Below are 115,343 nucleotides of genomic sequence, written 5' to 3'. Positions count from 1 at the left end.
TGCTGCGCCACACTATCTGCAGGATAAAACCCCGTTAATCGTGCCGGATGATTTACGCCATCATCAGTGCGTACGTTTTCGCCTGCCGAGCGGCAAGTTATATCGCTGGGAGTTTGCCCGACGCGGCCAGGAGCTGACTATCGCGCCGCAGGGACCGTTGATGCTGGACCATCTTGAGTTAATGGCACAGGCGGCAGCGCAAGGATTGGGCGTGGCTTACGTCCCTTATGCGGTTGCGCAGCCTTATCTGCAACGCGGCGAACTGAATCTGCTGCTGGAGGAGTGGTGCCCGGAAATCCCGGGCATGTGCCTTTACTACCCCGGCCATCGCCATATCCCCGCCGCACTGCGCGCATTTATCGATACGCTGCGCCAGTTTAAATAAAGGGCCGGTTATAGATTGCGGTGCTCCAGTGACGGCTACTGGCGTGTTTCTCCGCCTGCCAGCCGCGTTTGCGCAGCTCGCGGGCAATCATCTTATTCATAATGCCATGCCCGACCAGCAGCACCGTTCCCTGCTCTGACAACGTGATCAGCTGTTGCGCCGCCTGTTTCGCCCGCGCGCTGGCCGATTTAAAGGACTCCACCGAACCGGAATAGCCGCAAAACCACAGCAGCCGCCAGAATGACAACCACAGAGCGGGTGGCAGATGAAAAGCGGAAAAAGGCAGGATAGGCAGCTCGACCTCGCTATACAGCGCGTCGCTGGTGTCAGCCTGCATGCCGAGCTTCTCCAGCGATGAGAGTGCTCGTGGCAGCGTACTGGTGACAATCACATGTGCCTGGCGTGCGATCATCCGGCTGCGATCCGGCGGTAAATCGCTGACCAGCGACAGGTTATACTGTTCGCACCACTGCTCCATCGCCAGCGCCGAGACGCGTGCGGGCGACTGGTGATCGGGTTTACCGTGTCGCATTAAAATAATTGCCATAATTATCAGCCCGTTTTGAAGTCCCTTCAGGGTAGCCGATTGCACCTGACGCTAATATATCCCTCAGGCAGTTTCAGATTGCGCCCCTGTTTTACCGTACTGTCATCTGAATGACATCTGATAATGCGAGAAATAGTCCGCCAGTTGAAGCGCCGGTAAAGCGTCATCCTTAGCGCCAAAGATTAGCATCAGCAGTGCGGAAAAAAAAATCACTGCCTGCATTTGAGTTAAATACTGCTTAACTTACTGATTTTGCGCAATCTCATGTTTTCACGGCAACCTGATTGTGAAGCAAATCTAATAATTAACAGGATCTTTGCTTGCTTTATCTACGCGCGTAGATACAATGCAAGGGTAGTGATAACTCACGGTGCTTGATGTCCAGTCTGCTAAGTGATGGTCCGGTTTGTTTCGCGTTACTTAAGCGATCGGTTAATTTAAAACCGACAGACGCGCAGCAAATTAAAAGATCCTGACACCAGGGAACCCTTTACTGACCTTTCATCATGGCTCAGAAACTGAGCGTCTTTACCGGGGAGTTATCTCTTCGTTAAGAGGAACGATGACCCACGGAAGGGCGCTCTTAAGATCTCCTAACATCAGGGAATTTTTTGAATGACCTCACAACAAGCTGTAGAGCAATCGATTGCAGCAACGCAATCTGCTGCGGATGAAAGACTCACCACTGAAGAAGGGCGCAAAGATTTCTGGCGCGCAACCTTCTCCTGCTGGCTGGGTACCGCAATGGAATATGCCGATTTTGCCCTCTACGGACTTGCCGCCGGTATTATCTTTGGCGACATTTTCTTCCCCGAAGCCACCCCCGCGATGGCATTACTCTCCAGCTTTGCGACCTGGTCGGTTGGCTTTATTGCCCGCCCGATTGGCGCACTGTTCTTTGGCTGGCTCGGCGACCGTAAAGGCCGCAAAGTCGTTATGATCAGCACCATCATTCTGATGGGCGCTTCAACCACCCTGATTGGCCTGATTCCCAGCTATGCCTCAATCGGCGTATGGGCGCCCGCATGTCTGGTGATTCTGCGTTTTTCGCAGGGCTTTGGCGCCGGAGCGGAGCTTTCTGGCGGGACGGTGATGCTTGGCGAGTATGCGCCGGTTGAACGACGCGGACTGGTCTCGTCGGTGATTGCTCTCGGTTCCAACAGCGGCACCTTACTGGCATCGCTGGTGTGGCTGCTGGTGGTGCAGATGGATCAGCAGCAGCTGCAGGATTGGGGATGGCGTATTCCGTTCCTCTGTAGTTCGCTGATCGCGCTGACTGCACTGTGGATCCGCCGTAATTTGCGTGAAACACCGGTGTTTGAGCGCAAAAAAGCGCAACTCGAAGCGCAACGTGCTCAGACGCTCAATACCCATCCGCCGGTCGCCGATACCCGTAGCTTCTGGCAGCGCAGTAAAGCGTTCTGGATTATGGTCGGTCTGCGTATCGGTGAGAACGGCCCGTCGTATCTGGCGCAGGGTTTTATCGTCGGTTATGTGGCGAAAGTGCTGATGGTCGATAAATCGGTGCCGACCACCGCGGTGTTTATCGCCTCACTGCTCGGTTTCCTGATTATTCCGCTGGCGGGCTGGCTGTCGGATCGTTTTGGTCGCCGCATTACCTATCGTTGCTTCTGCCTGTTACTGATTATCTACGCCTGGCCTGCCTTTACGTTGCTCGACAGCCGCGAGCCAATGATCGTGATCCCGACTATTGTTACAGGTATGGCATTAGCCTCATTGGGGATATTTGGTGTGCAGGCGGCATGGGGCGTTGAGATGTTTGGCGTCCATCATCGCTATACCAAAATGGCGGTGGCCAAAGAGCTGGGTTCGATTTTATCTGGCGGCACCGCACCGCTGATTGCCGCCGCGATGCTCTCCTTTACCGGTCACTGGTGGCCGATTGCGATTTACTTCTCAGCGATGGCGACTATCGGTTTTCTGACCACCTTTGTGGCGCCGGAAACCCGCGGTCGCGACCTTAATCTCCCTGAGGATGCTATCTGAGACCTGCGATTTATTGTTAGCGCAGATGTAAGTTGCCATCAGGCTGGCCGGGCATTGTCCGGCTGGCATTTTGTCTTTTATGTATCAACCAGCAGGTAAAGTATTGGCCAAACAGCACCCAAAACGCGTGACTCGCGCAGATGTCGCCAGAATTGCCGGAACTTCCGTTGCGGTTGTGAGTTATGTCATCAATAACGGCCCACGTCCGGTGGCCGAAGCAACGCGTCAGCGGGTGCTGGAGGCGATTACGCAGACCGGCTATCGCCCTAACACGATTGCCCGCGCACTGGCGTCGGGCAGCACGAAAAGTTACGGCTTAGTGGTGCCGAATATCTCAAATCCTTTTGTGGCCGCCATGGCGCATGCGCTGATTCAGGAAGCACTGAATGAGGAGATGGTGATTCTGCTGGGGGATGCCGGTGATGATTGTCGTCGCGAGCTGGAACTGATTCACAACCTGTTAAATCGTCAGGTTGATGGCCTGTTTTATTACAGCGTCGATCGCCATCCCTATATTGATCTGATCAAAGCCAGCGGCACGCCATTAGTGATGCTGGACCGGGTCGATCCGGCACTGCAGGTCAGTATGTTGCGGGTCGATGAACGCGCCGCTGCGCGCCTGGTGACGGAACATTTACTCAGTCATGGTTATCGTGATGTCGGTATTATCCGCGGCCCGGACGATATGCTTAACGCACAAGACCGCATTAACGGCTGGCGCGACGCGATGGAGAGCCACGGTCTGGAGATTCATCAGCAGTGGATTTTCCCGACACGCTATACCCGTGAAGGTGGCTATGAAGCCACATTGCAGATGTTGCAGGGCGACACGCTGCCACGCGCGCTGTTTGTCAGTAACGAAGGACAGGCGATTGGCTGTATTCGTGCGTTACAGGAACACAATATTCGCGTACCAGAGCAGATAGCGCTGGTGTGCTTTAACGGAACCGATCAGTCAGCGTTTATGGTGCCAGCGCTGACGACCGTGCGTCAGCCGATTCGGGTGATGGCGAAAACGGCCATTGAAATGCTGAAAGCATGGAATGGCGAGGCAATGCTGCGTGAGGTATCTCATCAGCTGGAAATAGGCGAATCCTGCGGCTGTACGCTGGCTCCAGCACTAAGCGCCAGAAAATAAAGATAATAACTAATGAAACGTTTAATTATTGATTGCGATCCGGGGAATGGCATCGCAGGTGCAAATGTTGATGATGGTCTGGCTCTCGCGCTGGCGATGGCTTCGCCGGATATCTCGCTGGAGCTGATTACGATTGTCGCCGGTAACACGCCAGTGGAGGTGGGCTATGGCGTGGCGCAGGATCTGGTGGCGCGTTTAGGGCTGACGATTCCGGTGCATAAAGGTGAAAGCCAGGCGCTGCGGGAACCGGCTGAACCCTGGCGACAGGCGCTGGATCAGCGCGTGCATCAGCTGAAGCTGGCGCATCTGTGGCATGGCGTGCGTCAGCCACTGCCGCAGGTGGCGCCGCAGCAGGATGCGATCGATGCCATCGGCCAGCTGATTTGCGACAATCCGGGGGAGATCACGCTGGTGGCGATTGGTCCGCTGACTAACGTGGCGCGTGCGATGCAGCGTTATCCGCAACTGGCGGAGTCGGTGGCTGAAATAGCAATTATGGGCGGCGTATTTGCCCTTGATGACTATCTGAAAGATACCAATTTTGGTCTCGATCCGGAGGCGGCGCATCAGGTGCTGAACAGCGGCGCGGCGATTACGCTGGTGCCGATGGATGTCACCACCCAGACATTGATGACCCATCAGGATCTCGACCGCATTGCGAAGATCGATAAACCACTGGCGCGCTTTGTGACGGAAACGTTCCGCCCATGGATTGATTACTCGATTAAAACACGCAATCTGCCCGGTTGCTGGATCCATGATGCGCTGGTGGTTGCCTGGTTGCTGAATCAACGGGTCGCCACCGCCAGCGATTATCTGGTGGATGTTGAACTGCATGCCGGACCAACGCGCGGTAAATCGTGGCGTTATCGTCATCCATTACGTGTAACGGTGGGCATCGAGCAGTCGGCAGGCGGTCTGGTGCATGTGCTGCAAAGCGTGGATAACCAGCTGCTGTTAAGCATGCTGGAACAGGCGCTGGCGGCATCGGAATTTTAAAATAAACGGATCGGGGCGGCGTGAAACCGTGAGTCCGGCAGGTGCAAACCCTCGCCGCCCATATAAGTTAACTTCTTGCGCTTTTATACCAGCGTAACCCGTCAATCAGCAAAAACAGCAGCAGGCTAATGCCCATCAGCGGCAGACTGAAAGCCAGCGCCACGCCGATCACCGCCAGCAAGAAACGCAGACTCAGACTTAACTTGCGCCAGCCGTAAATCAGCGTATCCGCCGGATTAGCCTGCTGTTTAATCGCCGGACGACGCAGCCACCACATACGATAGCCCAGTACCGTCATTACGCACAGCCCGATACCAAACAGCGCCAGCAGCAGCTGATTCGCCACGCCGAACAACACCCCCATATGGGCATCCACGCCCCAGCGTGTCAGTTTTGCCAGTAAACCAAATTGGGCGAACTCAACTTTATCCACCAGCTGAAAGTTATGTGGATTGATGGACACCGCATCGACCTGTGTTGGCCAGCTGCGATCGATTTCGGACACCACCCAGGCTTTATCAGCACTGTACGCCGGACGAATCTCAACTTTACCGGCATCAATATTTGCCTCGCGCGCACTGGCCAGCACCGCATCAAATTGCGCTGGCGTGACCGTGGTTGCGGCCGCCTGATGAGCCATCATCGCCATATGACCGGCATGGTGTTCCGCATGTTCATCCATTGGCATCATTGGCTGACCGCCGCCGAGCGTGGTATTCACCGCTGGCGTCAACCAGCCAAAGTGGGCGCGCATCTGCGCGATATTATTACCCGCCCAGTTCGACCAGGTTAAACCGGTGGCGGAGAAAAATACCAATCCGAGCAGCAGTACCAGCCCCAGTGTGGTGTGCCAGTGGCGCTGGCGCAGAAAGCGCGCGCTCTTTGACTGGCGGCGCGCGCTTGCTGTGCGGCGTGGCGTGCGGCTGAACGCCCATAGCGCGACGCCACCGAGCGCGGCGATCCATAGCCAGCTGGCGGCCAGCTCGCTATAGTTGCGGCCAATATCGCCCAGCAGCAGATTGCGATGCAGATAGTCGAGCCAGGTACGAAACGGCAGCACGCCGCTGGTGCCATACACCCGCAGTTCGCCACGGATCGCCAGCGTTTTCGGGTCGACAAATACCGCATGGGTTTCCGATGCAGCGGCCTGCGCATCACGAAACATCACGCGGGTGGTCTCGCCTGAGGCAGGCGCAGGTCTGACTGCGACAATTTGCGCATCGCTGCCCAGATAGTCAATGGCGCGGCTCACCTGCTGCGACAGCGGGCGATCTTCGCCAGTTGATGGGGTAAACAGCTGCTGCGCATAGAGATGGTTTTCCAGCTGTGGCGTCAGCACGTACAGGGTGCCGGTCAGGGCGGCGATAAAAATAAAAGGTCCAATAAACAGGCCGATATAGAAATGCAGGCGACGCAACAGATGTACCAACGCCTGGCTGTTTTGACCTGTTTCGGCGCGCGCGGCTGGCGCGGCCGGGATAATTTTTTCCGACATAAAGGTTCCTTTGCCCATAGCAGGCAGGTGCAGATACCTGACGCCATTGGCGCCAGGTTAATAATTCCAGTGATTTCAGCGGTTCAGTGTCGGAAAGGGCGGCGCGCGTGAGCGATAATGAATGGGAACAAAAATAGCGATAAACAGCGGCTCCGGCTCAGGCTGCGGCAACGCCGCAGCCTGTAGCAGCGTCCAGAGTTCGGGCAGGTTACTCAGGTTAAGCGGCAGATGGATCAGCAATACGCAGTAGCCACAAGCGCTGTCGTCCATCATGCTCATCGGATGGTGTGGCGCGGACATCGAAGGGTCAGCAGAGGCCATCGTATGTGGCATATCGGCCATCGCCATCTCACCATGGTGCGACATCATCATCGGCATTTCGCCGCCACGCGCCTGCGCCAGTGACTTCGAGATCACCGGTGCAATAAACAGTAGCAGCATCGCAAACAGGCCAAGCCATGCGGGCAGGCGGCTGCGCGAGGTATAAATCCGAATCAGTGACACCGGGAACCTGCAGATAATTTCAACGCGGGGATTGTAGCCGAATCGGCCACAGATGTTGCAAAAGATTGCCTTGAATAAGTTTTTCTCAGCTTCAGGCCGGGCGAGCAGTGGCTCGCCCGGTTACGTTCTTATTGCGGTGGCTGGCAGACATCGATCCATTTGGCTTCAGTCAGCTCCGCCATCTGCTGTGGCGAGATGCGTACTGCGCTGTAAATCGCACCGGCAGCAGGCAACACTTCCGTGAATCCCTGCAGCGACACATCACAATAGACCTGCAACGGATTTTCCAGTCCAAACGGGCAGACGCCGCCAACCGGATGGCCGGTCCAGTTGACCACTTCATCAGTGCTTAGCATGCGGGCTTTGGCGCCCAGCGCCTGTTTTAATTTGCGGTTATCAAGACGTGCATCACCACGCGTCACAATCAAAATCACCCGATCTTTGACTTTCAGCGACAGCGTTTTGGCAATCTGGCCGGGCGTGACGTGGTGGGCTCTTGCCGCAAGGGCGACGGTTGCCGTGCTCTCTGCCAGCTCTATGATATCAATTTCGGGGGCACGCTCGGCAAAGAACTGCCGCACAGACTCAAGGCTCATGCTTATCTCCACAATTTAGCAGCTGATAAAGCTGCCACAATGGCTGAGGTCTGTAAACGGCTGGAGAAAGGAAAATGTGTCAGTAAATAACAGTCGGGAAGTCAGGTGCACTTTAACGTGCAATCACCACAACGCTGGACGTCGGGCACACGATAACGCTGGCAGCAGCTACGGCGCTGCATCGCGCCTTCACGCGGGATCATGGTGCGGTACAGTGGGTTATCGGAACCATCAAGCAATTCGCGGCTAAAAAACAGCGCATGTTCCAGAGTGACTCTGGTCTCTTTATCGATTAATGGCTGCAGGTTGCCAAGAAACCAGTGCATCAGATAGCCGGTATTGTTCCAGATCAGTCTGGCATTTATCGCGCCATGCTGTTCGATAGCCGCCACCACCGGTTGCAGATGGCGCTGAATCAGGCGGTCGATACGCTGGTGGGCGTTGAGATAACGTGCGTCTTTGTCTTCATGTACCTCAAGCCAGTAGCAGGCGGGGCGGCCAGTTTCATGAAATTCAATGCGGAAATGGTGCGGGGAACAATCCAGCGCGCGGGGTTCCAGCAGCAGTGACATCATCATCGGCGGAACAATCAGTCCGAAATACCACTGCGCCCACAATGACTGCAACGGCTTCGCTTCACGGGCCATCTGCGAGTGATTGCAGTAGAGGTGATCGCCATAGTGCTGACAGAGGGTATGGAAGCAGTCACTTTGCGACCACTGATCCAGCGTCATCGCCGCCGCGGGCGCGCTTTGGTCCAGCTTCAGGCTGTCGAGGAAGTAATCCCGCTCCGCGCTGAACAGCGCATGCAGCCTGTTGCCCAGCGCATTGCCACTTTGCAAAAAGATCACTGGCAGTGAAGCATACTCATCGGCCTGACGCGTAGTGATTGCCATGGACATCCTGGGTTTAGGAAACAAAGTTACGAAAACAAATGATAATCGTTCGTAATTCTATCCAGGTTATCAGGCGCAGGCAAGGCGGGAGAGCGCGATTATTGCTCTATTTACCTTCATTTACCCCTGGTTTTTATCTGGTTAAAGCCGGTGATTAGTCCTGATAATTAATTAATTTTAGTTAACTGATATTTTGGCGTAATGGCGTACTAAATAGATCGATTCAGTCAAATTAAATACCAATCAATCGGCTAATTTGTCAAAAGCTTGTGTTAACTGATTTAGTTGAAAGCTAAAGTATTACCTTTATTAAACACTGAGTGGTGGTAAACGAGGAAATAACCAGAAAAGCGCAGGGGTAAGTTAAATAGATGTGCGGGATAATTAATGCGGAAATAGTAGCCCCGCGTGGGGGCTAATTTGAGTTAAATAGCATCTGCGGGCTGAGCACTGGATGTTTTCGGCAAGTCTTCCCAACAGAGAATAGTATTACGGCCGCGATTTTTTGCCACATACAACGCGCGATCGGCATGGGCCAGCGCCTGCTCAAAATCATCAGCAAATAGCGGGGCAATACCGGCGCTGATGGTAACGTGGGTGGCCACCCGTTCGTTGAAGCGATGCGGAATCTCTAAATTCAGTACGTATTGCCGGATACGCTCGGCCAGCTTTAACGCAATCGAGGCATTAACGTTAGTCAGCAGCACCAGAAACTCTTCGCCGCCATAGCGGGTGACAATATCGCGCGATCGCACCGCATCGCGGATAGCCACTGACACGCGTGCCAGCGCCTGGTCACCCATCGCATGACCATAATTGTCGTTATAAGCCTTAAAATGGTCGATATCCAGCAGCAGCACAAAGTGGCTGCCGGAATGGTTCTCCAGCACGCTTTCAAGGCGGTTTTTCAGGCCACGCCGGTTATACAGGCCGGTCAGTGGATCGAGCATACTCAGGTCGCTGTAGGTCTGTTTCTCTTCATACAGCTGATACATCAGGCGACGGGTAAACTCATCGCTACGCCGGCGTAAAAAGTGCAGCAGAGTAAAGCCAGCCAGCGGCAGGGCAATGGTCGACAGTATCAGCGTCAGATTGTGGCCGTTGTCGAGGATCAGCACTGTCAGTGCCGGCGGCGCGGTATGCAGGCAGAATGCGGACAGATGATCGCTGAGAGCAATCGCACAAATAAAGAACACGCTGATCAGGCTGATCGGTAAGTAGCTGGCATTAAAATAGAATACCAGCTGATGCTTAACGGAAATATGCCAGGCCCAGAGTATTCCTGTTATTAATGCCGCACTATTAAGTTGGGATAATTTGACTTTTGGCCTGAATAAAATCCAGACGAATAACGCCACACTCAGGCACGGGATAAGCACCGTCGGCAGGAGTATCTGCGATGTAAAGACATAACTGGCATTGAACAAAATGAAGAGCGATGTGACCATGTTTAAAAAAAGAAAAAACATCATCGTCAGGCGATATTTGCTGTGTAGCAATTCGTCATAAGTTTGTAATTTCATATTATTTACTCGCTGCGGCCCTGAAATATCAAAGCGCTAAATCTGACATTCGATTTTATTATTCGGTCAGGAATAGTTTGTGGCAGTTATTATGTTGTTTTTTTTGAATGCTGAACGAGCCAATCTAGCACTTTACACCTGCTCTGTCATCCTCAGGCACAAAGTCTCAACAATCTTGCTGCAGAATGAAAAAAATTATCATATGCTATTGGTTATCATTATCATCTTAGGGTTGTGACGATGTTAGTGGCGATAGCAACCGCGTGTGGATTATGGGGAGTGAGCTGGATGTTGGGAAAACGACTGGATAGCGCCTGGGGCGTGCTGCTGCCTTGCGCCATGATCCCGGTAATGGCGTTAATGGAACTCTCATTTTCGCAATGGCGTCTGCTGATGGTGATTGCGCTGCTGGCAACGGTAAGCATGCTCTACCATAAGCGTCTGCGGCATTATCTGCTGCTGCCTTCCTGTATTGCGTTAGCAGGCTGCGTAATGGCGATTTCGCTGAAGTTTGCTGTCTGGTAAGTGGGGATTAAAACAGAAAGAGAGAGAATAACCGGGAAGGCAGTAAGCCTGTTTGCAGAAAGTGAGCGTTTACAACTGGTGCGAAGAGAGGGACTTGAACCCTCACGTCCGTTAGGACACTAACACCTGAAGCTAGCGCGTCTACCAATTCCGCCACCTTCGCATCTTCGTTGTCATACGCTTATCGCTGCATTTGGTGCGAAGAGAGGGACTTGAACCCTCACGTCCGTTAGGACACTAACACCTGAAGCTAGCGCGTCTACCAATTCCGCCACCTTCGCGCAAATGCAAAGCAATACATGGTTGTTGGTGCGAAGAGAGGGACTTGAACCCTCACGTCCGTTAAGACACTAACACCTGAAGCTAGCGCGTCTACCAATTCCGCCACCTTCGCATACCCACAATACGGTTTATTGTATTGCAACCACGGAGGCGCATTCTAGAGATTTTACCGGGCACGTCAACAGATATTTCATCGCCATGGAATGATTGCCGGAAAAAGCGACATATCCATGACGATAAGCTGAATCAGTAAGTTGCAAAGCTGCGGGCGACCCGCAGCCGGCAAATTAACGTTTTGCCCGGGCGCCTGCACCCATCACTGCACGGTAAACCTTAAAGCGTCCGGTTTGCGCCAATACTTCATGGCTGCCGAAGATTTCATCCAGCAGTTTTGGATAAGGCAGGAAGGCGTTAGCCACAATACGCAGCTCGCCGCCGCTGTTCAGATGTTTTACCGCACCACGAATCAGCGTTTGTGCCGCATCAAGGCTGGTTTGCATGCCTTCATGGAATGGCGGGTTAGAAATAATCATATCAAAACGCCCGGTAACATCGGAGTAAACGTTACTGGCAAACACTTCACCTTCCAGCTGGTTGGCCGCCAGCGTCGCTTTGCTGGCGGCAATCGCCGATGCACTGACATCCGTCAGCCACAGACGTACGCGCGGCGACTGGCTGGCCAGCACGGTCGATAACACGCCGGTGCCGCAGCCAATATCCAGCACTTTGCCGCGCATATGCGGGCTAAAGGTCGACAGCAGCAGATCGCTGCCGATATCCAGTCCGTCACGGCTGAACACGCCCGGCAGGGTTTTAATGGTGAAATCGTCGAGGGCGTATTCACCCCAGAAGCTTTCCGCATCAAAATCTGGCTGACGGTCGAGACTACCGTGATAAAGGCCACAGCGACGCGCGCTGTCAATTTTGCTCATGGTAGCCCACGGCTCAAGCATCTGCTCTGCGCTACGTACGCCGCTACGGTTTTCGCCGATGACAAAAATATCGCAGCCCACCGGCAGCAGTGACAGCAGGTTTTGCAGCTGGAACAGCGCTTCCGGCTTGTTTTTCGACCAGTAGTAGATCAGGGTATCGCAGTCAGTCACCATCTCAGCACTGGCCACCAGGCTGTATTGCGCGCGCTCACCCATCGTCCGGCTGAGGTTCTGCCAGTGATGATATTGCTGGGTATGAACTTTGCTGAGAGCAGTCTCCAGTTGAGCGGGCAGGTCATCCTGCAGGTCACCGGCAAACAGCACGCGGCGTTCAATAAATTCATCACTGTGGCGCAGAATTACTTCACTGGCCGGGGAAAAAGCGGACATCGGATGGCTCCTTACTAATCAGAGCAGGGATTATACAGAAAGTGTTAGCTGATGCAGCAACCAAACGCAGGGAGGGCGCGGGGAAGTTGGCGCATATTCTTCGGGTTTGTTAGCATAGCGACGCAATCGGGCGACCAGACGGGAAAAAAAATGTCCTCCAGACGTGACTGGTTATTACAGCAAATGGGCATTACGCAGTATGTACTGCGGCGTCCGCGCGCCTTGCAGGGTGAGATTGCACTCACTTTGCCGCCGCATACGCGCCTGCTGATTATCGCCGATGTGCCGCCCTCTACCGATGATCCACTGGTCAGCGACGTGCTGCGTGCGCTGGCAATCGGCCAGCATGAGGCTTTTGCCCTGACGCCGGATCAGCTGGCGATGCTGCCGGATGACCATCACTGTGCCAGCTGGCGCCTCGGGATGGATACCCCGTTGACGGTGCAGGGCGTGCAGCTGGCTTCTCCGGCTCTTGAAGAGCTCTACCATAATGCCAGTGCGAAACGTGTACTGTGGCAGCAGATTTGCGAACATGACTCAGATTTCTTTACTCACCCCGAGCGACCTTAGCCACGCCTTTGCGATTGAACAGCGTAGCCACGCTTTTCCGTGGACGGAAAATACCTTTGCCAGTAACCAGGGCGAGCGCTATCTCAGCTACCGGCTGGATGTGGATGGTGTGATGGCGGCTTTTGCCATCACCCAAATCGTGCTGGATGAAGCCACGTTGTTCAATATTGCCGTCGATCCTGCTTTTCAGCGCCGCGGACTGGGACGTCAGCTGCTGGAGCATCTGATTGCGGAACTGACGCAGCGCGACGTGCTGACGCTGTGGCTGGAAGTGCGCGCCTCAAATCATGGCGCTATCGCGCTGTATGAGCAGCTGGAATTTAATGAGGTCTCGGTGCGCAGAAATTATTACCCGACCGCAGAAGGTCGTGAAGATGCGCTGATTATGGCTTTAACCTTGTGACCAATAACAACAGGATTTATCACCAGATGTTAAAAGATTGGGATTGGATTTTATTCGACGCTGATGACACGCTTTTTCATTTTGATGCTTTTGCTGGTTTGCAGCGCCTGTTTCAGGACTACGATGTACAGTTTTCCACCGCCGATTATGATGATTATCAGGCGATTAATAAGCCGCTGTGGGTTGATTACCAGAATGGCGTCATCAGCGCGTTACAGCTTCAGCATCAGCGTTTTCAGGGCTGGGCGGATAAACTGAGTGTTGAGCCAGGCGAGCTGAACAGCGGTTTTCTCACCGCAATGGCGGAGATTTGTGTGCCGCTGGAAGGGGCGGTAAACCTGCTGAATGGCCTGAAAGGCCGGGTGAAAATGGGTATTATCACCAACGGTTTTACCGCGTTGCAGCAGGCGCGTTTGCAGCGCACCGGCTTTCTTGAGTACTTCGATCTGCTGGTTATCTCTGAGCAAGTCGGCTATGCAAAGCCTCATGCGGCCATCTTTGACTATGCTTTAGCGCAAATGGGCAATCCGTCGCGGGAACGCGTGATGATGGTGGGTGATAACCCTGATTCCGATATTCTTGGCGGCATCAACGCCGGGCTTGCCACCTGCTGGCTGAATGCGGATAACCGCGTTAAGCCTGAAGGCATAGACCCTGACTGGCAGGTCTCCTCGCTGAAGCAGTTAGCTGAATTATTGCAGGTTTAATCTGATAAGGATAAACCCTGCAATGACGGTTATCGCGGGGTGCTAAAACCACAGACCGTTCTTAGATAACACTCCGCGAACTCTGTACTGAATCTCCGTGCTGCACAGTTGAAAACATCAGAACTTGATGATGTAGTTTCAGCGGCAAAAATGCACAGGCGCGGAGTCGTAAAAATGACCCAAAAAAAGCAAAACCCCCGGCGCAAGTTATCCCCTTTATCGCTGATTTTACCTGCCATTATGCTGTCAGGTACGACCGGGCTGGGGCAGATGGCGCATGCAGAAGATGTCCTGCAATATCAGCCGGCTGTTGTTACGCTGGAGGGGGATGTTGATATGCAGCAGTTTGATGGCCCGCCAGGCTACGGCGACGGACCGGATGATAAAAAGGTCTATGTGCCGGTGCTGCATCTGTCTGCGCCGGTAACGGTAAATCCGCCACCAAACACCTCGAATGAAAATGCGGACAGTGAACCTGAGAATAATGTGACTGAAATGCAGATTCTCTCTGATCACGGCCCGGTGAAACTCAATGGTTGCTATCGTATTAGCGGAAAACTGATGCATCAGGTTATTGCCGATCACTACACAACGGTATTAATTATTATGGATTCGGCGCAACCTTCGACCCACTGTAACCAGGCAACCGGGCTGCCTTGATATCTGGCGAGTTGGCTTTTTCTGCCGTACACTCCCCCGACAGCGAACCCGCAAAATTTATCTGAGGTCAATCCGGTGTAAAACAGGCTTAATCGTCCGCCAGCTGATGGCGACAGCACGCTGCCAAATGGCTTGTTGCTCCTTTCTGAACGATTAAGCGCCGTTGCGGATTGTGTATAGCCCCCGGATCGGCGAAAATGCCGGCCATTGATGATAAATCGCCTGTGACAGCGGCTCTGCGCCGTGGCCTCACAGCGCCAAACCAGAAGACTCCTGATGTCAAATGCACCTTTTATGCAAGAGGTGGCTCGTCGCCGCACTTTTGCCATTATTTCTCATCCCGATGCCGGTAAAACTACCATCACTGAAAAAGTGTTGCTGTTCGGACAGGCCATTCAGACCGCCGGTACCGTAAAAGGTCGTGGTTCCAACCAGCATGCGAAGTCTGACTGGATGGAGATGGAAAAACAGCGTGGTATCTCGATTACCACCTCGGTGATGCAGTTCCCGTATCGCAACAGCCTGATTAACCTGCTGGATACCCCGGGACACGAAGACTTCTCTGAAGATACTTACCGTACGCTGACGGCGGTTGACTGCTGTCTGATGGTGATCGATGCCGCCAAAGGGGTAGAAGATCGTACCCGTAAGCTGATGGAAGTCACCCGTCTGCGCGATACGCCGATTATCACCTTTATGAACAAACTTGACCGCGAAGTCCGTGATCCGATGGAAGTGATGGATGAAGTGGAAAACGAGCTGAAAATCGCTTGTGCGCCGATTACCTGGCCGATTGGCTGTGGTAAGCAATTTAAAGGCGTTTACCACCTCTATAAAGATGAGATCTACCTTTATCAGAGCGGTCAGGGCCACACGATTCAGGAAGTACGCATTGTTAAAGGTCTGGATAACCCGGATCTGGACAAGGTCGTCGGTGAAGAGATTGTGTCGCAGCTGCGTGAAGAGCTGGAACTGGTGCAGGGCGCATCACACGAATTTGATCAGCAGGCTTTCCTTGCTGGCAAACTGACGCCAGTGTTCTTCGGTACCGCACTCGGTAACTTTGGTGTCGATCATATGCTGGACGGTCTGGTGGAGTGGGCACCTTCGCCAATGCCGCGCAACACCGATACCCGTGTTGTCACCGCAGCTGATGAGAAATTTAGCGGTTTTGTCTTTAAAATTCAGGCCAATATGGACCCGAAACACCGTGACCGCGTAGCCTTTATGCGTGTGGTTTCCGGTAAATATGAGAAAGGTATGAAACTGCGCCAGGTGCGTACCGGTAAAGACGTGGTGATTTCCGATGCCCTGACCTTTATGGCTGGTGACCGCTCGCATGTAGAAGAGGCTTTCCCGGGCGATATTATCGGATTGCATAACCACGGCACCATCCAGATTGGTGATACCTTTACCCAGGGCGAGAACATGAAGTTCACCGGCATTCCGAACTTCGCCCCTGAACTGTTCCGCCGTATTCGTCTGCGCGATCCACTGAAGCAGAAACAGCTGCTGAAAGGGCTGGTTCAGCTATCAGAAGAGGGCGCGGTGCAGGTCTTCCGTCCGGTGCATAACAACGATCTGATCGTCGGTGCGGTCGGTGTGCTGCAGTTTGAGGTGGTGGTTGCGCGTCTGAAAAGCGAATATAACGTTGAAGCGATTTACGAATCGGTTAACGTTTCCACCGCCCGCTGGGTGGAGTGCAATGATGTGAAGAAATTCGACGAATTCCAGCGTAAGAATGAAGTTAACCTGGCGCTGGATGGAGGCGATAACCTGACTTACATTGCTCCTACCATGGTAAACCTGAATATCACCCAGGAACGCTATCCTGATGTGGTCTTCCGTAAAACCCGCGAACATTAATCGTCAGGTTTTAATGATGCTGGCCGGCTTTGCCCGGCCAGCATTTTTTTCCTGGCAGGCTATAATTGTGCAGGTTTGCTGATAACCGTCTATTCTTTACCCGCCTCACACAGACTCCTCCTAAAAAACCTCTGTTTTCCCGCTTTTGCCTGCTTTTACACCATCAGATCCAGCTAAATCCTGATTCTTGACTATGATTATCTCTGTCGGCTGCTGGTTTGTGTGGTTTGCATCCGGTAACCATTTCAACAGTTACGCCGTTTGTAGCTGTAAAGCCCACGGTTGTGGGGCGTATCAACAGGTAGAAGGAATATATCGATGAACAACTCTAAAATCGTTAAAACTCTGATGGCTGTAATGGTTGGTTCTGCGCTGATGAGCGGCTCCGCTCTGGCAGAGCAAAGCGCGACTCAGAAAGCATCAGCCACCGCCGATAGCGCGGGTTCAAAAATCGATAGTTCTATGAAAAAAGTCGATGGCTACATGGGCGACAGCTCAGTTACAGCAAAAGTTAAAGCCGCTCTCGTTGATGACGAAGCGATCAAAAGCACTGATATCTCCGTTGAGACCCACTCAGGTGTGGTAACGCTGAACGGTTTTGTTACTTCACAGGATCAGGCAGAGAAAGCGGTTGCGCTGGCTGAGAAAGTGGAAGGCGTGAAATCAGTGAGTGACAAACTGCACGTTAAAGACAGCAAAAAGCAATCTGTAAGTGGTTATGCAGGCGATACGGCAACGACTAGCGAAATTAAAGCTAAACTATTAGCTGATGACATCGTACCGTCTCGTAATGTGAAGGTTGAAACCACCGATGGCGTAGTTCAGCTGTCCGGCGCGGTGAAGAGTCAGGCGCAGTCCGAACGGGCTGAAGGGATTGCCAAAGCCATTGAAGGTGTGAAAAGCGTTAAAAACGACCTGACAGTTAAACCTTAATGGTCAGCATGCGATGGTTTCCCTCAGGGAGCCATCGCAGAAAGGTGTATTAACAAGAAAGAGAAGATAAGTCCGTGGGAATGCTCCCCGGACAGACACAAGCAGTTCGATTTTCACTATGGTAAAGGAGAGGCTTATGTTTCGTTGGGGTATTATTTTCCTGATTGTCGCGCTCATCGCAGCTGCGTTAGGTTTTGGTGGTTTAGCAGGTACAGCCGCGTGGGCAGCTAAAATTGTCTTCGTTGTCGGTATTATTCTGTTCCTCGTTAGCCTGTTTACCGGCCGCAAAAGGCCTTAGTTAAATCGGACATGTGTTTCGATTAAGTTCTCTTAGCGGAGGCCAGTCATGAATAGCGACATCATCGTTGGCAGATATAAGCAATTGAAAGGCCAGCTATGGTTGATGTGGGCGGAATGGTTTGATAACGATTGCGCCTGGGTCGCAGGGAATAATGACTGGCTCTCCGGCATCCTCCAGGAGGATTACGGCAGAGAGCAGCAGGATCCGTCACTAAAAAGCACCTCACCTCGGGAGCCTTTGCAATAAGGGCTACCTTGTTTGTCATCCCCTCTTCCCGATGTTATAACCCCTCAGATACCGTCTGTCGCTGCTACAGCATTTCTGAGGAGTACGCCGTTGGGCAAACGCATTCCTGTCACGCTGGGCAATATCGAGCCATTAAGGTTACCCCACTTTAAACCGGGTAAAATCGCACTGGTCTGTGAAGGTGGCGGGCAGCGTGGGATCTTTACCGCCGGGGTGCTTGATGAGTTTCAGCGCGCTAATTTTAACCCTTTCCATCTGATGCTGGGCACCTCCGCCGGCGCACAAAATCTGTCGGCCTTTGTCTGCGCGCAGCCGGGCTATGCGCGCCGGGTGATCACCCGTTACACCACCAGCAAACTGTTTTTTGATCCTCTGCGCTTTGTACGTGGCGGACATCTGATCGATCTTGACTGGCTGACAGATATCACCGCTAAAGAGTTTCCCCTGGCGATGAGCAGCGCGGAGAAGATTTTTAGCAGCGGCAAAGAGTTCTATATGTGCGCCTGTCGCAGTGATGATTATACGCCGGGCTATTTCGCGCCAACGGCGGATAACTGGCTGAATATTATCAAAGCGTCCAGCGCGATCCCCGGCTTCTACCGCCCTGGCGTGGATCTGGATGGCATCAGCTATCTTGACGGCGGTATCAGCGACGCCATTCCGGTGCGCGAAGCAGCCCGCCGTGGCGCCGATACCATTGTGGTGATCCGCACCGTGCCTTCGCAGATGTATTACACCCCGCAATGGATCAAGCGAATGGAGCGCTGGCTGGGCGAAAGTGCGTTGCAGCCGCTGCTGCATGTTATCCAGCAGCATGAGCAGAGCTATCACCAGATTCAGCGTTTTATTGAAAAGCCGCCGGGCAAACTGCGTATTCTGGAAATTTATCCGCCGAAACCGCTGGCCAGCAGTGCGCTGGGCAGCCGGGTGGCGTCACTGAATCAGGACTATCACCTTGGTCGCCGTTGCGGGCGCTATTTCCTCGCCACTGTTGGCCAGTCACTGAACGACAGCGGCAGCTTTATGCGTCATCTGCAGGTCACCCCGCCGGCGGCAGTGGCTAATGAGCCGGCGAACAATGCAATTATCCGCGGTCCGGTGGCCGGTAATGATATCGATTATGACGAAGGATCCCGTGCATGAGTTTTGTTGATACCCACTGTCATTTTGATTTTCCGCCGTTTAGTGAACATGAGAGCGAGAGCTTACAGCGCGCCGCCAGCGCGGGCGTCGATAAAATTATTGTTCCTGCGGTGACAGCCGATCGTTTTCAACGGGTGCTGGCGCTGGCGGAAAACCATTCTGCGCTGTATGCCGCGCTGGGACTGCATCCGCTGGCGATCGCTGAGCATAACGATGCGGCCATCGCGCTGCTGGAGCAGCATTTGCAGCAGCGTCCGGCCAAACTGGTGGCGATCGGCGAGATGGGGCTTGATCTCTATATGGATAACCCGCAGTTTGCTAAACAGCAGGCGCTGCTGGATGCGCAGTTGCGGCTGGCGCGTGATTATCAACTGCCGGTGATCCTGCATTCGCGCCGCACCCATGACAAACTGGCGCAGCATTTACGGCGGATTGAGCTGCCGCGCCGTGGCGTGGTGCATGGCTTTGCCGGTAGTCTGCAACAGGCAGAAGCGTTTATCAAAGCAGGCTATAGCATCGGCGTAGGTGGCACTATTACTTATCCGCGTGCCAGCAAAACCCGTGAAACCATTGCCCGTCTGCCGCTTAACGCACTGCTGCTGGAAACCGATGCACCGGATATGCCGCTGTGCGGTTTTCAGGGACAGCCAAATCGCCCTGAGCGTATCCTGAATGTCTGGCAATCTTTGTGTGAATTACGCAGCGAAGCCCCGGAGCTTATTCGTGAAACCTTGCGTGAAAATACCCGCCAGTTGTTTACCATCTGACTTAAATGTTAGAATTATAACATCATCCGCTGAATAGCCTTGAATGCCGCAATCTGGCTTTGGTTATGGCATTTGATCGCGTTTTTATGTGAAATATCTCACAAAAAATATAGAATGCTAATAGTCGTTTCTTAATCATATGTGAGTTGACGCACATCAATGGCGCCAGTGCGCTGTTAGAATGTTAACATCGTCGCAAGGCTCACTAAACTGTTGTTGGAGAGTAGCATGACTGATGTAACTGCTGCGGCGCTGCGCGCCCTGAAATTGATGGATCTGACCACCCTGAATGATGATGACACCGATGCGAAAGTGATTGCACTGTGTCATCAGGCAAAATCCCCGGCGGGTAATACAGCCGCCATCTGCATCTACCCGCGTTTTATTCCGATTGCGCGTAAAACGCTGCTGGAGCAGGGTACGCCGGATATCCGTATCGCCACCGTCACCAACTTCCCGCATGGCAACGACGATATTGATATCGCGCTGGCGGAAACCCGTGCCGCGATCGCTTACGGTGCCGATGAAGTGGATGTGGTATTCCCGTATCGCGCACTGATGGCCGGTAACAGCGAAGTCGGTTTTACGCTCGTGAAAGCCTGTAAAGAAGCCTGCGCCGCCGCCAATGTGCTGCTGAAAGTAATTATCGAAAGCGGTGAGCTGAAAGAGACGGCGCTGATCCGTCAGGCATCAGAAATTGCCATTGATGCTGGCGCCGATTTTATCAAAACCTCCACCGGTAAAGTGCCGGTTAACGCCACGCCGGAAGTGGCTGAAATCATGATGACAGTGATCCGTGATAAAGGCGTTAAAGCGCAGGTTGGTTTTAAACCAGCCGGTGGCGTACGTACTGCTGAAGACGCCGCACTGTACCTGAAACTGGCTGACGACCTGCTTGGCAGTGACTGGGCCGATGCGCGCCACTTCCGCTTTGGCGCCTCCAGTTTGCTGGCCAGTCTGTTGAATGCCGCCGGATATCAGGGCGCCACCAGCCAGTCCGGATATTGATTCGCCCATGTTGGTACCGAATAGGGGGTTACCTTGTTTCTGCCGCAAGAAATTATCCGTAAAAAGCGCGATGGCCTGACCCTTAACGACGAAGAAATCCGTTTTTTTATTAATGGCGTGCGCGACAATACCGTCTCTGAAGGGCAGATCGCCGCGCTGGCGATGACCATCTGGTTCCATGATATGTCCCTGCCGGAACGTGTCGCGCTGACTATGGCGATGCGTGATTCAGGCACGGTACTGAACTGGCAATCCCTGCAACTTAATGGTCCGATTGTCGATAAGCACTCCACCGGTGGCGTCGGCGATGTCACTTCCCTGATGCTGGGGCCGATGATTGCCGCCTGTGGTGGTTATGTGCCGATGATCTCCGGCCGTGGCCTCGGCCATACCGGCGGCACTCTTGATAAACTCGAAGCGATACCCGGCTTTGATATCTTCCCGGAAGATGACGCTTTCCGCCGTATTATCAAAGAGGTGGGCGTGGCCATTATCGGCCAGACCAGCTCGCTGGCACCGGCGGATAAACGTTTCTACGCTACCCGTGACATTACCGCGACGGTGGATTCGATCCCGCTGATTACCGCATCGATTCTGGCGAAAAAGCTGGCCGAAGGGCTGGATGCGCTGGTGATGGATGTCAAAGTGGGGTCCGGCGCTTTTATGCCGACTTTCGAACAATCAGAACTGCTGGCGCAGGCGATCGTGGGCGTGGCTAACGGCGCCGGGTGCAAAACCACCGCGTTGCTGACCGATATGAATCAGGTGCTGGCCTCCAGCGCCGGTAACGCGCTGGAAGTGCGCGAAGCGGTGCAGTTCCTGACCGGCGAATACCGTAATCCGCGTTTGCTGGAAGTCACCATGGCGCTGTGCAGCGAGATGCTGCTTTCCGCTGGGCTGGCCAGCGATGACGCTGATGCGCGCGCAAAACTGCAACAGGTGCTGGATAACGGTAAAGCCGCCGAGGTGTTTGCCCGTATGGTTGCGGCGCAGAAAGGTCCGATCGACTTTATCGACAAGCTGGACAGCTATTTACCGGCGCCGATGCTCAGTAAAGCGGTCTATGCCGATCGTCCGGGTATTGTCAGCGCGATGGATACCCGTGCGCTGGGGATGGCGGTCGTTGCAATGGGTGGCGGTCGTCGTCGCGCCACGGACAGTATCGACTACAGCGTCGGACTCAGTGATATGGCGCAGCTGGGCGATCATATTGATGCTCATCGTCCACTGGCGGTGATTCATGCCGCCAGCGAATCTGGCTGGCAGGAAGCGGCGCATGCGCTAAAGTCAGCGATTAAACTGAGCGACAGTGCGCCAGCGACGACGCCCGTTATCTATCGCAGAATCAGCGCATAACCATCAATTCGGGTATACTGATCTGATCGCTATTTTTTAATCCGCATCGCGTGCATACGCAGGAGAGCAGGATGAAACGTGCATTTATTATGGTGCTCGATTCCTTCGGAATCGGTGCCAGTAAAGACGCTGACAAGTTCGGTGATGAGGGTTCTGATACCCTTGGCCACATTGCCGAAGCATGCTTTAAAGGTGAAGCGGATATCGGCCGTAAAGGCCCTTTACAGCTGCCTAATCTCAGCGCGCTGGGTCTGGGGAAAGCGGCGGAAGAGTCCACCGGTAAATTTCCGCCAGGACTGGATAAAAACGCCGAAATTATCGGTGCTTACGCTTATGCCAAAGAACTCTCTTCCGGTAAAGATACGCCGTCAGGCCACTGGGAAATTGCCGGTGTGCCGGTGCTGTTTGACTGGGGTTATTTCACTGACAAAGAGAACAGCTTTCCCCAGGCGTTGCTGGATAAGCTGGTAGAGCGCGCAAATCTGCCGGGCTATCTCGGTAACTGCCACTCTTCCGGGACGGTAGTGCTTGATCAGCTGGGCGAAGAGCATATGAAAAGCGGTAAGCCGATTTTCTATACTTCTGCTGACTCGGTGTTCCAGATTGCCTGTCATGAAGAGACCTTTGGCCTCGACCGTCTGTATGAACTGTGCGAAATTGCCCGTGAAGAGCTGACCGAAGGTGGCTACAATATTGGCCGCGTGATTGCGCGTCCGTTTATTGGTGATAAAGCCGGCCATTTCGAGCGTACCGGTAATCGTCACGATCTGGCGGTTGAGCCACCAGCGCCCACCGTCCTGAAAAAACTGGTGGATGAGCAGGGCGGGGAAGTGATCTCGGTCGGTAAAATCGCTGATATCTATGCCCATGTTGGTATTACCAAAAAGGTGAAAGCCACCGGTCTGGATGCGCTGTTCGACGCCACCATCAAAGAGATGCAGAGCGCTCCGGATAACGCCATTGTATTTACTAACTTTGTCGACTTTGACTCCACCTGGGGCCACCGTCGCGATGTTGCCGGTTATGCGGGCGGACTGGAGCTGTTTGACCGCCGTTTGCCGGAGTTAATGGCGCTGGTAAAAGAGGATGATATTCTGATCCTCACCGCCGACCACGGTTGCGACCCAACCTGGCACGGGACCGAACATACGCGCGAGCATATTCCGATTATGATTTACGGTCCGCAAGTGAAGCCAGGTTCGCTGGGTCATCGCGAAACCTTTGCTGATATCGGTCAGACGGTGGCGAAATATTTTGGTCTCTCGGCGATGGATTACGGCAAAAGCATGCTGTAATTGCAGCACTGACAACCTGTTTTAAGGCCGTTGCTGACGGCCTTTGTATTGAACTAATAAAGGATAACAAGATGGCAACGCCTCATATTAATGCTGAAATGGGTGACTTCGCGGACGTGGTACTGATGCCAGGCGATCCGCTGCGCGCGAAACATATTGCCGAAACCTTCCTGCAGGATGCGGTTGAAGTAAATAATGTGCGCGGCATGCTGGGTTACACCGGCACCTATAAAGGCCGTAAAATTTCCGTGATGGGTCACGGTATGGGCATTCCATCTTGCTCGATTTATGCCAAAGAGCTGATCACCGAGTTTGGTGTGAAGAAAATCATTCGTGTCGGTTCATGTGGTGCGGTACGTGCTGATGTGAAACTGCGCGATGTGGTGATTGGTATGGGCGCCTGCACCGATTCCAAAGTGAACCGCATGCGTTTTAAAGATCATGACTTTGCGGCGATTGCGGATTTCGATATGGTGCGTAACGCGGTTGATGCTGCTAAAACACTGGGTGTGGATGCGCGCGTTGGCAATATCTTCTCTGCCGATCTGTTCTATACACCAGACCCGCAAATGTTTGATGTTATGGAAAAATACGGTATTCTCGGTGTGGAAATGGAAGCCGCGGGCATCTACGGCGTGGCGGCGGAGTTTGGCGCGAAAGCCCTGACCATCTGTACTGTGTCGGACCATATTCGTACTCACGAGCAGACCACCGCCGCTGAGCGTCAGACCACCTTTAGCGATATGATTCATATCGCCCTGGAATCTGTGCTGTTAGGCGATCAAGAGTAACTTTATACGGCTGCATGGGCGGCGTTCTCGCCGCTCATATCTGTCATAGTATCTATTCACTGAACACATCTTCCTCTTGCGTTAACCCGCGTCTGCTGTACATTTACTGTTATATTATCTATTCAAGTATCTATTCATAAATCTATTCACTATGACCGATCTAAGCGCATTACTGCTGCACGGGCCGCTGGATAGTGGCACCTTGCAGATCCGGCTGAATATCAGTCAGGCAACGTTGTCGCGGCGGCTGGCCAGCGAGGGCGACAGCATCCTGAAGTTTGGTAAGGCGCGGGCAACGCGTTACGCCTTGTTGCGGCCGTTGCGTGGTGATGCGGTATTTCCGTTATGGCAAGTGGATGAGCAGGGACGGGCATACGCCGCAGGCCAGCTCTATAATATCTGGCCTGTGGGGAGCTGTGTGATTTGTGATACGCAGGGGCAGTGGCAACACTATCCGGGGCTGCCGTGGTTTATCAACGATATGCGTCCGCAGGGTTTTTTAGGGCGCGCATGGGGGCGTGAACTGGCACAGCAACTGGGTTTACCTGAGGATATCCGGCTATGGAATGACGAGCACAGTCTGCTGGCGCTGGCGACTCATGGCGCGGATATTGGCGGTAACTGGCTGGTGGGCGAGCAAACTTACCGGCAGTGGCTCAGCACACACCCGCAAGCCATCAGTCAGCAACAGAAACCGACCCGCTATCCCGAGATGGCGTCGCGCGTACTGGCTGGCGAAGAAGTGGGATCATCAGTGGGGGGGGAGCAGCCGAAATTCGCCTGTTATGCCAGCTGGCAGGGTCGGGATGCGCATCTGTTAGTGAAATTTACTCCAGCGCGCGACAATGAAAATAGCCAGCGCTGGCGCGATCTGCTGCGTGCCGAGGCGCTGGCGCTGGCGCTGTTGCGGCAGTACGGCATCGACGCTGCAGCATGCAACCTGCTGCAGAGCGCCAGCCAGCAACTGTTTCTCGAGGTGGAACGTTTTGACCGCATTGGCATCGGTGGACGATGCGGCCTGGTGTCGCTGGAAGCGGTGCTGGCGGAGTTTGCCGGTTTGCAGGCATCCTGGCCGGTAGCGTTGCGTGAGCTGGCGGACGATGACGTCATTGATGAAGAGAGTGCCCAGCGCGGCACGTTACTGTGGGCCTTTGGCCGCCTGATCGCTAATGGGGATATGCACGCGGGTAATCTGTCGTTCTGGTATCAGTCGCTGCCGCTGGCACTTGCTCCGGCTTACGATATGTTGCCGATGTCTTTTGCGCCCAACAGCGCCGGATATATGCGCGACACGGTGGCGGCCACCGAACTGGATAGCCGCGTATCACAGGAGATCTGGCAGCTGGCCTGGGTCATCGCCTGTGATTACTGGCAGAGGCTGGCACAGGATCAGGCAATCAGCGCCGGTTTTCGTCGGCTGGCGGCTGAGATGTTGCAACAGGTGACTCAACTGGAAACACAGATCAGGCGTATGGCCTGATCAGCTTTTCTCTTCCGCTTTTGGCGTCGCTTCTGCGTCGCGCTCTTCCTCATCATCCTCTTTAACCGGCTTGCTGGCCGTCAGCAGGAACGGTGATTGCTGCCAGCGGGTGCGGCGGTCGCGCAGCAGGGTGCGGGTCAGGATAATGCCAATCGCCAGCGCCAGCAGCATCATCAGACGCAGAATATTGGTGGTGTTATCCACCTGCTTGGCTTCCGTCACCAGCACATGCGTGTCCAGCGTGACGCGCAGAAAACCAAGCGGACCGCCATTGCTGTCGAGCGGCTGCACAATCTGATGGTTAAAGTAGCTGCCAGCACGCTTACCGTCGATGGCCAGCCGATCGCGCACATTGATATTTTCGCCACTGCGTGCCAGCAGCGTGCCGTCATCGTTATATACCGAAGCATCCAGAATACGGCTGTGATCGGTCATCTGCGCCAGCAGCGCCTGGATTTGCTGACGGTTGTCGTCGCCATTCTCCATTAATGGTGTCAGGCTGAAAGCAACCTGTTTCGTCAGGGTGCGCGCCAGCTCCTCGACCTGCTCGGAACGGGCCATCTGATGGCCGAGACTGAACCATGAGGCGCCCTGCATCAGCACAACCAGCAACGTCAGACAGATCAGGACAATCACAGTGCGGTGCAGACGAAATTTCAGTTTGGCTTTTGCCATCTCAAACCTTTAAATTTTGTGAACAGCTACGCAGCTGTTTTCGACACTTTATGTTGCCAGAAGCGCAGCATACAAGGTAGCCTCTTGCGTGGTTTTGTTAGGTTGTGTTAAGCAATTTTACCCAGCCTGTAATGTCCTTAACAGGAGCTGTAATGCCAAATCGTCTGACCTGGTGTGACCTGCCTTCCGATGTCTCTCTGTGGCCGGGTTTACCTCTTTCTCTCAGCGGCGACGAAGTGATGCCACTGGATTATCGCGCCGGACGTACCGGCTGGTTGCTTTATGGGCGTCAGCTCGATAAAGATCGTCTTACACATTACCAGCATCAGCTGGGCGCGGCGATGGTGATCGTCAGTGCATGGTGTGTTGATGATTATCAGGTGATTCGCCTGGCGGGATCGCTGACCCCGCGCGCCACCAGACTGGCGCATGACTCCGGGCTGGATGTGGCGCCGCTGGGCAAAATTCCTTACCTGAAAACACCAGGTCTGCTGGTGATGGATATGGATTCCACCGCGATTCAGATCGAATGCATCGATGAGATCGCCAAACTGGCCGGCAGCGGTGAGCTGGTGGCGGAAGTCACTGAACGTGCGATGCGCGGCGAGCTCGATTTTGCCGCCAGCCTGCGTCAGCGCGTGGCAACATTAAAAGATGCCGATGCCAATATTCTGCAGCAGGTTCGCGATGAACTGCCATTAATGCCAGGCTTAACCACGCTGGTGCAGAAGCTACAGGCGCTGGGCTGGCAGGTGGCGATCGCTTCCGGCGGCTTTACCTGGTTCGCCGAATATCTGCGCGATAAGCTGCATCTGTCGGCGGTGGTGGCCAATGAGCTGGAGATCCGCGACGGCAAGCTGACTGGTGAAGTGATCGGTCAGATCGTTGATGCGAAGTTTAAAGCGCAGACGCTGCTGAATCTGGCGAAAAAATATGAGATTGCTGAAGGGCAAACCGTGGCGATCGGCGACGGTGCTAACGATCTGCCAATGATCGCCGCCGCGTCGCTCGGCGTGGCCTATCACGCCAAACCGAAAGTCAATGAAAAAACCGAAGTGACCATCCGTCATGCGGACCTGATGGGGGTGTTCTGTATTCTCAGCGGCAGCCTGGTTCACGAAGAGCGTTAATCTAAGGATAAAATTTGGCAAAGGCGGTAAAACGCGCCTTCGTGTGTAACGAATGTGGCGCAGACTACCCGCGCTGGCAGGGGCAATGTAGCGCCTGCCAGGCGTGGAACACCATTACTGAAGTGCGCCTTGCCGCATCACCCGCTGTTGCGCGCAATGAACGCCTGTCAGGCTATGCTGGCAGCGCCGGCCCAAGTAAGGTGCAGAAGCTCTCCGAGATCAGCCTTGAAGCGCTGCCGCGTTTTTCCACCGGTTTTAAAGAGTTCGACCGCGTGCTCGGCGGCGGCGTGGTGCCTGGCAGTGCGATTCTGATTGGCGGTAGCCCGGGCGCCGGTAAAAGTACCTTGCTGCTGCAAACTCTGTGTCGCCTCTCCGAAGGGATGAAAACCCTGTACGTCACTGGCGAAGAGTCGCTGCAACAGGTGGCGATGCGCGCCCACCGTTTAGGCTTACCGACGGAAAACCTGTTTATGCTGTCGGAAACCAGCATCGAGCAGATCTGCCTGATCGCCGAGCAGGAGCAGCCAAAGCTGATGGTGATCGACTCGATCCAGGTGATGCATATGGCGGATATCCAGTCATCACCCGGCAGCGTGGCGCAGGTGCGTGAAACCGCGGCTTATCTGACGCGGTTTGCCAAAACCCGTGGCGTCGCCATTGTGATGGTCGGCCATGTAACAAAAGATGGTTCGCTGGCGGGTCCGAAAGTGCTGGAACACTGTATTGACTGTTCGGTGCTGCTGGATGGCGATGCCGATTCGCGTTATCGCACGCTGCGCAGCCATAAAAACCGTTTTGGTGCGGTGAATGAGCTGGGCGTGTTCGCCATGACCGAACAGGGATTGCGTGAGGTGAGTAATCCCTCGGCAATCTTCCTGTCGCGCGGCGATGAAGTGACTTCCGGCAGCTCGGTTATGGTGCTGTGGGAAGGTACACGCCCCTTGCTGGTGGAGATTCAGGCGCTGGTCGATCACTCGATGATGGGCAACCCGCGTCGCGTGGCGGTAGGGCTGGAGCAGAACCGTCTGGCGATTCTGCTGGCGGTATTGCACCGTCACGGCGGCCTGCAGATGGCCGACCAGGATGTGTTTGTGAATGTGGTTGGCGGCGTGAAAGTCACCGAAACCAGCGCCGATCTGGCGCTGATGCTGTCGATGGTTTCCAGCCTGCGCGACCGTCCGCTGCCTCAGGATTTAGTGGTATTTGGCGAAGTGGGACTGGCAGGCGAGATCCGCCCGGTGCCGAGTGGTCAGGAGCGTATCTCAGAAGCCGCAAAACACGGTTTCCGCCGCGCCATCGTGCCGATAGCCAATGTACCGAAAAAGCCGCCGGAAGGTATGCAGGTGTTTGGTGTGAAGAAACTGGCGGATGCGCTGGCGATTCTGGAAGATCTATAATTTCCTGCGCCGGGCGATGTCCGGCTGCAGATTCTTAGCGGTTATTGCGCAGTGACATGCAGGAGGCATTTCATGTCGTCATTTGATTATCTGAAAACGGCCATTCGCCAGCAGGGCTATACCCTGCAACAGGTGGCGGATGCCAGCGGCATGACCAAAGGCTATCTTAGCCAGTTACTGAATGCGAAAATCAAAAGTCCCAGTGCACAGAAGCTGGAAGCGATCCACCGCTACTTAGGTCTGGAGTTCCCGCGTCGTGAGAAAACCATCGGCGTGGTGTTCGGTAAGTTTTACCCGCTGCATACCGGCCATATCTATCTGATTCAGCGCGCCTGCAGTCAGGTCGACGAACTGCATATCATTATGGGCTACGACGAGCCGCGTGACCGCATGCTGTTTGAAAACAGCGCCATGTCACAGCAGCCGACCATCAGCGATCGCCTGCGCTGGTTGCTGCAAACATTTAAGTATCAGAAAAATATTCGTATCCACTCCTTTAACGAAGAGGGCATGGAGCCTTATCCGCACGGCTGGGATGTCTGGAGTGAAGGCATTAGCGCCTTTATGGCGCAGCAGGGGATTGAGCCTAATCGCGTCTATACCAGCGAAGAGCAGGATGCGCCGCAATATTCAGCCCATCTGGGTATTGAAGCGGTGCTGATTGATCCGAAGCGATCCTTTATGAGTATCAGTGGCGCGCAGATTCGTCAGGATCCTTTCCGCTACTGGGACTATATTCCGACCGAAGTGAAGCCGTTTTTTGTGCGCACTGTGGCGATCCTCGGCGGCGAATCCAGCGGTAAATCGACGCTGGTTAATAAGCTGGCGAATATCTTTAATACCACCAGTGCGTGGGAGTTTGGCCGTGATTATGTCTTTTCCCACCTTGGTGGCGATGAGATGGCGCTGCAATATTCCGACTATGACAAGATCGCGCTGGGGCAGGCGCAATATATCGATTTTGCGGTGAAGTACGCCAATAAAGTGGCCTTTATCGATACCGATTTTGTCACTACCCAGGCGTTCTGTAAAAAGTATGAAGGGCGCGAGCATCCGTTTGTGCAGGCGCTAATCGATGAGTATCGCTTTGACCTGGTGATCCTGGTGGAGAACAATGTGCCCTGGGTGGCGGACGGTTTACGCAGCCTTGGCAGCTCGGTGGATCGTAAAGAGTTTCAGGATCTGCTGGTCACCATGCTGGATGCCAACCATATTCCCTATGTGCATGTGGAAGAAGACGATTATGACAGTCGTTTTCTGCGCTGCGTGGAACTGGTTAAAGAGATGCTGGGGGACAGGTGATTCCTGTTTCCCCAATTCCCCTAAAATTACGCTGAGGTTGTCACCTGCTGACTTAAATCAATTGACTGGGTATTGACCAGTTGCTACGCTAATTTATACCCATATAGGTATAAACCGACGAATGGATGACGCGGATGAAAACACTATATTGGATTGGTAGCAGTAAAAAAGATCTTCAGTCGTTACCTGAAGATGTACAGGATACTTTCGGCTATGCCTTACATCTGGCGCAGCGTGGAGGTAAACATCCCCAGGCCAAACCACTATAGGGATTTGGCGGGGCTGGCGTGCTGGAAGTGGTAGAAGATTATTTCAGCAATACTTATCGGGCAGTGTATACCGTCAACTTCGGTGACGTGATGTATGTCCTGCATGTATTCCAGAAAAAATCGTTAACCGGAATTACCACACCAAAACCAGACATGAATAAGATACGTGAAAGGCTGAAATCCGCAGAAAACCATGCTAAAGGAGTTTGCTATGAGCCATGATATTGAAATCAGCAGCGGCAATGTTTATGCCGACATTGGCCTGAATGATTCTGAAGAAATGCTGGTAAAAGCACAGCTTGCTGCGACGATTGGCAGCATCATTAAAAGCCGTAACCTGACTCAGGATCAGGCAGCAAAACTTCTGGGTATGACTCAGCCAAAACTGTCTAATCTGCTGCGCGGGCAATTTCGCGGGATTAGCGAAGCTAAAATGCTGGAATGTCTGACCCGTTTAGGACGTGATATACAAATTGTCGTCGGGAAACCACGCCTGACGCCGGGTAGTTTGAAAGTCGTATTTGCCTGATAAATCGGGCGGAAAATAATCCACGATCCAGGGCGGCGTCCTCGCCGCCCTGTCCTGGGCAACCTTAATACACGATCACTACTTTCCCACGCATATGGCCTTCCAGCACCCGCTGGTGGGCGGCAGTCAGGGTTTCCACACTCAGTCCCGACAGGGTTTCATTTAGCGTGGTGCTTAACTTACCGGCATCCAGCAGGCTGGCCACTTCATTCAGGATCTCTCCCTGACGTGCGATATCCGGCGTGTTAAACATGCTGCGGGTATACATCAGCTCCCAGTGCAGCGCCGCGCTTTTCAGCTTCAGCTGGGTCATATCCAGCGGTCGGGAATTTTCCACGATAGTGCAGATATGGCCCTGCGGCGCAATCAGCTGTGCCAGCGTCTCCCAGTGACCATCGGTATCATTGAGGCAGAAGATATAATCCACCTGTTTCAGACCGTGCTTCTCCAGCTCAGTGGCCATATCCTGATAGTTAATCGTCAGGTCAGCGCCGCGATCCAGACACCACTGCACGGAGTCCGGGCGTGAGGCGGTGGCAATCACTTTCACTTTGCTGTTGAGTTTGGCAAACGGGATCGCCAGTGAGCCGACACCGCCCGCGCCGCCAACAATCAGCAGGGTTTTGCCTTCTGCGGCATGCTGAATATTCAGGCGTTCAAACAGACCTTCCCACGCTGTCAGCGCGGTCAGGGGCACGGCGGCCGCGGCGGCCCAGTCGAGGCTTTGCGGTTTATGGCCGGTAATACGGGCATCAACCAGCTGTAGCGTGCTGTTGCTGCCCGGACGGGTGATATCACCGGCATAGTAAACTTCATCGCCGACGTTAAAACCGCTGACTTTGCTGCCGGTAGCCTGCACAATCGCGCTGGCATCCCAGCCGAGAATACGCGGAACCTGCAGACCGCTGCTCTGCGCGCCTTTATGCACCTTGGTATCTACCGGATTGACCGAGGCGGCTTTCACCGCAACCAGCAGGTCATATTCGCCCGGCGTCGGCGTCTCTGGATGGATCTCAATAAACTGTGCCGGATTTTCCGGGTTAATCGCAATCGCTCGGTTATTCATCATTATGCTCCTGAGTAAAGTGGCTTAAGTGTAGAAGCTGTTTACTGAAGTGATAAGATGGACAATCAATGACAGAGTGTTCGTCCAGGATGAACAATAATGTTTAAACAGTTACAGGATATGGCGCTGTTTGCGTTGGTGGCGGAAAGCGGCAGCTTTACGGCGGCGGCGGCGCGTGCCGGACTGCCAAAATCCAGCGTCAGCCAGCGCATCAGCCAGCTGGAGCAGGCGCTCGGTTTGCGGTTACTGAATCGCACCACGCGCCAGCTGAATCTTACTTTTGCCGGTGAGCGCTATCTGATTCACTGCCAGGAAATGTTGCAGGCCAGCGAGCGCGCCGGGCAGGCGATTGAACGCCTGCGCGCCAACCCCAGCGGCCGTTTGCGCATCACCAGTCCGGCAGGGATTGGCGCCACGCTGCTGGCGCGCTGTAACACACAGTTTCAGCAGCAGTTCCCCGATGTTACCCTCGAAGTGTCGGTGTCTGACGATATTCGCGATCTGGTGCAGGAGGGGTTCGATATTGCGTTACGTACTGGCAAGCCGCAGGACTCCTCGCTGATTGGCCGTCGTATTGGCTACTGCCAGCGGCTGCTGGTGGCTTCGCCGGTTTACCTTGCGCAACATCCAGCTATCCTGCACCCGCAGCAACTGGCGCAACACCGCTGCATTGCTCATCGTGCCTGGAGCGAGTGGCTGCTGACACGCGGCGAGGAGTGGCATAACTGGCTTTTACCGCCAGCACATATGACCGATAACCTGATTTATGCGCGTGAGTGCGCATTGCAGGGGGCGGGAATTACGCTGTTGCCACGTTTTTTAACCCATCAGCTGATGCAGCAGCAGGCGCTGGAGCAGGTACTGCCGCAGTGGCAGGTGGAGGGCAATGAGTTATGGCTGGTCTATCCGAGCCGCAAACTCAACTCCCCTGCGCTGGCCTGCTTTATTGATTTCGCCCTCAGCTCACCGGTGTTTCGCGAGTTCTATAGCTGACAATCGCGCTGGCAGATTAAATCCTGCACAATAGTATGGGTTTAATTCGCATTCTCATTATCATTTACCTTTGCTATTCTTCCTCCCCTGTAATGTTTCCCTAAGTAATCAGAGGCGGTTTTATGGCGGCGGTTGAGGGTTATCGTTTATTTAATGTGGTACTGGCGCGTAAGCAGGTGCTCTCTCCATCGATGCTGTGCTGTGTTTTCAGTGGTGATGAGGTGCGCCAGATGAAAATGGACGGACCGGACCAGCGCATTAAACTGCTTTTTCCGTCGCTGAATGGCACGCCAGCGGCACTGACGGCGAAAAGTCACTGGTGGCAGCAGACCAAAGCACTGCCCGCAGAGTTTCGTCCAGTCCCACGCACGTACACCATTCGCCGGGTCAATGCTGAAGCGGGCGAAATGGAAGTCGAGTTTGTCATGCATGGCACCGAAGGGCCGGCTTCAGCCTGGGCGCTGGCGGCAGAGCCGGGCGACGCACTGCAAATTGTTGCGCCGAATCGTGCTCATACTGAAGAGAGTGGTGGTTTTGAGTGGCGACCACACGCACAGATGGAGCGTGCGCTGGTAATTGCCGACGAGACGGCGCTGCCCGCAGCGAAAGGCATTCTTGAGCAACTGGCGACGCGGGCGAATCCACCGCAATTGCAGATTTTCCTCGAAGTGCCGAAACGCGGCGATTGTGTTGATTTAAGCCAGTTCACCTTCGCCGAAGTACACTGGCTGCCGCGCGAGGAGCATGGCGCCAGTTACGGCGAAGCATTGCTGGGAGCGGTGCAACAACATGTGACGTTGCCGGAGTATGCGCTGAGCGGTCAGGCATTGCGTGAAGAGGGAGCGGGTGAGATTTTATGGGATCGGGCGGCGAGTGATGATACCCGTTTCCATGGCTGGGTGGCCGCAGAGTCCAGCGCAGTAAAGCATCTGCGTCGTTATCTGATTGGTGAGCGCGGTCTGTCGCAGGACACTATCAGTTTTATGGCGTATTGGAGTCGTGGACGCCGTCCTTAAGACGGGGTTACATATGCAGGGGCGGCGTTTTCGCCGCCCCGGTAAACGCCTGATGCTATTTCGTCATACGTTTATATTTGATGCGTTTTGGCTCCAGCGCCTCGGCACCAAGTGTACGCTTCTTATACTCTTCGTATTCGGTAAAGTTACCTTCGAAGAATTCGACCTTACCTTCATCCTGATAGTCGAGGATATGGGTCGCAATACGGTCAAGGAACCAGCGGTCATGCGAGATCACCATGGCACAGCCCGGGAACTCCAGCAGGGCGTTCTCCAGTGCGCGCAGGGTTTCAATATCGAGGTCATTGGTCGGTTCATCGAGCAGTAACATATTGCCGCCAACCTGCAGCAGCTTAGCCAGATGCAGACGGCCACGCTCACCACCGGACAGCTCGCCAACACGTTTACCCTGATCGACGCCTTTAAAGTTAAAGCGGCCAACGTAAGCGCGGCTTGGCATCTCGGTGGTACCGATACGCATAATATCCTGACCGCCGGACACTTCTTCCCAGACGGTTTTCGAATTATCCATTGAATCACGGAACTGATCGACGGAAGCCAGCTTCACGGTATCGCCCAGCTCAATGCTGCCGCCGTTTGGCTGTTCCTGACCGGATAACATACGGAACAGGGTCGATTTACCGGCACCGTTGGCGCCGATAATGCCGACAATCGCGCCTTTCGGTACGGAGAAGCTAAGATCGTCAATCAGTACGCGGTCGCCGTAGGACTTGCTCAGGCCGTTAACCTCAACCACTTTATCGCCGAGGCGCGGGCCTGGCGGGATAAACAGTTCGTTGGTTTCGTTACGCTTCTGATATTCGGTGCTGTTCAGCTCTTCAAAGCGCGCCAGACGTGCTTTGCCTTTCGACTGACGGCCTTTGGCGCCCTGACGCACCCACTCCAGCTCTTTTTCAATCGACTTACGACGCGCCGCTTCCGAAGAGGCTTCCTGCGCCAGACGCTGATCTTTCTGCTCCAGCCATGAGGAGTAGTTACCTTCCCATGGAATACCTTCACCGCGGTCAAGTTCCAGAATCCAGCCTGCAACGTTATCGAGGAAGTAACGGTCATGGGTAATCGCCACTACCGTCCCTTCGAAGTCATGCAGGAAGCGCTCAAGCCAGGCCACGGATTCGGCATCCAGGTGGTTGGTTGGCTCATCAAGCAGCAGCATATCGGGTTTTTCCAGCAGCAGACGACACAGCGCGACGCGGCGACGCTCACCACCGGAAAGATTGGCGACTTTGGCATCCCAGTCCGGCAGGCGCAGGGCATCGGCCGCACGCTCCAGCTGGCTGTTCAGGTTATGGCCATCGTGCGCCTGGATAATCTCTTCCAGCTTGCCCTGTTCGGCCGCCAGCTTGTCGAAGTCCGCTTCTGGTTCAGCATAAAGTGCGTACACTTCATCAAGACGTTTCAGCGCGCCGACCACTTCCGCGACCGCTTCTTCAACGGATTCACGCACCGTATGGTCGAGATTCAGCTGCGGTTCCTGCGGCAGGTAGCCGATTTTCAGACCGGGCTGTGGACGCGCTTCGCCTTCGATATCTTTATCGATACCGGCCATGATGCGCAGCAGGGTGGATTTACCGGAGCCATTCAGACCCAGCACGCCGATTTTCGCGCCCGGGAAAAAGCTCAGTGAAATATTTTTGAGAATGTGACGCTTCGGCGGAACCACTTTGCCGACGCGATGCATGCTATAGACGAATTGAGCCACGTTAAAATGAGCCTCTTAAGGTCTGTGTTGGTGTTGGGGCGGAACTGCCCACTCAGATGACGAAGTTTAGCTGTTTTCCTGCCTTAATCACAGCCGATGCCCAGAGTAATCTGTCGTTTAGTCGTACTTAGCCGGATAACTGTTTGATTTTCGCACGACCCTGACGTTATGCTGATTTTTTGCCTTTTAAACCAAAGGGATATCAATGAAAGTTCTGATTGCGGCTGAAGAGAACGCGTGGGGCGGCATGATCCAGCAGCTGCGCCAGCAACTGCCCGATGTCGAATTTATTGCCTCCGCCAGCCATGCCGCACAAAGTCTGGCCGGTTTTGATGTGCTGATCCCGGGGATGGCGCGGGTGGATGCGCACCTGCTGCAAACCGCTGACAACCTGAAGCTGATTCAGCAAGCGGGCGCCGGTCTGGAAGGCGTTGATATCCATAGCGCCGGGGAACAGGGGATTATCGTTGCCAATGTGCCATCGGATGACTCCGGCAATGCCGATTCGGTGGCGGAACTGGGGATCTGGATGATGATCGGCCTTGCGCGTAAGGCGCTGGAGCTGCCTGACAGCATTGCTCAGCAGCGGCTGGGCCAGCCGACCGGCCTCGGCTTGATGGGGAAAACTGTCGGACTGGTTGGCGTTGGCGGCATTGGTAAAGCGTTAGCCAAACGTCTGACGGCATTTGGCGTGCGGTTGATCGGCGTCAAGCGTGATGCCGACCGCGCCTTTGCCGAACAGCACCAGTTATCCTGGTTGGGCACTATGGAACAGCTGCCGGATCTGCTGGCGGAAGCGGATTTTGTGATTTTAAGCCTGCCGGACAATGCGCAGACCCGGCATATCATCAATGAAAATGCGCTGACGCAGATGAAAGCGGGCAGCTTCCTGATTAACCTGGGCCGCGGTGGATTGATTGAGAAACAGGCGCTGATTGCGGCGCTGGAACTGGGGCATATTGCTGGCGCCGGGCTGGATGTCTTCTGGCAGGAGCCACCCGATCCACAAGATAAAATTTTCAGCTACAACGTGATTGCCACCCCGCATATTGGCGGCGTGACCGATATTTCACTGAATGGCAATGTGGCGGGCGTTTGTGAAAATATCCGCCGCTTACGCGATGATGAAGAGATTTTGCATCGCTGGGCCTGAAGGGGGAAAATCATCGACACGGGCGGCGAAAACGCCGCCCCTACGCAGATCTATTGCAGGAGCGGCGTTCCCGCCGCCCGTATTACAGGCTTATCACGTTAACTTCCGCTGCTTTCAATGTTTGCGCTAGCGCCTTTGGCGGTGCGCTGTCACTGATTAGCGTATCAAACAGATCGAGTTCGCCGATACGTGCCGGTAGCACTTTGCCAAATTTGCTGCTGTCGGCCAGCAGGATCTTATGCTGAGCGCGTTGCAGCGCATGATGCTTCATCTGCAACTCGTTAATATTGTAACAAGTTGCCCCCTGATGGACATCGATGCCGGCTGCCGAGATAAAGGCCAGCGATGGGCAGAGATCGTCCAGCACGTGATTTTGCCCCAGCGGCGTAAAAATCGCGTTATCCGCATGGAATTCGCCGCCGCTCAGGATCACATGACAGCCACTTTTCTCTTTCAGCGCGAGAAAGGTGTTCATCGCACAACAGATCGCGGTAAACGGCAGGCTATCGTCAATGGCGTCAATCACATAGGGAATGGTGGTGCCGCAGTCAAAAAACACCGTATCGTTTGCGTTAATCAGCGTTGCCGCCAGCTGCGCCAGCTGCTGCTTTTTGCTGACATTCTGCGACTGCTGATCGGAGACAAAGTAGTGACCATGGCTGATCCGCGGATCGCTGACGATATAGCCGCCAAGCAACACCACCGTTGAAGGCTGTTCATTAAGATCGCGCCGGATCGTCATCTCTGAGACACCCAGCAGCCGGGCAGCATCTTTCAGATGGATTTTGTCGATGCGCTTTAATGCGTGCGCCAGTTTATTTACACGCTCGTCGCGCCGGGTTTCCATGGTGACTTCCTATAATTAATTTCCCTGAACGGATACGGTGCTGCCAGAAACCATCATCAAAGATTGTACCGCCAATGGTTCTCTTCAGTTCACGATAAATTGCACTGATTTGAATGATTTGCGCGTCATTAAGCCGGCAGATTTGCAATATTACCTTTAATAGAATCGCCCCGCAAACCTCGCGCATCGCGCATAAATCTCACGCTGATTGTTAAAATAATAACATTGATCACGCCGCATAAAATTGCAATTCCCTCCTGCCGCTGCCGTAACGCTGGTTGAGAGTCATGTCACAAATATAACATTGGTTCGTTGTTATTGTTATTTTAACAACATTAAATGTGTGAAAATTATTCAGCGGAGAGTGTTATGGATATTGCCGTCATCGGTTCCAATATGGTGGATTTAATCACCTACACCAATACGATGCCTAAGGCCGGTGAGACGCTGGAAGCCCCCGATTTTGCCATTGGTTGCGGAGGCAAAGGCGCTAATCAGGCGGTAGCAGCGGCAAAGCTCGGCGCCAGCGTGATGATGGTCAGCAAAGTGGGCGAAGATCTGTTTGCCGATAACACCGTCAGGAACTTGCAGGCGTTTGGCGTCGATACGCAGCATGTTACCGTCGCGCCTGGCGTCTCCAGCGGGGTGGCACCGATCTTTGTCGATGATCAGTCGCAAAACCGTATTCTGATCGTGAAAGGTGCCAACAATCAGCTGCTGCCCGCGGATATTGATGCAGCCGCTGCGCAACTGAAGCAGTGTCAGCTAATAATTTTGCAGCTGGAGATCCCGTTGCCGACGGTGTATCACGCCATTGATTTTGCCAGTCAGCACGGTATCACGGTGATCCTTAATCCGGCGCCTGCGGTAGCGGAACTGGATATCGACTACGCCTGCCGCTGTGATTTCTTTATGCCGAACGAAACCGAACTGGAGATTCTGACCGGCCTGCCGGTGGCGTCGGAAGAAGAGGTGCTGCGCGCCGGGCAGACGCTGCTCAGCCGTGGTCTGAAGAACCTGATTATTACGCTGGGAAGTCGGGGTTCGGTATGGATGCAGGGTGACAGCGTACATCGCGTCAGCCCAACTGCAGTGCAAGCCGTCGATACCAGCGGCGCGGGCGATGCCTTTATCGGCTGCTTTGCGCACTACCTGGTGCAGAACGGCGATATCAGACAGGCGATGCAACTCGCTTCGGCCTTTGCGGCCTGTAGCGTGACCGGGCGTGGAACGCAGCGTTCTTATCCCGATGCCATCACCTTCCAACGTTTTCTCAACGCCTGAGTGGGGATCCTTACATGCACCAGAATATCGTTCAGCAACCCGATGGCTATCTGAATAAGACGCCACTGTTTCAGTTTATTTTGTTGTCCTGTCTGTTCCCGCTGTGGGGCTGCGCCGCCAGCCTGAATGACATCCTGATTACCCAGTTTAAAAGCGTCTTTGCCCTCAGCGATTTCGCCAGCGCACTGGTACAGAGCGCCTTCTATGGCGGCTATTTCCTGATTGCGATTCCGGCGTCACTGGTGATCCGCAGTTCCAGCTATAAAATTGCCATTCTGATGGGGCTGGCGCTGTATATCGCCGGTTGCATTATGTTTTATCCGGCGTCGCATATGGCCACCTACACCATGTTTCTGGCGGCGATTTTCGCTATTGCTATTGGTCTGAGCTTCCTTGAAACCGCGGCCAATACCTACAGTTCAATGATTGGCGATCGTCAGCATGCCACGCTGCGTCTGAATATCAGCCAGACCTTCTATCCGGTCGGCGCGCTGATGGGGATTGTGCTGGGTAAATATCTGGTGTTCCAGGAGGGCGACAGTCTCGAAAGCCAGATGGCGACGATGAACGCCGGGCAGATTCATCAGTTTCGCCTGACGATGCTTGAGCACACACTGGAACCCTATAAATATCTGGTTATGGTGCTGGTAGTAGTGATGCTGCTGTTTATGCTGACGTCTTATCCACGCTGTAAGCCGGAAACCGCGGGCAAGAAACTGCCGGGCCTGGCGGAAACCTTCAGTTACCTGGCAAAAAATCGCCACTTTAAGCGCGGCATTGTGGCGCAGTTCCTCTATGTCGGCATGCAGGTGGCGGTATGGTCATTTACCATTCGTCTGGCGCTGAACCTCGGCGCTACCAATGAGCGTCACGCTTCAAACTTTATGATCTACAGCTTTATCTGTTTCTTTATCGGCAAGTTTGTCGCCAATTTCCTGATGACGCGGTTCCGCGCCGAGAAAGTGCTGATTGCTTACTCCATCGCCGGGGTGGCGACGCTGGCTTATGTGATGCTGGTACCGAACTTTACTGCCGTCTATGCCGCAGTGTTTGTCAGCGTGCTGTTTGGTCCCTGCTGGGCGACCATTTACGCCGGAACCCTGGCGACGGTCGATAATAAATACACCGAGGTTGCCGGCGCCTTTATTGTGATGGCGATTGTCGGCGCCGCCTTTGTGCCCGCTTTGCAGGGCCTGGTCTCCGACCATCTCGGCTCGATGCAGCTGGCGTTTGGCGTGTCGCTGCTCTGTTTTGCCTGGGTCGGATTCTATTTCTGGGGTGAGTTGCGCCATAAAAAACAACCACGGGTGCAGGGCGCTGAATTTGTCGGGGAGGCACGATGAAAACCACCTTACCGCTCCATCCTGCGCTGTTTCAGGAAACGCCGCGCACTCTGCTGGATAACGCGCGCTTTAAGGTCGAGCTGTTTCGTTATCCGTCCGGGATTGAAGCAGTGCGGCTGGAGAATGCACGCGGCTTTGTTATCGTGCTGCCGTTTTACGGCCAGATGGTATGGGATATGCAGTTCGACGGGCAGCGTTTAACCATGGGCAGCGGTTTTAAACAGCCGTTGCCGGGCAAAGATATTATCGATACTTACGGCTGTTTTGCCTTTCACTCCGGGCTGCTGGCGAATGGCTGTCCGGCAGCCGATGATACGCATCCGCTGCACGGCGAGATGGCCTGCGCGCGTCTCGACAACGCCTGGCTGACGCTGGAAGAGGATCGGCTGGCGCTGCATGGCGATGCCGAATATATCAAGGGATTTGGCCATCACTACCGCGCCGCGCCGTCTGTGACTTTGCTGGGAGAGGCGCCGCGTATTGAGATCGCCATGCAGGTGACGAATCTTTCTGGCGCACCGATGCCGTTGCAGTATATGTGTCATATGAACTATGCCTGGGTCGCGGACGGGCGCTTTAGTCAGAATATCCCGGATTCGGCGTTTCAGCTGCGCACGTCGATTCCGGCACATGTCCAGCCAACGCCGCAATGGCTGGATTACACACAACAGCTGGCGTCGGCGCCGCAGGCGTTGGACGGTCTGCAACGGCCAGAAATGTGCGATCCGGAAATCGTGTTTTTTGCCGATAACCTGCCGCAGTATGTGCAACAGGCTGAATTTATGCTGCATTCGCCTGAGGGGTATAGCTTTGTCACGCGCTTTGATACCCGCCAGTTCAGCGCCGCGACGCGCTGGCTGCTGCATAACGCTGACCAGCAGGTGGCCGCCTTTGTGTTACCGGCTACCTGTCGGCCGGAAGGGCATAACGCTGCCCGACGCGCGGGCAGCTTAATCACCCTGGCGCCAGGTGAGCAGCGCCAGTTCCGGGTGGAAACCGGGCTGATGGATTAGGATCCCGCGCGGTGAATTGTGCAAATCATCGGGACGGGCGGCGATAACGCCGCCCCTGGCTGTCACCGAACGATGCAGGGGCGGCGTTATCGCCGCCCATGCTGTACAGCAGCAAAGCCTCACCAATTTCCTGATGGCAGTGAATAATCGAATAGTGATTTGCCGCCAGCGGCACCCGGCGCAGCCTGGCGTTCAGCACCGCTAAACCATTATCCTCCAGCGCCAGCAGCGCCTGGCCACTGGAGGATTGATACTCACTGAGGGTGGCAAACTGCGTCGCTTTAAACAGCGTGATACGGCTATGTTGCAGCGGCGCGCTTAGTGGCTGATTACTGAGCATAATATCGGTCTGTTCCGCCTGTAGCGCGCGTTGCGCCGCCTGATCCTCTATGCCAATCATCGCCAGCACCATCTCCAGCGTCCCCGGTTCAGCACGCAGCTGAAACTCGGTCTGATAAACACTGTCCAGCACGCAGATATGAATATCCTGAAAACCCTGACGTTCCAGCTGGGCGGCGATCTCCAGGGCGATATTGCCGCCCAGCGACCAGCCGAGCAGCCGCACCGGGCGTTGCGCAGATAAACCATGCGCCATCATTGCATGCAGGTAATAAGCGGCCAGATCGCTTAGCGAGTCGATATGTGGCTGGTGGAACAGGTTGTAGTTATTGATGCCGATGGCGCTCAGCTTGCCGTTTAGCGATAACGCCAGATCGCGGTAGATCTCACTGCCGACCACTGCCGGATGAACCATCCACACCTCTTCTGGCGCGCACGGGTTATTCAGCGGTTGCAACAGCGAGAAGCTGGCCGGTGACTGATTTAACTGCGCCAGCAGTTTCTGAATCGGGTTGCTGATCGCTTCCGGTGCCAGCTGCTGATCGTCGGCGAGGTTGCGGATCGCCAGCGCCTGACTGGAGAGCGTTGAGTGGGCATACAGCGTTTTAATATCCAGCCACAACCCCTGACGCCGCAGACGTACCATCAGCTGAATCGCATGAATCGAGTGGCCGCCAAGGGCAAAAAAATCATCATCACGGCTGACATTTTTCACCTGCAAAATGTCCTGCCACCAGCTTGCCAGCAGCTGTTCATCTTCGCTTTCCGGTGCCAGCCACAGGCGTCGCTCGCTGCGGCTGGCTACCGGTGGCGGCAGGGCGCGGCGATCGAGTTTGCCGTTGGGCGAAAGGGGGAATGCCTGCAACTGCACCAGCGCGGACGGGATCATATAATCGGGCAGCACGCCGCGCAGATGACGGTGCAGACGGGCATGCAGATCGCGTTGATCGCGGGCGACTACCCATGCCACCAGGCGTTTTTCACCCTGTTCGTTGTCGCAGGCCATCACCACCGCATCATCGACGCCTTCACAGTGACGGATCTGCTGTTCAACTTCCCCAGTCTCAATACGCACGCCACGGATTTTTACCTGAAAATCATTGCGCCCCAGATATTCAATACAGCCATCGTTCAGCCAGCGCGCCAGATCGCCGGTTTTATACAGCCGGTCAGCGGCGTCATCGCTAAACGGATCGCGGATAAAGCACTCCGCCGTCAGCTGCGGACGATTAAGATAGCCGCGCGCCACCTGAACGCCGCCAATATAGAGTTCGCCAGTGCTGCCTGGCGGTAGTGGCTGGAGTTGTGCATCCAGAATATGCAGCTGGGTGTTGCTGATCGGCCTGCCAATCGGGATCAGCGGACGCGGATCCTGCGGATGGCAGTGCCAGTGGCTGACATCCACCGCCGCTTCGGTCGGGCCATACAAATTATACAGCGCCGCACCTGTCAGTTGCTGATGGCAGCGCCGGACGGTGGCCAGCGGCAGCGCTTCGCCACTACAGATAATACGTTGCAGGCTGTTGCACTGCGCCATATCGCCGTGACTGAGAAACAGCTGCAACATTGAGGGCACAAAATGAATAGTGGTGATCTGCTGCTGCTCAATCAGCGCGCTAAGGTAATCAGGATCGCGGTGGCCGCCGGGTTTTGCCATCACCAGCCGCGCGCCGCTGATCAACGGCCAGAAAAATTCCCATACCGACACATCAAAACTAAATGGGGTTTTTTGCAGCACCCGATCTTCCGGCGTCAGCTGATACGCCTGCTGCATCCACAGCAGCCGGTTAATCACGCCGCGATGTTCGTTCATCACCCCTTTCGGTTGTCCGGTGGAGCCGGAGGTGTAAATCACATACGCCAGCGAGCGCTGCAGATCGACGCCACAGGAAGGCAGATTCTCGCCGGCAGCAAACTGCCAGCGCGAACTATCGCGTTGCAGATGCAGCACCACTAAACCCGGCGCGATCGCTGAACCTGTCGCCTGTTCACCAGCATCGTCGAGCAGCAGCAGCCGCGCACCACTATCCTGCAACATGATGCTGAGACGCTCCTGCGGATAGTCAGGGTCGAGTGGCACATAAGCCGCACCGGCTTTCAGAATGGCGAGCAGGGCGATCACCAGCTGGTGACTGCGTTCGGCGCACAGCGCCACGCGATCGTCACGAGCGATACCCGCCGCACGCAGGTGCCAGGCGAGCTGATTGGCCAGCTGATTCAGCTGGTTATAGCTGAGCTGCTGGTCACAGCCACCCAGCGCCACGGCCTGTGGGCTACGCTGTACCTGCTGTTCAAACAGGCGATGTACGCCTTCTGCGGGTGTCCAGGGTTGTGCATGGTGATTCCAGCACGCCAGCTGCTGTCGCTCTTTCGCCAGCAGCAGCGGCAACTGCGCCATCGGCAAATTGGTGGCGGCATCCAGTACGTTTTCCAGCAGATGGTGCAGGCGTGCGGCGGTGCGCATTGCCCACTCTTCGTCAAACCACCCCTGATTAAAATTAAACTCCAGCAGGGGATCATCCTGCGGATGGTAATGACGCAGATAAATCGTCAGGGGCATCTGTTCATAGCCATGGTGCATGGCGGTCACTTTTAGCGGCTGATTGTCCAGCTCAATATCGGTGGGAAAGCATTCGAGGGAAAAGGTGATGTCATACAGCTGACGACGACCCTGCTGGCTGAGGCGCAACTGACGATTCAGCTCGGCAATCGGGTAGCGCTGATGGCGATAACAGAGACGCAGCTCGCTCGCCACCTGCTGAATGAGCTGGCAAAAAGGCTGGTGGATATCAATCTCAATTTTTAGCGGGATCATTGAAGAGAACATCCCCAGCGTCTGTTTATGTTGCGCGCCACAACGGTTATGTACTGGCACGCCGATGGTCAGACTCTCTGCCTGCCACAGGCGCGCATACCAGCAGGTGAGCAGCGCCAGCATAAAGTGCATCACCGATCCGCCGCTCCCGGCGGCATAAGCCGCCATCTGCTGATAGCGATGATGTGGCAGCCGGTGGATAATTTGCCGGCTGAGTGCGGCGGTCTCCTGCACTAACGAAGGCGCTCTTTCGCCCGCCAGCGCACTGGCGGGCGTCACGGCAAAGCGGCTCAGCCAGAAGTCACGATCGGCAGCATAACGGGGGGAGTGCAGATAGGCTTTATCACGGGTAATAAAGTCGGCATAACGCGTGGCGGCGGGCAGGCCGCAGCCGGTCCCGGACTTTAACTGTTTATAACGATCAATAATTAAGCGCCCCAACAGGGAAAGGGTGGTGCCATCGGCAATCAGATGGTGAGCGCTAATCAGCCACAATGAATCGGTGGCATTCACTCTGACAAAATGACAGCGCCACAGCAGCTGGTTATACAACGCGAAAGGTTTAATAAATGAGACGCGAAGATATTCCATTGCCTGATCGTTTGCCGCCCGTTGCTGCGTAAAGTCGCGGTAGTCGATCATTATTTTTTGCCGTGGCCGGGTACTCTGGATAATGCCGGATTCATCTTCCTGCAGACGAATTCTTAGTGCGTCATGTTGATGTAAAATATCATTAATTGATTTTTGTAGCAGAGAGATATCGATATCTCTCTCAATTTCCCATATGGCGCCAATATTATAGCAGGGCGTATCCGGCGTGAGTAACTGATCGATTAAAACAGCTTGTTGTACGGTAGTTAAGGGATACACGGGCATGCGTGCGCCTCCGGTAAAGGATTGGGCTGTAAGCAATAAAGACAGTTAAGTATATAAACTTTTTGCCAAAGTGAAATAAAATGGCGGAATAATTTAATCGCGGGAGGATAATTTATTTAAGACGTGGATCTATATTAATATCTTTATTTGAGATGTGGATATAATAAATGAATTATCGTCAGGATATTATTAAGGAATAAAATAAGGCGTAAGCGTGAAATACCCTTACGCCTGAAAAAGTTAAATGGCTACCAGACCACGCACGCCGTCTGCTTCCATGCTGTCGCCGCGACCCCGCTGCACAATCTCGCCACGCGACATCACCAGATAGCTGTCGGCCAGCTCAGCGGCAAAGTCATAAAACTGCTCCACCAGCAGGATCGACATATCACCTCGCTGCGCCAGCTGGCGGATCACCGCGCCGATCTCTTTAATCACCGAAGGCTGGATCCCTTCGGTTGGCTCATCAAGGATCAGGAGCTGCGGTTTGCAGGCCAGTGCGCGACCAATAGCTAATTGCTGCTGCTGCCCACCGGAAAGATCGCCGCCGCGCCGCTGCTTCATCTCTTTTAGCACCGGAAACAGCTGATAGATCTCTTCCGGTACTTGTCTCGCCTGCGCGGAGGGAAAGCGCGCCAGTCCCATCAACAAATTCTCTTCTACCGTCAGACGCGCAAAGATCTCGCGTCCCTGCGGTACATAAGCGATACCCGCCTGCACCCGCTGATGCGGCTTACGTGAGTTAATTACCTTATCCTGCCAGCTGATGGTGCCGGATTTAGCCGGGATCAGCCCCATCAGACACTTCAGCAGGGTGGTTTTACCGACGCCATTGCGGCCCAGCAAACAGGTGACTTCGCCCTGACGGGTTTCAAACGACAGCCCGCGCAAAATATGGCTGCCACCATAATATTGATTCAGTTCAGATACCTGTAACATATCAGCGCCCCAGATAGACTTCGATAACCTGCTCGTTGGCCTGTACTTCGCGCAGCGAACCTTCCGCCAGCACCTGCCCCTGATGCAGTACCGTAACGTGGTCGGCGATAGTTTCAACAAAGCCCATATCGTGCTCTACCACCATCAGCGAATGCTTACCGGCGAGGCTGCAAAACAGCTCGGCGCTATACTCGGTTTCGGCATCGGTCATTCCGGCGGCAGGCTCGTCAAGCAGCAACAGATGCGGCTCCTGCACCAGCAGCATGCCAATCTCCAGAAACTGTTTTTGCCCGTGGGATAACAACCCGGCGGGGCGGCCACGTTCAGCGCCGAGGCGCAGCAGTTTCAGCACTTCATCGATGCGATCCTGCTGTTCGCTGTTTAGCCGTGCGCGCAAACAGGCCCACACCGACTTATCGGTTTTCAGCGCAATTTCCAGATTTTCAAACACCGACAGCGCCTCAAATACCGTTGGTTTCTGGAATTTGCGGCCAATGCCGCTGCGGGCAATATCGACCGACGACAGGCGGGTGAGATCGGTATCCTGATCGTAAATCACCCTGCCAGTATCAGGCCGTGTTTTGCCGGTGATCACATCCATCAGCGTGGTTTTCCCGGCGCCGTTTGGGCCAATAACGCAGCGCAGTTCGCCGACGCCAATATTCAGTGACAGATCGGTGAGGGCGCGAAAACCATCAAACGAAACGTTGATCGCATCCAGCTGCAGGATCGGATCGCTCTGCTGGCGAAAACGATCCGACGGATGCGGTTGGGTAAAAAGTTGCTCAGTCATGCTTGCTCCGGCGGATCAGACCAATAACGCCGCGCGGCAGAAACAGCGTGACGAGAATAAACATCAGGCCGAGGAAGAACAGCCAGTATTCGGGGAAGGCCATGGTAAACCAGCTTTTGGCGCCGTTAACGATAGCGGCGCCCAGCAGCGGGCCAATCAGCGTGCCGCGTCCGCCTAATGCCACCCAGATAGCGGCTTCAATCGAGTTGGTGGGCGACATTTCGCCGGGATTGATAATCCCCACCTGCGGGACATACAGCGCGCCCGCCAGCCCGCACAGTACCGCCGACAGCGTCCAGACAAACAGCTTAAAGCCCTTTGGATCGTATCCGATAAACATCAGACGGTTTTCGGCGTCGCGTACCGCCGTCAGCACGCGGCCAAACTTGCTGCGCGCCAGCGCAAAGCCGATACCGAGGCTGACCAGCAACAGCAGCACGGTGGCGACAAACAGTCCGATACGGGTGCTGGTGGCGGTTACCGGAAAGCCGAGCAGGGTGGTAAAACCAGTAAAGCCATTGTTGCCGCCAAAGCCGGTTTCATTGCGGAAAAACAGCAGCATCCCGGCATAGGTCAGCGCTTGCGTCATAATTGAAAAGTAGACGCCCTTGATCTTCGAGCGGAAGGCAAACCAGCCAAACACCAGCGCCAGCAGACCGGGCGCCAGCATAATCAGGCACAGCGTCCACGCGAAGTGTTGGGTGCCAGCCCAGAACCACGGCAGCTCGCTCCACGACAGAAACGACATAAACGCGGGTAAACCCTCGCCCGCGGCCTGCCGCATCAGATACATACCCATCGCATAGCCGCCAAGGGCGAAAAACAGACCGTGGCCCAGCGACAACAGACCGGCATAACCCCACACCAGATCCAGCGCCACCGCCACAATCGTATAGCAGAGGATTTTGCCGACCAGCGTCAGCGTGTAAGTGGAGATCGCCAGCGGATTCTCCGTCGGCAACAGCGCCAGAAACGGCATTATCAGCAGCGCCAGCAGGGCGATAAGGCCGATGCTGATGGTCAGCCGCGGTGCTTTTTGCGCGACGGTTAACGTCATTGGTTGTGTCATCAGTCAGTCACCCGCCCTTTAAATGCAAACAGCCCCTGAGGTCGTTTCTGAATAAACAGAATGATCAGCACCAGGATCAGAATCTTGCCGAGCACCGCGCCGATTTGTGGCTCCAGCACTTTATTCAGAATGCCGAGCCCAAAGGCGGCAACGACGGTGCCTGCCAGCTGGCCGACGCCGCCGAGCACCACCACCAGGAAGGAGTCGATAATATAGCCCTGACCGAGTTCCGGGCCGACATTGCCCAATTGCGACAGCGCCACGCCGCCCAGTCCGGCGATGCCGGAACCAAGGCCAAACGCCAGCATATCGACGCGACCGGTGGGTACGCCGCAACAGTCGGCCATCGCGCGGTTTTGCGTTACCGCCCGCACATTCATGCCGAGACGGGTTTTATTCAGTAGCAGCCAGGTGAGGATCAGCACGCCAGTCACAAACAGAATCACCGCGATACGGTTATAAGGCAGCACCAGATTCGGCAGGATCTGCATGCCGCCGGAGAGCCACGCCGGATTCGCCACTTCGAGGTTTTGTGCGCCAAACAACACGCGAATCAGCTGGATTAGCATCAGGCTGATGCCCCAGGTGGCGAGCAGGGTTTCCAGCGGGCGGCCATACAGATGACGGATCACTGTACGTTCCAGCAGCATGCCGATAGTGGCGGTGATAAAAAAGGCCACCGGTAAGGCCAGCAGCGGATACCAGGCCAGCCACTCTGGCGCAAAGCGCTGAAACAGGCTCTGCACCAGCCAGGTCGCGTAGGCGCCCAGCATCAGCATCTCGCCGTGCGCCATATTGATTACGCCGAGCAGACCATAAGTGATAGCCAGCCCCAGCGCCGCCAGCAACAGAATCGAGCCGAGCGACAGACCGGTAAACGCCTGGCCGAGCAGATCGCCCCACATCAGACGCTGTTTAATCTGCTTCAGGCTGTCGGCGGCGGCGGCGCGCACCGCGGCATCCGGTTCATTTTGTTCGCTGGTCAGGCGTTGCAGGCTGCCCTGCATATTTGGATCGCTGGTTTCGCCCAGCAGTTTGACCGCACTGAGACGGACCTGCGGATTGCTGTCGCTAAGTTGCAGATTCGCCAGCGCTAATGCCAGCGCGGCGTGAACATCGCTATCCTGTTCGGCGGCGAGGCGTTGCGTAAGTAGCGGCAACTGATCGACGACGGCATCATTCTGTAAGGCGCGCGCAGCGCGCAGGCGGGTGGACGGGTCATTACTGACCAGCTGGTGCGATGCCAGCGCATTGATCGTCAGTACGCGCAGGCGGTTATTCACAAACAGCTTTTTGGTGGTTCCGGCGGGCTTTGCTGTGCCTTCCAGCGGCGTAAGCTGACCATTGCGCTCGATAAACGGCTGCTTGTTGTGATCGATAACCACGGATTCTTCACGCAGCGCCTGCAACAGGGCCAAACGTGAGGCATCGGGAGCTGCGGCCCACTGCTGTAACAGTCTGGCCTGCTGCGTGCGGCTGGCAGCGGCGTAATCTGCAGCCGGGCCGGCTTGCGCGGCAAAGGGCGCAAGCAGACACAGTGACAGCAGTAGCCAACAGAGTTTTATCATTTTTCATTGTACCTGTAGGGGCGTCGTTTTCGCCGCCCGTGCTTGTCTGTGCAACGGGAGCCGGGAACGGCTCCCCTACGCCAGAGTTTTCCTGGACTATTGTGAAGATTTCACCGGATGGTCTGGCTTCTTATCGTTACCGGCGATATACGGGCTCCATGGCTGGGCGCGCACCGGCTTATCGGTCTGCCATACCACATTAAACTGACCGTTATCTTCGATCTCGCCAATCATCACCGGCTTATGCAGATGGTGGTTGGTCTGGTCCATGGTCAGGGTAAAGCCATCCGGTGCGGCGAAGCTCTGGCCGGCCATCGCGGCGCGTACTTTATCCACATCGGTGGTGCCCGCTTTCTCGACCGCCTGCGCCCACATATGGATGCCGACATATGTCGCTTCCATCGGGTCGTTGGTGACGACGGTGTCAGCATTTGGCAGTTTGTGGGCTTTGGCATAAGCGCGATACGCGGCGACAAACTTGGTGTTGGTTGGGTTATCCACCGACTGGAAGTAGTTCCACGCCGCTAAGTTGCCGACCAGAGGTTTGGTATCGATGCCGCGCAGTTCTTCTTCGCCGACCGAGAAGGCGACAACCGGTACATCGGTCGCTTTAATCCCCTGATTCGCCAGCTCTTTGTAGAACGGCACGTTGGAGTCACCATTGATGGTGGACACCACTGCGGTTTTGCCGCCAGCGGAGAACTTTTTGATATCGGAAACGATGGTCTGATAATCGCTGTAACCAAATGGCGTATAGACCTCTTTAATATCTTTATCCTGAATTCCTTTCGCGTGCAGGAAGGCGCGTAAAATCTTGTTGGTGGTGCGCGGATAAACGTAGTCGGTGCCCAGCAGGAAGAAGCGTTTTGCTTCACCGCCATCTTCACTCATCAGATATTCCACTGCCGGAATCGCCTGCTGGTTCGGCGCGGCGCCGGTATAAAACACGTTTGGCGACATCTCTTCGCCTTCATACTGCACCGGATAGAACAGCAGGCCGTTCAGCTCTTCAAATACCGGCAGCACCGATTTGCGTGATACCGAGGTCCAGCAACCAAACACCACCGCCGCTTTATCCTGAGTCAGCAGCTGACGCGCTTTTTCGGCAAACAGTGGCCAGTTAGAGGCCGGATCTACCACCACCGGTTCCAGTTTTTTACCCAGAACGCCGCCGCTGGCATTGATCTCATCAATGGTCATCAGCGCCACATCTTTTAACGGCGTTTCAGAAATCGCCATGGTGCCGGAGAGCGAATGCATAATACCGATTTTAATGGTATCTGCCGCCTGGGCGCTCCAGGCGATGCCCATGCTGACAACCGTGGCGGACAGCGCAAATGCCTGCAAAAGTGAACGTCGTTTCATATCAACAGCCCCTCAAAGATATTGGTTTGAATTATTCGGGTGAACTGGTTTGAAGCCTTGCCTGCTGCAGCATATGTAGCGTAATTTTCCTGACCTCGGCCTTACTGACGGAGATATGGTCGGTCAGGATGCGTTGTGCCTCCTCGGTTTGTTGTTTTAATACCGCCAGCAAAATACGGGCGTGCTCGCTATAAGTGGCATCAATACGATCCTCACGGGTAAAGTCGAGGCGACGAATGATGCGAATTTTTTCGGTTAACTCGGCATGGATCCGCGCCATTTCGCTGTTGCCGGCGGCGGCGACAAGCGCCATATGGAATGCTTCGTCATGCAGCGACACCGCTTTACCCTCTTCCAACCGTGGCTGATCAACCCAGAAGGCGGTCAGATCCGCCAGCAGTCCGGCGCAGTGGGTGGGCGGCATCGCACACAGGCGGCGAATCGCTTCGCGCTCCAGTACGATGCGCAAATCGTACTGCTCTTCGAAATATTCAAAATCGAATGGCCGTACCTGCCAGCCGCTGCGAAACCACACCTCGACATAGCCTTCCCGCTCCAGCCAGAACAGCGCCTGCCGCACTGGCGTGCGGCTGACCTCCATTCGTTCCGCCACTTCGCTTTCGCTAAAGCGGTCGCCCGGCATCAGGCGGAAATCGAAAATGTCGTTTTTAATCGTCTGGTAAATGCGTTCGGCCAGCACTTCCGGGCGTCCTTTACTGCGTTTCTGATGAAATCCGGCCTGCTGCATGCAGTGGTCCTTATTCCAGCCACAGCAGGGCGTCACCCGGACTAACCGGACGTCCTGGCTGACAGCCGATACGTTTTACGCGGCCCGCGCGCGGGGCATTGATCGCCAGCTCCATTTTCATCGCCTCGACGACAATCAGCGGTTGGCCTTCGGTGACGTTATCACCCGGTTTCACCAGCACTTTCCAGATATTGCCGTTCATATCGGCGCTGACCTGGAAGGCATCGTCATCGACTGCCGGCGCCTGCAAATTCTCGTCGCTGGTCAGCGGCGCGCCTTCTTCTTCCTGCTGCCACAGCGAGACTTCTGCTTCAAATGCAGTGGACTGATGCTGGCGGAATTCGGCTATCGATTGTGCATTGTCGGCGAGGAACTGCTGGTGTTCGGCGAAATCAAATACCGACTGTTCAATGGTGATCTTCCCACGCCCCTCACGGAAATCTTCGCGCAGCAGTTCCAGCTCATCCTCGCTGACCGGGTAGAAACGCACCTGATCAAAGAAGCGCAGCAGCCAGGGTTCGCTGGCGGCGAACTGCGGGTTTTTCAGGAATTTATTCCAGATCGGCAGCGTGCGCCCCACCAGCTGATAACCGCCAGGAGAGTCCATACCGTAGATGCACATATACATGCCGCCAATGCCGACGGTGCCTTCCGCAGTATGGGTGCGCGCCGGGTTATATTTGGAACTCAGCAGGCGATGACGGGGATCGACGGGTACCGCACAAGGCGCGCCGAGATAGACATCGCCCAGGCCGAGAATCAGATAGCTGGCATCGAAAATCACTTTGCTGACTGCTTCACGATCCGGCAGACCATTAATACGCTGGATAAAATCAACGTTATTTGGCAGCCAGGGTGCGCTGGCGCGTACCGTCTCTTTGTAACGCTCGACCGCACCGAGAGTGGCGCTGTCTTCGAAGGCCATTGGCAGCCAGACAATGCGTGACGGCACTTTCATATCGGTGACATCGCCGAGCTGCTGCTCCAGCGTCAGCAACTGGGCAATCAGCTGTTTCTGGCTGAGGATGCGGCTGTCATAGCGGATTTGCAGCGAACGCACGCCCGGCGACAGCTCTTCGATGCCTGGCTGAGCGGTAGCTTTCAGTGCTTCCATCAGCAGATGCACGCGCAGACGCAGCGCCAGATCCAGCACGTTATCGCCATACTCAATCAGTACATAGTTATCACCGGCCTGACGATAAATGGCGGTTGGGGTAGCGCTGGTGGCGGCAATCGACGCCAGTATGGTGGCGGAACCCTGTTCGGTAGTGGCCAGCGACGGCACAGCAAATGTCGGAGCGTGGCTGCTGGTTAAGCTTGCCACCGCCTGGTTTTGCGCTTTTTCCAGCGCATGGGCTTCATCAAAACTGATCGGGTGGAAGCGAATGCGATCGCCCGGTTTTACCTGACCCACTTTCCAAAGTTCCGCTTTGGCGATGGTCACCGGACAGACGAAGCCGCCGAGGCTCGGTCCGTCACGGGTAAGGATCACCGGGAAGTCACCGGTAAAGTTCACCGCGCCGATGGCGTATTCGCAGTCATGCACGTTCGACGGATGCAGACCCGCTTCGCCGCCGTTGGCGCGCGCCCAGCCCGGTTTCGGCCCGACCAGCCGCACACCGAGGCGGTTGGAGTTGTAGTGCACCTGCCACTCGCTGGCAAAGAATTCGTCAATCGACGCCTGGGTAAAGAAGTCCGGTGCGCCGTGCGGGCCATACAGCACGCCAATACGCCACTCATCACCATAAACCGGTACCAGCGTCGGGTGTATTGCTTGCGGCGCGCTAACCGGCGCCGGTGTGGTGCAGGCGTCGAGTTCCGGCTGTGAGATCGCCAGCATATCGGCGACGCGCAGCGTGCGTCCGGCATGACCACCAAACTGCCCCAGCGCGAAGGTTGAACGGCTACCGAGATATTCCGGCACATCAAAACCATTACGTACTGCCAGATAGGTACGGCAACCGGCCTGTGCGCGGCCCAGCGTCAGGGTCTGCCCGGCGCTGACCGTCAGCGGCTGCCAGTAGTCAACCGCCACGCCGTCGAGATCCGCCGGACAGGCGGCACCGGTCAGGGCGATAGTGGTATCGCTGTGAAAACGCAGCGTCGGCCCCTGTAAGGTAAATTCCAGACCGGCCGCTTCTTCAGCATTGCCGACGATGCGGTTGGCGAGGCGGAACGCAAAATCATCCATCGGTCCGGATGGTGGCACACCAATATCCCAGTAGCCTGAACGGCCCGGATAGTCCTGAATGCTGCTCCAGGTGCCCGGTTGCAGCACTTCAATCACTTGCGCCACGGGGGTAAAGCTGTCCAGCATCCGCGTCCACACGTTGCCGCTATGTAAAGCCTCAGTGGCGACAACCTGGCGCAGATAATCGAGATTGGTAGCGATGCCGTGAATGCGGGTTTCATTCAGCGCCTGCTGCATTTTTGCCAGCGCGGCGGCACGCGAATCGGCGTGGACGATCAGTTTGGCGATCATCGGGTCGTAGAAGGCGGAGACTTCGGTGCCGGTGCTGATCCAGCTGTCGATGCGCACATCGTCCGGGAAGCAGACTTCGGTTAATACACCCGGACTCGGCAGGAAGTTTTTCAGCGGATCTTCGGCGTAAATACGGACTTCTATTGAAGCGCCCTGAGGCTCGGCGGTCATTGCTGACCAGTCGGGGGGATCGCCAGCAGCGACGCGCAACATGCACTCCACCAGATCCAGCCCGGTGACGCATTCGGTTACCGGATGTTCAACTTGTAAGCGGGTGTTCACTTCAAGGAAGAAAAACTCATCGCGTTCGGCGTCGTAGATATATTCGACGGTACCGGCGCTGCGATAGCTGACCAGTTCCCCCAGTTTAACCGCCGAGTCGAGCAGGGCCGCGCGGGTGGCGGCCGGCAGATTTGGCGCCGGGGTTTCCTCTACTACTTTCTGATTGCGACGTTGCAGCGAACAGTCGCGCTCGCCGAGAGCAATCACCCGGCCTGCGCCATCGCCAAAAATCTGCACTTCAACATGGCGCGCCTGGTCAATACAGCGCTCAAGGAACACACCGGCATCGCTGAAGAACTGTTCGCCGAGACGACGTACGCTTTCCCACGCCGCGCTCAGGGCGTCAGCGTCAGCGCAACGGGTCAGGCCGATGCCGCCACCGCCAGCGGTGCTTTTCAGCATCACCGGATAACCGATCTGTTGGGCGGCATGCAGCGCCTGATCCAGCGAATCGAGCAGCGGCGTGCCCGGTGTCATCGGTACACCTGCGGCGGCGGCCAGTTCACGCGCGCGGTGTTTCAGGCCAAACTCGCCAATCTGCTGCGCGGTCGGGCCAACAAAAGCGATACCCGCTTGTTCACAGGCGTTGGCAAACGGCAGGCTTTCTGACAGAAAGCCATAACCTGGCCAGATCGCTTCGCTGCCGGTCTGCTGCGCGGCAGCAAGAATTTTGTCGATACGCAGATAGCTGTCAGTGGCTTTTTCGCCACCGAGCGCAATCGCAATATCGGCATCTTTGACATGTTGGGCATTTTTATCGGCATCGGAATAGACCGCGACACTGGTGATGCCAAGGCGTTTTAAGGTACGAATGGCACGACAGGCAATCTCGCCGCGGTTAGCAACCAGCACGGTGTTAAACATTGGATGTCTCCTTGCGGTTCAGCCAGTTGCGCCAGCCACCGAATTCAGTAATGTCGCGCGCATCACTGAGCGCTGCGGGTTCACAAATAAAGCCTTTTACCTGGCGACCATCAATCAGCGTCAGGGTGCCGATGCCAAGTGGCGCCGGGATCTCGGCGACAAACTCACCGAAGCGCGCCAGCGGGATATCCCATAGCTCAACGGTAATTGCTTTGCCGCCGTCGGCTTTCGCCAGACCTGGCTTCGGCGGATGGGTATTAGCCAGCGCATACAGGCGATAGCTGGCGGCGGTTTGCGTCTCCTGCACCAGCACCGCATCGCGGCTGGTCAGCTGATGATTAAGCGGCATGCCGGTCAGATGAGCGCCGACTACCGCGACACGTACATGTAAAGGAGATAGCGGAAGCGGTAAGTGGCTGGCTGGCAGCGTTTTGCCGGTGGCGCCGAGCGTCAGTGCCTGTTGCGTCTGCCACTGCTGACCAAAGGTAGCCAGCGCGCGGTCGTGCCAGGCCGGGGCAATCAGCGTAATACCGGCCGGTAAACCGTCCTGCCGGAATGGGGCCGGTAACGCCAGCGCCGAGAGGTCGGCCAGATTGGTGAAGTTGGTGTAGGTGCCAAACTGCGAGTTAAAACGCACCGGCTCCTGCTTCATCTCTTCGAGGGTATGAATCGTCGGCGAGGTCGGCACCACTAAGGCATCGAACTGGCTGAGGATCTGCTGGATCTGGCGCGTCAGTTCGGCACGCAGGTATTCGGCCTGAAAGGCTTCCACCGCACTGTATTTCTCGCCGCTGGAAACAATGCCATACACCACCGGATCCATATTTTGCGGATGCCGCAACATATCGCCCACCGCTACGGTGCGCTCCGCGACCCACGGACCAGAGTAGAGCTGCTCGGCCAGCTGATGGAAAATGCTGAAGTCGATGGGATGCAGCGTGGCACCGGTGGCGCTCAGCGCGCTTAATGCCTGCTGCCATGCGGCTTCGGCCTGCGTATCGTCAAAGAAGATTGGCGTGGCCGGGATAGCCAGGCGCGGTGCGGCAGGCAGCGCGGCCGGAGCCAGCGCCGGGTTGCTGCGTGAATAGGCGTCGCTGGCATCATAACCGCCGGCAATCTCCGCCACGTTAAAGGCGTCTGCTACCGTCAGGGCAAAAATCGAGAGGGTGTCATTCAGTCGGCAGGCGGGCACCACGCCGCTGGCGGAGAGCCAGCCTTTGGTTGGCTTCAGGCCGACAATATTGTTAAAGCCCGCGGGTACGCGGCCGGAACCGGCCGTATCGGTGCCGAGCGAAAAACCCACCAGTCCACGCGCCAGCACGGAAGCAGAACCGGAGCTGGAACCGCCGCTGACATACTCAGGATTAAAGGTGTTGCCTACCGCGCCAAACGGCGAACGGGTGCCGACCAGGCCGGTGGCGTACTGGTCGAGGTTGGTTTTGCCCATCACCACTGCGCCTGCGGCTTTCAGCCGGGCGACGGCGGTGGCGTCGTTTTCAGCCTGATAAGTGAATGCCGGGCAGGCGGCGGAGGTTGGCCAGCCCGCGACATCGATATTATCTTTTACCGCAAATGGCACACCAAACAGCGGCAGGGCGGCCGGATTGCTGCGATAAGCCGCCAGCAGAGGCTCGATTTGCGCGTGCAACTGGGCGGGCGTTGCCAGATACAGCCAGGCGTTATCGTCGGTGGAGAGCGTTGCCAGTAAATTTTCCAGCGTGGCGGTGATCGCCTCTGCATCCTGTTGATAAAGCTGTTGCCACTCCTGCAGCGTAAAGCCGGTGGTTAGCGCCATAATTTGAATTCCATCTGGTATACAAGATTGGATTCACTACAGCAAAGGACGTGCCAGATTTTATTTAATTGATTTTTAAGGTTTTTAATCTGGTTGTAAGGATCGAGTGCACAGTCATTGAGCATCGGTTGAACAAAAATGGGGCGGGAATTTCATTATGGCCTCATTTTGAAGTGTGATCTTATGCCAGATAAAAATCGTTAAGACGTATTAAGCTTTAAGTATTAAGCCGGGCAGGAGGCCCGGGCGTACAAAGAAGGAACTTTATTATGTTATCTGCATCCGGAATCCAGCCCACGCCGCTACAATTTCCGTTTATGGCGTATCAAACTGAAAATAAAATGAATGATTATGAAGCTGATGATATGAGGTATGCTGATTTCAGTGAAACTACGCTAAAGGGATTTTTTGGATTAGACACTATTACCCCAGGAATAGATCCTTATAGTGGCGAAGTGTTTCATTATCCAGGAGAATATCATTCATTTCTAAAACCTTTAGTCACTAGCGAAAAAAGAAGCCTTAAGCAGATTGCCGATCTGTTGTTTGAACAATTCAGACGCTACTCATTACCGGTTTCGTTTATGGGAAATCGGGCGCTGTTTATTGCGCTGATCAATCATATGAAAGGAAACTCTGGTTTACCCTTTAGTCATAAGCAGTTAAATGAGGCGTATTATCAGCAGATAGTGGGTGATAAATCAGAAGAGAGTTCACTTTTGATAATAAAAAACACCCTGGACGAGTACATTGATTGGTCAAACCGTTGTTATCCCGCAAGCAGGCAAGATGAGTTTAATGCTGAATTAGCAGAAAGCATCCTGCCTAAATTTAATCGGTGGTACGATCGTTTTAATGGTCTTTCAATGTCTGTGCATGATATATATGCAACACATATCTCCATAAAGTCATTGCGCGTAGCAGCTGACAACTATTCTGCTTCGATTCACTTTAAAGCACAGGATCATTTTGGGCTTGACACGCAAGATATTCTAAAACTGCGCTTCCATCATATCCCTATATTCCGCATATGGTTTATTCTGCAACGCTGGGAAAAATTTGGTTATAAACCTTTTATGACTAATATGGAAGCTGTAGTGGATATCATTGGAAAAAGAACGCAAAAATGAAAAAAATCATTATAACATTCATTGTAGGGGTTATCACAATATGTGTCGTTTATACATCAAGACAACTTGCGCGGCCGGTTGAAATTATCGCTGTTCACCAGCAGCAACATTGGAGTCATGTGTTGGTAAAGAACTTTCCCTTTACTGCAAGAGGTAAGGTGAAATGGTGGGAAGCTAATAGAATGCTTTTAAAAGAGAAATATGGCATCCCTGTGCCCACTAATGATGGCTGGTTTTCCGTGACCTTTTGGGATTTCGGCGAAGGATATGAGGTAGAAAAACCTGATGAGAACTCGTGGTTTCCTGATAAGAGTACTGACCATTTATATTGTTTTACAGAGATGAAAGTTGAAGCCAGATGTATAAGGAAGAAGGGGCGACTAATGAAAATTAACTTTACCAGTGAGAACTTAATAAGATTCACAGCTGATGGAGAAACGTTCTACCAACATCCTGACGGAAAAATCATTAAAGGAGAGCGGTTTACCACAACCATTAAGTGATCCTTCCTGCACGGCTTTCGTAAAAGTTTGTCCTTATGATGGCGTGTAGCGCTATGCCTGGTTAGCATGGAGTAGTTATTCCCTGCTGTTGGGTATGTTTTATTGCGATATTGGGATGAAGAGAGGCGCTAACGTGGGAAAGGTCATGGCGGACAAGTGGCAGTACTGGATGGTTGGAGCCTGTTTAACCGTTATAGCGGGTAGTGTGCAGGCCGATTCACTGGATGCACAACGCGAACGTTATCAGCAGATTAAACAGGCCTGGGACAATAAGCAGATGGATACCGTGGCGCAGCTGATGCCCACGTTACGTGATTACCCGCTCTATCCCTATCTCGAATATCGGCAGCTGGCACAGAATCTCGATCAGGAAACCAGCCTGGCGGTAAATAACTTTATTCAGCAGCACCCGACGCTGCCGCCGGTGCGCTCGCTCTCTTCCCGCTTTGTCAATGAACTGGCACGACGTCAGGACTGGCGTGGCCTGCTGGTGTTCAGCCCCGATGCACCGAAACCGGTCGCGGCGCGCTGTAACTGGTATTACGCCAAATGGGCCACCGGCCAGCAGCAGGTGGCGTATACCGGCGCGAAAGCGATCTGGCTGACCGGCACCTCGCTGCCTGCCACCTGCGATAAGCTGTTTACCGTCTGGCAGGATGCCGGTGAACGCACGCCGATTACCACCCTTGAACGTATCCGCCTGGCGATGAAAGCGGGTAACAGCAGCCTGGTGAATTTCCTCGCTAAACAGCTGCCGTCGGAGTATCAGACCATGGCCAATGCGCTGATGGATCTGCAAAAAGAGGCGAAAAACGTCGAAGCCTTTGCCCGTGCTGTCGGGCCGACTGATTTTACCCGTCAGGCGACCAGCATTGCTTTTGCCAGCGTAGCACGTCAGGACGCGGAGAACGCGCGGGCGATGATCCCGTCACTGGTGCGCTTACAGAAAATGAGCGAGCAGGAGAAGCAGGAGCTGGATGAAGCGGTGGCATGGCGCCTGATGGGCAACGATATCACCTCAGAGCAGGCCCGCTGGCGCGATAACGTGGTGATGCGCAGTGAATCCACCACCCTGATTGAGCGTCGTATCCGCATGTCGTTAGGCAATAACGATCGTCGTGGCTTTAATACCTGGCTGGCACGTCTGCCGCTGGAAGATAAGCAGAAAGATGAGTGGCAGTACTGGCAGGCAGATCTGTTGCTGGAACAGGGCCGTAAAGAGGAAGCGGACGGCATTCTGCAAAAACTGATACAGGAGCGCGGCTTCTACCCGATGGTGGCAGCGCAGCGGCTGGGCGTCGACTATCCGTTACGCGTCGATAAAGCGCCGCGCGCCGAAGGGGGGCTGGTGCAGGGCGCGGCGATTAACCGGGTGCGCGAGCTGATGTACTGGAATATGGATAACCTGGCGCGCACCGAGTGGGCTTATCTGGTGAGCAGTAAAAATCCGACCGAACAGCAGATGCTGGCGCGTTATGCTTTTGAGCAGGACTGGTGGGATCTGAGCGTGCAGGCGACGATTAGCGGAAAATTATGGAATCATCTGGAAGAGCGTTTCCCGCTGGCGTGGGACGATCAGTTTAAGCGCTTTACCCGTGATAAGAGCATTCCGCAGAGCTACGCGATGGCGATTGCCCGTCAGGAGAGTGCCTGGAACCCGAAGGCGCGTTCACCGGTCGGCGCTTCCGGCCTGATGCAGGTAATGCCCGCCACCGCCCAGCACACGGTGACCAAATTCAGTATCCCTGGCTACGTTAACAGCAGCCAGCTGCTTGATCCGCAAACCAATATTCAGATCGGCACCCAGTATCTTGAATCGGTGTATCAGCAGTTTGGGCAGAACCGCATCTTCTCTTCGGCGGCTTATAACGCCGGGCCGTCAAGGGTGAAAACCTGGCTGGGCAACAGCGCCGGACGCCTCGATGCCGTGGCGTTTATTGAAACCATTCCCTTCTCGGAAACGCGCGGCTATGTGAAAAACGTGCTGGCTTATGATGCCTATTATCGTCATCTGATGGGCAAGCCGGACAAGATCATTGCTGACGGCGAGTGGCAGCGGCGTTATTGATTGTGCTATTCTTCCGTACTCGTTAATGAGTACGGAAGATCGTTATGACTCAACCTTTAATTCCCGTCACTGAAGAGCCGCATAATGCTGAGTGGCAACGCTTCGTTGCGCTGATGCAGCGTGCATTTGCCGATAATCTGCATCTGCCCTTGTTGCAGCTGATGATGACGCCTGATGAGCGTGAGTCCTACGGTACCCGCTTGCGGATCATTGAAGAGTTAATGCGCGGAGAGATGAGTCAGCGCGAGCTGAAATCGGAGCTGGGAGCCGGGATTGCCACCATTACCCGCGGCTCCAACAGTCTGAAAGCCGCGCCGCCAGCGCTGAAAAACTGGCTGGAGACGCAGTTGCTGCATGGCTCAGATAAGGTCTGATTCTTCTGCTTTCATCTGGTAAATGTCGTTATGAAACGGACAGAGCGCCAGAATCAGTGCCTGATGATAGACGCTGGTACGCGTCAGTAAACCATGGGTAAAAGCGCCAATCGCTCCGCCCTGGTGCTTAATGTTTTCAATGCCGGTCAGGCGCGCCATCTCATCACCCAGTTCACGGCCCTGATAAATTCCTTTCATCACAATCGGCGGCAGAGTAAAGCTCGCGGAACGCGATTCGCCGCGCTGTTTATGATCTTCAATCACCATCCACGCAAAGGCGCTGGTCTCTTCGATACCCGCTTCGATAGCCACCCAGAAGTGCGCTTCGGGTCGGACTTGCCGCGCGTTCATCACACGCTGACGTGCGCCAGTTCTCGTTTCTGTATTTGTTACCGGCTGTGCAGCCACGCCACTGTCGACCTCGACACCTTCGATATGGCAGGATCCCACCCCGAAAACATCGCTGAAGGCCTGAGAAATCGCGCTTATTTTTGCCGGATTGATGGTAGCAGCGACAACATGGTACATAATTGTTTGAACCCTTTAGGCAAATTTGTCGCAGTATAACGGAAAAACTACATGTTACAGGTCTATCTTGTTCGCCACGGAGAAACGCTGTGGAATGCCGCCCGACGTATTCAGGGACAATCAGATAGCGCGCTGACCGCAAAAGGTGAGCAGCAGGCGTCTCAGGTGGCTGAGCGCGTCAAATCGTTAGGTATTACCCATGTTATTGCCAGTGATTTGGGCCGCACGCGCCGTACCGCCGAAATTATTGCTGATGCTTGTGGTTGCAGTGTGACGCTGGATGCGCGCCTGCGTGAGCTGAATATGGGCGTACTGGAACAGCGTCCAATTGATGAGCTGAGCGCAGAAGAAGAGAGCTGGCGTAAAACGCTGGTTGACGGCACCGAAGGTGGTCGTATTCCGCAGGGTGAGTCGATGGCGGAAATGGCTGCGCGTATGCATGCCGCGCTAAATGCCTGTCTCGATCTGCCGGCAGGCAGTCGCCCGCTGCTGGTGAGCCACGGCATGGCGTTAGGGGTGCTGGTCAGCACTATCCTTGGCCTGTCACCGAGCGCTGAGCGTCGTTTGCGTTTGCGTAACTGTTCTATCTCGCGCGTGGATCATCAGCAGAGTTCCTGGCTGGCATCGGGCTGGATTGTCGAGACGGCGGGGGATATCTCGCATCTGGATGCGCCAGCGCTGGATGAGTTACAGCGCTAGATTTTGCGTGGGGGCGAGAACCCCGCCCCTACGCAAATCTGATGCAGGGGCGGCGTTTTCGCCGCCCGTCAGTTACGCCTGACGGCGAATCGGGATCAGATAGTCACAGCGAATCTCGCTCGGCGGATCCTGGCGCTTCTTACCACCATGGGTATGGAAACGTTCAATATCCTGGCCCTGGCGGCGCGTCAGTCCCAGCGTCGGCATACAGGTGCCATAAATCAGCAGAATAAACTCCTGCAGATCGCCCGTCGGTCCGTGATAGCTAAACTGCACATAATCCCCGGCTTCCAGCAATACCGTCTGCGCTGATTGCATCGCCTGCGTCAGCTGATCGGACGAAACGGCAGTGGTATACAGAATCTCCTGCTCATCGTCTTTCTCATGGCTTGGACGCGACTGGTGCAGACCATACAGCATCGGCGGCACGGTGTCGGTTTCTGTCAGGAACTGACGCCAGAAGTGAATACGCATCTCATCGCGGTAGCGGGAAATCTGCTCCAGCGTACAGGTATAACTCTGGGTCTGACCGACCAGCACGGTTTCCGGCAGCGTGACGTATGTCGGCGCCGGCAGCTGGAATTCACCGAGGCGAATCGGTGGGCGGATGCCAAAGGAGTTCCAGTCGGAGGCACGGCGATAGTATGCTGGTGTCTGCGCAAACTGTTTTTTAAAGGCACGAGTAAAGGTCTGCTGTGAATCAAACCGGTACTGCAGCGCAATATCCAGAATCGGACGGCTGGTCAGTCGCAGTGCAACCGCAGCCTTCGACAGACGACGTGCACGGATATAGGCACCAATCGCATGGCTGGTGACTTCCTTGAACATTCGTTGCAGGTGCCATTTGGAATACCCTGCTTTTGCTGCCACATTGTCGAGCGACAATGGTTGGTCCAGATGGCTCTCCAGCCAGACAAGCAAATCGCGAATGATACCGGCTTGGTCCATAAATCGTCCTCTTTCGTACTCAGTGTTGGCGCAGGGAAAAGCAAAGTCGACGAATAATAGCACTAAATGCCCATAAAGCCGCGGCGGTTTTATTAGTCCGAATGTGCTATATCAATGCAAATTGGCGTCAGATAGTAAATGCAGACAGGTGTGAAACCCGTTTCTGCGTTTACCTTACAGTTTCATCTATTTCCTATGCAATGGTAACGTAATGATAATAAAAGCTCGGTTATTAGTAACGGCAGTTATTTTTTCCGCCTTCACTGCCCAGGCAGAGGTCGTCGGCTCAGTAGATACGGTGTTTAAGGTGTTTGGGCCGGACCATAAAATCCTCGTCGAAGCCTTCGATGACCCCGAGGTAAAAAATGTAACTTGTTATATCAGCCGGGCAAAAACCGGTGGTATCAAGGGGGGACTGGGTTTAGCGGAAGATACTTCGGACGCTGCTATTTCCTGCCAGCAGGTAGGACCGGTTACGTTGAGTGATAAAATTGCTCAGGGTAAAGCCGAAGGCGACGTGGTGTTCCGCCAGCGGACGTCACTGATCTTTAAGAAACTGCAGGTGGTGCGCTTTTTCGATCAGAAACGTCATGCGCTGATTTACCTCGCCTATTCCGACAAAGTGGTCGAGGGTTCACCAAAGAATGCGTTGAGTGCGGTGCCGATTATGCCGTGGAAGGGATAAAGCAGAATTAATATGGGCGGCGAGAACGCCGTCATTACGACTGGTGCAAATCATCAACACGGGCGGCGAGAACGCCGCCCCTACTGGAAAAAGTGGTCTTTTGTAGGGGCGGCGTTCTCGCCGCCCGCTGACTCAGTCCTGCAGATCGCCACAAAAACGGTAACCTTCGCCATGAATGGTGGCGATGATTTCCGGCGTATCCGGGGTGGACTCGAAGTGCTTACGGATGCGACGTATGGTGACGTCAACCGTGCGGTCATGCGGCTTCAGTTCGCGGCCGGTCATCTTTTTCAGCAGATCGCCACGGGTCTGAATCTTACCCGGGTTTTCGCAGAAGTGCAGCATCGCGCGGAACTCACTGCGCGGCAGCTTATACTGCTCACCCTGCGGGCTGACCAGTGAACGACTGTTGATATCCAGCTCCCAGCCGTTGAACTTATAGCTTTCAACCAGCTTGCGCTCGTCGCTGCTGATGGCGAGGTTCATGGTGCGTGACAGCAGGTTACGCGCACGAATCGTCAGTTCACGTGGGTTAAACGGTTTGGTGATGTAGTCATCAGCACCGATTTCTAATCCCAGGATCTTATCGACTTCGTTATCGCGGCCTGTCAGGAACATCAACGCCACATTCGCCTGCTCACGCAGTTCACGCGCCAGTAATAAGCCGTTTTTGCCCGGCAGATTAATATCCATAATGACCAGATTAACGTCGTTATCGGTCAGGATCTGGTGCATTTCAGCGCCATCTGTAGCTTCGTAGACCATATAACCTTCGGCCTCAAAAATACTTTTGAGGGTATTACGGGTTACTAATTCGTCTTCAACGATAAGTATGTGCGGGGTCTGCATGTGTTCGCTACCTAAAATTGCCAACAAAATTGAAAACAGGACGTACCACCGTTAATCACTACTGCCTGAATCAGGCTGTTCAATAAGCGATTTAACCGAAGTACAGAATTATGTTCTTGATGCACTATCCATCAACGTCAACAACATTGTCAGCTCAGCCATAAGGATGAATCCTGCATGCCCCGGCAGTGTCCTAACACCGACTATCCTAACTGCATTAACAGCAACATAACAGTGCTGACTACAAGCGATACGCATTAAAACAACGCTTCGTTGACTTATATCAAAATCAATTGTAGCACGTTAACACTTTTGTGAAAAACTCTTCGCAGAATGCCAGCTTAGCTCACAAAACTCCCTGAAATAGCCACGATTCAGCCACAAATGCGCTGACAGACCAATTTTGTTTCACTGATGATTTTAATTCACTGATAAATATTACATATTTGTTAATGATCTGGATTAATTGCCGATTAACGGTTGTCGGGCGGTCTAAGCTAAATCTGAGGTAATTTAACAAGGTAAATTAACCTTGTTGTTTAATTGTTAAATACAGCTGTCTGTTATTTAACATGCTGTCATGTCAGAGTAACCACTTCTGCTAATGTTACATTTAAGGCTGTCATGCTGTTTCCACTGATTCTGGTCGCTCCTGCCCGTGCTGAAAACGTCGGCGCCGCTGCACGTGCGATGAAAACGATGGGTTTTACCGAACTGCGTATTGTGCAAAGTCAGGCGCATTGCGAACCCGCTGCGCGCTGGGTAGCGCATGGCGCCGGTGAAATCCTTGATAATGCGACACATTTTGACTCGCTGGCCGCGGCGCTGGCGGATATTGATTTCTCGGTGGCCACCACCGCGCGCAGTCGCGCCAAATTTCGTTACTACGCTACGCCGCAGCAGGTTGAAACCATCTTGCACGAGAAGTCGCAGTGGGTAAAAAGTATGGCGCTGGTATTTGGCCGCGAAGATAGCGGCCTGACTAACGACGAACTGGCGCAGGTGGATTTACTGACCGGTATTCCGATGGCCAATGACTATCCTTCGCTGAATCTCGGTCAGGCGGTAATGGTTTACTGCTATCAGTTATCCGCGCTGCGCCAACTGGCGGTCGCGCCGCCGACGCGGGTCGATCAGCAGCAGTTAGGCGCGCTGCGTCAACGTATCGACCACCTGTTGGTCACGCTGGATGTCAATAATGATCATAAGCTGGCCGACTGGTTGCAGCAGCGTATTGGCCTGCTGGAGCAACGCGACAGCGCGATGCTGCATCGCCTGCTGCATGATATAGAGAAAAAACTTATAGATAAAAACTCGGCATGAACGGCGTCTGACAGTGCGACTCACCAGCAAAATTGCCACAGCTAAAATATCCGCGCAGGCCAGTCGCCATTCGTCGTTGCAGCGCGCGGTTGCGCGGGTGATTCGCTGCCGATAAAAAAATTGACTTAGCCATCACTTTGCTTTACTTCTGGAAGACAGACGGACATTAAAAGACAGACAGACGAAAAATCTAAATGCGCAAAATCAGCCTGAATACCACAATTATTATTACCACCACCATTACCACAACAGGTAACGGTGCGGGCTGACGCATACAGGAAATAACAAAAAAAGAAGCCCGCACCTAACCAGTGCGGGCTTTTTTTTCGGCATAAATTCAGGAGAGTTTTAAACATGCGAGTGCTGAAATTCGGCGGGACCTCAGTGGCAAATGCAGAAAGATTTATGCGTGTTGCCGATATTCTGGAAAGCAATGCACAGCAGGGACAGGTCGCGACGGTGCTTTCTGCTCCGGCTAAAATCACCAATCATCTGGTCGCGATGATTGAGAAAACCATCAGTGGTCAGGACGCATTGCCGAATATCAGCGACGCCGAACGTATCTTCGCAGAGCTGTTGCAGGGTCTGGCGGATGCTCAGCCTGGTTTCGCTTATGACCGCCTGAAAACGCAGGTGGATCTGGAATTTGCGCAGCTGAAACAGATTCTGCACGGCATCAGCCTGCTGGGACAGTGTCCGGACAGCGTCAACGCGGCGATTATCTGCCGTGGTGAAAAACTCTCTATCGCCATTATGGAAGCGCTGTTGCAGGCGCGTGGTTACGGCGTCAGCGTGATTGATCCGGTCGAAAAGCTGCTGGCGGTGGGTCACTATCTGGAATCCACCGTCGATATCGCCGAATCCACGCGGCGTATCGTCGCCAGTCAGATCCCGGCAGACAATATGATCCTGATGGCGGGCTTCACCGCCGGTAACGAGCGCGGTGAACTGGTGGTGCTGGGCCGTAACGGTTCTGACTACTCAGCGGCGGTGCTGGCGGCGTGTTTACGTGCTGACTGTTGCGAAATCTGGACTGACGTTGATGGCGTCTATACCTGTGACCCGCGTCAGGTGCCGGATGCACGTCTGCTGAAGTCGATGTCCTATCAGGAAGCGATGGAGCTCTCCTACTTCGGCGCCAAAGTACTGCATCCACGCACCATCACCCCGATTGCCCAGTTCCAGATCCCTTGTCTGATTAAAAATACCGCCAACCCGCAAGCTCCCGGCACTTTGATCGGCGGCGATGCGGTGGATGATGAAAACCCGGTGAAGGGCATCACCAACCTGAATAATATGGCGATGTTTAACGTCTCCGGCCCGGGGATGAAAGGGATGGTCGGCATGGCCGCGCGTGTGTTTGCCGCGATGTCACGCGCCGGTATCTCGGTGGTGCTGATTACCCAATCCTCTTCCGAATACAGCATCAGCTTCTGCGTATCGCAGGGCGACCTGGCGCGCGCGCGCCGTGTGCTGGAAGATGAGTTCTATCTGGAATTAAAAGATGGCCTGCTGGAGCCGCTCGATGTGATGGAGCAGCTGGCGGTAATCTCGGTAGTCGGTGACGGTATGCGTACGCTGCGCGGCATCTCGGCCAAATTCTTCTCGGCGCTGGCGCGCGCCAATATCAATATTGTGGCGATTGCGCAGGGCTCTTCTGAGCGATCTATTTCCGTGGTGGTCAGTAATGAAGATGCCACTACCGGTGTGCGCGTGGTGCATCAGATGCTGTTTGCCACCGATCAGGTGATCGAAGTGTTTGTGGTTGGCGTCGGAGGCGTGGGCGCTGCGCTGATCGAGCAGCTGCATCGTCAGCAGGCGTGGCTGAAGAATAAGCATATCGATCTGCGTGTCTGCGGTATCGCCAACTCACGCGCGTTGCTGACCAATGTCCACGGCGTACCGCTGGATAACTGGCAGCAGGCGTTACAGGCGGCAAAAGAGCCTTTCAGCCTTGAGCGTTTGTCACGTCTGGCGAAAGAGTATCACCTGCTGAACCCGGTGATTGTTGACTGTACCTCCAGCCAGGCGGTTGCCGATCAGTATGCTGACTTCCTCGCTGATGGCTTCCATGTGGTGACGCCGAACAAAAAGGCCAACACCTCATCCTGGAACTATTATCAGCAGATGCGCGCCGCGGCGGAAAAATCACGCCGTAAGTTCCTGTATGACACCAATGTCGGCGCTGGTCTGCCGGTGATTGAAAACCTGCAGAATCTGTTAAATGCCGGTGATGAGCTGATTCGCTTCTCCGGCATTCTGTCGGGTTCGCTGTCATTTATCTTTGGTAAACTGGATGAGGGCGTATCACTGTCTGAAGCCACCAAAATGGCACGTGATCTGGGCTTTACCGAGCCGGATCCGCGTGACGATCTCTCCGGTATGGATGTGGCGCGTAAGCTGCTGATTCTTGCCCGTGAAGCAGGTTATCAGCTGGAGCTGAGCGATATTGCCATTGAAGCAGTATTGCCGGACAGCCTGAACCAGATTGCCGATGTCGAAACCTTTATGCAGCGCCTGCCAGAACTCGACGCCGCCTTTAGTGCGCGTGTGGCGACCGCGCGTGAAGAGGGGAAAGTATTACGCTTTGTCGGTGCGATTGAAGAGGGTGGCATCTGTAAGGTAAAAATTGACGCCGTCGACGGTAATGATCCGCTGTATAAAGTAAAAAATGGTGAGAATGCGCTGGCGTTCTACAGCCGTTACTATCAGCCGATTCCGCTGGTTCTGCGCGGTTATGGCGCCGGTAATGATGTTACCGCCGCCGGGGTATTTGCCGATCTGTTACGCACGCTGTCATGGAAGTTGGGAGTTTAATAATGGTAAAAATTTATGCACCGGCCTCGATTGGCAATGTCAGCGTCGGCTTTGATGTGCTTGGCGCGGCAGTATCGCCCGTTGATGGTTCGCTGCTTGGCGACTGCGTCAGCGTAGAGGCGGCGGAGAGCTTTAGCCTGGTTAACGAAGGACGCTTTGTCAGTAAGCTGCCGACCGATCCGCAAGAGAATATCGTTTACCAGTGCTGGGTGCGCTTCTGTGAAGCGATCGGCAAACAAGTGCCGGTGGCGATGAAGCTGGAAAAAAATATGCCAATCGGCTCCGGTCTTGGCTCTTCCGCCTGTTCGGTGGTGGCTGGCCTGATGGCGATGAATGAGTTCTGCGGTAAGCCACTGAGCGACACCGAGCTGCTGGCGCTGATGGGCGAGCTGGAAGGGCGCATTTCTGGCAGCGTACACTATGATAATGTCGCCCCCTGTTTCCTTGGCGGGTTGCAGCTGATGCTGGAAGAGAACGGCATTATCAGCCAGGACGTGCCAGGCTTTGATAACTGGTTGTGGGTGATGGCCTATCCGGGCATTAAAGTCTCCACTGCCGAAGCGCGGGCGATTTTACCGGCGCAGTATCGCAAAGAAGATTGCATAAAACATGGTCGCTATCTGGCGGGCTTTATTCATGCCTGCCACACGCAGCAGCCTGCGCTGGCGGCGAAACTGATGAAAGATGTGATCGCCGAACCTTATCGCACTAAGCTGCTGCCTGGCTTTGCCGAAGCACGTCAGGCGGCCAGCCAGATTGGCGCGCTGGCCTGTGGCATTTCCGGCTCCGGCCCGACGCTGTTTGCCGTTTGCGACAATACGGACACCGCGCAGCGTATGGCTGACTGGTTAAGCCAGCACTACCTGCAGAATGATGAAGGCTTTGTACATATTTGCCGTTTAGACACGGCAGGCGCACGTAAACTGGGATAACGCATGAAACTGTATAACCTTAAGGATCACAACGAGCAGGTCAGCTTTGCCCAGGCGGTAAAGCAGGGTTTGGGCAAACAGCAAGGGCTGTTTTTCCCACTGGAGCTGCCTGAGTTCGAACTGACTGATATCGATGAGATGCTGAAGCTGGATTTCGTGACCCGCAGCAGCAAAATTCTCTCCGCGTTTATTGGCGATGAAATTGAAGCACACCAGCTAAAGGAGCGGGTAAAACAGGCGTTCGCCTTCCCGGCGCCGGTGGTGAACGTCTCCGAAGATATCGCCGCGCTGGAGCTGTTCCATGGCCCGACGCTGGCGTTTAAAGATTTCGGCGGCCGCTTTATGGCGCAGATGCTCTCTTATATCAGCGGCGCCGATGAGCAGATCACCATTCTGACCGCCACCTCTGGCGATACCGGTGCGGCGGTGGCCCATGCATTCTATGGCATGGACAATGTGCGCGTGGTGATCCTCTATCCACAGGGCAAAATCAGCCCGTTGCAGGAGAAGCTGTTCTGTACGCTGGGCGGCAACATTGAAACTATCGCTATTGACGGTGATTTCGATGCCTGTCAGTCACTGGTGAAGCAGGCGTTTGACGATGAAGAGCTGAAAAAGGCCATTGGCCTTAACTCAGCGAACTCAATCAATATCAGCCGTCTGCTGGCGCAGATCTGCTATTACTTCGAAGCGGTAGCGCAGCTGCCGCAAGAGCAGCGTAACCAGCTGGTGATCTCGGTGCCGAGCGGTAACTTTGGCGATCTGACTGCGGGCCTGCTGGCGAAGTCGCTGGGTCTGCCGGTGAAGCGCTTTATTGCCGCTACCAACGCCAACGACACCGTGCCGCGTTTCCTTACCAGCGGTGAATGGCAGCCAAATGTAACGGTCGCCACGCTGTCGAACGCGATGGATGTCAGCCAGCCAAATAACTGGCCGCGCGTCGAAGAGCTGTTCCGTCGCAAGACCTGGCGTCTGCAGGATCTGGCTACCGGCGCAGTCAGTGATGAAACCACCAGAGCCACCATGCGTGAGCTGGACAGCATTGGTTATGTTTCTGAACCTCATGCGGCAATTGCGTACCGTCTGCTGCGCGATCAGCTGCAGGAGGGCGAGTTTGGCCTGTTCCTTGGTACTGCGCATCCGGCGAAGTTTAAAGAGAGCGTGGAAGAGATCCTCGACAAACAGCTACCGTTGCCGCCAGAACTGGCGGAGCGCGCCGATCTGGATCTGCTTTCGCATACGATGAACGCGGATTTTGCTGCGCTGCGGGCGTTTTTGCTGAAGTAAGACGTTGCTGTGGGACGGGCGGCGAGAACGCCGCCCCTACAACAGATCAGCGTAGGGGCGGCGTTCTCGCCGCCCGTGTTAATGATTTGCGCGAGACCTAATGACGGCGTTCTCGCCGCCCGCAAAGGGACTTATTTCTGCTCGTGCCGCTTAAATACCAGCTCATTTTCTGAACTGGATTCGTCATCAAAAAAGTAACCTTCAAGGTCGAATTTCTTTAGCTGGGCCGGTTTGGTCAGACGTTGCTGAATGATATAGCGGCTCATCAGCCCGCGCGCTTTTTTGGCGTAAAAACTGATCACCTTAAATTTGCCGTTTTTCTCATCGAGAAATACCGGTTTAATTACCCGTCCGTTAAGTTTCTTCGGCTTCACCGCTTTAAAATACTCATCAGAAGCCAGGTTGATCAGCACATCGTCGCCTTGCTCCGCCAGCGCATTATTCAGCGCTTCGGTCAGGGTTTCGCCCCAGAAAGTATAGAGATCTTTCCCCGCCGGATTCGCCAGTTTAATTCCCATCTCCAGGCGATAAGCCTGCATTAAATCGAGCGGGCGCAACAGACCATACAGACCGGAAAGCATCCGCAGATGCTGCTGGGCAAAGTCGAAATCCCTGGCGCTAAAATCTTCCGCCTGCAAGCCGGTATAGACATCGCCTTTAAACGCCAGAATCGCCTGTCGTGCATTATCGAGTGTGAAGGGCGGCTGCCAGTCGTTAAACCGTTGGGCGTTAAGTTCCGCCAGCTTATCGCTGATATGCATCAGCGAACCAATCTGCGCCGGTGACAGGGCACGCGCCACCTCGATCAGCTGCTGCGATTTGTCGAGAAGTGCGGATTGGGTAAATTTTTTGGTCGCCAGCGGGCCGTCAAAATCCAGCGTTTTGGCCGGAGAGATCACCATCAACATCGTTCTATTCCTCAGCTGCCCCGCAGGGTTTTCTTCTGTTTATTCGTCGGTTTAGTTGCGCTTACTGTAGCAAAAAAGCCATTAGATTAGGCGAATCATTACGATTCGCGCTGGCTATCTGTTTAGCGGCAACCTTACCTTGCGCGGTCAGTTGCGCGTGATATTATCGACCACAGACTTTTTACCCCTCGACAGTCTAACCTAATGAGAATGACAACTATGACGGACAAACTTACTTCCTTACGTCAGCTGACTACTGTGGTTGCTGACACCGGCGATATCGCAGCGATGAAGCTGTATCAGCCGCAGGATGCCACCACCAACCCTTCTCTGATTCTGAATGCCGCGCAAATCCCTGAATACCGCAAACTGATCGATGAAGCGATCGCCTGGGCGCGCGATCAGAGCAGTGATAAAGCAGAACAGATTCAGTACACCTCCGACAAACTGGCGGTGAATATCGGTCTGGAAATCCTGAAGCTGATCCCCGGTCGTATCTCTACTGAAGTTGACGCCCGTCTTTCCTACGATACCGAAGCCAGCATCGCTAAGGCGCGTAGCCTGATCAAACTGTACAACGATGCAGGTATCAGCAATGACCGCATCCTGATTAAACTGGCTTCCACCTGGCAGGGTATCCGTGCCGCTGAGCAGCTGGAAAAAGAAGGCATCAACTGTAACCTGACCCTGCTGTTCTCCTTTGCGCAGGCACGTGCGTGTGCTGAAGCGGGTGCCTTCCTGATTTCGCCGTTTGTTGGCCGTATCCTTGACTGGTACAAAGCTAATACCGACAAAAAAGAGTACGCGCCGCACGAAGATCCAGGCGTGGTTTCAGTGGCTGAAATCTATGAGTACTACAAGCAGCACGGCTATGAAACCGTGGTAATGGGCGCAAGCTTCCGTAACGTCGGTGAGATTCTGGAACTGGCTGGCTGTGACCGTCTGACTATCTCTCCTGGCCTGCTGAAAGAGCTGGCGGAAAGTGAAGGCACCGTTGAGCGTAAACTGAGCTTTAAAGGCGAAGTGAAAGCGCGTCCGGCGAAAATGACCGAATCTGAGTTCCTGTGGCAGCACAACCAGGATCCAATGGCGGTTGCCAAACTGGCTGAAGGCATCCGCAACTTTGCCATCGATCAGGGCAAACTTGAGAAGATGATTGCCGATCTGCTGTAATGCTTTTTAAGTGGCCGGCAACCGGCCACTTTCTCTTTCCCGCCCCGATGGTTTATTCTTGCTGGCAACCCCTCTTATAAACCGCGCCGCTTCTGACTGACCGGCCGCGACTAAGCAGCGAACTGACAATGAATACATTACGCATAGGATTGATCTCGGTTTCCGACCGCGCCTCGAACGGCATTTATCAGGATCTGGGTCTGCCCGCGCTTGAGGCCTGGCTGGGTCAGGCGATCAGTACGCCGTTCGAACTGGAAAAACGTCTGGTGCCCGATGAGCAGCCACTGATTGAGCAGGCGATTTGTGAACTGGTGGATGAGATGTTCTGCCATCTGGTGCTGACCACCGGTGGTACCGGCCCGGCGCGTCGCGATGTGACTCCCGACGCTACGCTGGCGGTGGCCGATCGCGAAATGCCCGGTTTTGGCGAACAGATGCGGCAAATTAGCCTGAATTTTGTGCCGACGGCGATTCTCTCGCGCCAGGCCGGGGTGATCCGCAAGCAGTCGCTGGTTCTTAACCTGCCAGGCCAGCCAAAATCGATTAAAGAGACGCTGGAAGGGCTGAAAGATGAACAGGGCAATACGCGTGTGCATGGCATCTTTGCCAGTGTTCCGTACTGCATTCAGCTGCTTGAGGGGCCTTATGTGGAAACTCATGAGTCGGTAGTAGCAGCTTTTCGTCCTAAAAGCGCAAGACGTGACACAAACAACTGAAAAACGAATTTTTCAGGCATAAGATCCAGCACCACTGGGTGTAGCGAGAAATTGACGGTATAGTCATCACAGCTTTACAGTTCCTGCTATGCCTTTTTTTCTTCTGCCTCTGGAAATGCACGAAAAATTATGGATCACGATATCGCACGCCGCTTAAACCGGCAGGATTACAAAACCCTTTCTCTGGCGGCACTGGGTGGCGCGCTGGAGTTCTACGACTTTATCATCTTCGTCTTTTTCGCGGCGGTGATTGGCGAGCTGTTCTTCCCGCCGGATATCCCCGAATGGCTGCGCCAGGTACAGACTTTTGGTATCTTCGCTGCCGGCTATCTGGCGCGTCCATTGGGCGGCATTGTTATGGCGCACTTTGGCGACCGGGTCGGGCGCAAGAAGATGTTCAGCCTGAGTATTCTGCTGATGGCGCTGCCAACGCTGGCAATGGGCCTGCTGCCGACTTACCAGAGTATCGGCATTGCCGCGCCACTGCTGTTACTGCTGATGCGCATGTTGCAGGGCGCTGCTATCGGCGGTGAAGTGCCGGGGGCCTGGGTATTTGTCGCCGAGCATGTGCCGGAAAAACGCATTGGTATCGCCTGCGGCACGCTGACCGCCGGTCTCACCTTTGGCATCCTGCTGGGATCGCTGGTCGCTACGCTAATCAATACCATCATGACGCCGCAAGCGATTGCCGCCACCGGCTGGCGTATTCCGTTCTTCCTTGGCGGCATCTTTGGTTTACTGGCGATGTATCTGCGTCGCTGGCTGCAGGAAACCCCGGTATTCCGCGAAATGCAGGCGCGTAAGGCATTGTCTGAAACGCTGCCGCTGAAAACCGTACTGGCGCAGCATAAGCGTGGAGTAGTGATGTCGATGCTGCTGACCTGGCTGCTCTCGGCCTGCATTGTGGTGGTGATCCTGATGGCGCCGACCCTGATGCAGAAACAGCACGGCATTGCTGCCGCGACGGCGCTGCAGGCTAACAGCGTTGCGACCGTGATGCTGATGATTGGCTGTATCACTGCCGGTCTGCTGGTTGATCGCTTCGGCGCGGCGAAAGTCCTGACGATCGGTAGCCTGCTGCTGGCGATCTGTAGCTGGGGCTTTTTCCACAGCACGGCAGTCGCGCCGGAATATCTGTTCCTCGCCTATGCCATTGCCGGACTGAGCGTGGGAGTGGTCGGCGTGGTGCCGTTTGTGATGGTGCATGCCTTTCCGGCGGAAGTGCGTTTCACCGGTATCTCTTTCTCATATAACGTCGCGTACGCCATTTTCGGTGGCCTGACGCCCATTTCCGTCACCCTGATGATGAAGTATACGCCGATGGCGCCCGCCTGGTATGTGGTGGCGCTGGCGGTGATGGGCTTGCTGGCGGGCTTATGGCTGGCCGCAGAGCGCCGTCAGCAGGGGCTGATGCGTGAAGTCAGCGCCCGTTAATCTGACTGCGTTTTATCAGACAGGCCCGCAGATGCGGGCCTGTTTTTTTTCATCAAAATGAAAATTTTTTTAGTTTTAACCCTTGATGCTGTCAGAAGCGGCCCCACTTACTTCTCATCCAATAGTTGTTGGACCGGAAAAAAAGCAGTTGTCGGCGCTTGAAATAACGCAATTCGCCCGCATAACTGGTTCACAATCAGATTGATTACGAATTGACGAATTTAAGTAGGAGACGTTTAGATGGGTAAGATTATTGGTATTGACCTGGGTACAACCAACTCTTGTGTTGCGATTATGGATGGCGGCAAAGCTCGCGTGCTGGAAAATGCGGAAGGCGATCGCACCACTCCTTCAATCATTGCTTACACGCAGGATGGTGAGATTCTGGTAGGTCAGCCTGCTAAACGTCAGGCTGTGACTAACCCGCAGAATACCCTGTTTGCGATTAAGCGCCTGATTGGCCGTCGCTTCCAGGACGAAGAAGCACAGCGTGACCTGAAAATCATGCCTTACAAAATCATCGCAGCCGATAACGGTGATGCGTGGATTGACGTAAAAGGCCAGAAACTGGCGCCACCGCAGATCTCTGCGGAAGTGCTGAAGAAAATGAAGAAAACGGCGGAAGATTATCTGGGCGAACCAGTAACTGAAGCGGTTATCACTGTACCCGCTTACTTTAACGATGCTCAGCGTCAGGCAACTAAAGACGCCGGCCGTATCGCGGGTCTGGAAGTAAAACGTATTATTAACGAACCAACCGCAGCCGCACTGGCTTACGGTCTGGATAAAGAAGTTGGCAACCGCACTATCGCGGTTTACGACCTCGGCGGTGGTACTTTCGATATCTCCATCATTGAAATCGATGATGCTGATGGCGAAAAAACCTTCGAAGTGCTGGCGACCAATGGTGATACTCACCTTGGTGGTGAAGACTTCGACAGCCGTATGATCAACTACCTGGTGGCTGAGTTTAAGAAAGATCAGGGTATCGATCTGCACAACGATCCACTGGCGATGCAGCGTCTGAAAGAAGCCGCAGAGAAAGCGAAAATTGAGCTCTCTTCTGCCCAGCAGACCGACGTGAACCTGCCGTACATCACTGCTGATGCTACAGGTCCTAAACACCTGAACATCAAAGTGACCCGTGCGAAGCTGGAATCACTGGTTGAAGACCTGGTGACTCGTTCTATTGAACCACTGAAAGTGGCGCTGCAGGATGCGGGTCTGTCGGTTTCCGACATCAACGACGTTATCCTGGTCGGCGGTCAGACGCGTATGCCAATGGTTCAGGCGAAAGTGGCTGAATTCTTTGGTAAAGAGCCGCGTAAAGATGTGAACCCGGACGAAGCAGTAGCCGTTGGTGCTGCAGTACAGGGTGGTGTTCTGGCGGGCGACGTGAAAGACGTGCTGCTGCTGGACGTAACCCCGCTGTCACTGGGTATCGAAACCATGGGCGGCGTGATGACTGCGCTGATCAACAAGAACACCACTATTCCGACCAAACACAGTCAGGTGTTCTCTACAGCGGAAGATAACCAGTCTGCGGTGACCATTCACGTGGTGCAGGGTGAGCGTAAGCGTGCCGGTGATAACAAATCACTGGGTCAGTTTAACCTCGACGGCATCCAGTCTGCGCCGCGCGGTATGCCGCAGATCGAAGTCACTTTCGACATCGACGCCGATGGTATCCTGCACGTGTCAGCGAAGGACAAAAACAGCGGTCGTGAGCAGAAGATCACCATCAAGGCTTCTTCTGGTCTGAACGAAGAAGAGATCGCGAAAATGGTGCGTGACGCCGAAGCTAACGCTGAAGCTGACCGCAAGTTCGAAGAGCTGGTGCAGGTACGTAACCAGGCCGATCATCTGTCGCACAGCACGCGTAAGCAGCTGGACGAAGCGGGCGATAAACTGCCAGCAGACGACAAAGCGCCGATTGAAGCGGCTCTGGCTGAGCTGAACACTGCGCTGAAAGGCGAAGATAAAGCTGAGATCGAAGCCAAAATGCAAGCGCTGATGGAAGTTTCCAGCAAGCTGATGGAATTTGCTCAGCAGCAGCAGGCTGGCGCTGGCGCCGATGCAGGCGACGCTTCTGCGAAGAAAGATGACGACGTTGTCGATGCTGAATTCGAAGAAGTAAAAGACGACAAAAAATAAGCCCTGAACGGAAAGGGGGCCAGTGATGGCCCCCCTACGGAGTTTCAGGTACCCGGCGTAATATTCAACCATTACAACGGGTAAAGGTAACCAGCACGGGCGTAGGAGATCTCTCCACGCCCGTGCACGCATGTTAAGGGCAGGACAAATAACAATGGCGAAAAGAGACTATTACGAGGTTTTAGGCGTTCCGAAATCTGCGGATGAGCGTGAAATCAAAAAGGCCTACAAACGCCTGGCAATGAAATTCCATCCTGACCGTAATCAGGAAAAGGATGCCGAAGGTAAATTTAAAGAAGTTAAGGAAGCCTACGAGATTCTGACCGATGCGCAGAAACGTGCGGCGTACGACCAGTACGGTCATGCAGCCTTTGAACAGGGCGGTATGGGCGGTGGTCATGGCGGCGGTGGTTTCGGTGGCGGCGGCGGCGCTGACTTCAGTGATATCTTTGGCGACGTATTTGGCGATATCTTTGGTGGGGGACGCCGTCAGCGTGCCGCACGTGGCGCTGATTTACGCTACAACATGGAACTCTCGCTGGAAGAAGCAGTGCGCGGCGTGACCAAAGAGATCCGTATTCCTACCCTGGAAGAGTGTGACGTTTGCCACGGCAGCGGTGCGAAATCAGGGACGAAGCCACAAACCTGTTCCACCTGTCATGGTGCTGGCCAGGTGCAGATGCGTCAGGGCTTCTTTACCGTGCAGCAGGCGTGTCCGACCTGTCACGGGCGTGGCTCGGTAATTAAAGATCCTTGTAACGCCTGTCATGGCCACGGCCGTGTCGAGAAAGCGAAAACGCTGTCGGTGAAAATCCCGGCGGGTGTGGATACCGGTGACCGTATTCGTCTGACCGGTGAAGGTGAAGCCGGTGAGCACGGCGCGCCTGCAGGCGATCTCTACGTTCAGGTACAGGTGAAGAAACACCCGATTTTTGAACGTGAAGATAATAACCTGTACTGCGAAGTGCCGATCAATTTCGCGATGGCTGCACTGGGTGGCGAGATCGCGGTGCCGACCCTGGATGGTCGCGTCAACCTGAAAGTCCCGGCCGAAACCCAGACCGGCAAGCTGTTCCGCATGCGCGGTAAAGGTGTGAAATCCGTACGCGGCGGCGCTCAGGGCGACCTGCTGTGCCGTGTTGTGGTGGAAACGCCGGTTAGTCTGAATGACAAGCAGAAGGCACTGTTGCGCGAGCTGGAAGAGAGCTTCGGCGGTCCATCCGGCGAGAAAAACAGCCCACGCTCCAAAAGCTTCTTTGACGGTGTGAAAAAGTTTTTTGACGACTTAACCCGTTAATCTGCACGGGCGGCGAGAACGCCGCCCCTACATCCGATTTGCGTAGGGGCGGCGTTCTCGCCGCCCGTCCCGATGATTGTCGCGCTACATAATGACGGCGTTCTCGCCGCCCGATTACCTCCCCGAACGTCTTACCACCACATCCGGTCGCGCACGTAGCGCATCACTCAGTGCAGTCCCCAGCCCCGGCCCCTGTGGCGGCGATAACCAGCCTTTCTCCAGCGTCGGCAGTGTGGTGACCAGATCACCATAGAATCCTGCCAGATAAGCGCGCACCACTTCCTGAAAAATCGCATTCGGCGATGATAAACCCAGATGCAATGACGCCATTAATACCACCGGACCGGTGCAGTCATGTGGCGCAATCGGTTTCTGATATGCTTCCGCCAGCGCGGCAATTTTTTTCGCCTCGGTGATGCCGCCGCACCACGACAAATCGAGCATCACATAATCCAGCGCATCCGCCGCCAGGTGATCGCGGAAATTACTGGTGGCCGCCAGGGTTTCACTGCCGCATACCGGTAGCCCCGACAGCCGGCGATAATCCGCCAGCGCCTGTGGTGAATCCATTTTTATCGGGTCCTCGGCCCAGAAAATATCCAGTTCACGCAGTGGCCTGGCAATCGCCAGCGCGCTGCTGGTATTCCATAACGAATGAAACTCGCACATCAGCTCAATGCGATCGCCCACCGCCCGGCGGATCTTTTCAAATGGCGCGATCGCTTTTTTGATATCGGCACTGCTGATGAACTGCCCGCCGCTGGCGGCGGCAAAGCTGTCCACCGGCCAGATCTTCATCGCGCTAAATCCTTCCTCAATCAGGCTTTGCGCCAGCTCGTCCGGACATTCGAGAAAAGCCACCTGGTCGTCGTAACGTCCGCTCGGTTTGCTGTCACCTTGCGCAATCACCCGCCGCTGCTCGCCCTGGCTGTTAAAGCTGACGCCCGCACAGGTGTTGTAAGCGCGCATACGGTCATGACACAGGCCGCCCAGCAGCTGATACAGCGGCTGATTAAGCGATTTCCCCAGCAGATCCCACAGCGCGATATCAATTGCCGAGGCTGCACGCGTCTCCACGCCCGAACCGTTAAAACCGAGGTAGCCGCGCAGCAGAGTGCGGTTATGCCGCTCAATCTGACCGGCATCCTTGCCCAGCAGCAATGGCGCTGATACGGAGTGGATATAAGCCTCGACGGCCTCTGCGCCACGAAAGGTTTCGCCTAAGCCGACCAGTCCCTCATCGGTATGGATCTCGACCCACAGCAGGTTTGCGAGACTTTTAACCCGGGTGGTTTCAATACGGGTGATTTTCATTGCTGCGCCCTACCATGGACAAGATTGTTAAGCGGACGATGCTGTTGCAGACGCTGAATATTATCAGCAATTAATGCATAGCGACGGGCAAACAGACCGCTGGTCCAGCCGGAGATATGCGGTGTGCAGACGGCGTTTGGCAGCTGTTCAAAACGGTAGTGCGCTGGCGCCACCCGGTCATTACTGCCAGCCGGATACTGATACCAGACGTCGAGAAAAGCGCGGGAGATTTTTTGCTGCTCCAGCGCTTCGTACAGCGCCTGTTCGTTGACTACGGCTGCGCGTGCAATATTGATCAGCACCGCATCAGCGCGCATCGCCTCCAGTTGCGCGTGGCCAAAGGAATCGCGCGTTTTGTCATTTAACGGGCAGGAGAGCACCACATAATCGGCGCGCGGCAGATGCTCCAGCAGATTGTCCGGATGCCAGGCTTCATCCGCCGGTCCCTCTACTTTGCCATCCTGCGCATGGCCGGAAATAGCAATCACCCGCACGCCAAACGCCTGGGCACGGCTGGCGATCGCCTGCCCAATACGACCAAATCCGACAATTAGCAGCGTACGGCCATAAAGTTCGCCGCGCGGCGTGCGCGACAGATAGGTTTCTGACCAGTGCTGACTGTCAAAGCTGGCACGCAGCGTCACCAGGCGCACTTCATGTTGCAGCATGGCGGCAAGGGTATATTCCGCCATCGGAATTTCATGTTCATAGACATTACAGACGCTGCAATCTGTGGGCAGCGCGGCAAAATCGATCCCATCCAGCCCGGCGCCAGGGACGTGCAGCAGACGGAACGCCGGTGGTGGGGTTTTACGCTGAAAACGCATCGCGACCAGCACATCGGCGCCGTCAATCTGGTCGTCCCATTGTGCAGACTCATGAGCTTCACGGGGAAGGGCAATAAACTCGGCGGGGAAATCGAGTGCCTGCGCAATCTCCTGCTGGTGAGTGGCCGCTTCGCCGATCATGACAATCTTCATGGTGATTTCCTTGTAAATGATTAATGAACAATCAGTGATTTTTTCAGTTCGAGGCGCTTAATCGGCCCGACAACCAGCAGATAACAGACAATCGCCCCCAGCGCATTGGCCGCCACAAAGGAGAGGGCGATGGAAAAGTTGCCCGCTTCGTTCACCAGGTAGCCGATAATAATCGGGGTGGTGATACCGGCAATATTGCCAATGCCATTAAACAGCGAACCGGCGAGGCCACTGGCCTGCTTCGGCACCACATCTGACATCACGCCCCAGCCCTGGGCGCCAAAGCCTTTGCCAAAGAAGGCCATCGCCATAATCGCCACGATCAGCCATTCGGTATCGAGGTAGTTACAGATAATCATGGTGGTAGAGAGCAGCATGCCAAACACGATCGGAATTTTGCGCGCCCAGGTAATCGAGACGCCGTTTTTGATCAGGCGATCGGAAACCACGCCGCCCAGCACGCCGCCGATAAAGCCGCAGATCGCCGGGATCACCGCGATAAAGCCGGTTTTCAGGATCGACATGCCCCGATCCTGCACCAGATAGATCGGGAACCAGGTCAGAAAGAAATAGGTCAGGGTGGTTACACAGTACTGGCCGATCAGGATCCCCAGCATCATACGATTGGAGAGAATTTCACGTACACAGGGCCAGGTGGCGACCGTTGGCTTCGCCGGTTGTCCCTGTTGCTGTTTGCTGTCCATATCAACCAGCGCACCGCCTGCGGTGATGTAATCCAGCTCAGTTTGGTTAATCCGCGGATGCTCTTTCGGCATAAACATCACCCGCAGCCAGATCAGTGTCAGCAGCATGCCAAGGGTGCCCATCATCAGATAGACGTACTGCCAGCCGAAACGCTGGGTGATCCAACCCATCACTGGCGCAAATACCACGGTGGCAAAGTAGGAGGCCGAGGTAAACAGCGCCGAGGTGGTGCCGCGTTCCGAGGCCGGAAACCAGGTGGCAACAATCCGGCTGTTACCGGGGAACGCCGGGGCTTCCGCCAGACCAATCAGAATGCGCAGCACAAACAGCGCGGTAATGCCGACCACCGCTGGCAGACCCGCGACAAATCCCATACTGAAGGTCAGGATCGACCAGAGAAAAATACTGATGGCGTATACCTTGCGCGAGCCGTAGCGGTCCAGCAGGCGGCCGCCGGGGATCTGGGCAATCACATAAGTCCAGGCGAAGGCGGAAAACATATAGCCAAGGGTGACAGAGGAGAGGCCAAAGCTGGATTTAATGGCGGTGCCGGTAATCGACAGGGTTGCACGGTCGGCATAGTTCATGGCGGTCATAAAAAACAGCATAACCATAATGCCATAACGTACGCGGGTAGCTTTCGCCGCAACGTAAATGGTTGCGCTACCATTTTTATTTAAAGGAATGGAGGAGGGGGTATTTTGTGGCATGATTTATTCCAGTAATTCATTAATAATAATGATTTAATATCAAATCAACCCGTTTATGGTTGCGCAACCATTTAAGGTGAATACTGAGCAGTGGATGCCTGCCTTGCAAGCATCAGGAGTGAAAAGTGGGAGCCAGACGACAAATATTGTTGCTTGTTAATTAACCGTTAAAGGTGCTGTCGCGATCGATAATCGTAAAGCCGATGTCGCGATAAATGGCAGCCGAATCATCGCCTTTCAGCCGATCAAGTAGCGCGCTGGCGGCCAGCTGGCCAATCTGTTTGCCATCGATTTTGACCGTCGAGAGCGGGGGAAAGGTATGGGCGGCAAAATTCATATCACCAAAGCCAAATACCGCAATCTCTTCCGGGACTTTAATGCCACGGCTGGCGGCCTCGGTTAATACACCATGCGCAATGGTATCGGAAGTGCAGACGACCATCAGTGGGCGCGGCGTGCTGGCCAGCAGCGCGCTCAGGCCTTCACGTCCTTGTTGCAGCGTCGGCAGGCCGGAGAAGTAATGCTGCTGAACATCGTTAATACCGCTGGCGCTCAGCGTATGGATAAAGGATTTGGCGCGCAGCGAACCGCGCGGATCGTCCACCGACAGCAGGGCAAAATGGCGATAATTTTTCGCCAGCAGATGCAGCGCGATAGCCCGACCGGTGTCTTCATGAGAAAAACCAATCAGCATATCGATCGGATCCGGTGAGATATCCCAGGTTTCCACTACCGGCACCCGGGTGGCGCGCAGCCGTTTACGGCTGTCTTCGGTATGCAGAGTGCCGGTAAGGATAATGCCATCCGGGCGACGGCTGAGGATCACTTCCAGCAACTCCTGCTCATGCTGTGCCTGATAGCCCGAGGTTCCCAGCAGCACCTGGTAGTCGGCCGCCGCCAGTTTTTCGGCAATCGCCTGAAAGGTATCGGAAAAAATCGGATTGGTGAGCATGGGCACAATCACCGCTACCAGGCGGCTGCGATTGGAGGCCAGCGCACCGGCAATCTGGTTGCGCACAAACCCCGTTTCCTCAATTACCCGGCGCACTTTTTCCAGCGTCGCGGGTTTCACCTGCGCAGGCTGATTAAGCACGCGTGAGACGGTAATGGGTGCAACCCCCGCCAGTCTGGCGACGTCGGCAATGGTCATTCCTGATTGCGAGCTGTGTTTAATTGCCATAAGCGTGCTACCACAGGGAAACGAAGAGGCATTCTATAGTTAATGCATTTGACCAGCAACCGAGCAACGCCCGCCTGACCGCTGGGATTATGTTTCGTTAATTTCGAGTATTAAGCGCTAAATAAACTGTTATTTTCGAGTCTTCAAACGGCGTATGCTGCTTAGCGGATACTCAAACGGGTAATAAACAGGGACTGAATAATATGCTTTTTCACCTCAAGCGTTTGCTTAACAATGAGGCCACCAGTGGGGTGGTGCTGATTCTGGCAGCCGCGCTGGCGATGATTCTGGCAAATAACGCCGTGACGCAACAAGGTTATCTGTCGCTACTGGCGACGCCGGTTGAATTTCGTTTTGGCGCGCTGGATATCAGCAAGAATCTGCTGCTGTGGATTAATGATGCGCTGATGGCGCTGTTCTTTCTGATGATTGGTCTGGAAGTGAAGCGCGAGCTGATGGTGGGAGCGTTAGCCAGCCGCGATCGGGCGATATTCCCCCTGATTGCCGCCCTTGGCGGCATGGTGGTGCCGGGGCTGCTGTTCCTCGCGTTTAACGGCGGTGATGAGGTGACGCGCAGCGGCTGGGCGATCCCGACCGCTACCGATATCGCTTTTGCGTTAGGCATTCTGGCATTACTGGGAAGCCGGGTGCCGCCGGCGCTGAAAATTTTCCTGATGGCGCTGGCGATTATCGACGATCTTGGCGCGATTATTATTATTGCGCTGTTCTACACCAGCGAGCTGTCAATGGCGGCGCTCGGCGTCGCCGCTGCGGCGATTGCGCTGCTGGCGCTGCTGAATATCGCCAATGTACGCAGCACCTCGCTCTATCTGCTGGTGGGGATGGTGTTGTGGGTGGCGGTGTTAAAATCTGGCGTGCATGCCACCCTTGCCGGAGTGATTGTCGGCTTCTTTATTCCACTGGCGAAGAAAGAGGGACATTCCCCGGCGGAGGAGCTGGAGCACGGACTGCATCCGTGGGTCAGCTGGCTGATTCTGCCGCTGTTTGCCTTCGCCAACGCCGGTGTGGTGCTGGACGGCATTTCCGCTGGCGATATGTTCTCGCTGCTGCCTCTGGGGATTATGGTCGGTTTGCTGCTCGGTAAACCGCTGGGGATTACCCTGTTTTGCTGGCTGGCGGTTAAATCTGGTCTGGCGAAACTGCCGCAGGGGACCAGTATGTCAAATATCGTCGCCGTCGGCGTGCTGTGCGGGATTGGCTTTACCATGTCGATCTTTATTGCCACGCTGGCCTATGGCGATATCGACCCGGCCCTGATTACGCTGGCCAAACTGGGTATTCTGATTGGCTCCATCGCTTCGGCGGTGGTGGGCTACTTCCTGCTACGCGTTAAACTAAAATAAACGTCAACGACAAACCTGTTCCGGCAGGTTTGTCGCGTTTTTTGCGCCCGTTTATCGGTTAAGCTGGCGCTATAGCGACTGACACAGGAGCATATCGGTGCGTATGTCTCATATTAATTACAACCACCTCTACTACTTCTGGCAGGTGTGTAAAGAAGGGTCGATCGTGGGCGCCGCCGAAGCGCTTTTTTTGACGCCGCAGACCATTACCGGACAGATAAAAGCGCTGGAAGATCGTTTGCAGGGCAAGCTGTTTAAGCGCCAGGGACGCGGTGTGGTGCCATCGGAGCTGGGGCAGCTGGTGTTTCGTTATGCCGATCGCATGTTTACCCTGAGCCAGGAGATGCTGGATATCGTCAATTACCGCAAGGAGTCGAACCTGTTGTTTGATGTCGGCGTGGCGGATGCGTTATCGAAGCGGCTGGTGAGCCAGGTGCTGGAAACTGCGGTGCGGGACGATGAAAAAATTCATCTGCGTTGTTATGAGTCAACGCATGAAATGCTGCTGGAGCAACTCAGCCAGCATAAGCTGGATATGATCCTCTCGGATTGCCCGATCGATTCGACGCAGCAGGAAGGGCTGTTCTCCATCAAAATTGGCGAGTGTGGTATCAGTTTCTGGTGTACACGGCCGCTTCCCGACAAACGTTTCCCTGCCTGTCTTGAGCAACGGCGTCTGCTGATCCCCGGACGGCGTTCAATGCTCGGCCGCAGGTTGCTGAACTGGTTTCATTCGCAGGGGCTTCAGGTGGAAATTCTGGGTGAGTTTGATGATGCCGCGTTAATGAAGGCGTTTGGCGCCTCAAACAATGCGATTTTTGTCGCGCCGTCGCTGTATGCGCAGGATATTTACACTGATGATGAGATTGTGGAGATTGGCCGCATTGATAATGTCACTGAAGAGTATCACGTGATTTTTGCGGAGCGCATGATCCAGCACCCGGCGGTGCAACGAATCTGCAATAAGGATTTTACCGCGTTGTTTCCGCAATAGCGGGTGGGGAGAACGCCACCCCTACGAAACCTGATTCAGGTGCGTCGTTCTCGCCGTCCGTAAGCGGCAAAATTCACCTATAAAAAAACCGGCGCAGGCGCCGGTTCTTTTCAAAGCCGATTAACAACTTAGCATTAAGCCAGTTTGTTGATCTGTGCAGTCAGGTTTGACTTATGACGTGCAGCTTTGTTCTTGTGGATCAGACCTTTACTAGCCTGACGGTCCACAATTGGTTGCATTTCGTTAAATGCTTTCAGTGCAACTTCTTTATCGCCAGCAGCGATGGCCGCGTATACTTTCTTGATGAAAGTACGCATCATTGAGCGGTTGCTTGCGTTATGCTTACGACGCTTCTCAGATGTTACGGCGCGTTTCTTAGCTGATTTGATATTAGCCAAGGTCCAACTCCCAAATATATTCTATTGAGGACAATTCAAAGGCCGTGGAATATGCCTTTTCAGCCCTCGTTTGTCAATGGATTTGTGCAAATAAGCGCCGTTTAAAATGACGACACTTGGTTACGTTGTGATGGCGCAGGATTCTACCAGCATCGTGGGGATGAATACAGTCTTTCTCAACAAAATTGTCTGAAATCTGACTATATCCGTCATACTTCAAGCTGCATCTTTGTTGTCCGCGCTCACTCACCCGAATCACGTAGATTACTACGTTCATCGGGATTCGTTCGCTTGCCGCCTTGATGCAGCTTGAATTATTTAGGGTAAAACCAGCCCTCATCTCACTGAAATCAACATAAGAATCCCGCAAAGGGATCAATCGCGGGTTAACCTTAACCGCTGTACAAGGTATAATCCGCCGATTTCCACAAATTTGAGCCAGCCATGAAGTTTATCCGCGGCATACATAATCTCAGAGAGCAGCATCGCGGCTGCGTGCTGACCATAGGTAACTTTGACGGCGTGCATCGCGGTCATCAGTCCCTGCTGGCGCGTTTGTGCGCGGAGGGGCGTAAGCGTGGCTTGCCGGTAATGGTGATGCTATTTGAGCCGCAGCCACTGGAACTTTTTGCCGCCGACAAGGCGCCAGCGCGGCTGACGCGTTTGCGTGAAAAAGTGCGTTATCTGGCCGAAGCCGGCGTTGATGCAGTACTTTGTGTGCGCTTCGACCGCCGTTTTGCCGCGCAGACAGCGCAAAGCTTTGTCGCCGATTTGCTGGTGAACAAGCTGGGCGTGCAGCTGCTGGCGGTTGGCGATGATTTCCGTTTTGGCGCTGGTCGCCAGGGGGATTTCCTGTTATTACAGAAAGCGGGCGTTGAGTATGGCTTTGATGTCATCAGCACCCAGACATTTTGCGATGACGGTAAGCGTATCAGCAGCACCGCAGTGCGTCAGGCGCTGGCGGACGATAATCTGGCGCTGGCGCAGTCGCTTTTGGGGCATCCTTTCAGCATTTCTGGCCGGGTGGTGCATGGCGATGCGCTGGGGCGCACCATCGGTTTTCCGACGGCGAATATTCCTCTGCGGCGTTCAGTTTCGCCGGTTAAAGGGGTGTATGCCGTTGAAGTTTATGGTCTTGCTGAGCAACCGTTGCCCGGCGTGGCCAATATTGGTACCCGCCCGACCGTTGCCGGGTTACGTCAGCAGTTAGAAGTTCATCTGCTGGACGTTGCAATGAACCTGTACGGACGCCATATCGATGTGGTGCTCTGTCAAAAAATCCGCAGCGAGCAGCGATTTGCATCGCTTGACGCGCTAAAAGAGCAAATTGCTAAAGATGTGGTGACTGGCCGAAATTTTTTTGGGCTACAAACACCGGTTTAAGAACTGAACCGACATACGGAACCGAGAATCTGATGAGTGACTTTAAATCTACCCTGAATTTGCCGGAAACGGGGTTCCCGATGCGTGGCGATCTGGCCAAACGCGAACCGGGAATGCTGCAACGTTGGTATGCTGACAATCTGTACGGCATCATCCGCGAAGCCAAAAAAGGGAAAAAAACCTTTATTCTGCACGATGGCCCTCCCTACGCGAACGGCAGTATTCATATTGGTCACTCAGTTAACAAGATTCTGAAAGACATTATTGTGAAGTCCAAAGGCATGGCTGGCTATGATTCGCCGTATGTGCCGGGCTGGGACTGTCACGGTCTGCCAATCGAACATAAAGTTGAGCAGATGATCGGTAAGCCGGGCGAGAAAGTGAGCGCGGCTGAGTTCCGTGCTGCCTGCCGCAAATATGCCGCCGAGCAGGTTGAAGGTCAGAAAGCTGACTTTATCCGTCTTGGCGTGCTTGGCGACTGGGACCGTCCTTATCTGACGATGAACTTCCAGACCGAAGCCAATATTATCCGTGCGCTGGGTAAAATCATCGGCAATGGCCACCTGCATAAAGGCGCCAAGCCGGTGCACTGGTGTCTGGATTGCCGTTCTGCGCTGGCGGAAGCGGAAGTGGAGTATATCGACAAAACCTCCCCTTCGATTGACGTGATGTTCAATGCGGTCGACAGCGCTGCGGTTGCCGCCAAATTTGACGCGGGCAGCGTTAATGGCCCGATTGCGCTGGTGATCTGGACTACGACCCCGTGGACCATGCCGGCTAACCGCGCGATCTCCCTGCACCCGGAATTCGAATACCAGCTGGTGCAGATCGACGGCAAAGCGTTGATCCTTGCCAAAGATCTGGTTGAGAGCGTGATGAAGCGCGCTGGCGTCAGCGAGTGGAGGGTACTGGGCAGCACCACCGGCGCTGAGCTGGAGCTGATGCGTTTCCAGCATCCCTTCCTTGGCTTTGATGTGCCGGTCGTGCTCGGCGAGCACGTTACTCTTGATGCCGGTACCGGTGCAGTGCATACCGCGCCGGGTCACGGCCCGGATGACTATGTTATCGGGCAGAAATATGGTCTGGAAACCGCTAACCCGGTGGGGCCGGATGGCACCTATGTCACCGGTACTTATCCAACGCTGGATGGCGTGCAGGTATTTAAAGCCAACGATATGATTGTTGAGCTGTTGCGTGAACATGGCGCGCTGCTGCATGTGGAGAAAATGTTCCACAGCTATCCGCACTGCTGGCGTCATAAAACGCCGATCATCTTCCGTGCTACGCCGCAGTGGTTTATCAGCATGGATCAGAAAGGTCTGCGTGCGCAGTCGCTGAAAGAGATCAAAGACGTGCAGTGGATCCCGGACTGGGGCCAGGCGCGTATCGAATCGATGGTCGCCAATCGTCCTGACTGGTGTATCTCCCGTCAGCGTACCTGGGGTGTGCCGATGGCACTGTTCGTCCATAAAGAGACCGAGCAGCTGCATCCGCGCTCGCTTGAGCTGATGGAAGACGTGGCGAAACGGGTCGAAGTGGATGGTATTCAGGCGTGGTGGGATCTGGACAGCAAAGATCTGCTCGGTGATGACGCTAACGACTACGTTAAAGTGCCGGATACGCTGGATGTGTGGTTTGACTCCGGTTCCACCCACTCTTCAGTTGTCGATGTGCGTCCTGAGTTTGGCGGTCATAGCGCGGACATGTATCTGGAAGGTTCGGATCAGCATCGTGGCTGGTTTATGTCTTCGCTGATGATTTCTACCGCGATTAAAGGCAAAGCGCCTTATCGTCAGGTACTGACCCACGGCTTCACCGTGGATGGTCAGGGCCGTAAGATGTCGAAATCTATCGGTAACACCGTCAGTCCGCAGGACGTGATGAATAAGCTGGGTGGCGATATTCTGCGTCTGTGGGTGGCATCGACGGATTACACCGGCGAAATGGCGGTTTCGGACGAAATCCTGAAGCGTTCCGCCGACTCTTATCGTCGTATCCGTAACACCGCGCGTTTCCTGCTGGCCAACCTGAATGGCTTCAACCCGGAAACCGATATGGTGAAACCGGAAGAGATGGTGCTGCTGGATCGCTGGGCTGTCGGCCGCGCCAAAGCGGCGCAGGAAGATATTATTGCCTCTTACGCCAGCTATGACTTCCATGAAGTGGTGCAGCGTCTGATGCAGTTCTGTTCAGTTGAGATGGGCTCCTTCTATCTGGATATCATCAAAGATCGTCAGTACACCGCGAAAGCCGATGGCCTGGCGCGTCGTAGCTGCCAGACCGCGCTGTGGTATATCGCTGAAGCGCTGGTGCGCTGGATGGCGCCGATCATGTCATTTACCGCTGATGAGATCTGGGCTTACCTGCCGGGCAAACGTGCGCAGTACGTGTTTACTGAAGAGTGGTTTGACGGCCTGTTTGGCGTGGCGGAAAATGAGCCGATGAATGACGCTTTCTGGAACGATCTGTTGCAGGTCCGTGGTGAAGTGAACCGCGTGATTGAGCAGGCGCGTGCGGATAAGCGTATCGGCGGTTCGCTGGAAGCGACAGTCACACTGTATGCTGACGCGGATCTGGCGCAAAAACTGACCAGTCTCGGCGATGAACTGCGCTTTGTGCTGCTGACATCCGGTGCGCTGGTGGCGGATTACAGTCTGGCTACCGCTGAAGCCCAGCAGAGCGAAGCCGTAAAAGGTCTGAAAATTGCGCTGCACAAAGCAGAAGGTGACAAATGTCCACGCTGCTGGCATTACACTACTGACGTTGGTCAGAACCCGGAGCACGCAGAAGTTTGCGGTCGCTGTGTCACTAACGTCGCCGGAAACGGCGAACAACGTAAGTTTGCCTGATGCGTAAGCCATTTTTATCGACCGGATTGCGCTGGCTGTGGCTGGTGCTGGTAGTGATCGTTATCGACTTCGGTAGCAAGCAATGGATTATGGATAATCTGATGCTGCACCAGTCGATGCCGGTTATGCCGTACTTTAATTTCTTCTATGCCCACAACTACGGCGCGGCATTCAGTTTCCTCGCCGATAAAGGTGGCTGGCAACGCTGGTTCTTTGCCGGTATTGCGGTGGCGATTGTGGTGGCATTGCTGGTGATGATGTATCGCACATCCGCCAGCCAGAAGCTTAATAATATTGCTTACGCGCTGATTATTGGCGGTGCGTTGGGCAACCTGTTTGATCGTTCGTATCACGGCTTTGTGGTCGATTTTATCGACTTCTATATTGGCGACTGGCACTTTGCCACCTTCAATATTGCCGACTGCGGCATCTGCATTGGTGCGGCGTTGATCGTTCTGGAGGGATTTTTGACCCCTTCGGGAAAGCAGGCTAAACAGAAAGGGTAAGGCATGACTGATTCTGTACAGCGCGATAGCGCGGTGCTGGTGCATTTCACGTTGAAGCTGGAAGATGGCTCAACGGCGGAGTCGACGCGTGCCAATGGCAAACCGGCGCTGTTCCGTCTTGGCGACGGCAGTTTGTCGGCAGGACTGGAAGAGGCGCTGCTGGGGCTGAAGGCTGGCGCTAAGCATAACTTTAGCCTGCCGCCGGAGTCTGCGTTTGGCGCTGCCAGCCCGGATATGATTCAGTATTTCTCACGCCGCGATTTTGCGCAGGCGGGAGAGCCTGAGCCTGGTGCTATTATGCTGTTTACCGGTATGGGTGGTAGCGAAATGCCGGGTGTGATCCGTGAAGTGTCCGGTGATTCGATCACCGTTGACTTCAACCATCCGCTGGCCGGACGCACCATTCAGTTTGATATTGAAGTGCTGGAGATCGATCCGGTGCTGGAGGGGACCGATGCAAATCCTGTTGGCTAACCCACGTGGTTTCTGTGCGGGCGTGGATCGTGCAATCAGCATCGTTGAACGCGCGCTGGAGATGTATGGCGCGCCAATCTATGTGCGTCATGAAGTGGTGCATAACCGCTATGTGGTCAATAGCCTGCGCGAGCGCGGGGCGATCTTTATTGAAGAGATCACCGAAGTGCCGGATGGTTCGATCCTGATTTTCTCGGCGCATGGTGTTTCTCAGGCGGTACGTGCTGAAGCGCGCGCACGCGATCTGACGATGCTGTTTGACGCCACCTGCCCGCTGGTGACCAAAGTGCATATGGAAGTGGCGCGTGCCAGTCGTAAAGGCACCGAAGCGATTCTGATTGGTCATGCCGGTCACCCGGAAGTGGAAGGCACCATGGGCCAGTACAGCAACCCTGAAGGGGGCATGTATCTGGTGGAGTCGCCGGCTGACGTTGATAAGCTGCAGGTGAAGGATGAACAGAACCTGTGCTTTATGACGCAGACCACCCTGTCGGTTGATGATACTTCGGATGTGATTGACGCCTTGCGTCAGCGCTTCCCGAAAATCGTCGGGCCGCGCAAAGATGATATCTGTTATGCCACCACTAACCGTCAGGAAGCGGTGCGCAGTTTAGCGCAGGATGCTGATGTGGTGCTGGTGGTTGGCTCGAAAAACTCGTCCAACTCCAACCGCCTGGCCGAGCTGGCGCAGCGTGCCGGTAAACTGGCGCGGCTGATCGACTCCGCTGATGATATTCAGGAGATCTGGCTGAAAAATATCAAATGTGTTGGCGTCACCGCCGGCGCTTCCGCCCCGGATATTCTGGTGCAGGATGTGATTAAACGCCTGCGCGAAATGGGTGGCGAACCGGCAATTGAGCTGAGCGGCCGCGAAGAGAATATTGTCTTTGAAGTACCGAAAGAGCTACGTGTTGAAGTAAAGCAGGTCGACTGATTCTTATCCCCACATCGTCATGTGTTCCCTCATCCTGACCTTCCCCCGTAAACGGGGGAAGGGACTTTAAATCTCCTCTCCCGTGATTTGTTTTACTGATAATCCCTGCCCGCTGGCGTAAAATTCTAATTATGTAATGAATATTGTGGCGGGATTGTAGCCGCCTCGTTAACCTTATCGTCGCTTGCAGGCACAGAAATTCCAGGGACATTAATATGAGTCATTCAGAAATCCGTATTGCTATCGTGGGCGCCACCGGGCGCATGGGCCGACAGTTGATTCAGGCGACGCAACAGGCTGAAGGTGTGCGGCTGGGCGCTGCTCTGGCGCGTAACGGCTCTTCGCTGGTCGGGAGTGATGCGGGTGAATTAGCCGGGACAGGCGCGATCGGAATTAAGGTCAGCGACAATCTCGAAGCGGTGGTTAATGATTTCGATATCCTGATCGATTTCACCCGGCCGGAAGGAACGCTGGAGTATCTGGCTTTTTGCCGCCAGCATCAGAAGGCGATTGTTATCGGCACCACCGGTTTTGATGACGCAGGTAAAGCGGCGATTAAGCAGGCTTCAGCCGATATTGGCATCGTATTCGCGGCTAACTTCAGCGTTGGCGTTAACCTGGTGCTGAAATTGCTGGAAAAAGCAGCAAAAGTTATGGGTGATTATGCCGATATCGAAATTATTGAAGCGCATCACCGTCATAAAGTGGATGCGCCATCAGGCACCGCTCTGGCAATGGGCGAAGCGATTGCCGATGCAATGGACTGGGATCTTAACCAGCATGCGGTTTACGCCCGCGAAGGCTTTACCGGCGAGCGTAAGGCGCAATCTATCGGATTTGCCACTGTCAGGGCCGGAGATATCGTTGGTGAACACACCGCGATGTTTGCGGATATTGGCGAGCGGGTAGAGATTACCCACAAGGCTTCCAGCCGTATGACTTTCGCCACAGGTGCGGTTCGTGCTGCACAGTGGCTTAATGACCGTAAAACCGGTCTTTATGATATGCGTGATGTGCTTGATTTAGACAGTTTGTAAAGTGTTGCGACCATCGTGATGTGGTTATTTCAATCATAAGTTTATGATTGGTAGGGTAATAATTTTATTACCCTTTTTTATTTGTAAAAATAGTGATTTTAGAGGTTTTTTCTTCTGAGATTGTTAAAAAAGTGATTTTTGCGGCAGTAATGAGTGGAAAAAAACGCATTTTTGACCATTTGGTCTGGTTTTGCGTACTCATACAACCCTTTTTAATTTCATTTCCCCAGGCAACCGGTTTTATCAGCCGGATATCCCCTGTTTTCAGCATGAATCTTCCGATTTTTCCTCCAGTCGGCTAAAAAAGTATGAAAAACTCACTCTCAGGGTAGACAATGGGCAGGGCGATCATTAGAATGCGCGCAATTTGCCGAAAATCGACATCTCAGGCGGTTTTTGCATTGATTCATGGTGGTATTATGAATTAATATGCAGATATTGTGACTGTTTATTCCCTGGAGGACGTTTTGATTAAGTCAGCGCTATTGGTTCTGGAAGACGGAACCCAATTCCACGGTCGGGCCATTGGGGCAGAAGGATCGGCAGTGGGTGAAGTTGTTTTCAACACTTCAATGACCGGTTATCAAGAAATCCTCACAGATCCTTCCTATTCCCGCCAGATCGTCACTCTTACTTATCCCCATATCGGCAATGTCGGCACCAATGCTGCTGACGAAGAATCCTCCCAGGTACATGCGCAAGGCCTCGTCATTCGTGACCTGCCGCTTATTGCCAGCAACTTCCGTAATGAAGAAGGGCTGTCTGCGTACCTGAAGCGTCATAATATTGTCGCGATTGCTGATATCGATACCCGTAAGCTGACCCGTCTGCTGCGTGAGAAAGGTGCCCAGAATGGCTGCATCATCGCCGGTGACGCACCGGATGCTGAACTGGCATTGCAGAAAGCGAAAGCCTTCCCGGGCCTGAAAGGCATGGACCTGGCGAAAGAGGTCAGCACGCAAGAGTCTTACAGCTGGCAGCAGGGCAGCTGGACGCTGGAAGAGGGCCTGCCAGCGCAGAGCAGCGACCTGCCATTCCATGTTGTGGCTTACGATTACGGTGCGAAACGCAATATCCTGCGGATGCTGGTGGATCGCGGCTGCCGCCTGACAGTTGTTCCGGCACAGACGCCAGCGGATGAGGTGCTGAAACTCAACCCGGACGGTATTTTCCTGTCAAACGGCCCAGGTGACCCGGAGCCATGCGACTACGCCATCAGCGCCATCAAGTCATTCCTCGAAACCGATATCCCGGTATTTGGCATCTGTCTGGGCCACCAGCTGCTGGCGCTGGCCAGCGGTGCGAAGACGGTGAAAATGAAACTGGGTCACCACGGCGGTAACCATCCGGTGAAAGACCTGGATAATGACCGTGTGATGATCACGGCCCAGAACCACGGTTTTGCGGTCGATGAAAGCAATATGCCAGCCAGCCTGCGCGTGACGCATAAATCGCTGTTTGACCATACGGTGCAGGGGATTCACCGCACTGACAAAGCGGCGTTCAGCTTCCAGGGACACCCTGAAGCCAGCCCGGGTCCAGCCGATGCGGCGCCGTTGTTCGATCACTTTATCGAACTGATCGAAGCTTACCGTTCAACCGCGAAATAATCAGGAGCGACAAAATGCCAAAACGTACCGACATAAAAAGTATCCTGATTCTTGGCGCTGGCCCGATTGTTATCGGCCAGGCTTGTGAATTCGACTACTCTGGCGCGCAAGCCTGTAAAGCGCTGCGTGAAGAGGGTTACCGCGTAATCCTGGTGAACTCCAACCCGGCGACGATTATGACCGACCCGGAAATGGCCGATGCGACGTATATCGAGCCGATTCACTGGGAAGTGGTGCGCAAGATTATCGAAAAAGAGCGCCCGGATGCGGTACTGCCGACCATGGGCGGCCAGACGGCGCTAAACTGTGCACTGGAACTGGAGCGTCAGGGGGTGCTGGCTGAGTTTGGCGTCACCATGATTGGCGCGACTGCCGATGCGATTGATAAAGCGGAAGACCGACAGCGCTTTGATAAAGCGATGAAAAAAATTGGCCTGGATACCGCGCGTTCCGGCATCGCCCATACCATGGAAGAGGCGCTGGCCGTCTCTGAAGAGCTGGGCTTCCCGTGCATTATCCGTCCCTCCTTCACTATGGGCGGCACCGGCGGCGGTATCGCTTATAACCGTGAAGAGTTCGAAGAGATCTGTGAACGTGGACTCGACCTGTCACCGACCAGTGAGCTGCTGATTGATGAGTCGCTGATTGGCTGGAAAGAGTATGAGATGGAAGTGGTGCGCGATAAGAACGATAACTGCATTATCGTCTGCTCTATCGAAAACTTTGACGCCATGGGCATCCATACTGGTGACTCGATTACTGTCGCGCCAGCACAGACCCTGACTGATAAAGAGTATCAAATCATGCGTAACGCCTCGATGGCGGTACTGCGTGAGATTGGCGTGGAAACCGGTGGCTCTAACGTGCAGTTCTCGGTGAACCCGCAGAATGGCCGCATGATCATTATCGAGATGAACCCACGCGTTTCCCGCTCTTCGGCACTGGCATCGAAAGCGACCGGCTTCCCGATTGCGAAAGTAGCCGCCAAGCTGGCGGTGGGTTTCACGCTGGATGAGCTGATGAACGATATCACCGGTGGTCGTACCCCGGCGTCCTTCGAACCGTCCATCGACTATGTCGTCACTAAAATTCCCCGCTTTAACTTCGAAAAATTTGCCGGCGCCAATGACCGTCTGACAACCCAGATGAAATCGGTTGGTGAAGTAATGGCGATTGGCCGCACCTTCCAGGAGTCAGTGCAGAAAGCGCTGCGCGGTCTGGAAGTGGGCGCCAACGGTTTTGACCCGAAAGTGAGCCTGGATGACCCGGAAGCGTTGACCCGCATCCGCCGTGAGCTGAAAGATGCTGGCAGCGACCGTATCTGGTATATCGCTGATGCTTTCCGTGCCGGGATGTCGGTTGATGGCGTATTTAATCTGACCAATGTCGACCGCTGGTTCCTGGTGCAAATTGAAGAGCTGGTGCGTCTGGAAGAGCAGGTCGCACACGAAGGTATCAACGGTCTGACTTACGATGTGCTGCGCAACCTGAAGCGTAAAGGCTTCGCCGATGCGCGTCTGTCGGATCTGGCGGGTGTCGCGGAATCTGAAGTGCGTAAGCTGCGTGAGCAGTTCAAGCTGCATCCGGTCTATAAGCGTGTGGATACCTGTGCGGCGGAATTCGCCACTGATACCGCTTATATGTACTCAACTTATGAAGAAGAGTGCGAATCCAATCCCAACAGCGACCGTGAAAAAATCATGGTGCTGGGCGGCGGTCCAAACCGTATTGGCCAGGGCATTGAGTTCGACTACTGCTGTGTGCATGCCTCGCTGGCGCTACGTGAAGATGGTTACGAAACCATTATGGTTAACTGTAACCCGGAAACCGTCTCTACCGACTATGACACTTCAGACCGCCTCTACTTTGAGCCGGTGACTCTTGAAGATGTGCTGGAAATCGTGCGCATCGAAAAACCAAAAGGGGTTATCGTGCAGTACGGTGGCCAGACGCCACTGAAACTGGCGCGCGCACTGGAAGCCGCCGGTGTGCCGGTTATCGGCACCAGCCCGGATGCGATTGACCGTGCTGAAGACCGTGAACGTTTCCAGCAGGCAGTGGATCGTCTCGGCCTTAAGCAGCCCGCCAACGCCACGGTTACCGCGCTGGAGCAGGCAGTTGATAAAGCGACGCTGATTGGATATCCGCTGGTGGTGCGTCCTTCGTATGTGCTGGGCGGTCGTGCGATGGAAATTGTGTACGACGAAATCGACCTGAAGCGCTACTTCCAGACCGCAGTATCAGTATCCAATGATGCGCCAGTATTGCTGGATCGCTTCCTGGATGATGCGGTAGAAGTGGACGTTGACGCCATTTGCGACGGTGAGCGCGTGCTGATTGGCGGCATTATGGAACATATCGAGCAGGCGGGCGTGCACTCCGGTGACTCAGCATGTTCCCTGCCGGCTTACACACTGAGCGTTGAAATTCAAAACGTGATGCGTCAGCAGGTTGAGAAACTGGCGTTTGAACTCTGTGTCCGTGGCCTGATGAACGTACAGTTCGCGGTGAAAGACAACGAAGTCTACCTGATTGAAGTTAACCCGCGCGCCGCGCGAACCGTGCCTTTCGTCTCGAAAGCGACCGGTGTGCCGCTGGCGAAAGTCGCCGCACGCGTGATGGCTGGTAAATCACTGGCGGAGCAGGGCGTAACGGAAGAGGTGATTCCACCTTACTACTCCGTGAAAGAAGTGGTGCTGCCGTTTAACAAGTTCCAGGGCGTTGACCCGATTCTTGGCCCGGAAATGCGTTCTACCGGTGAAGTGATGGGTGTTGGCCGTACCTTTGCTGAAGCTTTCGCTAAAGCGATGCTGGGTGCGCAGTCCAATATGAAGAAATCAGGCCGTGCGCTGTTGTCGGTGCGTGAGGGCGATAAGAAACGTATCGTCGACCTCGCCGCGAAGCTGCAGAAATTTGGTTTCGAGCTGGATGCTACCCACGGTACAGCGGTGATCCTCGGTGAAGCCGGTATCAATCCACGCCTGGTTAACAAGGTGCATGAAGGTCGTCCACATATTCAGGACCGTCTGAAAAATGGTGAGTACGCCTATATTGTGAATACCACCGCCGGACGTCAGGCAATTGAAGACTCGAAGCTGATTCGCCGTAGCGCGCTGCAGTATAAAGTTCACTATGACACTACGCTGAACGGCGGCTTTGCCACCGCGATGTCGCTGAATGCGGACCCGACGGAGAAAGTGACTTCCGTGCAGGAGATGCATGCGCAGATCAAGGCCCATCAGGGCTGATAGCCAAAAACGCGTTTCAGCACGGTAACGGCTCCCATCAGGGAGCCGTTTTTTTATGTCAGTGGGTGCAGGAAAAGCATTCGCAAATTCAAGGCTAAAATTTACCCTGGATAACAAAAATCTGTTCTGTTTGCGCAGGGTGCCAGGTTAAAGTCTGACCGGCTGGCGCTGAGCAACGCGCACCCAGGATGTGTGGGATTGAATCGACAGGGATGGCTAAACTATGGATGCACACAGAGCAGTTGTTGGATTGCGGCCTGAATCTGATATGACATGGAATGATGGATTTAGTCACGTCAGGAAAGACTATCTGGCTTCATGGAGCGGTAATGGAAGAGTGGGTATGGAAACAAGAGTGGCGAAGCTCGAAACCAATGTTGAGCATATAAAAAACTCAATAACCGATATCAAACATGATATTCGCGAATTTAAAGGTGAAGTGCAGGAATTCAAAAAGAGTGTCCATGCCGAATTTAAGGAAGTCAGAAGGCAAGCCCGCACCGACTTTCGTCTGTTATTTGGCACCATCATTACGGTTGCTTTAGGAATGGCTGGATTAATGGCAAAGGGTTTTCAGTGGTTGTAACGCCGTTGGCAGACCACTTTTTCACCGTGCCTCACCTGCTTCCAAAGGGGCGTTAGCGATCAGGACCCAGCATTAATCAGCGCTCTCCCACGCCTGTATATCTGCAACCCTTAGCTAAAACTATGATCACGCATCACTTTTTTTACTGGCACAGATTATAGAATTGAAACCCCGTTTCAATTTCTGATCTGACTGGAGTGAAAAGTGAAATATTTGCGTTTTGCCGGCACTGCCACCGCAGTATCAGTATCGTTAATACTTACCGCCTGCCAGAGCACCGCTAACCCGCAGGAGCGTTTTCTCCCGACCTGGCCGGGAACCGCGCAGCGACCGGTGCTCTCTGCGCACGAGGCATCCCGTTTTACACCGCAGCACTATTTTGCTTATCGCGGACAGTATGAGCACCCGGTTGCTGATGGCTGGCGACCTGGGCCGATAGATACTCGGGCGGTGAACACTGCTTTCGTGGTTGGGCCGCAGCTCGGTGTGGACGGCGCAACTTACACTCACGTTCAGCAGGCGGTTAACGCCGCCCTTAGCCAGCAAAAAAGTCATCAGCGTATTTACATCAAACTACTGCCTGGCACTTACACCGGTACCGTCTATATCCCGGCCGACGCGCCGCCTGTCACGCTGTTTGGTGCAGGCGATACGCCGCAGCGGGTGGTAATCTCGCTGGCGCTGGACTCCATGATGTCGCCAGCAGCTTATCGCGCCCGGGTTAACCCCGCTCAGCAGTATCAGCCGAACGATCCCGCGTGGTATATGTATGACCTGTGCGCCAGTAAAAATAAGCAAACTATCGACACCACTTGCGCGGCGGTAATGTGGTCACAAAGCGATGAGTTCCAGTTGAAAAACCTGACGGTAGTCAATGCATTACTGGATACGGTGGATAACGGCACCCATCAGGCTGTGGCGCTGCGTACCGATGGTGACCGCGTGCAGCTGGAACAGGTCCGTTTGATTGGGCGACAAGACACTTTCTTTGTGAATACCAGCGATCGGCAAAATAACTATGTCACTGACCACTATAGCCGTGCTTATATCAAAGACAGCTATATAGAAGGGGATCTCGATTACGTTTTCGGCCGCGCAACAGCGGTATTTGATGGCGTGCAGTTCCATACCGTATCAAGCCGTGGTTCAGCAGAAGCCTATGTCTTTGCTCCGGATACCATGCCATGGGTGAAATATGGTTTTCTGGTGATCAACAGCCAGTTAACCTCGGATAGCGGCTACAAGACAGGAACGCAGAAAGCCAGTATGGGTCGGGCCTGGGATCAGGGGGCGCGGCAGACCGGCTATTTGCCGGGTAAAACCGCCAACGGTCAGTTAGTGATTCGCAACAGCACGATTGATAACGGTTATGATTTGCTTAATCCCTGGAGCGCGGCGGCGACCACCGCTCGTCCATTTAGCGGCAATATCAGCGCACAGCGGGATCTGGATGGGATTAATTTCAATCGGTTGTGGGAGTACCAGACGGTGGTGATGAAATAGCTTTTCGCCCCCGACGGGGAGTCGGGGGGCGTTTACACGGTCACGATAGCGCGACTTTAATGCCTAAACCAATCAGAATACCGCCCAGCAGTTTATCGATAAGCTTTTGCGCTTTTGCCAGGCCACGACGAACCGGCGCGCTCTGAATCAAAAACACCAGCATTGGCCACCAGATCACTGACAGGCCGAGAATAATGCCCGCATACCATAACTTCTCGCCGAAGCCGGAGTGGATGCTCAGTACCTGGGTAAACACCGAAAGGAAGAACAGCGTGGCTTTCGGGTTCAGCAGATTACACAGATAGCCCTGTAAAAAGGCCTTCTTCAGCGACGTCTCGGCGCGCTGCACATTCTCGAGATCCATCTTACTGTTGCCGCGCGCCAGCAGAGCCTGTACGCCGACATAAATCAGATACGCGGCGCCGGCATATTTCAGCAGCATAAACAGCCATGGCGTGGTAGTGATCACCACCGCCAGACCGGCGACACAATAGGTCATATGGGTCGCTACGCCGCAAATCACGCCGAGCGAGGTAACCAGAGCCGTGCCACGCGCATAACGCGCCGCATTTTTTATAATCAGGAAAAAATCGGGGCCGGGTGAGAGCATGCCCAGTGTTGCGATAGCCGCAACAAACAAGCTGGTTTCTAACATGGTGATAATCTGAGTCAAAATGGAAAGCGTAAGTTTAGCACGGCTGGATGCAAAAGATGTTACAGCAATCTCTTCAGGGCGATGCAGGGTGCAGCAGCAGAAATCCTTTACAACCTTTACGTAAATCCCCGCATCTCGCTATCGACGAAAGTTTCACCTTTACGTATGATGGCGCCAATTTCAGCCCCTGTTGAGTTTCATATGAAGATTAGTCTTATCGCGGCCCTCGCAGCCGATCGCGTTATTGGTATGGAAAACGCGATGCCGTGGAATTTACCCGCGGATCTCGCCTGGTTCAAACGCATTACCCTGAACAAACCGGTGATGATGGGTCGTCTGACCTGGGAATCTATTGGTCGTCCGCTGCCGAATCGCCTGAATATTGTGATCAGCAGCCAGCCTGGCAACACAGAGAATGTGACCTGGGTAACGTCGATTGAAGAAGCGATTAAAGCTGCCGGCGATGCGGAAGAGATCATGGTAATTGGTGGTGGGCGTATCTACGAACAGATGCTGGGCCGTGCTGACCGTCTGTATCTGACCCATATTGACGCTGAAGTTGAAGGCGACACGCACTTCCCGGATTACGAACCGGATGAGTGGGAATCTGTTTTCAGTGAGTTCCACGACGCTGACGAGAACAACTCACACAGCTTCTGCTTCGAAATCCTCGATCGCCGCTAGTGGTTCTGAGCCCCGGCGCGGTTTATCGCCGCGCCGGTGTCGGTTATTTGCCACTGACTTCCGCAGCTATCCCAGATGACTTTCCTTTCGCGCCACTTAATGGCGTACCGTCGATGGCATCCACCATTCTTAATGCTTGCGGCCGCAGCCAGCGCTGCATACGTGATGGCATATCCAGCCCAATCAGTATCACCACCACCAGTGTTAAGCTGAATGATAATGATGCCAGCGCGCTACCCAGACTCATATGCTGGGCAATCGATGCGCCAAGAATTGGCGCCAGTGCGCCACCCAGCGCGCCGACATTATAGGTAAAGCCAAGACCGGCCGCGCGCTGGTCGGTATCGAAGTAACCGCCCAGCAGTTTGGGCAACAGCCCGGCAATCCCCTGTCCCAGCATCTGTTGCAGAAACAGCACTGCGCCCAGCAGCATAATATTACTGCTGCCGATGGCGAACAGCGGCACGATCAGAAACTGCGAAATCAGCAGGCTGATGGCATAGGCTTTGCGCGTGCCGAGCCAGTCACCAAGAAAGCCGCCAACACAGCAGCCGGTGGCTGCGCCAAAGCCGCTAAAGAACAGCACATTGGCCACGGTCTGCGGCGAATATGCGAGGTCGACCTTCAGATAAGTGGGCAACAGAGACTGAATGGGCCACGAATAGAGAAAGGCAAACAGCACGATCACCATCAGCGTCACACCGGTAGGCCAGCGATCGCCACTGGTCTGCACCATAAACCAGATAAAAGTGGCGGCGCATAGCAGGCCGAGCAGCACCAGTGGCGTCACGCTGAGTTGACCCGAGAAGCAGAGATAGAGCGCTGCACCCGCCAGCACGGTTAACAGCATATTCAGCAGCCGGTGTTTACCGCGATAGAGAATATCGATCATGGTATGCGGCTTTTCGGCCTGCGCACCGGCTTTTTCGCCATGAGCACGCTCCCAGTCTTCCGCCTCCGGCAGGTTTTTACGCAGCCATAAAGCAAACAAAATCGGCAGCAGGCCAATATAGAACAGCATGCGCCAGCCGAAGATCGGCACGATATGGCTGTAAGCCTGAGCGGCGATCACTGCGCCAATCGAAAATCCTGAAATCAGAAAGCCACTGGCCTTATTGCGCATTTTCTGCGGCCAGCTCTCCATCACATAGGTCGAGCTGGCGCCGTATTCACCCGCCATACCAATACCAATTAACAGGCGTGCGAGGAACAGGGTGGTATAGCCGGGTGCCAGTCCGCAGGCCAGCGTACCGACAGAAAACAGGACAATACTGGCGATCATCGCCAGCTTACGACCGTAGCGATCGCCCATCGCGCCAAGCATTAAGCCGCCGAACCAGCGTGAGATAAACGCTGCGGAAATCAGACTGGCGGCCTGAATCAGGCTGAGGTCAAACTCCTGCTTAATGTCGGTCAGAACCAGGGTAATAAGCACAAAATCGAAGCCATCCAGTGCATAACCGATCCATGCAGCGAGAAAAGCTTTCCATTGTTTGCCGCTGAGTTGTTTATACCAGCGGACAGAGGATGGAGCAGTATTCATGGTGGAGGATCTCCGTTATGTAGCTAAACCCCAAAATTAATATAAAAAGGGAGTAAAACTCCAAAACGGAGTGTATAAGAAGCGAATGGTTTTACAACCATGATTCGCCATAAGTGTGAATGACTTCAATAAAACAGCGTGGGCTGAAAATTTTTATAATTATATCTTATTGAAAAATAAATTTATTTTTTGTGGAGTTCCGCTCCATACTAATTTGATCTTTGACTGACGGCCTGAGCGGTTTTGTCTTTGGTCAGCTGTGCCGCGTGCGGGTCGGCTTTGACCAGCAGGGCATAAAGCAGATCCAGTACCAGCAACTGGGCGATTTTGGTGCCGATGGAATCGCCCTGAAGTCGCCCCTGACGGTTACCGTTAATCAGTACATGGTCAGCGTCGAGGGTAATCGGCGAACCGAGATTATGGGTCAGCGCCACCACCGTCGCCCCGGCTTCTTTCGCCAGCTTCAGCGCTTTTACCGTCTCTTCCGAGGTGCCGGAATGGCTGATACCAAAAGCCACATCGCCCGGCTGCATTAACGACGCCTGCATATACATAAAGTGGTTGCTGGTGGCGGCATCCACGCGCATGCCGATGCGCATCAGCTTGGCTTTGGCATCTTCAGCGGTAATACCGGAGGAGCCAACGCCGAACAGGCAGATGCGGCCCGCTTGTTGTAAGCAGGTGACTACGTCAGCAACGGTTTTTGCCGAGATCAGATTGAGGGTTTCTGACATTACATTGTTGATCGAGGTTTGCAGTTTGGCGCCAATCAGCAGTACATCGTCACTCTCCTGCACGTCGGCATCCAGCAGGCCATCTTCGCTTTTCTCACGCGTGGCCACTTCAATCGCCAGATCGATTTTAAAGTCCTGGAACCCTTTATAACCGAGGGTGCGGCAGAAGCGGATAATCGTGGCTTCACCGGTGCTGGTTTGGGCTGAGAATTCCGCGATAGAAAATTGCGTGACGCTGGCCGGATTTGCCAGCGTGTAGGCTGCAATGCGCTGTGCGGAGCGCGTCAGACTATTTTGTAACGCTCCTAAGCCGTCAAGAATTTTGCCAGGCTTCCAGCGGGGGATGAGTGCAGTCACGACATTACCTCATTGATCACGAAATCAGTTCGGTGTGCATGATCGCACAGTTATTCTGCAGGGTGAAGAATAATGACCGCCGGCGGTGTGGCGATTAACAAAACCCCTGCGTGGCCCATAAGGCGGCGCCAAGTAAGCCGCTATCCTGGCGATGGAAAGCGGGCTGCACCGGCGTGCGGCAGATGGCTGGCAAATGCTGCTGCGCCGCACTGATCCGCGCCAGATAACCGGGCGCCAGACCGACACTGCCGCCGATCACGACCCGTTGAATATCCAGCGCCATGGTGAGATCGGCGATCAGCCGGGCAATGGCGCTGGCCGAACGATCAATAATCGCGCTGGCGGGCTGATGCTGTGCACTGGCCTGCGCGAATACCCCGGCGGCGGTGAGCGGCACTGGCCACTGGCGGGTTGCGGCGGCGATGGCGGTGCCGGAAGCGATACTCTCCACACAGCCATAGCGTCCGCAGCCGCAGAGCGGCCCCTGTAAATCCGCCAGCATATGACCGATATGACCACTCAGGCCGTTATTGCCGGTCTGTAGCGCGCGGTTGAGAATAATGCCGCCGCCGACGCCGGTCGAGACGGTAATAAACAACATATTATCCACGTCGCAGGTTTGCAGCGCCTGATATTCCGCCCAGGCAGCGGCCTGCGCGTCATTCAGCAGGGTGCAGGGCAGTTTGCTGACCCGCTCAATAGTGGCGGCCAGCGGAAAATTGGCGATGCCGCCGAGATTGGCTGGATTCAGCGCCACCAGCCTGCCCTGGCGGATAATGCCGGTCGATGCCACCGCAATTGACGTCGCCCCGGGCAACGAGTCACGTAACAGCTGCTGTAAGCTGCTGGCAAACGCTGCCGCGCCGCTGTGAGGGGTGATAATCTGCCGACGGTCGCTCAGTTGCCCCTCTTTATCCACCAGCGCCGACGCAATTTTGCTGCCGCCAATATCCACAGCCAGACATTTTCCCATGGTTACTGCCTTATTGATTGAGTCACTCAGTGGCAGAAAAGATAAACTCCATTTAAAGTAATTAAAAGGAGTTTTGCTTCATTGAGCTGGACGTTTGTGATTTTGTGGAGTAAAACTTCAGTTAATGTTTTATTTTGGAGTTAAAGCCATGTCGTCTGTTGCTTCGCTGAAAGAACGTCTTCATCACGGCCTGATTGTCTCCTGCCAGCCGGTGCCGGGCAGCCCGATGGATAGCCCGCAGCTGGTGGCGGCAATGGCCGCCGCGGCAGTGCAGGGAGGCGCTGTCGCGTTGCGTATTGAAGGCATCGACAATCTGCGCGCGGTACGCCAGGTTACCGATGTGCCGGTTATCGGCATTATTAAACGTGACTTGCCAGATACCCCGGTCCGCATCACGCCGTGGCTCAGCGATATCGATCAGCTAAGCGCAGCGGGAGCCGATATTATCGCTTTCGATGCTACCTGGCGTGCGCGCCCGTGCAGCGTGCAGGCGCTTTATCAGCGCGCGCGTGACAATCAACGCCTGACGATGGCGGATTGCGCCAGTTTTGAAGAAGGCATCGCCGCGCAGCAGATGGGCATTGATTTTATTGGCACCACGCTTTCCGGTTATACCGGCGGTAAGATACCCGCTCAGCCCGATATTGCGCTGGTCAGCGATCTTGCGCAGGCCGGTGCTTGTGTAATTGCCGAAGGGCGCTATAACGCGCCGGATCTGGCCGCGGCCGCCATCGGCGCGGGTGCGCTGGCGGTTACCGTCGGTTCCGCCATCACCCGGATTGAACATATTTGCGGCTGGTTTACTGCCGCCATTACCACAGCTGAATAAAGAGGAGAGACCATGAGCAAGTTAACCGGTTTGATTGCCGCCCCGCATACCCCTTTCGACCAGCATGGTGCGGTAAATTATTCTGCTATCGATCGGATTGCCGCTCATCTGATTGATGACGGCATCAAAGGCGTTTATGTCCTTGGCACCACCGGAGAAGGTTTGCATTGCTCGGTGAGCGAACGTAAGCAGATTGCCCGGCGCTGGGTTGATGCTTCTGGCGGCGCTTTAGCGATTACGCTGCATACTGGCGCGCTCAGTGTGGCGGATGCAGTTGAACTGTCACAGCATGCCGAAACGCTTGATATTTTCGCCACTTCAGCGATTGGCCCATGCTTTTTTAAACCCGCCAGCATCGCCGATTTAGTCGCTTATTGTCAGGCGATTGCCGCTGCGGCGCCGTCAAAAGGCTTTTATTACTACCATTCCGGCATGTCCGGGCTGAATCTCGATATGGAGCAGTTTTTAATCCAGGCAGAGTCCGTCATCCCCAATCTGAGCGGTATCAAATTTAACAGCCCGGATCTGTATGAGTATCAGCGCTGTCTGCGTGTCAGCCAGGGTAAGTTTGATATTCCGTTTGGTGTCGACGAGCATCTGCCGGGTGGGCTGGCGGTCGGCGCCATTGGTGCGGTGGGCAGTACCTATAACTATGCCGCTCCGCTGTTTCGCAGCATTATCAGCGACTTTAACGCGGGCCGGCATGCTGCGGTAATTGAGCAGATGGATCGGGTGGTAGCGCTGATCCGGGTGCTGGTCGAGTTTGGCGGCGTGGCAGCAGGTAAAGCGGCGATGCAGCTGCACGGCATTGATGCTGGCAATCCACGTTTGCCGCTGCGCGCGCTGACTTCAGAGCAGAAGCAGACGGTCGTGCGGCGTATGGCTGAAGCGTTAGGGCGTTGATTTTTGCGTCAGAAATGTAAAGAAACATTTCTGTAACAGTCTGGTTATAGCATGAGGGCGATCACTGGGAAAATAACAGGAAGTCGTGCTGATGAGCGAAAAAATTACAGAACTGAATGCAGATCGTTTAACCGATCCTTCGCGGCGTAAACTGCTGGCAGGCACCGGCGCGGTGGGTTTAACTGGTTTTCTTGGCGGCGGCATCTGGAGTTTGCCTGCTGATGCGTTCGCCAAAGGCGAGCCTGGCGGCAGCAAACTGCTGGGGTTTGACGGCATTGCCGCTTCGACGGCAGATAATATTGTAGTGGCCGAAGGTTATCAGGCGGATGTGCTGATCTCCTGGGGCGACCCGCTGGTGGATGGCGCTCCGGCTTTTGATCCGCACGGCAATAACAGCGCCAGCGATCAGGAAAAGCAGTTTGGCGATAACAATGACGGTATGAGTTTCTTCCCGGTGGATGAACACCGTGGCGTAATGGCGATCAATAACGAATACGTCAATGAACAATACCTGTTCGCCCATGGCGGCGCAAAAGCGACCAGCGCTGAAGATGTACGCAAATCCCAGGCGGCGCATGGTGTTTCAGTGGTGGAAGTGCAGCGTGACGCCGACAATCGCTGGTCGGTGGTGCGTCCGTCGCGCTACAACCGCCGTATTACCGCCACCACGCCAATGGTATTCAGTGGCCCGGCCGCCGGTGATAAAGCCTTGCAGACCGCTGCCGATCCGACGGGTATGAAAGTACTGGGCACGTTTGGCAACTGCGCCAATGGCAAAACGCCATGGGGCACCTACCTGACTTGCGAAGAGAACTACGACACCTACTTTGGCACCAGCCAGAGCGACTATAAAGTCACCCCGCAGCAAAAGCGCTATACCCTGAAGCCCACTGAACCCGAGCGTAACTGGGCGGACTTTGATCAACGTTTCGATATGGCGATGAATCCGAATGAATTTAACCGCCACGGCTGGATCGTCGAGATCGATCCGCTGGATCCGGCCTCGACGCCGATCAAACGTACTGCCCTTGGCCGCTTTAAGCATGAGAATGCAGCGGTAACGGTAGCGAAAAATGGTCATCTGGTGGTGTATATGGGTGACGACGAACGCGGCGAATATATCTATAAGTTTGTTTCTGATGCGCAGGTCGACAGTGCCAATCCGGCGGCGAATCGTCAGCTGCTGGATCACGGCAAACTGTATGTGGCAGAGTTTACCGGTGATGCCGCCGGTACCCCATTGCAAGGCAGTGGACGCTGGCTGGAACTGAGCTGGGGTAAAAATGGCCTGACGGCCGAAAATGGTTTTTACAGCCAGGCGGACGTGGTGATCAATGCGCGTATGGCGGCGGATCGGGTGCATGCCACACGCATGGATCGCCCGGAATGGATCGCCGTCAATCCGCATGATGGTCGCGCTTACTGTACGCTGACCAACAACAGCAAGCGCGGGGATGAAGGGATGCCGCTGAATCCGGCCAATCCGCGTCCCAATAATATCTATGGTCAGATCATTCGCTGGGATGAACAAGGCGACGCTACTGCACTTCAGTTTAACTGGGATATGTTTGTGCTGTGCGGCAACCCGATTGCCCATCCACAAGGGGTGAATCGCGGTACGCCTAATGTGACGGCGGAAAACACCTTTAACAGCCCGGACGGTTTAGGTTTTGATCGCGACGGTCGTTTATGGATCCTGACCGACGGCAAATACAGCAATAAAGGCGACTATCAGGGGCAGGGTAATAATCAGATGCTGGTCGGCGATCCGCAAAGCGGTGAGATCCGCCGTTTTATGGTCGGGCCAAAGTCCTGTGAATTAACCGGCATCGCCTTTACACCCGACTATAAGACCCTGTTTGTGAATGTGCAGCATCCGGGTGAAGAGGGTGACTCACATTTCCCACACAACAGCCCACGTCCGCGCTCATCGGTGATTATGGTGACGCGTAAAGATGGTGGCGTGATGGGTGCCTGATCGCCGCCAATATACTGGTGCATATCATCAATAAGGGTGGCTAACGCCACCCCGACAAAGTTTCAATATTTTTGTCAGGGGCGGCGTTAGCGCCGCCCACTTCTTATTATCCCGCCATTCAATATCACTCTTCTATATTCAGTCCGCTGGATAGAGAGGCAGAGATCACTATTTCGAAAACAATATTGATCAAAGCTAAGGCATTTGCTGAGGAGCATGGAGTCGCCTTGCTATGAAAACCAGAATGATACTGAGTGGCTGGCTGGCGTTTGTCTGCTGCGATTTCGCGTTAGCGATGCTGAGCCTGCAGGTCAGAGATGTCTGGAGTTTATCGTCGTTAGTCTGGTTCCCGGCCGGGTTGCTGCTGGGAGTGGTTTGCGCTCTGCCGGTACGTTACTGGCTGGTGTGGCTGTTGAGTGCTGCGCTACTGCATCTGGTCGCCAGTCAGCTGTATGGCCGTCCGGTCAATGTCTCCTTAATCTTCTGTGGTTTCGATGTGCTGTTGCTGATGGTAACGGCGCTGATCTGGCAATTTTATTATGGCGCCATGTATCGCCCCAGCCGCCCGCGCGACATTCTTGCCCTCACGTTGTTGAGCGGCCTCAGCGGTGTTGCCGAACGGCTGATTACCACCTGGGCGCTGTTTCTGCTGGATTATCCTATCGATCAGTCACTTTCCCTGCTGTATATGGCCGGTTATGTACTGAGTTATCTGCCGTTAACCTTTTTTGTGCTGTGGCTGGTGACCGCAGGCGGTGAACCGCAGCAAGATCTCTGGCGGTGGTTGCTGGCGTTCGGCATGTTACTGGCGCAGCTGATGCTGTTTTTCGCCCCGGCCAGCAGCAATGATGAACTGCGCTGGCAGGATCTGGCGCTAATGTTCTCATTCGCTTTGCCGCTGCTGCTGGCGATGCGAGGCGATCTGCTGTTGCTCAGTGCCTTCCTTTCCCTCTGTGTGGTCAGCGTGGCAGGCGCCACCCTGTTTGGTCAGGGACCCTTTTATCATCCACTGCGCAATGTGCAACAGGATGTGCTGCTGGCGACCTGGTACTGCGCAGCTTACAGCCTGCCGGCACTGCTGTGCGCCAGTTGGATCAACCAGCGCTATGCGCAACTGGCCCGTTATCACTGGCGAGAGCAGTTAATGGACCGGGTATTGCAACAGGGATGGTTCCATCGTTTTCAGCTCGACAGTGCGGGCGCAATACGCTGGCGTTATCAGAGCCGCTGGCAGGATACCAGCCATGCACCGGCGTACTGGTCGCAGTTTATCGCCTGGCTGCATCCGGAAGATCGACCGGCCGTTGAGCAGCTCAGGGCATCGGTGCCGCAGATCCCGCAAGTGCTGGCGGTACGGCTGGCTGATGTCAGCGGCCAGTTTCACCGTACCAGTATGGCGCTGATTGCCTGTCGTAAGGGCAATCAGCTGTGGTTTGAAGGGGTGCTGTTTCCTGATGCGCAGAGGCAGTTATGAGTATTCGCGTAATTGTTGCCGACGACCATCCGGTATTTTTGCTGGGTTTACGTGGCGTATTAGCCTCGCTGCCCGAGGATTACCAGATTGTCGCCGAAGCACATGATGTCGGCGGCCTGTTCGCGCTGCTGGCGTTGCACCCGGTGGAGATGCTGATTACCGATCTGAATATGCCGGGTGAGCAGCAGGTCGACGGGGTACGGATGATTGGCCGGGTGCGTCAGCTGTATCCCGATCTGGCGATTGTGGTGATCACCATGCTGAGCGACCCGCGTATCCTTGAGCTGCTGACCGGCTATCGGGTAAAGGCGATTCTGAATAAGAGCAGTCTGTCGCAGGAGCTGGCCGATGGGTTGCGCAGCCAGCAGCCGGAAGGCCAGCCGTGGCTGAGTGATCTGTTTCGCAGTGACCCGTTGCAGCAAATTGAAAAGGCGCTCAGCGCGAAAGAGCTGGAAGTATTACGACTGATTGGCCAGGGGCTAAGTGTTAACGATATCGCCGCGCGCCTGTACCGCACCAAGCAGACCATCAGCGCGCAAAAGTTGAGTGCGATGAGAAAGCTGGGGCTGGAAAATGATGCCGCACTCTGGCGCTATCTTAATCAGACTGGATTGGGGCAGTAACGATGTTGCGCCCGCATTGGTGGTGGTTATGGCTGATTTTTTCACCATGGGTTGTGGCGCTGGCGGCGCAACCCACAACCGAACAGCCGGAAGGTCGCCGTGTGGAGATCTGGTCCAATATGACCAGTGAAGCGATGGCGCCAGCCGCCAGCCATAGCCGGGTGCTGCTCCACTATCCGCAGTTGAAAGTGGGACTGTTCTGTTGCTCTGCGGCGCCGCTGCAAATGATGCGCTGGGATGGCAAGCTGGAAGGTTTATACCCTGATTATCTGCGCCTGCTGTCAGTGGTGCTGAAGCGTCCGCTGGAAGCGCGGCTGTATAACAGCTGGCCGCAGGCGTATCAGGCCTTGCAGCGTGGTGACATCCAGCTGCTGGCCCAGTCCGATTTCGCCGTCGCGGATGCGAATAATAATCGCACCGATCCCATACTGGTACAGCCTCTGATGCTAATGGTGCGCAAAAGTAATCAGAATACGCCGCTTGCTGAGCTGCATATCGTTACCGCACCGGATATTAATCCGACGTTGCTTGAGCGTCTGCGCAGCCGCTATCCGCAGCTAACGGTCGCCGGCAGCCCGCAACAAGGCGTCCAGGCGGTGATCAGCCATCAGGCCGATGCCTGGCTGGATGGGCAAAGTCAGATCGCCTGGTACAGTGCGCAGCGACCGCTGTCCGGGCTGGTTTACCGCCGTGATGCGCAGCTGGATGAGCTGCTGTACGGTTTTGTCGGACGTCAGGGCGACGGGGTGGTGGAGACGGTTAACGCTATTCTGACCAGCATTCCGCACGCCATCAAAAATGAGATCTACCAGCGCTGGATATCGGGCCTGGCGCAGGGCTACCACAGTAATGGCCCGCAATTCAGTCAGCAGGAAATTGACTGGATTAAGCAGCATCCGGTGATCAATGTGGCGGTGGATACTGATACGCCGCCCTATTCATTTCTGAATAAAAACGATGAGATAACCGGGCTGGATATCGATATTTTGCAACTGCTGGCGGAAAAAAACGGGCTGAATTTTAACTTTATTTCCGCCTCTGGCCCGCCGCAGGTGGAGAAGATTTTGCGCGCGGAGAAGGCGCAGATGACGCCTTCGCTGATGGACTCGCAGGCGCGGCGCGGCTGGCTGACATTCAGCGATCCCTGGGGAGCGATAGAGTGGGTGATGATCACCCGTAACGAACGCAGCGCGCCGTTTACTTTGCAGCAGTTAAGCCATAAACGGGTGGCGATTCAGCGCGGTCATGCGCTGCTGTCGGCAATGCAATTCTATCCGCAGATGTCGATCGTTGAAGCGACCACGGTACCAGAGGCGGTCGATATGATGCTGGCGGGTGCGGTTGATGCGACTTTCGCCAGTATCGGCAGCGCCAGCTATTTGCAATCCAGCCGCTATGGCAACCGTATTATTGTGCAGACGCTGGATAATGCGTTGCAACCGGAGCGGTTCGCGGTGCTGCCCGCTTATCCGCAGTTAACCAGCATTCTGAATAAAGGCATTGCCAGCCTGTCGCCGAATGAACTGCGCGCGCTTAAGATCCACTGGTTTTCCGTGGCCAATCTCACCTCTTATAACAGTCAGCTGCCGCCCTGGGTAATGCTATGGGGCGTGGCGTTGCTGGTGATTGCCGTCAGCTCGATATTTTGGGTCAGCTATCTGGCGCGTCAGATCAGCAGACGTAAAAAAGCGGAGTACCGTTTGCAGGAGCTGCTGGCTTACTGGGAAATTCTGTTTAATAACGTTCCGACGCCGATGTTTGTCTGTGCTGCCGATATGAGCGTTACCGCCGCCAACCAGCATTTCTGCCAGGCGACGGGGCTGCGCGGTCAGGAGGTGCTGGGACACGATCTCTTTACCCTGCATTTTCTCCCAGTGGCCGATAAGCAGGAGGTGCGCGGGATTTTTCTGCGCTGCCTGTCAGGAGATGCGGCGCATTTTTCCGATCGCACCCTGCATTTGCAGGGTAAAGAGCGGGAAGGGTATCTGTGGTTTGAAGGCTATCGTAATCCTGCCGGTGTGATGCTGGGCGTGATTGGCGGCTGGTTTGATGTTACGGAGCGTAAATCACTGGCGCGCGAACTGCTGCTGGCACGTGATAAGGCCGAGCTGGCCAGCCAGGAGAAATCGGCATTTCTGGCGCGTATGAGTCATGAAATCCGCACTCCGCTGCATGCGATTATCGGCATTCTGGAGCTGGCGGTAAAACAGCAGCCAGAGCAGGATAATCCGTTGCGGATTGCCTGGCAGGCCGCTGACTCGCTGCAGGGCATTATTGGCGATGTACTGGATTTTTCCAAAATCGAAGCGGGCAGTATCGATATCAGGTTACAACCGACGCGGCTGGAGAGTTTGCTGGAGAGCTGTGCCGCCACTTTCCGCCTGCGCGCCGAAGAAAAAGGGCTGACGTTGCAGACGCTGATGCGGCTGCCTGCGGAAACCGCACACTGGGTGGATGGCGCACGTCTGACGCAGGTGGTTAATAATCTGCTGCTGAATGCGATTAAATTTACCGCAAAAGGCGGGATCCAGCTGCGCGCCAGCGGCCGCTTTCTGCGCAGCGAAGATCGGGATGAGGTCACTATTGAGGTGGAGGACAGTGGCTGCGGTATTCCGCCAGAAATGTATCAGGCGGTACTGCAGCCCTGGGTACGAGCCGAAAGCGCCGATGCAGTGCCCGGCAGCGGTCTGGGATTACCGATTTCCGCCCGGCTGATTAACCTGATGGGCGGCACGCTGACGCCTGGCGCCAGTGCATCCGGCGGCGTCAGGATTAGCATTGTGTTGTCACTGCAACGCGCCGGGCCTGAACTGCTGGCCAATCCTGCGTTGCCGGGCAGCGGACAGCAGGTGGAAAGTGAATCGCTGAATATTCTGGTGGTGGATGATTTACCGGTGAATTTACAGGTTATGGCGCTGCAATTTGCCTCATCCGGTCACTATGTTGAGCTGGTGGGCAGCGGGGCGGAAGCCCTTCAGGAGGTTGAACAGCACTATTATGATGTGGTACTGACCGACTGTCAGATGCAGGGGATGGATGGCTATAGCCTGACGCGTCATTTACGTGAATATCAGCAGCGACATCAGTTGCCACCGCTGGTGATCCTGGGATGCACCGCCAACGCGTTTGCCAGTGAACGTGAACGTTGTCTGGCGGCGGGAATGGATGATGTGCTGATTAAGCCGTTGTCGCAACAGGCGCTGCTTAATGGTGTGGCGCAGGCCTGGAAGCAGGTTAATCAACGAAGCGTCGCCATTGCAGATGAACCACTACGGGCGCTGGCGCAGGGCGATACACAGCAGGAACGCCAGCTACTGACGGCGCTGCAACAAGGGTTACAACAGGATATGGCGGCCATCCGCCAGATGCGCGATGGTGACAATATCGCGCAAATTACCCGGCATGCGCATCGGATGCAGGCGTCATTTGCGCTGCTTTATGACCATCCCGGGATGCGGGTCTGTTTGCGGATTGAGAAAAGCGGGCGGGTTGATCGTCAGACGCTGGATACGCTGCTGGAACGAGCGGAAATCGTGCTGGCGAAGCTGGCGCAAAGAGTGTCGCCATAAA

The 115,343-nt window shown here is 54.7% G+C and carries 99 protein-coding genes, 3 tRNA genes, 1 pseudogene and 1 other annotated feature (1 of these 104 only partly in view); of the genes and pseudogenes, 66 read left to right on the top strand and 37 right to left on the bottom strand.

Annotation, left to right across the window (positions count from 1 at the left end; translation table 11 throughout):
- Positions 1-385, top strand: the end of a protein-coding gene (locus N5923_RS12820) for a LysR family transcriptional regulator (RefSeq protein ID WP_267141367.1). 509 nt of this gene lie to the left of the window's left edge; the window shows 385 of its 894 coding nt (coding positions 510-894); the start codon falls outside the window, past its left edge; the stop codon is at positions 383-385.
- On the opposite strand, the gene N5923_RS12815 is transcribed toward N5923_RS12820, so the two are convergent.
- Positions 378-932, bottom strand: a complete 555-nt coding sequence (locus N5923_RS12815; RefSeq protein ID WP_267141366.1) for a histidine phosphatase family protein — start codon at positions 930-932, stop codon at positions 378-380. The two genes, N5923_RS12820 and N5923_RS12815, sit on opposite strands and share 8 nt — an antisense overlap.
- Positions 933-1,547: 615 nt before the next feature.
- Here N5923_RS12815 and N5923_RS12810 point away from each other — a divergent pair.
- The 3 genes from N5923_RS12810 (at position 1,548) to N5923_RS12800 (ending at position 5,076) form a co-directional block, all read left to right on the top strand.
- On the top strand, positions 1,548-2,939 hold the full coding sequence (locus tag N5923_RS12810) for an MFS transporter (RefSeq protein WP_267141365.1): 1,392 nt from the start codon (positions 1,548-1,550) through the stop codon (positions 2,937-2,939).
- A gap of 103 nt (positions 2,940-3,042) precedes the next feature.
- On the top strand, positions 3,043-4,077 hold the full coding sequence (locus tag N5923_RS12805) for a LacI family DNA-binding transcriptional regulator (protein WP_267141364.1): 1,035 nt from the start codon (positions 3,043-3,045) through the stop codon (positions 4,075-4,077).
- A gap of 12 nt (positions 4,078-4,089) precedes the next feature.
- The gene (locus N5923_RS12800; RefSeq protein ID WP_267141363.1) at positions 4,090-5,076 is read left to right on the top strand and encodes a nucleoside hydrolase; all 987 of its coding nucleotides are present in this window, start codon (positions 4,090-4,092) and stop codon (positions 5,074-5,076) included.
- 67 nt (positions 5,077-5,143) lie between these two features.
- Here the strand turns inward: N5923_RS12800 and N5923_RS12795 are convergent, their stop codons facing one another.
- The 5 genes from N5923_RS12795 to N5923_RS12775 form a co-directional block, all read right to left on the bottom strand.
- Entirely contained in the window at positions 5,144-6,571 is a 1,428-nt protein-coding gene (locus N5923_RS12795) for a PepSY-associated TM helix domain-containing protein (protein WP_267141362.1), read from the bottom strand.
- 75 nt (positions 6,572-6,646) lie between these two features.
- Positions 6,647-7,075 carry a DUF2946 domain-containing protein gene (locus N5923_RS12790; RefSeq protein WP_267141361.1) on the bottom strand — a complete coding sequence of 143 codons (429 nt, stop codon included), beginning with the start codon at positions 7,073-7,075 and terminating at the stop codon, positions 6,647-6,649.
- Between the two features lie 128 nt (positions 7,076-7,203).
- Entirely contained in the window at positions 7,204-7,671 is a 468-nt protein-coding gene (locus N5923_RS12785; RefSeq protein WP_267141360.1) for a YbaK/EbsC family protein, read from the bottom strand.
- Between the two features lie 101 nt (positions 7,672-7,772).
- Positions 7,773-8,567 carry a siderophore-iron reductase FhuF gene (gene fhuF / locus N5923_RS12780; RefSeq protein ID WP_267141359.1) on the bottom strand — a complete coding sequence of 265 codons (795 nt, stop codon included), beginning with the start codon at positions 8,565-8,567 and terminating at the stop codon, positions 7,773-7,775.
- A gap of 425 nt (positions 8,568-8,992) precedes the next feature.
- On the bottom strand, positions 8,993-10,090 hold the full coding sequence (locus N5923_RS12775) for a diguanylate cyclase (protein WP_267141358.1): 1,098 nt from the start codon (positions 10,088-10,090) through the stop codon (positions 8,993-8,995).
- Positions 10,091-10,330: 240 nt separating this feature from the next.
- On the opposite strand from N5923_RS12775, the gene N5923_RS12770 reads away from it, so the two are divergent.
- Complete coding sequence (locus tag N5923_RS12770) at positions 10,331-10,615, top strand: DUF1435 domain-containing protein (protein WP_267141357.1); 285 nt, start codon at positions 10,331-10,333, stop codon at positions 10,613-10,615.
- Positions 10,616-10,691: 76 nt separating this feature from the next.
- Here the strand turns inward: N5923_RS12770 and N5923_RS12765 are convergent.
- From N5923_RS12765 to rsmC, 4 genes are all read right to left on the bottom strand, one after another.
- A tRNA-Leu gene (locus tag N5923_RS12765) sits at positions 10,692-10,778 on the bottom strand.
- A gap of 31 nt (positions 10,779-10,809) precedes the next feature.
- Positions 10,810-10,896: transfer RNA gene (locus N5923_RS12760), tRNA-Leu, on the bottom strand.
- Positions 10,897-10,922: 26 nt separating this feature from the next.
- A tRNA-Leu gene (locus N5923_RS12755) sits at positions 10,923-11,009 on the bottom strand.
- A 175-nt stretch (positions 11,010-11,184) separates the two neighbouring features.
- Positions 11,185-12,219, bottom strand: a complete 1,035-nt coding sequence (rsmC, locus tag N5923_RS12750; protein ID WP_267141356.1) for a 16S rRNA (guanine(1207)-N(2))-methyltransferase RsmC — start codon at positions 12,217-12,219, stop codon at positions 11,185-11,187.
- A 150-nt stretch (positions 12,220-12,369) separates the two neighbouring features.
- Here rsmC and N5923_RS12745 point away from each other — a divergent pair, with 150 nt between their 5' ends.
- The 15 genes from N5923_RS12745 (at position 12,370) to yjjJ (ending at position 25,745) form a co-directional block, all read left to right on the top strand.
- The gene (locus N5923_RS12745; protein ID WP_267141355.1) at positions 12,370-12,789 is read left to right on the top strand and encodes a DNA polymerase III subunit psi; all 420 of its coding nucleotides are present in this window, start codon (positions 12,370-12,372) and stop codon (positions 12,787-12,789) included.
- On the top strand, positions 12,752-13,192 hold the full coding sequence (rimI, locus tag N5923_RS12740; protein ID WP_267141354.1) for a ribosomal protein S18-alanine N-acetyltransferase: 441 nt from the start codon (positions 12,752-12,754) through the stop codon (positions 13,190-13,192). Before N5923_RS12745 ends, rimI begins: the two co-directional genes overlap by 38 nt.
- Positions 13,193-13,218: 26 nt before the next feature.
- Complete coding sequence (gene yjjG / locus N5923_RS12735) at positions 13,219-13,899, top strand: pyrimidine 5'-nucleotidase (protein WP_267141353.1); 681 nt, start codon at positions 13,219-13,221, stop codon at positions 13,897-13,899.
- A gap of 174 nt (positions 13,900-14,073) precedes the next feature.
- On the top strand, positions 14,074-14,559 hold the full coding sequence (locus N5923_RS12730; RefSeq protein ID WP_267141352.1) for a hypothetical protein: 486 nt from the start codon (positions 14,074-14,076) through the stop codon (positions 14,557-14,559).
- Between the two features lie 276 nt (positions 14,560-14,835).
- Positions 14,836-16,425: a peptide chain release factor 3 gene (gene prfC, locus N5923_RS12725; RefSeq protein ID WP_267141351.1), complete on the top strand. Its 1,590-nt coding sequence runs from the start codon at positions 14,836-14,838 to the stop codon at positions 16,423-16,425.
- 318 nt (positions 16,426-16,743) lie between these two features.
- Positions 16,744-17,358: a molecular chaperone OsmY gene (osmY, locus tag N5923_RS12720; protein WP_267141350.1), complete on the top strand. Its 615-nt coding sequence runs from the start codon at positions 16,744-16,746 to the stop codon at positions 17,356-17,358.
- A 136-nt stretch (positions 17,359-17,494) separates the two neighbouring features.
- Entirely contained in the window at positions 17,495-17,656 is a 162-nt protein-coding gene (locus tag N5923_RS12715) for a DUF1328 domain-containing protein (protein ID WP_017800599.1), read from the top strand.
- A 48-nt stretch (positions 17,657-17,704) separates the two neighbouring features.
- Positions 17,705-17,905, top strand: a complete 201-nt coding sequence (locus N5923_RS12710; protein ID WP_267141349.1) for a CsbD family protein — start codon at positions 17,705-17,707, stop codon at positions 17,903-17,905.
- Positions 17,906-17,995: 90 nt separating this feature from the next.
- Positions 17,996-19,048: a patatin-like phospholipase family protein gene (locus N5923_RS12705; protein ID WP_267141348.1), complete on the top strand. Its 1,053-nt coding sequence runs from the start codon at positions 17,996-17,998 to the stop codon at positions 19,046-19,048.
- Positions 19,045-19,815 carry a TatD family hydrolase gene (locus tag N5923_RS12700; RefSeq protein WP_267141347.1) on the top strand — a complete coding sequence of 257 codons (771 nt, stop codon included), beginning with the start codon at positions 19,045-19,047 and terminating at the stop codon, positions 19,813-19,815. Before N5923_RS12705 ends, N5923_RS12700 begins: the two co-directional genes overlap by 4 nt.
- Before the next feature lie 228 nt (positions 19,816-20,043).
- On the top strand, positions 20,044-20,823 hold the full coding sequence (gene deoC / locus N5923_RS12695; RefSeq protein WP_267141346.1) for a deoxyribose-phosphate aldolase: 780 nt from the start codon (positions 20,044-20,046) through the stop codon (positions 20,821-20,823).
- 33 nt (positions 20,824-20,856) lie between these two features.
- Positions 20,857-22,179, top strand: a complete 1,323-nt coding sequence (gene deoA / locus N5923_RS12690; RefSeq protein WP_267141345.1) for a thymidine phosphorylase — start codon at positions 20,857-20,859, stop codon at positions 22,177-22,179.
- 71 nt (positions 22,180-22,250) lie between these two features.
- The gene (deoB, locus tag N5923_RS12685; protein ID WP_267141344.1) at positions 22,251-23,474 is read left to right on the top strand and encodes a phosphopentomutase; all 1,224 of its coding nucleotides are present in this window, start codon (positions 22,251-22,253) and stop codon (positions 23,472-23,474) included.
- A 71-nt stretch (positions 23,475-23,545) separates the two neighbouring features.
- Positions 23,546-24,265 (top strand): purine-nucleoside phosphorylase, encoded by a 720-nt coding sequence (gene deoD / locus N5923_RS12680; protein WP_267141343.1) that lies wholly within the window; start codon positions 23,546-23,548, stop codon positions 24,263-24,265.
- Between the two features lie 151 nt (positions 24,266-24,416).
- A complete protein-coding gene (gene yjjJ / locus N5923_RS12675; RefSeq protein ID WP_267141342.1) occupies positions 24,417-25,745 on the top strand; it encodes a type II toxin-antitoxin system HipA family toxin YjjJ in 1,329 nt (442 codons plus the stop codon).
- Here yjjJ and N5923_RS12670 read toward each other — a convergent pair whose 3' ends face one another.
- Positions 25,746-26,420: a YtjB family periplasmic protein gene (locus N5923_RS12670; protein ID WP_267141341.1), complete on the bottom strand. Its 675-nt coding sequence runs from the start codon at positions 26,418-26,420 to the stop codon at positions 25,746-25,748. It lies immediately after the preceding gene.
- A 152-nt stretch (positions 26,421-26,572) separates the two neighbouring features.
- On the opposite strand from N5923_RS12670, the gene serB reads away from it, so the two are divergent.
- The 5 genes and pseudogenes from serB (at position 26,573) to N5923_RS12645 (ending at position 31,047) form a co-directional block, all read left to right on the top strand.
- On the top strand, positions 26,573-27,550 hold the full coding sequence (gene serB / locus N5923_RS12665; RefSeq protein ID WP_267141340.1) for a phosphoserine phosphatase: 978 nt from the start codon (positions 26,573-26,575) through the stop codon (positions 27,548-27,550).
- Between the two features lie 14 nt (positions 27,551-27,564).
- Entirely contained in the window at positions 27,565-28,947 is a 1,383-nt protein-coding gene (gene radA, locus N5923_RS12660; RefSeq protein ID WP_017800588.1) for a DNA repair protein RadA, read from the top strand.
- A 72-nt stretch (positions 28,948-29,019) separates the two neighbouring features.
- Entirely contained in the window at positions 29,020-30,249 is a 1,230-nt protein-coding gene (nadR, locus tag N5923_RS12655) for a multifunctional transcriptional regulator/nicotinamide-nucleotide adenylyltransferase/ribosylnicotinamide kinase NadR (RefSeq protein ID WP_267141339.1), read from the top strand.
- Positions 30,250-30,383: 134 nt separating this feature from the next.
- Positions 30,384-30,740 (top strand): annotated as a pseudogene (locus N5923_RS12650) (type II toxin-antitoxin system RelE/ParE family toxin).
- Positions 30,730-31,047: a helix-turn-helix domain-containing protein gene (locus N5923_RS12645; RefSeq protein ID WP_267141338.1), complete on the top strand. Its 318-nt coding sequence runs from the start codon at positions 30,730-30,732 to the stop codon at positions 31,045-31,047. The pseudogene N5923_RS12650 and the gene N5923_RS12645 overlap by 11 nt, the downstream one beginning before the upstream one ends.
- 64 nt (positions 31,048-31,111) lie before the next feature.
- On the opposite strand, the gene N5923_RS12640 is transcribed toward N5923_RS12645, so the two are convergent.
- Positions 31,112-32,113 carry a zinc-binding alcohol dehydrogenase family protein gene (locus N5923_RS12640; protein WP_267141371.1) on the bottom strand — a complete coding sequence of 334 codons (1,002 nt, stop codon included), beginning with the start codon at positions 32,111-32,113 and terminating at the stop codon, positions 31,112-31,114.
- 96 nt (positions 32,114-32,209) lie between these two features.
- Here N5923_RS12640 and N5923_RS12635 point away from each other — a divergent pair, with 96 nt between their 5' ends.
- Both N5923_RS12635 and N5923_RS12630 read left to right on the top strand, forming a co-directional pair.
- Positions 32,210-33,106, top strand: coding sequence for a LysR family transcriptional regulator (locus N5923_RS12635; protein ID WP_267141370.1), 897 nt, complete (start codon positions 32,210-32,212; stop codon positions 33,104-33,106).
- A gap of 122 nt (positions 33,107-33,228) precedes the next feature.
- Positions 33,229-34,122 carry a siderophore-interacting protein gene (locus tag N5923_RS12630; protein ID WP_267141337.1) on the top strand — a complete coding sequence of 298 codons (894 nt, stop codon included), beginning with the start codon at positions 33,229-33,231 and terminating at the stop codon, positions 34,120-34,122.
- Positions 34,123-34,177: 55 nt separating this feature from the next.
- Here N5923_RS12630 and ettA read toward each other — a convergent pair whose 3' ends face one another.
- Positions 34,178-35,845, bottom strand: coding sequence for an energy-dependent translational throttle protein EttA (gene ettA, locus N5923_RS12625; RefSeq protein ID WP_267141336.1), 1,668 nt, complete (start codon positions 35,843-35,845; stop codon positions 34,178-34,180).
- A 205-nt stretch (positions 35,846-36,050) separates the two neighbouring features.
- On the opposite strand from ettA, the gene N5923_RS12620 reads away from it, so the two are divergent.
- Positions 36,051-36,998: a 2-hydroxyacid dehydrogenase gene (locus N5923_RS12620; protein ID WP_267141335.1), complete on the top strand. Its 948-nt coding sequence runs from the start codon at positions 36,051-36,053 to the stop codon at positions 36,996-36,998.
- An 82-nt stretch (positions 36,999-37,080) separates the two neighbouring features.
- Here N5923_RS12620 and deoR read toward each other — a convergent pair whose 3' ends face one another.
- On the bottom strand, positions 37,081-37,845 hold the full coding sequence (gene deoR / locus N5923_RS12615) for a DNA-binding transcriptional repressor DeoR (RefSeq protein ID WP_267141334.1): 765 nt from the start codon (positions 37,843-37,845) through the stop codon (positions 37,081-37,083).
- 369 nt (positions 37,846-38,214) lie between these two features.
- Between deoR and rbsK the strand changes: the two genes are divergently transcribed.
- The 3 genes from rbsK to N5923_RS12600 are packed head-to-tail and all read left to right on the top strand — an operon-like array spanning position 38,215 to position 41,485.
- Positions 38,215-39,129, top strand: a complete 915-nt coding sequence (rbsK, locus tag N5923_RS12610) for a ribokinase (RefSeq protein WP_267141333.1) — start codon at positions 38,215-38,217, stop codon at positions 39,127-39,129.
- 14 nt (positions 39,130-39,143) lie between these two features.
- The gene (gene fucP / locus N5923_RS12605) at positions 39,144-40,472 is read left to right on the top strand and encodes an L-fucose:H+ symporter permease (protein ID WP_267141332.1); all 1,329 of its coding nucleotides are present in this window, start codon (positions 39,144-39,146) and stop codon (positions 40,470-40,472) included.
- The gene (locus N5923_RS12600) at positions 40,469-41,485 is read left to right on the top strand and encodes an aldose 1-epimerase family protein (protein ID WP_267141331.1); all 1,017 of its coding nucleotides are present in this window, start codon (positions 40,469-40,471) and stop codon (positions 41,483-41,485) included. Before fucP ends, N5923_RS12600 begins: the two co-directional genes overlap by 4 nt.
- Positions 41,486-41,510: 25 nt before the next feature.
- Here the strand turns inward: N5923_RS12600 and N5923_RS12595 are convergent, their stop codons facing one another.
- The 9 genes from N5923_RS12595 to atzF all read right to left on the bottom strand — a co-directional run bounded on the left by N5923_RS12595 (position 41,511) and on the right by atzF (position 57,420).
- Positions 41,511-45,515 (bottom strand): amino acid adenylation domain-containing protein, encoded by a 4,005-nt coding sequence (locus tag N5923_RS12595; protein ID WP_267141330.1) that lies wholly within the window; start codon positions 45,513-45,515, stop codon positions 41,511-41,513.
- A 240-nt stretch (positions 45,516-45,755) separates the two neighbouring features.
- Complete coding sequence (gene urtE, locus N5923_RS12590) at positions 45,756-46,454, bottom strand: urea ABC transporter ATP-binding subunit UrtE (protein ID WP_267141329.1); 699 nt, start codon at positions 46,452-46,454, stop codon at positions 45,756-45,758.
- Between the two features lies 1 nt (position 46,455).
- Positions 46,456-47,247 carry an urea ABC transporter ATP-binding protein UrtD gene (gene urtD, locus N5923_RS12585; RefSeq protein ID WP_267141328.1) on the bottom strand — a complete coding sequence of 264 codons (792 nt, stop codon included), beginning with the start codon at positions 47,245-47,247 and terminating at the stop codon, positions 46,456-46,458.
- Positions 47,240-48,316, bottom strand: a complete 1,077-nt coding sequence (urtC, locus tag N5923_RS12580; protein WP_267141327.1) for an urea ABC transporter permease subunit UrtC — start codon at positions 48,314-48,316, stop codon at positions 47,240-47,242. The genes urtD and urtC overlap by 8 nt, the downstream gene beginning before the upstream one ends.
- Positions 48,316-49,884, bottom strand: coding sequence for an urea ABC transporter permease subunit UrtB (gene urtB, locus N5923_RS12575; protein ID WP_267141326.1), 1,569 nt, complete (start codon positions 49,882-49,884; stop codon positions 48,316-48,318). Before urtB ends, urtC begins: the two co-directional genes overlap by 1 nt.
- Positions 49,885-49,980: 96 nt before the next feature.
- On the bottom strand, positions 49,981-51,249 hold the full coding sequence (gene urtA, locus N5923_RS12570; protein ID WP_267141325.1) for an urea ABC transporter substrate-binding protein: 1,269 nt from the start codon (positions 51,247-51,249) through the stop codon (positions 49,981-49,983).
- Between the two features lie 31 nt (positions 51,250-51,280).
- Positions 51,281-51,997 (bottom strand): GntR family transcriptional regulator, encoded by a 717-nt coding sequence (locus N5923_RS12565; protein ID WP_267141324.1) that lies wholly within the window; start codon positions 51,995-51,997, stop codon positions 51,281-51,283.
- A gap of 10 nt (positions 51,998-52,007) precedes the next feature.
- Positions 52,008-55,625 carry an urea carboxylase gene (gene uca, locus N5923_RS12560; RefSeq protein ID WP_267141323.1) on the bottom strand — a complete coding sequence of 1,206 codons (3,618 nt, stop codon included), beginning with the start codon at positions 55,623-55,625 and terminating at the stop codon, positions 52,008-52,010.
- Positions 55,618-57,420: an allophanate hydrolase gene (atzF, locus tag N5923_RS12555; RefSeq protein ID WP_267141322.1), complete on the bottom strand. Its 1,803-nt coding sequence runs from the start codon at positions 57,418-57,420 to the stop codon at positions 55,618-55,620. Before atzF ends, uca begins: the two co-directional genes overlap by 8 nt.
- Before the next feature lie 269 nt (positions 57,421-57,689).
- Between atzF and N5923_RS12550 the strand changes: the two genes are divergently transcribed.
- From N5923_RS12550 to trpR, 4 genes are all read left to right on the top strand, one after another.
- Positions 57,690-58,550 (top strand): DUF3289 family protein, encoded by an 861-nt coding sequence (locus tag N5923_RS12550; RefSeq protein ID WP_267141321.1) that lies wholly within the window; start codon positions 57,690-57,692, stop codon positions 58,548-58,550.
- Positions 58,547-59,053 carry a DUF943 family protein gene (locus N5923_RS12545; protein ID WP_267141320.1) on the top strand — a complete coding sequence of 169 codons (507 nt, stop codon included), beginning with the start codon at positions 58,547-58,549 and terminating at the stop codon, positions 59,051-59,053. Before N5923_RS12550 ends, N5923_RS12545 begins: the two co-directional genes overlap by 4 nt.
- 145 nt (positions 59,054-59,198) lie before the next feature.
- Positions 59,199-61,121 carry a murein transglycosylase gene (gene sltY, locus N5923_RS12540; RefSeq protein WP_267141369.1) on the top strand — a complete coding sequence of 641 codons (1,923 nt, stop codon included), beginning with the start codon at positions 59,199-59,201 and terminating at the stop codon, positions 61,119-61,121.
- A gap of 44 nt (positions 61,122-61,165) precedes the next feature.
- Positions 61,166-61,495 (top strand): trp operon repressor, encoded by a 330-nt coding sequence (gene trpR, locus N5923_RS12535; protein WP_267141319.1) that lies wholly within the window; start codon positions 61,166-61,168, stop codon positions 61,493-61,495.
- Here the strand turns inward: trpR and yjjX are convergent.
- On the bottom strand, positions 61,481-62,023 hold the full coding sequence (gene yjjX, locus N5923_RS12530) for an inosine/xanthosine triphosphatase (RefSeq protein ID WP_267141318.1): 543 nt from the start codon (positions 62,021-62,023) through the stop codon (positions 61,481-61,483). The genes trpR and yjjX overlap by 15 nt on opposite strands.
- 51 nt (positions 62,024-62,074) lie before the next feature.
- On the opposite strand from yjjX, the gene gpmB reads away from it, so the two are divergent.
- Complete coding sequence (gpmB, locus tag N5923_RS12525; protein WP_267141317.1) at positions 62,075-62,722, top strand: 2,3-diphosphoglycerate-dependent phosphoglycerate mutase GpmB; 648 nt, start codon at positions 62,075-62,077, stop codon at positions 62,720-62,722.
- Positions 62,723-62,794: 72 nt separating this feature from the next.
- On the opposite strand, the gene robA is transcribed toward gpmB, so the two are convergent.
- Entirely contained in the window at positions 62,795-63,670 is an 876-nt protein-coding gene (gene robA, locus N5923_RS12520) for an MDR efflux pump AcrAB transcriptional activator RobA (RefSeq protein WP_267141316.1), read from the bottom strand.
- 211 nt (positions 63,671-63,881) lie between these two features.
- Between robA and creA the strand changes: the two genes are divergently transcribed.
- Entirely contained in the window at positions 63,882-64,355 is a 474-nt protein-coding gene (gene creA, locus N5923_RS12515; protein WP_267141315.1) for a protein CreA, read from the top strand.
- A gap of 132 nt (positions 64,356-64,487) precedes the next feature.
- On the opposite strand, the gene arcA is transcribed toward creA, so the two are convergent.
- Complete coding sequence (arcA, locus tag N5923_RS12510) at positions 64,488-65,204, bottom strand: two-component system response regulator ArcA (RefSeq protein WP_267140576.1); 717 nt, start codon at positions 65,202-65,204, stop codon at positions 64,488-64,490.
- 624 nt (positions 65,205-65,828) lie between these two features.
- Here arcA and N5923_RS12505 point away from each other — a divergent pair.
- The 5 genes from N5923_RS12505 (at position 65,829) to thrC (ending at position 71,563) form a co-directional block, all read left to right on the top strand.
- Positions 65,829-66,527 carry a tRNA/rRNA methyltransferase gene (locus N5923_RS12505; RefSeq protein WP_267140575.1) on the top strand — a complete coding sequence of 233 codons (699 nt, stop codon included), beginning with the start codon at positions 65,829-65,831 and terminating at the stop codon, positions 66,525-66,527.
- Between the two features lie 194 nt (positions 66,528-66,721).
- Positions 66,722-66,796, top strand: coding sequence for a thr operon leader peptide (thrL, locus tag N5923_RS24805; RefSeq protein WP_071590520.1), 75 nt, complete (start codon positions 66,722-66,724; stop codon positions 66,794-66,796).
- Positions 66,729-66,855: a sequence feature (Thr leader region), on the top strand. Its footprint overlaps the gene before it by 68 nt.
- Positions 66,856-66,881: 26 nt before the next feature.
- Positions 66,882-69,344: a bifunctional aspartate kinase/homoserine dehydrogenase I gene (gene thrA, locus N5923_RS12500; protein WP_267140574.1), complete on the top strand. Its 2,463-nt coding sequence runs from the start codon at positions 66,882-66,884 to the stop codon at positions 69,342-69,344.
- A gap of 2 nt (positions 69,345-69,346) precedes the next feature.
- Positions 69,347-70,276, top strand: coding sequence for a homoserine kinase (thrB, locus tag N5923_RS12495; RefSeq protein WP_267140573.1), 930 nt, complete (start codon positions 69,347-69,349; stop codon positions 70,274-70,276).
- A gap of 3 nt (positions 70,277-70,279) precedes the next feature.
- Positions 70,280-71,563 carry a threonine synthase gene (thrC, locus tag N5923_RS12490; protein ID WP_267140572.1) on the top strand — a complete coding sequence of 428 codons (1,284 nt, stop codon included), beginning with the start codon at positions 70,280-70,282 and terminating at the stop codon, positions 71,561-71,563.
- 131 nt (positions 71,564-71,694) lie between these two features.
- On the opposite strand, the gene yaaA is transcribed toward thrC, so the two are convergent.
- A complete protein-coding gene (gene yaaA / locus N5923_RS12485; RefSeq protein WP_267140577.1) occupies positions 71,695-72,471 on the bottom strand; it encodes a peroxide stress protein YaaA in 777 nt (258 codons plus the stop codon).
- 219 nt (positions 72,472-72,690) lie between these two features.
- Between yaaA and tal the strand changes: the two genes are divergently transcribed.
- From tal to dnaJ, 5 genes are all read left to right on the top strand, one after another.
- On the top strand, positions 72,691-73,644 hold the full coding sequence (gene tal, locus N5923_RS12480; protein WP_267140578.1) for a transaldolase: 954 nt from the start codon (positions 72,691-72,693) through the stop codon (positions 73,642-73,644).
- A gap of 128 nt (positions 73,645-73,772) precedes the next feature.
- A complete protein-coding gene (mog, locus tag N5923_RS12475) occupies positions 73,773-74,360 on the top strand; it encodes a molybdopterin adenylyltransferase (RefSeq protein ID WP_267140579.1) in 588 nt (195 codons plus the stop codon).
- 129 nt (positions 74,361-74,489) lie between these two features.
- On the top strand, positions 74,490-75,794 hold the full coding sequence (locus N5923_RS12470) for an MFS transporter (protein ID WP_267140580.1): 1,305 nt from the start codon (positions 74,490-74,492) through the stop codon (positions 75,792-75,794).
- A gap of 240 nt (positions 75,795-76,034) precedes the next feature.
- The gene (gene dnaK, locus N5923_RS12465; RefSeq protein WP_267140581.1) at positions 76,035-77,948 is read left to right on the top strand and encodes a molecular chaperone DnaK; all 1,914 of its coding nucleotides are present in this window, start codon (positions 76,035-76,037) and stop codon (positions 77,946-77,948) included.
- A gap of 154 nt (positions 77,949-78,102) precedes the next feature.
- On the top strand, positions 78,103-79,245 hold the full coding sequence (dnaJ, locus tag N5923_RS12460) for a molecular chaperone DnaJ (RefSeq protein WP_267140582.1): 1,143 nt from the start codon (positions 78,103-78,105) through the stop codon (positions 79,243-79,245).
- Between the two features lie 114 nt (positions 79,246-79,359).
- On the opposite strand, the gene N5923_RS12455 is transcribed toward dnaJ, so the two are convergent.
- The 4 genes from N5923_RS12455 to N5923_RS12440 form a co-directional block, all read right to left on the bottom strand.
- Complete coding sequence (locus N5923_RS12455) at positions 79,360-80,559, bottom strand: mandelate racemase/muconate lactonizing enzyme family protein (RefSeq protein ID WP_267142136.1); 1,200 nt, start codon at positions 80,557-80,559, stop codon at positions 79,360-79,362.
- On the bottom strand, positions 80,556-81,539 hold the full coding sequence (locus N5923_RS12450; RefSeq protein WP_267142135.1) for a 2-hydroxyacid dehydrogenase: 984 nt from the start codon (positions 81,537-81,539) through the stop codon (positions 80,556-80,558). The genes N5923_RS12455 and N5923_RS12450 overlap by 4 nt, the downstream gene beginning before the upstream one ends.
- Before the next feature lie 20 nt (positions 81,540-81,559).
- Entirely contained in the window at positions 81,560-82,858 is a 1,299-nt protein-coding gene (locus tag N5923_RS12445; protein ID WP_323372715.1) for an MFS transporter, read from the bottom strand.
- Positions 82,859-83,114: 256 nt separating this feature from the next.
- Positions 83,115-84,134, bottom strand: a complete 1,020-nt coding sequence (locus N5923_RS12440; protein WP_267142133.1) for a LacI family DNA-binding transcriptional regulator — start codon at positions 84,132-84,134, stop codon at positions 83,115-83,117.
- Between the two features lie 203 nt (positions 84,135-84,337).
- Here N5923_RS12440 and nhaA point away from each other — a divergent pair, with 203 nt between their 5' ends.
- Positions 84,338-85,498, top strand: a complete 1,161-nt coding sequence (gene nhaA / locus N5923_RS12435; RefSeq protein WP_267142132.1) for a Na+/H+ antiporter NhaA — start codon at positions 84,338-84,340, stop codon at positions 85,496-85,498.
- 103 nt (positions 85,499-85,601) lie between these two features.
- Positions 85,602-86,492, top strand: coding sequence for a transcriptional activator NhaR (gene nhaR / locus N5923_RS12430; RefSeq protein WP_267142131.1), 891 nt, complete (start codon positions 85,602-85,604; stop codon positions 86,490-86,492).
- Between the two features lie 134 nt (positions 86,493-86,626).
- Here the strand turns inward: nhaR and rpsT are convergent, their stop codons facing one another.
- A complete protein-coding gene (gene rpsT / locus N5923_RS12425) occupies positions 86,627-86,890 on the bottom strand; it encodes a 30S ribosomal protein S20 (protein ID WP_026111625.1) in 264 nt (87 codons plus the stop codon).
- A gap of 444 nt (positions 86,891-87,334) precedes the next feature.
- Between rpsT and ribF the strand changes: the two genes are divergently transcribed.
- The 6 genes from ribF (at position 87,335) to dapB (ending at position 94,073) form a co-directional block, all read left to right on the top strand.
- Complete coding sequence (ribF, locus tag N5923_RS12420) at positions 87,335-88,273, top strand: bifunctional riboflavin kinase/FAD synthetase (protein ID WP_267142130.1); 939 nt, start codon at positions 87,335-87,337, stop codon at positions 88,271-88,273.
- A 32-nt stretch (positions 88,274-88,305) separates the two neighbouring features.
- Positions 88,306-91,122 (top strand): isoleucine--tRNA ligase, encoded by a 2,817-nt coding sequence (gene ileS, locus N5923_RS12415; RefSeq protein ID WP_267142129.1) that lies wholly within the window; start codon positions 88,306-88,308, stop codon positions 91,120-91,122.
- Positions 91,122-91,628: a signal peptidase II gene (gene lspA / locus N5923_RS12410; protein WP_267142128.1), complete on the top strand. Its 507-nt coding sequence runs from the start codon at positions 91,122-91,124 to the stop codon at positions 91,626-91,628. The genes ileS and lspA overlap by 1 nt, the downstream gene beginning before the upstream one ends.
- 3 nt (positions 91,629-91,631) lie before the next feature.
- Entirely contained in the window at positions 91,632-92,102 is a 471-nt protein-coding gene (gene fkpB / locus N5923_RS12405) for an FKBP-type peptidyl-prolyl cis-trans isomerase (RefSeq protein WP_267142127.1), read from the top strand.
- Positions 92,083-93,036 (top strand): 4-hydroxy-3-methylbut-2-enyl diphosphate reductase, encoded by a 954-nt coding sequence (gene ispH, locus N5923_RS12400; protein ID WP_267142126.1) that lies wholly within the window; start codon positions 92,083-92,085, stop codon positions 93,034-93,036. Before fkpB ends, ispH begins: the two co-directional genes overlap by 20 nt.
- Before the next feature lie 215 nt (positions 93,037-93,251).
- Complete coding sequence (gene dapB / locus N5923_RS12395) at positions 93,252-94,073, top strand: 4-hydroxy-tetrahydrodipicolinate reductase (RefSeq protein WP_267142125.1); 822 nt, start codon at positions 93,252-93,254, stop codon at positions 94,071-94,073.
- Between the two features lie 67 nt (positions 94,074-94,140).
- On the opposite strand, the gene N5923_RS12390 is transcribed toward dapB, so the two are convergent.
- Positions 94,141-94,344: a hypothetical protein gene (locus N5923_RS12390; protein WP_267142124.1), complete on the bottom strand. Its 204-nt coding sequence runs from the start codon at positions 94,342-94,344 to the stop codon at positions 94,141-94,143.
- A gap of 196 nt (positions 94,345-94,540) precedes the next feature.
- On the opposite strand from N5923_RS12390, the gene carA reads away from it, so the two are divergent.
- The 4 genes from carA to pemB all read left to right on the top strand — a co-directional run bounded on the left by carA (position 94,541) and on the right by pemB (position 101,020).
- Complete coding sequence (gene carA, locus N5923_RS12385; protein WP_267142123.1) at positions 94,541-95,683, top strand: glutamine-hydrolyzing carbamoyl-phosphate synthase small subunit; 1,143 nt, start codon at positions 94,541-94,543, stop codon at positions 95,681-95,683.
- A 14-nt stretch (positions 95,684-95,697) separates the two neighbouring features.
- The gene (gene carB, locus N5923_RS12380; protein WP_267142122.1) at positions 95,698-98,931 is read left to right on the top strand and encodes a carbamoyl-phosphate synthase large subunit; all 3,234 of its coding nucleotides are present in this window, start codon (positions 95,698-95,700) and stop codon (positions 98,929-98,931) included.
- Between the two features lie 223 nt (positions 98,932-99,154).
- On the top strand, positions 99,155-99,517 hold the full coding sequence (locus N5923_RS12375) for a hypothetical protein (RefSeq protein ID WP_267142121.1): 363 nt from the start codon (positions 99,155-99,157) through the stop codon (positions 99,515-99,517).
- Positions 99,518-99,721: 204 nt separating this feature from the next.
- Entirely contained in the window at positions 99,722-101,020 is a 1,299-nt protein-coding gene (gene pemB, locus N5923_RS12370; RefSeq protein ID WP_267142120.1) for a pectinesterase PemB, read from the top strand.
- A gap of 40 nt (positions 101,021-101,060) precedes the next feature.
- Here the strand turns inward: pemB and N5923_RS12365 are convergent, their stop codons facing one another.
- A complete protein-coding gene (locus tag N5923_RS12365) occupies positions 101,061-101,675 on the bottom strand; it encodes a LysE family translocator (protein WP_267142119.1) in 615 nt (204 codons plus the stop codon).
- 201 nt (positions 101,676-101,876) lie between these two features.
- Between N5923_RS12365 and folA the strand changes: the two genes are divergently transcribed.
- Positions 101,877-102,359, top strand: a complete 483-nt coding sequence (folA, locus tag N5923_RS12360; protein WP_267142118.1) for a type 3 dihydrofolate reductase — start codon at positions 101,877-101,879, stop codon at positions 102,357-102,359.
- 43 nt (positions 102,360-102,402) lie between these two features.
- On the opposite strand, the gene N5923_RS12355 is transcribed toward folA, so the two are convergent.
- From N5923_RS12355 to N5923_RS12345, 3 genes are all read right to left on the bottom strand, one after another.
- A complete protein-coding gene (locus N5923_RS12355) occupies positions 102,403-103,902 on the bottom strand; it encodes an MFS transporter (RefSeq protein WP_267142117.1) in 1,500 nt (499 codons plus the stop codon).
- A 209-nt stretch (positions 103,903-104,111) separates the two neighbouring features.
- Positions 104,112-104,993, bottom strand: coding sequence for a MurR/RpiR family transcriptional regulator (locus N5923_RS12350; RefSeq protein ID WP_267142116.1), 882 nt, complete (start codon positions 104,991-104,993; stop codon positions 104,112-104,114).
- A 94-nt stretch (positions 104,994-105,087) separates the two neighbouring features.
- Positions 105,088-105,966 (bottom strand): N-acetylmannosamine kinase, encoded by an 879-nt coding sequence (locus N5923_RS12345; RefSeq protein ID WP_267142115.1) that lies wholly within the window; start codon positions 105,964-105,966, stop codon positions 105,088-105,090.
- A 148-nt stretch (positions 105,967-106,114) separates the two neighbouring features.
- Here N5923_RS12345 and N5923_RS12340 point away from each other — a divergent pair, with 148 nt between their 5' ends.
- The 6 genes from N5923_RS12340 (at position 106,115) to N5923_RS12315 (ending at position 115,342) form a co-directional block, all read left to right on the top strand.
- Positions 106,115-106,795: an N-acetylmannosamine-6-phosphate 2-epimerase gene (locus N5923_RS12340; protein ID WP_267142114.1), complete on the top strand. Its 681-nt coding sequence runs from the start codon at positions 106,115-106,117 to the stop codon at positions 106,793-106,795.
- 12 nt (positions 106,796-106,807) lie between these two features.
- The gene (locus N5923_RS12335; protein WP_267142113.1) at positions 106,808-107,698 is read left to right on the top strand and encodes a dihydrodipicolinate synthase family protein; all 891 of its coding nucleotides are present in this window, start codon (positions 106,808-106,810) and stop codon (positions 107,696-107,698) included.
- Positions 107,699-107,789: 91 nt separating this feature from the next.
- Entirely contained in the window at positions 107,790-109,676 is a 1,887-nt protein-coding gene (locus N5923_RS12330) for a PhoX family protein (protein ID WP_267142112.1), read from the top strand.
- A 232-nt stretch (positions 109,677-109,908) separates the two neighbouring features.
- Entirely contained in the window at positions 109,909-111,150 is a 1,242-nt protein-coding gene (locus N5923_RS12325) for a hypothetical protein (protein WP_267142111.1), read from the top strand.
- Positions 111,147-111,773, top strand: a complete 627-nt coding sequence (locus N5923_RS12320; RefSeq protein ID WP_267142110.1) for a response regulator — start codon at positions 111,147-111,149, stop codon at positions 111,771-111,773. Before N5923_RS12325 ends, N5923_RS12320 begins: the two co-directional genes overlap by 4 nt.
- Before the next feature lie 2 nt (positions 111,774-111,775).
- Positions 111,776-115,342 carry a transporter substrate-binding domain-containing protein gene (locus N5923_RS12315; RefSeq protein ID WP_267142109.1) on the top strand — a complete coding sequence of 1,189 codons (3,567 nt, stop codon included), beginning with the start codon at positions 111,776-111,778 and terminating at the stop codon, positions 115,340-115,342.
- Position 115,343 lies beyond the last annotated feature (1 nt).

The sequence above is a fragment of the Winslowiella arboricola genome (assembly GCF_025527015.1).
Classification (GTDB): Bacteria; Pseudomonadota; Gammaproteobacteria; order Enterobacterales; family Enterobacteriaceae; genus Erwinia; species Erwinia arboricola.
This window is presented reverse-complemented; position numbering and strand designations above follow the sequence as displayed.

Excerpts from the sequence above, each read along its gene's own strand:
- N5923_RS12815 (WP_267141366.1), bottom strand. The coding sequence starts at position 932 with ATGGCAATTATTTTAATGCGACACGGTAAACCCGATCACCAGTCGCCC.
- N5923_RS12810 (WP_267141365.1), top strand. The coding sequence starts at position 1,548 with ATGACCTCACAACAAGCTGTAGAGCAATCGATTGCAGCAACGCAATCT.
- N5923_RS12800 (WP_267141363.1), top strand. The coding sequence starts at position 4,090 with ATGAAACGTTTAATTATTGATTGCGATCCGGGGAATGGCATCGCAGGT.
- N5923_RS12795 (WP_267141362.1), bottom strand. The coding sequence starts at position 6,571 with ATGTCGGAAAAAATTATCCCGGCCGCGCCAGCCGCGCGCGCCGAAACA.
- N5923_RS12785 (WP_267141360.1), bottom strand. The coding sequence starts at position 7,671 with ATGAGCCTTGAGTCTGTGCGGCAGTTCTTTGCCGAGCGTGCCCCCGAA.
- fhuF (WP_267141359.1), bottom strand. The coding sequence starts at position 8,567 with ATGGCAATCACTACGCGTCAGGCCGATGAGTATGCTTCACTGCCAGTG.
- N5923_RS12775 (WP_267141358.1), bottom strand. The coding sequence starts at position 10,090 with ATGAAATTACAAACTTATGACGAATTGCTACACAGCAAATATCGCCTG.
- N5923_RS12770 (WP_267141357.1), top strand. The coding sequence starts at position 10,331 with ATGTTAGTGGCGATAGCAACCGCGTGTGGATTATGGGGAGTGAGCTGG.
- rsmC (WP_267141356.1), bottom strand. The coding sequence starts at position 12,219 with ATGTCCGCTTTTTCCCCGGCCAGTGAAGTAATTCTGCGCCACAGTGAT.
- N5923_RS12745 (WP_267141355.1), top strand. The coding sequence starts at position 12,370 with ATGTCCTCCAGACGTGACTGGTTATTACAGCAAATGGGCATTACGCAG.
- rimI (WP_267141354.1), top strand. The coding sequence starts at position 12,752 with ATGACTCAGATTTCTTTACTCACCCCGAGCGACCTTAGCCACGCCTTT.
- yjjG (WP_267141353.1), top strand. The coding sequence starts at position 13,219 with ATGTTAAAAGATTGGGATTGGATTTTATTCGACGCTGATGACACGCTT.
- N5923_RS12730 (WP_267141352.1), top strand. The coding sequence starts at position 14,074 with ATGACCCAAAAAAAGCAAAACCCCCGGCGCAAGTTATCCCCTTTATCG.
- prfC (WP_267141351.1), top strand. The coding sequence starts at position 14,836 with ATGTCAAATGCACCTTTTATGCAAGAGGTGGCTCGTCGCCGCACTTTT.
- osmY (WP_267141350.1), top strand. The coding sequence starts at position 16,744 with ATGAACAACTCTAAAATCGTTAAAACTCTGATGGCTGTAATGGTTGGT.
- N5923_RS12715 (WP_017800599.1), top strand. The coding sequence starts at position 17,495 with ATGTTTCGTTGGGGTATTATTTTCCTGATTGTCGCGCTCATCGCAGCT.
- N5923_RS12710 (WP_267141349.1), top strand. The coding sequence starts at position 17,705 with ATGAATAGCGACATCATCGTTGGCAGATATAAGCAATTGAAAGGCCAG.
- N5923_RS12700 (WP_267141347.1), top strand. The coding sequence starts at position 19,045 with ATGAGTTTTGTTGATACCCACTGTCATTTTGATTTTCCGCCGTTTAGT.
- deoC (WP_267141346.1), top strand. The coding sequence starts at position 20,044 with ATGACTGATGTAACTGCTGCGGCGCTGCGCGCCCTGAAATTGATGGAT.
- deoB (WP_267141344.1), top strand. The coding sequence starts at position 22,251 with ATGAAACGTGCATTTATTATGGTGCTCGATTCCTTCGGAATCGGTGCC.
- deoD (WP_267141343.1), top strand. The coding sequence starts at position 23,546 with ATGGCAACGCCTCATATTAATGCTGAAATGGGTGACTTCGCGGACGTG.
- yjjJ (WP_267141342.1), top strand. The coding sequence starts at position 24,417 with ATGACCGATCTAAGCGCATTACTGCTGCACGGGCCGCTGGATAGTGGC.
- N5923_RS12670 (WP_267141341.1), bottom strand. The coding sequence starts at position 26,420 with ATGGCAAAAGCCAAACTGAAATTTCGTCTGCACCGCACTGTGATTGTC.
- serB (WP_267141340.1), top strand. The coding sequence starts at position 26,573 with ATGCCAAATCGTCTGACCTGGTGTGACCTGCCTTCCGATGTCTCTCTG.
- nadR (WP_267141339.1), top strand. The coding sequence starts at position 29,020 with ATGTCGTCATTTGATTATCTGAAAACGGCCATTCGCCAGCAGGGCTAT.
- N5923_RS12645 (WP_267141338.1), top strand. The coding sequence starts at position 30,730 with ATGAGCCATGATATTGAAATCAGCAGCGGCAATGTTTATGCCGACATT.
- N5923_RS12640 (WP_267141371.1), bottom strand. The coding sequence starts at position 32,113 with ATGAATAACCGAGCGATTGCGATTAACCCGGAAAATCCGGCACAGTTT.
- N5923_RS12630 (WP_267141337.1), top strand. The coding sequence starts at position 33,229 with ATGGCGGCGGTTGAGGGTTATCGTTTATTTAATGTGGTACTGGCGCGT.
- N5923_RS12620 (WP_267141335.1), top strand. The coding sequence starts at position 36,051 with ATGAAAGTTCTGATTGCGGCTGAAGAGAACGCGTGGGGCGGCATGATC.
- deoR (WP_267141334.1), bottom strand. The coding sequence starts at position 37,845 with ATGGAAACCCGGCGCGACGAGCGTGTAAATAAACTGGCGCACGCATTA.
- rbsK (WP_267141333.1), top strand. The coding sequence starts at position 38,215 with ATGGATATTGCCGTCATCGGTTCCAATATGGTGGATTTAATCACCTAC.
- fucP (WP_267141332.1), top strand. The coding sequence starts at position 39,144 with ATGCACCAGAATATCGTTCAGCAACCCGATGGCTATCTGAATAAGACG.
- N5923_RS12600 (WP_267141331.1), top strand. The coding sequence starts at position 40,469 with ATGAAAACCACCTTACCGCTCCATCCTGCGCTGTTTCAGGAAACGCCG.
- N5923_RS12595 (WP_267141330.1), bottom strand. The coding sequence starts at position 45,515 with ATGCCCGTGTATCCCTTAACTACCGTACAACAAGCTGTTTTAATCGAT.
- urtE (WP_267141329.1), bottom strand. The coding sequence starts at position 46,454 with ATGTTACAGGTATCTGAACTGAATCAATATTATGGTGGCAGCCATATT.
- urtD (WP_267141328.1), bottom strand. The coding sequence starts at position 47,247 with ATGACTGAGCAACTTTTTACCCAACCGCATCCGTCGGATCGTTTTCGC.
- urtC (WP_267141327.1), bottom strand. The coding sequence starts at position 48,316 with ATGACACAACCAATGACGTTAACCGTCGCGCAAAAAGCACCGCGGCTG.
- urtB (WP_267141326.1), bottom strand. The coding sequence starts at position 49,884 with ATGATAAAACTCTGTTGGCTACTGCTGTCACTGTGTCTGCTTGCGCCC.
- urtA (WP_267141325.1), bottom strand. The coding sequence starts at position 51,249 with ATGAAACGACGTTCACTTTTGCAGGCATTTGCGCTGTCCGCCACGGTT.
- N5923_RS12565 (WP_267141324.1), bottom strand. The coding sequence starts at position 51,997 with ATGCAGCAGGCCGGATTTCATCAGAAACGCAGTAAAGGACGCCCGGAA.
- uca (WP_267141323.1), bottom strand. The coding sequence starts at position 55,625 with ATGTTTAACACCGTGCTGGTTGCTAACCGCGGCGAGATTGCCTGTCGT.
- atzF (WP_267141322.1), bottom strand. The coding sequence starts at position 57,420 with ATGGCGCTAACCACCGGCTTTACGCTGCAGGAGTGGCAACAGCTTTAT.
- N5923_RS12550 (WP_267141321.1), top strand. The coding sequence starts at position 57,690 with ATGTTATCTGCATCCGGAATCCAGCCCACGCCGCTACAATTTCCGTTT.
- N5923_RS12545 (WP_267141320.1), top strand. The coding sequence starts at position 58,547 with ATGAAAAAAATCATTATAACATTCATTGTAGGGGTTATCACAATATGT.
- sltY (WP_267141369.1), top strand. The coding sequence starts at position 59,199 with ATGGCGGACAAGTGGCAGTACTGGATGGTTGGAGCCTGTTTAACCGTT.
- trpR (WP_267141319.1), top strand. The coding sequence starts at position 61,166 with ATGACTCAACCTTTAATTCCCGTCACTGAAGAGCCGCATAATGCTGAG.
- yjjX (WP_267141318.1), bottom strand. The coding sequence starts at position 62,023 with ATGTACCATGTTGTCGCTGCTACCATCAATCCGGCAAAAATAAGCGCG.
- gpmB (WP_267141317.1), top strand. The coding sequence starts at position 62,075 with ATGTTACAGGTCTATCTTGTTCGCCACGGAGAAACGCTGTGGAATGCC.
- robA (WP_267141316.1), bottom strand. The coding sequence starts at position 63,670 with ATGGACCAAGCCGGTATCATTCGCGATTTGCTTGTCTGGCTGGAGAGC.
- creA (WP_267141315.1), top strand. The coding sequence starts at position 63,882 with ATGATAATAAAAGCTCGGTTATTAGTAACGGCAGTTATTTTTTCCGCC.
- arcA (WP_267140576.1), bottom strand. The coding sequence starts at position 65,204 with ATGCAGACCCCGCACATACTTATCGTTGAAGACGAATTAGTAACCCGT.
- N5923_RS12505 (WP_267140575.1), top strand. The coding sequence starts at position 65,829 with ATGCTGTTTCCACTGATTCTGGTCGCTCCTGCCCGTGCTGAAAACGTC.
- thrA (WP_267140574.1), top strand. The coding sequence starts at position 66,882 with ATGCGAGTGCTGAAATTCGGCGGGACCTCAGTGGCAAATGCAGAAAGA.
- thrB (WP_267140573.1), top strand. The coding sequence starts at position 69,347 with ATGGTAAAAATTTATGCACCGGCCTCGATTGGCAATGTCAGCGTCGGC.
- thrC (WP_267140572.1), top strand. The coding sequence starts at position 70,280 with ATGAAACTGTATAACCTTAAGGATCACAACGAGCAGGTCAGCTTTGCC.
- yaaA (WP_267140577.1), bottom strand. The coding sequence starts at position 72,471 with ATGTTGATGGTGATCTCTCCGGCCAAAACGCTGGATTTTGACGGCCCG.
- tal (WP_267140578.1), top strand. The coding sequence starts at position 72,691 with ATGACGGACAAACTTACTTCCTTACGTCAGCTGACTACTGTGGTTGCT.
- mog (WP_267140579.1), top strand. The coding sequence starts at position 73,773 with ATGAATACATTACGCATAGGATTGATCTCGGTTTCCGACCGCGCCTCG.
- N5923_RS12470 (WP_267140580.1), top strand. The coding sequence starts at position 74,490 with ATGGATCACGATATCGCACGCCGCTTAAACCGGCAGGATTACAAAACC.
- dnaK (WP_267140581.1), top strand. The coding sequence starts at position 76,035 with ATGGGTAAGATTATTGGTATTGACCTGGGTACAACCAACTCTTGTGTT.
- dnaJ (WP_267140582.1), top strand. The coding sequence starts at position 78,103 with ATGGCGAAAAGAGACTATTACGAGGTTTTAGGCGTTCCGAAATCTGCG.
- N5923_RS12455 (WP_267142136.1), bottom strand. The coding sequence starts at position 80,559 with ATGAAAATCACCCGTATTGAAACCACCCGGGTTAAAAGTCTCGCAAAC.
- N5923_RS12450 (WP_267142135.1), bottom strand. The coding sequence starts at position 81,539 with ATGAAGATTGTCATGATCGGCGAAGCGGCCACTCACCAGCAGGAGATT.
- N5923_RS12445 (WP_323372715.1), bottom strand. The coding sequence starts at position 82,858 with ATGGTTATGCTGTTTTTTATGACCGCCATGAACTATGCCGACCGTGCA.
- N5923_RS12440 (WP_267142133.1), bottom strand. The coding sequence starts at position 84,134 with ATGGCAATTAAACACAGCTCGCAATCAGGAATGACCATTGCCGACGTC.
- nhaA (WP_267142132.1), top strand. The coding sequence starts at position 84,338 with ATGCTTTTTCACCTCAAGCGTTTGCTTAACAATGAGGCCACCAGTGGG.
- nhaR (WP_267142131.1), top strand. The coding sequence starts at position 85,602 with ATGTCTCATATTAATTACAACCACCTCTACTACTTCTGGCAGGTGTGT.
- ribF (WP_267142130.1), top strand. The coding sequence starts at position 87,335 with ATGAAGTTTATCCGCGGCATACATAATCTCAGAGAGCAGCATCGCGGC.
- ileS (WP_267142129.1), top strand. The coding sequence starts at position 88,306 with ATGAGTGACTTTAAATCTACCCTGAATTTGCCGGAAACGGGGTTCCCG.
- lspA (WP_267142128.1), top strand. The coding sequence starts at position 91,122 with ATGCGTAAGCCATTTTTATCGACCGGATTGCGCTGGCTGTGGCTGGTG.
- fkpB (WP_267142127.1), top strand. The coding sequence starts at position 91,632 with ATGACTGATTCTGTACAGCGCGATAGCGCGGTGCTGGTGCATTTCACG.
- ispH (WP_267142126.1), top strand. The coding sequence starts at position 92,083 with ATGCAAATCCTGTTGGCTAACCCACGTGGTTTCTGTGCGGGCGTGGAT.
- dapB (WP_267142125.1), top strand. The coding sequence starts at position 93,252 with ATGAGTCATTCAGAAATCCGTATTGCTATCGTGGGCGCCACCGGGCGC.
- N5923_RS12390 (WP_267142124.1), bottom strand. The coding sequence starts at position 94,344 with ATGCTGAAAACAGGGGATATCCGGCTGATAAAACCGGTTGCCTGGGGA.
- carB (WP_267142122.1), top strand. The coding sequence starts at position 95,698 with ATGCCAAAACGTACCGACATAAAAAGTATCCTGATTCTTGGCGCTGGC.
- N5923_RS12375 (WP_267142121.1), top strand. The coding sequence starts at position 99,155 with ATGGATGCACACAGAGCAGTTGTTGGATTGCGGCCTGAATCTGATATG.
- N5923_RS12365 (WP_267142119.1), bottom strand. The coding sequence starts at position 101,675 with ATGTTAGAAACCAGCTTGTTTGTTGCGGCTATCGCAACACTGGGCATG.
- folA (WP_267142118.1), top strand. The coding sequence starts at position 101,877 with ATGAAGATTAGTCTTATCGCGGCCCTCGCAGCCGATCGCGTTATTGGT.
- N5923_RS12355 (WP_267142117.1), bottom strand. The coding sequence starts at position 103,902 with ATGAATACTGCTCCATCCTCTGTCCGCTGGTATAAACAACTCAGCGGC.
- N5923_RS12345 (WP_267142115.1), bottom strand. The coding sequence starts at position 105,966 with ATGGGAAAATGTCTGGCTGTGGATATTGGCGGCAGCAAAATTGCGTCG.
- N5923_RS12340 (WP_267142114.1), top strand. The coding sequence starts at position 106,115 with ATGTCGTCTGTTGCTTCGCTGAAAGAACGTCTTCATCACGGCCTGATT.
- N5923_RS12335 (WP_267142113.1), top strand. The coding sequence starts at position 106,808 with ATGAGCAAGTTAACCGGTTTGATTGCCGCCCCGCATACCCCTTTCGAC.
- N5923_RS12330 (WP_267142112.1), top strand. The coding sequence starts at position 107,790 with ATGAGCGAAAAAATTACAGAACTGAATGCAGATCGTTTAACCGATCCT.
- N5923_RS12325 (WP_267142111.1), top strand. The coding sequence starts at position 109,909 with ATGAAAACCAGAATGATACTGAGTGGCTGGCTGGCGTTTGTCTGCTGC.
- N5923_RS12320 (WP_267142110.1), top strand. The coding sequence starts at position 111,147 with ATGAGTATTCGCGTAATTGTTGCCGACGACCATCCGGTATTTTTGCTG.
- N5923_RS12315 (WP_267142109.1), top strand. The coding sequence starts at position 111,776 with ATGTTGCGCCCGCATTGGTGGTGGTTATGGCTGATTTTTTCACCATGG.